The sequence below is a fragment of the Novosphingobium sp. FSW06-99 genome (assembly GCF_001519065.1).
Taxonomy (GTDB): Bacteria; Pseudomonadota; Alphaproteobacteria; order Sphingomonadales; family Sphingomonadaceae; genus Novosphingobium.
Window position 1 is genome coordinate 192,924 of sequence record NZ_KQ954256.1, and the last position, 115,343, is coordinate 308,266.

A 115,343-nucleotide genomic window follows, 5' to 3' on the forward strand; every position below is an offset into this window, starting at 1 on the left:
CGCCGAGCCATAGATCATCAGATCGCGGTTGGCCTGCCAGGCCAGCTCGAATTTCGGATCGAACCCGCTTTCGCTGTTGGCTGTCGGGCTCGACGGGGTCGGTCCGCCGTTCATGAACCCGTCGGCGGTGTAATCGGCGTGCTGTTTCAGCCAATAGGCGCGCCCGCCCAGCGTTACCGTGAACTGGTCGAGAAACTTGTAATAAAGCTCGCCGAACAACGAAAAGTCGTCCTGCGAACCGGGGTTGTTCTGCGTCCAGATCAGATTGCTGGGCGTGCCAGGGGTGCCTTCGGTCCACCCGGTCAGCGCGGCAAGACCGGTGGCCGTGGTGTCAGGAATCGAAAAGTCGTTGCTGACATGCGAATAATACAGCCCGATCGTGCCGGTCAGGCCCTTGAACGGCTCGAACGACAGGCGGTTTTCGCTGACGAACTGTTTCTGCGTGTGGACCCCGTTCCAGATATAGGGCTGGGCGGGCAAAGTGCCCGGCCCGACCCCGGTGGTCACGCCATAAAAGCTCTGCAAGGCCTGCTGCGTGCCATATGTCGAATCTTCATAGTCTTCGGTCTTGCGATAGAAATAGCTGTTGGCCGAAACGAACGACCAGCCTTCGCCCTTGTATTTCAGGTCGATCGATTCGGTGATCCAGCGGTCCGACGCGGTGGGCTGCACATTGAACGCGCGGTCGAGCGTGTAATCGGGGGTGAAATTCGGCAAAGGCGCAAAGGCTGCGGGAAATCCGTGGTCGCTTTGCGATTGGCCCATCACCCGCGCGATGACTTCCAGATCTTCGGTCGCCTGCCAGCGCGCCGTGACCGATCCGCCATAGCTGCTGACCGCGCCCTGGTTGCCGACCGTGGTACGCGGCGCGGTGGTGTTGGTGGGATCGTACGTCGCCTCGCTGGTCGGGTCGGTGACATAAGTGCGCTTCAGATAGCCCGCTTCGTGATCGTAAAAGCCGACCACGCGCAGCGCCAGCCGATCGGGCACCAGCACCACATTGCCCACCCCGCTGACCCCGCCATCGGCGCTGCCGCCGTGCTCGGTCGCGCCGATATCGGCGGTCATCGCCGCGCTGTCGGTGGTCAGGTCGGGTTTTTTGGTGATCAGGCGTACGTTGCCGCCCAGCGAGCTTTCGCCAAACAGCGTGCCCTGCGGCCCTTTGAGCACTTCGATATTGGCAATGTCGAGCACACGCGGATCGAGCGAGCCGGGCACCGGCGTGTCATCGATATAGAACCCGGTCGCGCCCGCCGTACCGGCCAGATTCTGCCCGGTGATGCCGCGAATGGCGATCGTGCGCGCCGAGGAAATCCCGGTCGGCCCGCCGCCATAGGAAAACGACAGGTTGGGCACTTTGGTGGCATAATCGTCGAAGGTCAGGATGTTCTTGGCTTCGAGCGTCTTTTCTGAAAACGCGGTGATCGCGATCGGCACGGTCGCCACCGTTTCGCTGCGTTTGCGCGCGGTCACCACCAGTTCGGGCGCCGCGTCGCCTGGCGCGCTGGCGGCCGCTGGCGGGGTGTCTGCGCGTGCCGTTACCGGGCCGAGCAGCGCCGCCGTGCCCAGCCCCGCCAGCAGGCAGGTCGTGCCCGCCCAGCGCCCCGTACCGCGTGTAAACTTGCGTGAATGGCCAATGCCGGTGTCGTGCCGCATGTCTTTGATCCCCTTGCCTGATCGGTCGAAGCCTGATCGGTTGAATTTCCGAGAAAAATTCAGCCGCGTACCAGCTTGCCTGTCGTTGCCCGGCCGGGCCGGGTGCTGGTGTGATGGTATGCAAGCCCGATGCCTGCACAGCGCCGTAAAGCGACGGTCGAATGCTGATTTGCGACATGGCCAACAAGGACATCGCGCCCCGCCAAGCGCCCCCATCCCGTCGTCCTATCGCAAAAACCGGTTTGCAGACGCGCGCGGAATGCTAAGGGCGGGTGCAATATGGCGTGCGGTTTTAGCGCCGTCGCCCGGTTCGCCACTTTGCAAGGGACACTTCGCATGTTTGCAAATGCCAGCACCTCGCCGGTTCGCAACGACTGGACGCGCGATGAAATCGCCGCCCTGTTCGACCTGCCGTTCACCGAGCTGGTGTTTGAGGCAGCACAGGTTCACCGCGCCCACCACCGCGCGGGCGAAGTGCAATTGTGCACCCTGCTGTCGATCAAAACCGGCGGTTGCCCCGAAGATTGCGGATACTGTTCGCAATCGGTCAAGGCCGACAGCGGCGTCGAAGCGACCAAGCTGATGGACGTCCAGGCCGTGCTGCAATCGGCGGCACAGGCGCGCGACAACGGGTCAAAGCGGTTCTGCATGGGCGCGGCCTGGCGCAATCCCAAAGACCGCGACATGCCCGCGATCATCGCCATGGTCAAAGGCGTGCGCGAAATGGGCATGGAAACCTGCATGACGCTGGGCATGCTGACCGAGGGGCAGGCCGCGCAACTGGCCGATGCGGGGCTCGACTATTACAACCACAACATCGACACCTCGCCCGAACGCTATGGCGAGGTGATCACCACGCGCACCTTTGGCGAACGGCTCGATACGCTGGACCGCGTGCGCGCGGCGGGGATCAATGTGTGCTCTGGCGGGATTGTCGGCATGGGCGAAACGCGCGCCGACCGGGTCGGCTTCGTCCACGCGCTGGCGACGATGGCGCATCACCCCGAATCCGTGCCGGTCAACGCGCTGGTGCCGATCAAGGGCACCGTGCTGGGCGACATGCTGGCCGATACCCCGCTGGCCAGGATCGATGACATCGAATTCGTGCGCACGGTTGCGGTCGCGCGGATCACCATGCCGCTGTCGATGGTGCGGCTATCGGCCGGGCGCGAGGCGATGAGCGAGGCGACGCAAAGCCTGTGCTTCCTGGCCGGGGCCAATTCGATCTTTACCGGCGACAAGCTGCTGACGGCGGCCAACGCGGGCGACGATGCCGATGCGGCGATGTTCGCGCGCCTCGGTCTCAAACCGATGGAAGGCGAAGAACCGCTGCGCGCGGCCAAGACCTGCGCCGGGGCTTGCGCAGCCTGACGCCCAATGTGGCAGAGGCATCACGATGACCTGACGGCGCTGGCGGCACGCGGGCGCGCGCGCGCGCTCGTGCCCCGGCAGGGACGCGACTTTGCCAGCAACGATTATCTGGCGCTGTCGGCCTCGCCCCGCCTGCGCGATGCGATCGGCGCGGCGCTGGCGCGCGGGGTGCCCGCCGGATCGGGCGGATCGCGGCTGTTGCGCGGCAACGATCCCGAACACGAGGCGCTGGAGGCCGAGGCTGCAACCTGGGCCGGCAGCGAGGCGGCGCTGTTCCTGTCATCGGGCTATTCCGCCAATGTCGCCCTGCTGGCGACGCTGCCGCAAACCGGCGATCTGATCGTGCATGACGAACTGATCCATGCCTCGATGCATGAAGGGCTGCGCCTGACCCGCGCAACAGCGCTGGCGGTGCCGCACAACCACGCCGATGCTTTTGCCGAGGCCTGCGCGCAATGGCGCGCGGCGGGGCACACCGGGCGCATCTGGCTGGCGTTCGAAACGCTCTATTCGATGGATGGCGATTGCGCCCCGCTGGCCGATCTGGTGGCGATTGCCGAACGCCATGATGCGGTGATGCTGATCGACGAGGCGCACGCCACCGGCGTGTTCGGACCGGGCGGACGGGGCCTGGCCGAAGGGCTGGACGGGCGGCCCGACACGGTGGTGCTGCGTACATGTGGCAAAGCGCTGGGGGTGGAGGGCGCGCTGGTGTTCGGCCCTGCCGTGGTGCGCGATTTTCTGGTCAACCGGGGGCGCCCGTTCATCTTTTCGACCGCGCCCTCGCCGCTGGTGGCCGCCGCCGTGCGCGAGGCCTTGCGCATTTGTGACGATGAACCCGATCGCCGCGCCCGGCTGGCCGCGCTGGCGGCAGAGGCCGAACGCTTGATGGTGCCGCTGGGCGCGACTGCCACCGGCACCCAGATCCTGCCGGTGATGCTGGGCGATGATCGGCGCACGATGCGCGTGGCAGGCGCGATGCAGGCCGCCGGGTTCGACATTCGCGGCATTCGCCCGCCGACCGTGCCGCCGGGCACAGCACGGCTGCGCATTTCGCTGACACTGAACAGCACGCCGGGCGATCTGGCCGCGCTCGCCCGGGTGCTGGAGGAGACGCTGGTATGACCGCATTCGTCGTCACCGGAACCGACACCGGGATCGGCAAGACCGTGTTTGCCGCGGCGCTGACCGGGGCACTGGCCGCGCATTACTGGAAACCGGTGCAATCCGGGCTGGAAGACGGCGCCGATGCCGACACCGTGGCCACGCTGTCTGGCGTAGCGCGCGATCTCATCCTGCCCGAAGCCTATCGCCTGACCCAGCCCTTGTCGCCGCATCGCGCCGCCGAACTCGACGGGCTGATGATCGATCCTGCCCGGCTGGCGCTGCCGCCGCAACGCCCGCTGGTAGTCGAAGGCGCAGGCGGCGCGCTGGTGCCGATCACGCGCAGCACGACTTATGCCGACGTGTTCGCCTGGTGGAACCTGCCGGTGATCGTGGTGGCGCGCACCGGGCTGGGCACGATCAACCACAGCCTGTTGACGATCGAGGCGCTGCGCGCGCGCGGGATCACCGTGCACGGCCTGGCGTTTGTCGGCGATGCCAACGACGACAACGAGGCAACGATTGCCGCAATGGGCGATGTGCGCCGTCTGGGGCGCCTGCCATTGCTGCCCGCGCTCACCCGCGACAGCCTGGCCTCTGCGTTTGCCGCCGCGTTCGACCTGGCCGCCTTTGCATGAGCGCGATCTGGCATCCGTTTACGCAGCACGGGTTGAATGAACCGATCCCGCTGGTCGACCGCGCCGAGGGCGCCGCCTTGTTCACCCGCGACGGGCGGCGGGTGATCGACGGCATTTCAAGCTGGTGGGTCACCACCCACGGCCACAACCACCCGCGCATCATGGCCGCCGTACGCGACCAGGCCGACCGGCTGGATCAGGTGATCTTTGCCGGCTGGACCCACCAGCCCGCCGAAACCGTGGCGCAGGGCCTGCGCGCGCTGATGCCCGCCGAACTGACCCGCGTGTTCTTTTCCGACAGCGGATCGACCGCGGTCGAAGTCGCGCTGAAAATGGCGCTGGGCTTTCACGCGCACACCGGTACCGGGCGCAGCGGCATCGTGGTGATGGAACACAGCTATCACGGCGATACCATCGGCACGATGTCGGTGGGCGAACGCGGGGTGTTCAACGCGGCCTATGCACCGCTGCTGTTCGATGTCGGCACGATCCCGTTCCCGGCGGGCGATGGTGACAACACGTTGTCCGCGCTGGCAACACTGTGCCGCGACACGCGCCCGGCCGCGCTGATCGTCGAACCGCTGGTGCTGGGCGCGGGCGGCATGCTGTTCTATCCGCCGGCGGTGCTGGCGCAGATGGCCGCCATCTGCCGCGCGCACGATGTGCTGTTCATCGCCGACGAAGTGATGACCGGATGGGGTCGCACCGGCACGCTGCTGGCCTGTGAACAGGCGGGCGTGGTGCCCGATATCCTGTGCCTGGCCAAAGGTCTGACGGGCGGATCGATGCCGATGGCGGTGACCATGGCCAGCGAGCCGATCTATGCCGCGCATTTGTCGACCGACCGCGCGAAAACCTTTTTCCATTCGTCGAGCTTTACCGCCAACCCGATCGCCTGCGCCGCCGCCGCCGCCAATATCGCGATCTGGCAGGACGAACCCGTGCGCGACCGGATCGCCGCGCTGGCCGCGCGCCAGACCGCGATGGTCGAACGGCTGGCCGACCTGCCGGGCGCCACCAACCCGCGCACCTGCGGCACGATCGCGGCGATCGACGTAGTCACCCCCGATGGCGGTTATCTGTCCACGCTCGGGCCCCGCTTGCTCGCGCATTTCCGCGACAACAATCTGCTGCTGCGCCCGCTGGGCAACACCGTCTATGTCATGCCGCCCTATTGCCTCGACACCGAAGACCACGCGCGGATCGAGGCCGGCATCGCCCAGGCGCTGCACAATCTGGCGTAACGCAGCCTGATGCGATAGCCTTGCGCGCATCGGAAAAGGACCATGGCCCATGCGCGACTGGCAGGATGTGGTGACATTTGCATGCGGCTTGCCCGGCGTCAGCATGGCCCCGTTCTACGGCACGCCCTGCCCCAAGGTGAACGGCAAGGCGCTCGCCTCTCCCGGACGCGAGGCAGGCAGCTTTGCCCTGTTCACCAGCGGCCTCGATGAAAAGCATATGCTGATCGAAACCGACCCCGCCACGTTCTGGCAAACCGACCACTACCGCAATTACCCCGCCGTGCTGGCCAGCTATGGCACCGACGCCCACGAGCGGCTGGAAACCTGGCTCACCCGCCGCTGGTGGGATTGCGCGACAAAACAGCAGCGCGCAGCATGGGGCGAGCGCCCTTGACGCGAGGGCTTGATTGCCGGTCGACTGTGGCAGGTCTCCGTTATGATTGAACGGCAAATTTTGGATGAAAGCGGACATTAACGTCCAGTAAAAATGTCCTAACCGTTAAGAGGAATGGTAGATATAGTATTCCTTCAATGAGCCAAAAAATCCACGCCGTGCGAGGGACTGTTGCGTTTCACCCCGACCGATGGCCTTTATCAACTGCTGGTTCTTCCGCTTATGGACAAAATTTTGTATATTATTTCTGCCAAATGAGCGGTAATTGAGTAAAGATGGCTGGCCTCCAGCTAATAATATCCGCCGCATTCGCCTAATTATGGATACATAACGCTGAGCGTCCCGCGCGGGGTAGGGTCCGAGCGCTTTGCGCCGTTGCGAGAATTCAACTTGCCATAGAAATTGATATTCATCGCAAGCTGGATCTAAAAAATAGCTCATCTGTTTCCTCGCTGTTGAAGGTCGTTCAACCGTTAGCACGCCTATGATCCCCCTCGAATGACCAAGCTGGACCCGTTTTGGTTTGGCTCAAAGCCGACAAACCAATGCATTATGAAGATAATTGCCCATCGGAGGAAAAGCCACCGGGCAACGGAACGGCAATATCTGGGCGATACCAGCCGCTACAACGCAGTGCATCACACCTGATCACCCCCTCAGGACGCCACCGGCTCCCGGCGCACGGTCAGCACTTTGACCGGGTCGGCCAGCATCTGGCCGCGCATCACGCCTTCGCCGGCGGTGGGGGAGATCGGCGCGTCCCAGATCTTGCGCACCACGTCCATGCCCGACACGACATGGCCGAACACTGCATAACCCAGCGCCAGATCGGGGTCGGCGTTCTTGGGATCGGCGTCAAGGCCGGTCATGTCGGACAGCAGGATCGAGAAATCGGCGGTCGCGGTGCCCGGCGCGTTGCGCGCCATCGATAGCGATCCGGCCTTGTGCGACAGGCCGGTCTGGCTGGTTGGTTCATGCGCGATCGGCGGGAACAGCTTGCGCGGATCGCGGATGCCGCCTTGCACCAGTCCGTTGGGCTGATCGCCCCAGGCCAGATGCATCGCGCGGTAGAAGGTGATGCCGTCGAACCGTTTTGTATCGACATAGTGCAGGAAATTGGCGGCGGTGATCGGCGCATGCTTGCCATCGAGTTCGATCTCGATCGTGCCCAGCGTCGTCACCATCGCCACGCGCACGGTATCGGCCAGCGGGATCGGCGCAGGTTCGGGCGGGGCCTTGTGGGTGGGGTGCGTGGCATGGCCGGTTGCGGCCAGGGCGGGCAGCGCAAACAGCGCGAAAACGAGCGACAGGGCGAATCGGCGGATCATCATCGCGCGACCGTGCCGCAGCAGGGGCCCTGCTGCCAAGGGCGTTAACACCCCCTTTCGCGCATCTACCCATGTGGTGCCTTACGCTTCGGCCAAAGGTCGTGGGCTACATCCGGCAAACCGGCGATTGCATCGTCCACGCGCCGGTTGTCAGTTACCGGAGCCACCATGATCCGATTCAACATTTCCGCCAAACTGTTGACCGCCTTTTCGCTGTTGCTGGCGATCATGGCCCTGACCGGGCTGTTCGCGATGCAGAAGATGGGCGAAGTCGATGCGCTGTCGGGCGAACTGCGCGGGCGCTGGTTGCCTGCCGCGCAATCGCTGGGCGATGTTCACGCCTATCTGTCGCAATACCGCATCAAGCAGGGCGATCTGATCGACGCCCCGTCCGATCGCACCGAAAAGCTGGTGCGCAATGCGCAGGCGGTGATCGGCGGATTGCTCGACGATTACGCCAAGCACGCCGATGGCAGGCAAAAGGCCGCGCTCGACCAGTTGCGCGCCAACTGGACCGCCTATACCGACGAAAACGCCAAGATCGTCAAACTGGCGCGCAGCGGCGATGCCTCGGCCCGCACGCTGTTTCAGGGCGAAGCGCTCGACCAGTTCTACGGCATGGAAGACAATGTCCTGGCGATGATCGATCAGGACAGCAAAGCGGTGGCCGACGTGTCGAACCGCAGCACGCAGATCTACGCCGCCGCGCGCACTGTACTGATCGGCGCGATTGTCGGCGGGCTGGCGGCGGCGATCGCGCTGATGGCCATGATGATGGCCAATGTCGCGCGTCCGCTGGCGCGGATGAGCGATGCGGTGGCGCGGCTGGTCGGCGGCGATATGCGGGTGCATCTGCCCGGTGTCGGGCGCAGCGATGAAATCGGCGCGCTGGCCCGCGCGCTCGAACAGTTCAAGGATCTGGTCAGCGCCGATACCGACCGTGCCGAAGCCGAAAAGGCGCGCGCCGCGCAGACCCAGATCACGATCGAGGCGATCGGCGGCGGGCTCGCCGCGCTGGCCGCGGGCGATCTGCGCCATCGCGTACCCGAAAATGGCGAGGGCGCGCTGGCCAAGCTGCACGTCGATTACAACACCGCGGTGGGCGAACTGACCGCCGTGTTGGCCAAGATCGTGCAAGGATGCACCACCATCCAGACCGGCACGATGGAAATCGCCGAGGCCGCCAACGATCTGGCGCTGCGCAGCGAACAGCAGGCCTCCTCGATTGCCGAAACCGCGCGCACGCTGGGCACGTTCACCGGCACCGTGCGCATCACCGCCGACAACGCGCGCCAGACCAGCAGCCGGCTGAGCGTCGCGCGCAGCACCGCCGGATCGGTCGAGGATATCGCGCGCAAGGCGATCGAGGCGATGCGATCGATCGAAGGTTCATCGCGCGAGATGTCCGAAATCGTCAACGTGATCGATGGCATCGCGTTCCAGACCAACCTGCTGGCGCTCAACGCCGGGGTCGAGGCGGCGCGCGCAGGCGATTCGGGCAAGGGTTTTGCCGTGGTCGCCAACGAAGTGCGCGCACTCGCCGCGCGCAGCGCCGATGCGGCCAAAGATATCAAGGCGCTGATTTCAACCAGCACCGAACAGATCGGCGGCGGGGTGAGCCTGGTCGAATCGAGCGGCGATGCGATGCGGCAGATCGTCGGCGAAGTCAGCGCGGTGTCCGACCTGGTCGACGAAATCGCCGAAGCGGCGGAAAAACAGGCCACCGGCATTGCCGAGATTTCCGACATGGTCAGTTCGATGGACCGCTTCACCCAGGCCAATGCCGCGATGGTCGAACAGACTTCGGCGGGAACGCGCAATTTGTCCGAAGAGACCGGGCGGCTGGTCGACCAGTTGCAACGGTTCAATGTCGGCGACGCCGATCACGGCCCCGCGCATATGCCCGCGCCCACGCGTGCCGCCTGGCAGGATGATGCGCCCGTGGTCCGTGCACAGGCCGCACCCGCCTTTGACGGCAATGCCGCGCTCAAGGCCGCGCCACAGGATGACGAATGGTCCGAATTCTGACCGGCACCCTCGCGCGAATACCTAGCTCGCGATTGGCAGCAAACTAACGCCGGACTGCAATAAGCGATTCAGGTCATTCGAAAACAGCCCCCCGAACGTCCCCCGCGCCAGTCCCCGGCCCCCCTTGCCCTCCCTTCCCCATCGAAAGGACGACACGATGCCCAAATCTCTGGCCCTGACCATTGCCCTGTCTGCGCTGGCCCTCGCCCCCATTGCGGCCAATGCGCAATCAGCCGACTGGATCAAATCGGTCGCGCGCACGATCGCCGCCAAGCAGACTTATCCGCGCAGCGCCCAGATGCGCGGCGAGGAAGGCACCGCCAAAGTGAAGATCTATATCAGCGCCGCCGGTGCGGTCGAACGCACCGAACTGGTCAGCCCTTCGGGATCGTCCACGCTCGACAAGGAAGCGCTCGCGCTGCCGACCCGCGCCGGACAAGTGCCCGCACCGCCGAGCGGCGCGACCACGGTGATCGTGCCGATCACCTGGAAACTGCTTTAGGATTTCCAGACGGCCGCAGCGTTCCCCCCTCTCTGCTGTGGCCCACATTCCCTGGAAGACCACCGCGTTATCGCGGGGGCCATCGGGGGGCGGAGCGATCCGCCCCCCCTTTTTTGCGCCCGGTTACACCAAGGCTGCACTGACGTGCAGTCAGACCTCCCACCCCACCTCCCCACCCGACCACCAATGATACCATCAGGCTATGGTGGTCGGGTGGGGAGGTGGGGTGGGAGGTCTGAACAGCGCTTTGCGCGACCTCGTATTAAAGATCCTCGATCCGTTCGGGGGTCAACCGACCACGCAGCACATCGGCAAAGCCCAGCCAATTGCCGCGGACGCGGCCGATGCGATCGACCCAGGGTTCGGGCCACAGGCTGCGCGCGTGGTTGCTCAGCACATTGCGCACCATCAGGCGCAGCGCCTTGGCACGGGGCATTGTGCCCTTGCGCCACAGATAGAGCGGATTGTGCACCTGGCTATAGCCAAGCCGCACCCCCGATGTGCGTCCTGCCTTGGTGCCGAGATGCACCCCGACAAAGGCATCGGTCTTGACCGTGCGCCCGCGCCGGGCGACCTGCACCGCAAAATCGACATCTTCCTGCCAGCCATACAGCTTCAACCGTTCGTCAAAGCGCAGGCCATCGAGCGCCGACAGGCGATAGGCCATGTTGCACCCATAGAGATCGGGCACATCGACGATCAGCGCGGGCGGGTGCGCCCCCTTGCGGTCATGCGCGGCAACGATCGTTTCGGCGCGGGTATAGGGAATGCCGGGCGTCTTGATCCCGTCGGCCAGCACCACCCCGGTCGCCCCGACAATCGGCGGATGATCGCCGAACAGCGCGGCCAATCCGGCAATGGCGTGGCGCGAGGGCACGAAATCGTCGTCGAAAAACACCACCACATCGGCATCGCCCGCCAACCGGTCGAGCCCGGCATTGCGCTGCGCCGGCAATCCGCGCCGCGCCAGCACGACTTCGGCGTCTTTGCGCGTGTGCGGCGGCGGCAAATCGCGATCGCCGGTGACCGCCAGGATGATCCGCGATGGGGGCAAAGTCTGGCGCCGCAGATCGCCCAGCACGCTGGCAATGCATGCCGGGCGCCCGGTCGAGGCAATGATCACCGCAACGCGCAAGGACAAGGTCATCACAGAGGCTCCTTTGGATAAGGCAGGCGGGGTGGCAACGTTCGGCGAAGGACCAATTGCACACCGGCAAACACGATCAGCAGCGCCAGCCCGTTGCGCGCCAGCAGCACCACGCCGACCAGACCATGCGCCGCGCCCAGCGGCGGCAGCACGCCGGCCAGCGCCGCAACCGCCAAGCCCGATACCAGCGCCAGCGCAAACGGTCGCAGCACCTGCCGCGCCGACAGCCCGCCATCGATCACCAGGGTCAGCAGCAGCGGCCCCAGCATCAGGATCGCGGCGACCATGTCGGCCAGCGCCACCATGGTCAGCCCGAACGGCAGCGCGATCAGGAAACAGGCAAGCCCCGTGCCCGATGTCAGCAGCGCCAGCCGCCGCGTCAGCCAGGCCTTGCCCAGCAGCGGAAACAGCGGTTCGGCCAACGCCTGCGGCAGGCGGGCAATCATGCCCAGCGACAACAGCATGACCAGACCTGCCGCATCGGTCCATCTGGCCCCCAGCAGGATCTGCACCACGCCGCCCGCTTCAAACGCAAGCACCACCAGCAGCGCGGCACCGACGGTCACCGCCAGATCGAAAAACTGGTGCGCGGCGGCCAACAGCCGTCGTGACGGCGCACCTGGACCGGCTGCGCGCGCGGTGATGTCCTGATCCATCGCGGTGCGCAGCCAGGACCAGCCGACCATGCGCGCCGGTTCGCGAATCACTTCCTGCGCCGTGCCGCCCAGCCGCATCGCCGCGCGATAGAGCCCCACCAGCGCAGGCGAAAACACCGCGCCGATCACCAGCGTGGTCAGATTGCCCTGCAAATAGGTCAGCACCCGCGCCGCCGTGATATGCATAGAAAACCCGATCATCGCGCGCGCCGCCTTGCGCCCCGGCAATGCCAGCCCCAGCCGCCCCGCGCCCAGCGTATAGCCGAACAGTTCGACCGCCAGCAGTGCCAGCTTGGCCCAGGCCAGTGCGGCCAGCCCGGCGCCCTGGTGCAGCAGTGCCAGACCGGTCAGCAGCCCGGCCACTTCACACAGCCATTGCACCACGGCGATGTGCGACAGCCGCCCCGCGCGCGTCAGCACCCCCATCTGCACCGACACCAGTGGCCGTGCGACGATCCACGGCAACAACAGCGCCGCGATCATAATCAGCGCCGGGTTGATCGCCAGCCGCGCGCCCAGCGCCAGCAGCCCCAGCCCGACCGCCACGATGATCGCCCCGGTAACCAGCGCCGCACCGCCCGCCTCGTCAATCTGGCGCGGCGCGATCGCGCACAGCACCCATTCGCGCCACCCCGCCTCGGCCAGCACGGTCAGTCCCACGATCACCGCATAGGCCAGGCTGAACACGCCGAAATCGGCGGTCGACAGCACCCGCGCGGCATAGAGGAACAGCGCAAACTGCATCGCCTGCGCGGCAACGCGGGCCAGCGCCAGCCCCCCTGCGCCCATTGCGCGCGATCGCACCCCGCGCCGGTCGGGCCGGGGCAATTCGCGCAAGGGCGCGGTGGGCGGCAGATCTGCCGCGACGCGGGTGGCGATGGTATCGGGTATCACGCCGCCAAAACACCCGACCTGCGCGCGCCCGGCAACCATCGAAGCCGCGATATTGAACCCAACGCCGCCCTGCAAGTCGTCGCCCCGCACCCCGATCCGACCCCGGCGGCCCGGCGCAAGGGCGGGATCGATTGCGGCCGGTTCCTCTCGATAATGGTCGAACTCGCGGTTGCCTGTGCAAGGGGGGGCGACAAAGATCGGCCGCAGGGGGGCAAACCGTCTTGCCGCCGCCAACAGGATTCCCGGTGCAGCCGCGCACAGTCATCATCAACGGCAGGTTTCTGCTCGGCGGTTCGACCGGGGTGCACCGTGTCGCCGAAGAGCTGACCCGGCAATGCCACGCGCTGCTGCGCGAGCGCGCCGATCTGGCCGAACGAATCGCCTTTGAACTGTGGGTTCCGCCCGGCGCGCGCGCCGGGGCAGAGGCGCTGGGGGTGCCCTATCGCGTTGCCGGGCCGCTCGACGGGCGGGTGTGGGAACAAGTCACGCTGCCGCTGATGGCACGGGGGCGGATGATTCTAAGCCTGTGCAATGTCGGCGTGATCGCCGCGACGCATTCGGTGACCATGATCCACGATGCCCAGGTGCACAGCACGCCCGCCAGCTATACCCCCGCGTTCCGCGCATGGTACCGGTTCCAGCAGGGCCTGATCGGTCGCCGCCATCGCCGCATTCTGACCGTTTCGGAATTTTCGAAGGATCAGCTCGCCCATTATGGCGTCGCCCCGCGCGATCGCATCCGGGTGATCCACAATGGCATCGACCATCTCGGCCATGCGCAACCCGATCCATCGGTGCTGACGCGGCTGGGGCTGACCCCGGGGCAATTCGTGGTGTCGCTGGCCAACACGCAGGCGCACAAGAACATCGCGATGCTGTTGCGCGCCTTCGCCGACCCCGCGCTGCACGATGTCACGCTGGTGCTGTTCGGCACCCACGGCGCCGACCAGTTCCGCAGCGCCGGCCATGATGTGCCCGCCAACGTGCGGTTTGCCGGGCGGATCGACGATGCCCAACTGGCCGCGCTGTTTGCCGCCGCGCGTTGCATGGCCTTTCCCTCATGCACCGAAGGGTTCGGCCTGCCCCCGCTCGAAGCGATGCGATCGGGCTGCCCCGCCATCGTCGCCCCGGCCGGCGCCCTGCCCGAAGTGTGCGGATCGGCCGCGCTCTATGCCGACCCCCACCGCCCCGACCTGTGGGTCGATGCGATCACCCGCCTGGGCCACGACACCCCCTTGCGCGCACGCATGATCGCCGACGGTCACACCCAGGCCGCCCGCTTTACCTGGCGCCAGGCGGCGGAACGGCTGATCGAGGAATTGCTGGCAATTTGAGGATGCGCGGGAGACGCAAATGGCCAATTTTGTGGGAAATCAATCGGTTATGAAGCCTCTGCGCAAGCTTTCCGGCGTCTAAAAAATGTGCCCATGCGCACCGTCGTTTGGATCGCTTTCGATTTTCAGCACACGGCGTATTCGGAAGCTTCCCGAATACCAATCACCGTCAGATGCTTCGACATTGTACCTGATGTTTTCCTGTAACGGCTTCGCAGGAGCCGATGACGTTGTACCGCTTGGCAATTTTCCATAAATGAGCGGGAAATCAATCCCGCAGTCCAAATGCGGTAATGGCCGCTCAAAGTGCCACATGACTTCGCCGCTTTCACTTCTAACTTCCAAATAGGACAAGCAGCCAGAGCCATGTCTATTCGCCACAAATGAGACTTTTCCCTCATAGAATTCAACGTCCAGCGGATATCCATACGAACAGCCCGCAAGTGTTAGCGAAGCTGCCGCAGCCAGCAATGCGCACTTGCCGGAAAGCGGCCATGTGAAGCTGCGATGCATGTCGCATCGTCTAACACACTGAAGATTGTCCGCATATGGGCGATACCAGCCTTCGCAGTCTGCCCCTGCATCGCTACCCAATCCGCCGCACCGGGCTGCCCACTGCACGCCAGTCATCATCCATCCCCAGGCCTTGCGCCACGGCGGCGCGGATGCCGGCGTCGAACACTTCGGGGGCGAAGCGGCGGGCGTTGGTGATGGCGGCGGCGGGGGAAAAATGGTTCAGCCAGCGTTCGCAGCGTTCGACCGCGTCGATCAGCGAATCGACCGACTGGTCGTCGAAGAACAGGCCGGTTTCGCCATCGACGATGGTTTCGCGCGCGCCGCCCCCGGCATAGGCCACGACCGGGCGGCCCGAGGCGTTGGCTTCGACCGGGATCAGGCCGAAATCCTCTTCGGCGGGAAAGATCAGCGCGCGGCATTGCGCATAGGCGCGCGTCAGGTCGGCGAAATCGAGCCGGGGCACGATCGTCACGTTGGGGGTGGCGCGGCGCGCGACGTGCGCCGCCAGTTCGCCGGTGCCGACCATCAGCAGCGGCAGCCCCAGCCGGGCAAACGCCTCGACCACCAGATCGGCGCGTTTGTAGGGGGTCATCTGCCCGACCCACAGATAGTGATCGCCGATGCTGTCGGCAGGGCTGAAGCGCGTAACATCGACCGGGGGGTAGACCACGCCCGCCTCTCGCCCCCAGGCCTTGCGCACGCGGCGGGCGATGAACGCGCTGTTGGCCAGCACGCGGTCGGGCCGCTGGGCCGAGGCCTGATCCCACTGGCGCAGGCGGTGGAACAGCGGCGGCATCAGGTGCCGCGTCAGCCAGCCAGCGCGCGCGTGATAATCGTGGAAATGGTCCCACAGATAGCGCATCGGCGAATGGCAATAACACAAGTGAAACGCATCGGGCGGCGCGATCACGCCCTTGGCGGGCCCGGATTCGCTGCTGATCACCAGATCATAGCCACGCAGATCGAGGTGTTCGAGCGCCATCGGCATCAGCGGCAGGTAATGCTGATAGAACCGCTGCGCACCGGGCAGCCGTGCGATGAAGGTGGTCTGGATGCGATGCGCGCGGATCGTGTCGGACATCGCCTCTGGCCGGACAACGTGGGTAAAGATGTCGGCGCCGGGGAACAGCCGCAACAGCCGTTCCAGCACGCGTTCGCCGCCGCGCATGCCAACCAGCCAATAATGGATGATCGCCACCCGTGGTGCCTGTGTGCTCCGTGCCATGCCCGTGTTCCCGAATGATGTCTCTATCGGCACAGTGACCGGCAACGCGGGTGCGAAATACGCCAAGCCGGTCCGCTTCCGACCGGCCATGGCCGTTTACCCCGCATCAAACCTGCGGATTCTCATGCGCGGGCCGCGCAGGAGGCATGCGCGCTTTGCACCAAAACCGGTGCATCTTTCGCACTGCCGCAAATGGAGACAATCGCGCTGGCAATCGGGCGACGGCCCGGTCATATGCGCCGGACAAATCCACCGGCAATCGAGGCTGTGATGACAATCACCGTAAAGGCGCTGATGCAGGAATGTGGCGTCGCATTTGGAACCAGCGGTGCGCGCGGGCTGGTATCGGCGATGACCGACCGGGTCTGCTATGGCTATACCGCCGGGTTTCTGGGGCACATGGCCGATGCTGGCGAATTTGCGCCGGGCGGCCGGGTCGCGCTGGCAGGCGATCTGCGCCCCAGCACCCCGCGCATCCTGGCCGCCTGCGCACGCGCGGTGCGCGATCTGGGCGGGGTGCCGGTGTTCTGCGGCTATGTGCCCACCCCGGCGCTGGCGCTCTATGCCTTTGCCGAGCACATCCCTTCGCTGATGGTGACCGGCAGCCATATCCCCGCCGATCGCAACGGCATCAAGTTCTACCGTTCGGCGGGCGAAGTGCTGAAAGCCGACGAAGCCGGGATGAGCGCGCAAGTGGTCGATCTTGACGGTGGCCGGTTCGATGCGGCGGGCATGCTGGTCGAACCCGAGGCGCTGCCCCCGGTCACCGATGTCGGCAAAGCCTATGTGCAGCGCTATATCGACCATTTCGGGCGCGGCGCGCTGACCGGCAAGCGGATCGGGGTCTATCAGCATTCCGCCGTGGGCCGCGACATCCTGGCGCGGATCCTGACCGAACTGGGTGCCGAAATCGAACTGCTGGGCCGATCAGACGTGTTCGTGCCGGTCGATACCGAGGCAATCCGTCCCGAAGATGTCGTGCTGGCGCGGCAATGGGCGGCGGCGGGCGCACTCGATGCAATCGTATCGACCGACGGCGATTCGGATCGACCGCTGATCGCCGATGAAACCGGCAAGTGGCTGCGCGGCGATGTGCTGGGCATCCTGTGCGCGGCGGGGGTCGGCGCCACCAGCGTGGTCACCCCGGTCAGCAGCAACAGCGCGGTCGAGGCATCGGGCCGGTTTGCCAGGGTTTTGCGCACGCGGATCGGATCGCCCTATGTGATCAGCGCGATGGATGCCGAACTCGCCGCTGGGGCGGATTGCGTGGTGGGGTATGAAGCCAATGGCGGCTTTCTGCTGGGCAGCGCAATCCCCGGCAAGACCGGCACCACGCGCGCGCTGCCCACGCGCGACGCGGTGCTGCCGATGCTGATCGTGCTGACCGCCGATGCACCCGGCGTCGCCGCGCAACTGGCCAGCCTGCCCGCGCGCTATACCTATTCCGACCGCATCACCCCGTTCCCGCCAGAGGCGAGCGCCAGCCTGTTCGCGCAATTGACCGCCGGTGACGAGGCCGACCGGATCGCGTTGCAGACCCGCCTGTTTGGCGCCTTTGCAGGTGCGGCGCAGGCGATCGACATGACCGACGGGGTGCGCACGCGCTTCGCCGGGGGCGGTGTGATCCATCTGCGCGGATCGGGCAACGCGCCCGAACTGCGCTGCTATACCGAAGCGGGCAGCGAGGCCGAGGCGGTCGCGCTCAACGCCGATGCCTGTGCCGCGATCAGGGGCCTGTTGCGCCTATAATTCCGCGACGATCAGCCGCACCCCGGCGCCGCGCACCATCGCGGCGTCGGCCTCGGTAATCCCGGGATCGGTGACCAGCACGTCGACTTCGTCAAGACCGCAGACGATCGCCCCCGACGACGAGGCGAATTTGGTCGAATCGACCAGCAGGATCACTTCGTCGGCGCGCGTCAGCAGGCGGCGTTCGGCGGCGACAAGGATCACATCCTGCTGCATCACACCGCGCGGGCCCACCGCGGCTGCGCCCATGAACAGGCGCGGGGCGTGAAAGCGCGGCATCGAATCTTCGCCCGCCGGGGCCAGGATGATGTTCTGTTCGCGAAACACCGCGCCCGAAGGGACCAGGATGCGCGTGCCCGGCTGGGCCAGCAGCGCATCGACGATATGCAGCGAATTGGTCAGCACCTGGCAATCGAGCCCTTGCAGATGCGGGCACATCTGGAACGTGGTGGTGCCGCCATCGATCATCACCGCCTCGCCCGGCTGGCACAAGGCGGCAGCGGCGCGCCCGATCGCGCGCTTGGCGGGCAGGTTGCGGGTGATCGCCAGGTCGAACGGCGTGCCGGTCAGGCGTTGTCCGCGATCGGCCGCGCCTTCGCCGCCTTCGACCAGCCGGGCGCCGCCGTGCACGCGCACGATCTGCCCCGCCGATTCCAGCCGGGCCAGATCGCGCCGGATGGTCGCGGGCGAGGCATCGAGCCGCGCCTCGAGATCACGATAGGTCACAAACCCGCTGGGGCCCAGCGCGGCCAGGATCAGCCTCTCGCGTTCGGTAGCATGCATGGTGGTGTAACAAGGCCCCTCTTCAGGGCCCCCTTATGCCGCCACAAACGGTCAAAAGCCATCACGAACCGGTGGCCAGCATGTTGCCCCCGCCGATCACCACGGTCGCCGCGATCAACAGGCCGATCCCGGTCCATACCCGCGCCCGTGTCCGCCCGCTTGCCTGCGCCCATTCGCCCAGTGCAAAGCCCCACAGCGTCGAGAACAGGATGATGCTGGCCATGTGCAGGGTCCAGCTCGAAAAGCCGAACCGGCCCATCTGGCTTTCCCCCATGGTGTAGAAAAAGAACTGCCCGTACCACAGCGTGCCGCCCAGCGCGGCCAGCAGCCAGTTGCGCCCCAGCGGCGCACGCGCCACCGCCGGATCATTGGTGGCGCCGAAAAACTGCGCGGCGCTGCGGTTGCGCGCGATCAGGATCGCACACCAGACCAGATTGGTGGTCAACCCGCCCGCCAGCACCACGCACAGCACCGGCAATCCTTGCGCCAGAGGATCGGTCCCGGCCTTGAGCGCCAGATCGCGGATCGGTTGCCCGGCATCGAGCCCCCAGGCAAAACACCCCGACATCACGCCCGAAAACACCGCGATCAGCAGGCCCTTGACCACGTTGAATTCGCTTTTGTCCCCCCGTTCGCCGATTTCGCGCGCCTTGGCCTGCCCGGCGCGGGCCACCACGACAATGCCGATCAGCGTCACGACGATGCCCGCCAGGGTCAGTTGCCCGCTGGTCTTGCCCGCAATCGCGCCGATCGTGCCGTGGAAGATCGGCGGCCCCAACGTTCCGATCACCGTGGTCAGCCCCAGCGCCACCGCCATGCCCAGCGACAGCCCGAGATAGCGCATGGTCAACCCGAAGGTCAGCCCGCCAAACCCCCACATCACGCCCCAGAACCAGCACCAGAACAGCGTCTGGTGCGGCACGCCGGCCAGCACGCCAATCAGATCGGGCGTGCGCGCAAAGGCCATGACCCATGGCGCGATCAGCCAACTGAACAGGCCTCCGGCAAGCCAGAACACTTCCCACGACCACAGCCGGATGCGTTTGTAGGGGACATAGAAACTGGCCGAGGAAAAACCGCCGATCCAGTGAAACACCACGCCGAGTGCGGGATTGGGTACCATGATTGTTGTGCTCTCCCCCAGGTCCGATTTATGGCGCGGCCAGCGCGGACCGGTCGATCTGATCAATCCGCGTAAACCCGCCCAGCGCCATCGCCACCCGCAGTTCGGCGGCGATCAGTTTCAGCATTTTGGCCACCCCGGCCTCGCCATCGGCGCCCAGCGCATAGGCCCAGGCGCGCCCGAGCATGACCCCGCGCGCGCCCAGCGCCAGCATCCGCGCGACATCGAGCCCCGAACGGACCCCGCCATCGGCCAGCACCGTCAAGCGGTGACCGACTGCATCGGCGATCGGCGGCAGGGCGCGCGCCGACGACAGCACGCCGTCGAGCTGTCGCCCGCCATGGTTCGACACGACAATCCCGTCGGCGCCCCGATCGGCCGCCTGGCGCGCATCTTCGGGATCGAGGATGCCCTTGATGATCAGCGGCCCATCCCATTCGGCACGGATGAAATCGAGATCGGCCCAGGTGATCGTGGGATCGAAATTGCGCCCCATCCACGCCATGAAATCGTTGAGGCCGGTCTTGCCCTTGAGCACCGGCACGACATTTCCCAGGTGATGCGGCCGCCCGAACAGGCCCACATCCCACGCCCAGCCGGGGCGCATCGCCCCCTGGATCAGGCGCCGCATGTCGCCCCACATGCCCGGCGCACCCGCCAGTCCCGACCGCACATCGCGATAGCGGCTGCCCGGCACCGGCAGATCGACGGTGAACACCAGCGCGCTGCACCCCGCCGCGCGCGCCTGCGCAAGCAGGTCTTTCATGAACACGCGGTCGCGGATCATGTAGAGCTGAAACCAGAACGGCCGGTCCGACGCCGCCGCAACTTCGGCAATCGGGCAGACCGACACCGTCGACAGCGTGAACGGCACGCCCGCCGCATTGGCCGCGCGCACCGCCTGCACTTCGCCGCGCCGCGCGTTCAACCCGGCCAGCCCGACTGGCGCCAGCACCACCGGCAGCGCCTGTTTCACCCCGAACAGTTCGGTCGAAAGGTCGATCTGCGAAATATCGCGCAACACCCGCTGGCGCAGCGCGATCGCTTCGAGATCGGCCACATTGCGGCGCAGTGTGACTTCGGCATAGCTGCCGCCATCGATATATTCGAACAGGAAATGCGGGGTGCGGCGGCGCGAGGCTTCACGGAAATCGGGAATCGAGGCGATGATCATCGGGCATCCTTCCGGGCCGCCACTTCGGCGGTCCACGCCTTTCTGTACCCGGAAAGATCAACGTCAAGCGGAATGACCCGCGCCAGCCCGCCCGGCGGCGCCAACCCCGGATCGACCAGTCGCAAGGCGCCGAACGACACGTCGGTATCGGCATGCGCGACATGGACCGCCAGATCAGGGCGCAGGCTGGCCAGCGCGCGCACGAACACTTCGGCACGGGCAAAACGTCCTTCGACCAGCAGCGTGCCCCGCGCACCGACCAGCCCGAGCGCGACATCGGCGAGCAGCGCGGCATAGAGACACGCCGCCGCGCGCCGTTCGTACCAGTCGCCGGGCTGGTTGATCCAGCACCCGGCCTGATCGGGAAACGGGCCGCACCCCGGCGCCAGCGTCGGCAGATGCATTGCACCCCTGGCCAGCACGCGCGGCACGGCGGCGATCAGGTGCGGCTGATCGGGGCGGATATCGACGCGGCGCGTGTCGATTTCGATCAGGCTTTCGATCTCGCGCCCGCCCATGAACCGGGCCGAGGGCACCGGATCGCCCGCGCAATCGACATTGACCAGACAATCGCGCGCCTCGGGCAAGGCGGCCAGATCGGCCGGATCGGCCCCGGTGCGCATGGCGATGAACCAGGTGCCGGTCGACAGCACGGTGGCAGACCCCGCCCCCACTGATGCAAACCCGCGCGCGGCGTGCAGCGCGGCGTTCGAATCGTGCAGCCCCGCCAGCACGCGGATCTGCGGCGACAGACCGGTGCGCGCGGCCAGATCGGGGCGCAGCGTGCCGATCACGTGCGCCGCCGGAACCACGCGCGCAAACCGCGCGGCCCAGCCACGATCATGCGCCAAAGTCGAAAAATCCCCCGCCGCCGGGTTCCACAGATCGGTGTGGCAGCCCAAACTGGTCACTTCGCTGACCGCGACCCCCGACAGCCACCACGCCCAGTATTGCGCCCAGGGCACCAGCGTGGCGCGCGCCATCGCGGCGCCATGGACATGATCCATCCACCACAGATGCGCGCCCAGATTGAGGCCCTGCGGCAGCGCGGGCGAGCCGGTCTGCGCAAACGGCGCGCGTAACGCACGGTATTGGCGCATCAGGTCGGCCGGCGGATCGGCCTCGTAATCAAACGGCGCAAAGGCCAGCGCATCATCCACCAGCGCCGCCGCCCCCGCGCCGTGGCCGACCGGCACGATCGCGCCAATCGGCCGATCACGCCAGGTGGCCAGCACCGTCTCCAGCCATGCCGCGATACCGCCCGCATCGAGCCGCGCGATCCCGTCTTGAGCAAGGCGCGTGTTGGGCCGCGCATGGCGGTCAAGGCACGTACCGTCGGCCGACCACAATGACACTTTGGCCAGCGTCTTGCCCAAGTCGACCACGACAACCAGCGCGCGGGGATCGGCAGCAGAGGCTGGAATCGACGTCAGGGGAACCTCTCCGATGATCATGCTGCATTAGCGAACTTGATTGTTTATGATTGAATACTATCAACTCCGATTGCCAATGCAATGCCATTTTGCTAGGGGCAACGCAAATCAGCATTGATCGGAGATTCCCGTGTCTGCCCTCATTCTCGACCAGGCCGCCGCAATTCCGTTTGCCGTGCCGCACAGCCGCTGGGACCAGGCGCATGCCGCAACGCTCAGCCCGGAACAGGCCTTGCTCTATCGTTCCAACTTGCTCGGATCGGACCTGACGGTCACCAATTTCGGCGGCGGCAACACTTCGGCCAAGCTGTCGGCCACCGATCCGCTGACCGGCGATGCGGTCGAAGTGCTGTGGGTCAAGGGATCGGGCGGCGATATCGGCTCGATGAAACTGGACGGGTTTGCCACGCTCTATCAGGCGAAACTGCTCGCGCTCGAAACGCACTATGCCGGGCCCGACGATGACGACAAGATGGTCGGGTTTCTGCCACATTGCACGTTCAACCTGAACGGTCGCGCGGCCAGCATCGACACGCCGCTGCATGCGCTGCTGCCTTATGCCCATGTCGACCATGTCCACCCCGATGCGATCATCGCGCTGGCCGCATCGTCGGGCGGTGAGGCCGCGACGCAGGACATCTGGGGCGGGCGGATCGGCTGGCTGGGATGGAAACGGCCCGGCTATACGCTGGGCGTGATGCTGCGCGATTATGTCGCGGCCAACCCCGGCATAGAGGGCGTGATGCTGGCGGGCCACGGGATCATCTGCTGGGGCGACAGCGCCGAAGGTTGTTATGAACACACCGTCGCGCTGATTGCCGACGCCGCGCGCTATCTCAACGCCAAGATGGCCGGCAAACCCGCGTTTGGCGGCCAGATCGTCGCACCCCACCCCGACCGTGCAGCGATTGCCGCCGATCTGATGCCGCGCCTGCGCGCGCTGATGACCGGCGCCCGGCGCAAGGTGGGGCATTGGTCCGACGATGCCGAAGCGCTGGAATTCACCGGGTCCGCCGACTTCACGCGGCTGGCCGCGCTGGGCACATCGTGCCCCGACCATTTCCTGCGCACCAAGATCGCGCCGCTGACGCTCGATCCCGCGCGCCTGGCCGACGATGCCTGGCTGGCCGAACAGATCAGCGCCTATCGCGCGATGTATGCCGCCTATTACGAACGCTGCAAACGCGCCAGCAGCCCGGCGATGCGCGATGCCAATCCGGTGGTCGTGCTGGTGCCGGGCGTCGGCCGGATCACCTTTGCCACCGACAAGACCACCGCGCGGCTGGCCGGTGAATTCTATGGCAACGCGATCAACGTGATGCGCGGGGCAGAAGCGATCGGCGACTATATCGCGCTCGACGAACAGGAAGCCTTCGATATCGAATACTGGCTGCTTGAAGAGGCCAAGCTGCAACGCATGCCTGCGCCCCGCGCGCAAGTCGGCCGGATCGTGCTGGTCACCGGCGGCGCCGGCGGGATCGGCGCGGCGACGGCGGCGCGCTTCCTGCGCGATGGTGCCTGTGTCGTGCTGGCCGACCGCGATGGCGCCGCGCTGGAAGAGGTGCGCGCGGGCTTTGCCAGGCAGTATGGCAAAGACGTGGTGCGCGCGGCGGTGTGCGATGTCACCAGCGAAGACCAGGTCAAGGCCGCGTTCGATGTGGCAGCGCGCGAATTCGGCGGGCTCGACGTGCTGGTCGCCAATGCCGGGATTGCCTCGTCGGCGCCGATCGAGGACACCACCGTGGCGCTGTGGCGCAAGAATTACGACGTGCTGGCCGAGGGCTATTTCCTGACCGCGCGCGCGGCCTGGCCGCTGCTCAAGGGCATGAACCAGCAGGGCGGCAGCGCGATCGTGTTCATCGGCTCGAAAAACGGTGTCGCGGCGGCAGCCGGCGCTTCGGCCTATGCCAGTGCCAAGGCGGCGGCCAACCATCTGGCGCGCTGTCTGGCGCTCGAAGGCGCGCCGCACGGCATCCGCGTCAACGTGGTCAACCCCGATGCGGTCATTCGCGGCAGCCGCATCTGGGATGGCGACTGGCGTAAGGAACGCGCGGGCACCCACGGCATAGATCCGGGCGCCGAACTGGAAGCGCACTATCGCAACCGGTCCTTGCTCAAACGCGATGTCCTGCCCGAAGACATTGCCGAGGCGACGTATTTTCTTGGCAGCGACGCCTCGGCCAAATCGACGGGCAACATGATCAATGTCGATGCCGGGAATGTGCAGTCTTTCACGCGCTGAAAGCCAACTGGGAGGGGAATACGATGACAGCCAACCATCGCCGAATGGCGGGATTGCTGACCGGTCTGGCGAGTGTGGCAACGGCGGTTGCGGCGCAAGCCCAGCCTGCCGACATGCCGGCGGCGGTGGCGGCCCAGGCACCAGCCGAGCCGGGCGCGATCGCTCTTTATGGCGACAAGACGCCGGGCAGCGTGGCCGGCGAGAACTGGTCGTTGTATTTCGGGCGAGATTACAACGTGCGCAATGTCACGCGCCCGACACTCACCCCGGTGCTGCCCGACCCGGCCAAGGCGACCGGTGCGGCAGTGATCGTTGCGCCCGGCGGTGCCTTCATGGGCCTGTCGATGAGCCACGAAGGGTGGCAGGTGGCACATGCACTGGCCGAGCGCGGGATTGCCGCATTTGTGCTCAAATACCGGTTGTTGCCCACCCCGCCCGATGAAAAAACGGCGGGGGCATATATCTGGCAAAAGCTGTCGGCGGGCCTGGCCGATCCTGACGCAATGCCGACGCTGACCGATCCGTTGGCCACCGAGGACGGTCTGGCCGCGCTCGCGCTGGTGCGCGCCAACGCGGCGAAATGGGGCATCGCCCCGGCACGCATCGGCATGATCGGGTTTTCCGCCGGGGCGATGACCGCGCTGTCGACCGTGCTGGCCGCCGGGCCGGGCCAGGGTCCGGCGTTTTTCGGGTATATCTATGGCCCGCAGGCGCGGATCGACGTGCCCGCCGCCGCACCGCCAATGTTCGACGCGATCGCGCTCGACGATCCGTTGTTCCCCCATCGCGGCTTTCCCATCGCCGAAGCGTGGCTGGCCGCCAGGCGTCCGGTGGAAATCCATGGCTATCAGAAGGGCAGCCACGGCTTTGGTCTGGGCGTGCCCGGCACCACCACCACGCTGGTGCTCGACGAATTCATCGCCTGGCTCGGCATGCAAGGGTTCCTGGCGCGAAAGGATGCACAATGACTCTCCCCGTTTCCGCCGACCTGATTGCCGAACACAACCGCGCCCATGCCGATGCGCTGGAGGATGACTACGCCGCGCTGGGGCGCAAACTGGCGCGCGGCGGCGTCGATATCGATGCGATCAAGGCGCGCGTGGCCGGTTTCAGCGTGGCCGTGCCCAGTTGGGGCGCGGGGCGCGGGGGCACCCGCTTTGCCAAGTTCCCGATTCCCGGCGAGCCGACCAATATCCACGAAAAGCTGGAAGATTGCGCCGTCATCAACCAGCTCGGCCGCAGCACGCCACGCGTGTCCCCGCATTTCCCATGGGACAAAGTCAGCGATTACAAGGCGCTGCGTGAAGAGGCGGCAGAGCTTGGGCTGGGCTGGGACGCGGTCAATTCCAACACTTTTCAGGATCAGCCGGGGCAGGCGCGCACGTATGCCAATGGCTCGCTGTCGGCGCAGGATGCCGCCACGCGCCAGCAGGCGGTCGATCACAACATCGAATGCATCGAAATCGGCGTGCAACTGGGATCGACCGACCTGACCGTGTGGGTCGGCGACGGCACCAATTTTCCGGGGCAGCAGGATTTCGCGCGCAGCCTCGACCGCTATCTCGACGGGGCATCGCAGATCCATGCCGCCCTGCCCGAGGGCTGGCGGATGCTGCTGGAACACAAGATGTTTGAACCGGCGTTCTATTCGACGGTGATCTCCGACTGGGGGTCCTCGATCCTCGCCGCACAGGAACTGGGGCCAAAGGCGAAATGCCTGGTCGATCTGGGACATCATGCGCCCAATGTGAACATCGAACAGATCGTCGCGCGACTGCACCGCTTTGGCAAGCTGGGCGGGTTCCATTTCAACGACAGCAAATATGGCGACGACGATCTCGATTCGGGCAGCATCAACCCGCACCAGCTATTCCTGGTGTTCAACGAACTGATCGAGGCCGAGCAGAACCCGCGAGACGGGTTCAACCCCAGTTATATGATCGACCAGTCGCACAATGTGACCGACCCGATCGAATCGATGCTGTCGAGCGCCGAGGCGATTGCCCAGTGCTTTGCCAAGGCCAGCCTGGTCGACCGCCCCGCGCTGCACGCCGCGCAAGCCGACAACGACACGATGATGGCGTTTCAGGCGCTGCGCCGCGCCTATGGCATCGATGTCGCGCCGATCCTGGCCAAAGCGCGCGTCGAGGCGGGCGGGGCGTTTGATCCGATCGCGGTCTATCGCGCCAGCCAATACCGCGCGCGCAAGGCGCAGATGCGCAAACCGGTCGGCCTGGGTGCAGGAATCGTCTGAAAAACAAACAGAATCGGGAGAGAATCATGAAACATCGCCGCCTGAAACTCGCCGCTTTGGCGGCTTGCGCGCTGATGCCGCTGACTATGGCGCGCGCCGATGATCTGGCCGACCAGTTCCGCGACCCGCCCAATAGCGCGCGCCCGCGTGTGTGGTGGCACTGGATGAACGGCAACATCACCAAGGACGGGATCGCCAAGGATCTGGCCTGGATGCAGGCGGTGGGCATCGGCGGCGTGCACGTGTTCGATGTCAACCTGCAAACCCCGCAGATTGTCGACCGGCGGCTGGTCTATATGACCCCGGAATGGAAGGATGCCTTCCACTTTGCGGTGACCGAGGCAGACCGGCGCGGGATGGAACTGGCGGTTGCCTCGTCGCCCGGCTGGAGCGAAACCGGCGGACCCTGGGTCACCCCCGAAGACGGACTGAAGAAACTGGTGTGGAGCACGATCCGGCTGGCGCCCGGACAGCGCGCCAGTGCCCCGCTGGCCCCGCCGCCGGGCATCACCGGCCCGTTCCAGACGATAGCGTACCAACCCGGGCTGGCCGATGCGGTTTCGACCGGCAAGCCATCTGCGCCGCCGCACGATTATGGCGATGTGGCCGTGCTGGCAGTGCCGGTGCACGAAGCCGCGCTGATTAGACCAAGCGCCACAACCGGCGGCGGGCAGCCGCTCGATGCCACAAGGCTTGCCGGGGCGGATCTTGGCCAGGGCCTGTCGATCGCGCATCCCGCCGATGGCACCCCGGCGACGGTGATCCTGTCGTGGCCCACCGCGCAGACGGTGCGTTCGGCGCATGTGTTCATCGCCCATGCAAGCATGATGTTCGGCGGCGCGCTGGTCGCCCCGGTGATCGAGGCCAGCGATGATGGTCAGACCTGGCGCGCGGTCGCCGATGTGCCGGTGTCCGACGTGCCCACCACGGTCAGCTTTGCCCCGGTCACCGCGCGGCAATTCCGGCTGGTGCTGCGGCCAAAGGCGATGGTGATGGCCAACATGGGCGCGCCCGCGCCGGGCATCGTGATGCCCACACTGTTCGGCCCGCCGCAAGGCGCAGCGACCCCGCCGTGGGATCTGCGCCAGTTTGCGCTCGATGCCAGTCCGGCGGTCGACCGGTTCGAAACCAAGGCCGGGTTTGCGCTGACCATGGACTATTACACGCTGGCCGCGCCCGACGACCATGCAGCGGGGGCAAAGCCCGCCGAAGTGATTGACCTGACCGCGAAACTGGCCCCCGACGGGCATCTCGACTGGACCGCCCCGGCCTTGCCCGCGGGGTGGAACTGGCAGGTGATCCGGCTGGGCCATTCGCTGCTGGGCACCACCAACCACCCGGCACCTGCCGAAGCAACCGGGCTGGAAGTCGACAAGTTCGATCCCGCTGCGGTCGAACGCTATATCACCCATTACCTCGGCATGGTGCGCGATGCGGCGGGCCCAGGCCTGTTCGGCGCGCATGGCGTGACCGCGCTGCTCAACGATTCGATCGAAGTTGGCGCGGCCAACTGGACGCCGCGCATGCTCGACGCCTTTCGCGAACGGCGCGGCTATGACGCGACGCCATGGCTGCCTGCGCTCACCGGGGTGCTGATCGGATCGCGCGCCGATACCGACCGGTTCCTGTTCGACTGGCGCCGTACGCTGGCCGACCTGATGGCCTCTGCCCACTATGGCACGATCGCGCGCGTGGCGCATGACAACGGGCTGAAGCTCTATGGCGAGGCGCTGGAGGACAAGCGCCCCTCGCTGGGCGACGACATGGCGATGCGATCGCACGCCGATATTCCGATGTCGGCGCTATGGACATATCCCCAAGGCAGCGCGCCCAACCCCAGTTATCTTGCCGACATGCGCGGTGCGGCCAGCGTGGCGCATGTCTATGGCCAGAACCTGGTCGCCGCCGAATCGATGACATCGGCGCTCAGCTATTGGGCCGACAGCCCGCGCACGCTCAAGCATGTGATCGACACCGAATTCCTCAGCGGGGTGAACCGCCCGGTGGTGCACGAAAGCGCGCACCAGCCGGTCGATGACAAGCAGCCCGGCCTGTCGCTGATGATCTTTGGCCAGTTCTTCAACCGTCACGAAGCCTGGGCGCCGCTGGCGCGCGCCTGGGTCGACTATATGTCGCGCAATGCGCTGATGCTGCAACAGGGGCACTTTGTTGCCGATCTGGGCTATTTCTATGGCGAAGAGGCGCCGCTGACCGGGCTTTACGGGGAAACACCGGTGGCCGATGCGCCGGTCACCCATGGCTATGACTTCGTCAACGCCGATGCCCTGTTGCACGTGCTGACGAATGATGGCGACACGCTGTCCACGCCGGGCGGCGCGCGCTATCGCGCGCTCTATCTGGGGGGCAGCAGCCGCCACATGTCGCTGATCGCGCTCGAACGTCTTGCCGCGCTGGTCGATCATGGCGCACGCGTGATCGGCCATCCGCCGGTCGGCGACCCGGGGCTGGCGGGGGCCGATGCGGCGCGTTATGCCGCGCTGGTGGCCCGGCTGTGGCCCGCCGGCGACGCGCAGGGCAGCGTCACCACAGTCGGCACCGGCCGCGTGGTGGTCGCCGCCGATGCAGAAAGCGGGCTGGCCGCGCTGGGCGTGGCGCCCGATCTGGCAGTGTCTGGCCGGGCGGACGTGGGCTTTGTTCATCGCCACTGGGCAGGCGGCGACGACTGGTTCGTGGTCAACCGCCAGCAGCACGCGCAGACATTCGAGGCGCGCTTTCGCATAACCGGCAAAGTGCCCGAACTGTGGCATGCCGAAACCGGGCGCAGCGAACCGGTCAGCTATCGCACCGAAGGCGGCGATACCGTGGTGCCCCTGGCGCTGACCGGCGAAGAATCGGTGCATGTGGTGTTCCGCCGCGCCGGGCCCGATCAGGCCGTGGTGCCGGTGGTGCAACCGCGCGCACTGGCCAGCCTCGACGGCGCGTGGCGCGTGGCGTTTCAACCCGGACGCGGCGCGCCCGCCACGGCCACGCTGGCGCCGCTTGCCCCGCTAAATGCCAATGCCGATTTCGGCATCAGCCATTTCGCCGGGGTGGCCACGTATACCCGCGATCTGGTTGCCCCGCGCGGCTGGCAACCGGGCCGGCCGCTGTGGCTCAATCTGGGCGATGTGCGCGAAATGGCCGAAGTGGTGGTCAATGGCAGGGTCGTCGGCACGGTCTGGCACGCACCGTTTCGGATCGATATCGGCGCCGCGCTGCATCCCGGCACCAATGCGCTGGAACTGCGGGTCGCGACGTTGTGGGTCAATCGCCTGATCGGCGATGCCGCGCCCGGGGTCAGCAAAGTCGCGTGGACCTCGCTGCCCACCTATCGCGCCGATGCGCCGTTGCGCCCGGCGGGGCTGATCGGCCCGGTCACACTGGAGGGCGCAGGGAAATAGCGCTACGACGGGCGCGATGATCGATCCTCGCGCCTTGCGCATGTTTCACGAAGTTTGCGTCGCTGGCTCGATCAGCGGCGCAGCACGTGCATTGAACATTTCGCAACCGTCGGTATCCGCCGCGATCGCCGGGCTGGAATCACGGCTGGGCGTGGTGCTGTTCGAACGCACGCGCGCGGGCGTGGTGCTGACCCCGGCGGGCGAAGCCTTGCGCATCCGCGCGCAAAACCTCGACCACCTGCTGCGCGATGCAGAGGCCGACGTGGCCGCCGTGCGCGAAGGTGGGGTCGGCGCATTGCGCGTGGGGGGCACCCCCGGCGCGCTGGTCAGCATGCTGCCCACCGGGGTTGCCGGTCTGGATCGCGAACTGGCGCACGTCTCGCTGTCGCTGATCGTGCGGTCCGACAGCGAATTGACCGACATGTTGCGCTCTGGCGAGATCGAGCTGGCGTTCGTGACCACCGCGATCGAGGAACCCGCGCTCGATATCGCCGAACGCACGTTGCGCCACGATCCGTTTGCGCTGCTGGTTGCCGCAGAGCACCCCTTGTCCGACAGCCCGATCTCGCTGAGCCAGACCGAAGGCCTGCGCTGGGTCCTGCCCGAAGCCGAAGGCGGGTTCCGCCGCCAGATCGAGGCGCTGTTCCTGGCCGCGGGGGTTGGCATTCCGCGCGATGTGGTGCGCTGTGATTCGCTGCTGGCGATGAAGGCGATCGTGCGTGAAAGCCTGCGCGCGACCATCCTGCCGATCCATGTCGCGGCCAGCGAATTGCGCGACGGCGCCTTGCGCGCCATCCCGCTGGCCGAAGCGGCGACCAACCGTTCGGTCGGCGTCCATTGGTACAAGCCACGCGGGCTGTCCCCGCTGGCCAGCCGGCTGCTGGATCTGATCGAACATCATCCATAGGCCAGGCCTATGGTAAGCGCAAAATCGCATATTTTACGCGATGCCTGAAACAGGCGTAAAACACCCCCAACAAGAATGCAAAACGGGAGAGACCTCGCGTGACCACGCTGTTCACCAACGTGCGGATTTTCGACGGCACGGCCAATGCGCCCCGCCCCGGCAGCGTGCTGGTCGATGGCGATACCATCGCGCAAGTTGCCTATGATCCCGCAACCATCGCACCCGCAGCGCACACGCACGTGATCGACGGCGATGGCCGCACGCTGATGCCCGGCATGATCGATGCCCACACGCACCTGACCTGGGGGTCGTCGGTCGAAAAGATCTATCACGCGTTCATCCTGCCCCCCGACGAACTGGAAGTGGCCGCCACGCGCAACGCGCGTGTGCTGCTCGATCATGGCTTTACCAGCCTGTGGTCTGGCGGGGCACTGGGCGATGGCATCGAAACCCGGCTGGCGGCGCGCATCGCGGCGGGCGAAACGCCCGGCCCCCGGCTGATCCCGTCGACGCTCGAACGCAGCCCCGAAGGCGATGGCATCGACACCGGCGACGTGTTCAATGGGCGCGGGCCCGACGCGATGCGCGCCTTCATGGCCTATTGCGCCGACCAAGGGGTAAAGACGGTCAAGCTGGTGGTGTCGGGCGAATCCGCGCTGAAACCGAACAGCCACACCGAAATCAACTACACACCCGAAGAAATGGATGCCGCGCGCGAGGCGGCGCAGGCGCATGACCTGACCATCACCTGCCATGCCTATACCGATGAAGCGGTCGATCTGGCGCTGCGCGCCGGCGCGCGGATCATCTATCACATGAGCTATATCAGCGATGCGATGGTCGAACGCCTCGCCGGGCTGAAGGACAGCGTGTTCTATGGCCCCGGCTGCGGCGTGTCGGTCGCCGCGCTCGAAGCGAGCCCACCGCCGCATATCGACATGAGCGGCATGAAGCATTCCGCCGCCGAGCGCATGGCGCTCGAATGCGCGCTGGTGCCCCGGCTGAAGGATGCGGGCCTGCGCGTGCTGATCGGCGGCGACTATGGCTTTCCGTTCAATCCGATCGGCCGCAATGCGCGTGATCTGGCGCATTTCGTCGATCATTTCGGCTATTCCCCGATCGAGGCGCTGGCCGCCGCGACCAGCCTGGGCGGGCAACTGACCGGGGCAAAAGTCGGCGAAATCCGCGCGGGCTGGCTGGCCGACCTGCTGCTGGTCGATGGCGATCCCACCACCGATGTGACCGTTTTGCAGGATAAGGACCGCCTGAGCGCGATCATGCTGGGAGGGGCGTTTCACAAGCTGACTTTGCCCGAAACGACCCCGGCGGCGGCAGGTTGAGGATCGATGATGTCCACAAGTCCTGCCTATGACGTTGCGATTATCGGCTGTGGCCCGGTCGGCGCGCTGGCCGCCTGCCTGCTTGGCAAGGCCGGGCTGTCGGTCGTCGTGCTCGAACAGGAACTGACGCATTATCCGCTGCCGCGCGCGGTGCACCTCGATCACGAGATGATGCGGCTGTTCCAGACCGCCGGCGTGATCGACCGAGTGCTGCCCGATATGATCGATACCGACGGGCACCTGCATGTTGGCGCGGATCACCAGGCCATCCGCTATATGGGCACGGTCGGGCTGGCGCGCCCGTTCGGCTGGTCGAACGACTGGTTCTTCTATCAGCCCGAACTTGAAACGCATCTGCGCGCAGGCTTTGCGGCCTTTGCGCATGTTTCGCTCAAACTGGGTGCGGAATTCGCCGCGATCGATCAGGACGAACACGGCGTGCGCGTCGGGTTCGATCAGGACGGCACGGCGCACACCGTCACCGCGCGCTGGGCGATTGCCTGCGATGGGTCGCGCAGCCCGGTGCGCAAGGCGCTGGGGATCACGCTCGACGATCTCGATTTCGAGGAACCCTGGCTGGTGGTCGACGCGCATGTCGATGGGCCGGTGGCGTTCCCCGCGATTGCCGGGGTGCCGCCCGAGGCGGATCTGCAACGCCTGTCGGTGATGATGTGCGATCCCCGTCGCCCCGCGACGGTGGTGCCGGGCCGGGGCAACCATCGCCGCTGGGAACTGATGCTGCTGCCCGGCGAAGACGATGCGGCGATGATGGCGCCCGACCGGGTTGCCGAACTGCTCAAGCCCTATGTCGGCGAAGTGCCGCACACCATCGTGCGTTCGGCGACGTATCGCTTTCACGGGCTGGTGGCGCACCGCTGGCAACAGGGCCGGGTGTTTCTGGCGGGCGACGCCGCGCACCAGACCCCACCGTTCTTTGGCCAGGGCATGTGCCATGGACTGCGCGATGTGGCCAATCTGGCGTGGAAGATGGCGGCGATCGTGCAGGACGGCGCCAATGCGGCCATTCTCGATACCTACCAGGGCGAACGCGATCCGCATGTGCGCGCGGTGATCGGCGCGGCGGTCGCGACGGGGCGCTATATCTGCGAACTCGATCCCGCCAAGGCCGCCGCGCGCGATGCCGAGATGGTGGCGCGCGCCGCGGCCCAGGCCGGGACGCCCCAGACCGCCGCCGATCTGGTGCCGCCGATCAGCCACGGCGTGGTGCTGACCGGCAGCGCGGGCGCGGGCGAACGCTTCATCCAGCCGGTGCTGGCCGACGGGCGCAAGCTTGATGACGCCACCGGGCAAGGCTGGCGGCTGTTTGCCGCCGCCACCGTCCCCCCGGCCGCAGGTATCACCACCGTCGATGCAACCCTGTTGGACGATGCCGGGGCCGTGGTCCAATGGCTGGCCGCACGAAATGCCCCGGCGGTGCTGGTGCGCCCCGATCACTATGTGTTCGGCACCGGTACACCCGCCGCGCTGATCGCGGCACACACCGCCGCGCTTGGCCTGATGGCGGAGACTGTCGCATGATCACGCTCGCCTCGGCCCAGGCCATCATCACCGCCGCGCTGGCCCATGCCCGTGCCAGCGCGCTCAAGCCGCTGGCCGTGGTGGTGCTCGATGCCGGGGGGCATGCGGTGGCTCTGGCGCGCGAAGACGGCGCCAGTTTCGGGCGCGAGACGATTGCCCGGGCCAAGGCGCACGGCGCGCTGGCAATGGGTGACGACACCGCCGCCATCGCCGAACGGGCCAAAGGCAATCCGGTGTTTTATGCCAGTCTGGTCGGCGTGTTCGATGGCGGCCTGGCGCTGTCGCCCGGCGGCATGCTGGTGCGCGATGGCGATGGCGCGGTGATCGGCGCGGTGGGCATTTCGGGCGACACCGGCCCGGCCGACGCGACCGCCGCCATCGCCGGAATTGTGGCCGCCGGATTTGCAGCGGGAGCGACAGCATGATGAACTTGCGCAGCATCGAACTGGCGCTGCCCAGCGCCGCCGAGGCGCATCGCTGGATGATCGACGTGTGGGGACTTGCCGACGGCGGGCAGCATGGCGACACCTGGTATCTGCGCGGCAGCGGATCCTATCCCTATCTGGTCAGCCTGTCCGAAAACGCCGACCGCTTCGTGCGCTCGACCACGTTCGTCTGTTCGCCCGATCGTCTGGACCACGTGGCGCGCGCGGCCGCCGCGCACGGGCTCAACGCGGCCACTTGCACCTCGTCCGATCCGGGTGGTGGCGCAGGGATCGTGGTCGAACTGGCCGAGGGCGAGATTCTGCGCTTCCTGGTCGGCGCCGCCGAGGTCGAAACCATCGCGGGCCACGCCAAAGCCAGCCGCCGGGTCATGCCGGTCAAGCTGACACACGTGGTGTTCAACGCCGCCGATGCCGAAAACAGCGGGAATCTGGCCGAACAGGTGCTGGGTTTCCGCGTGTCGGACCGCACGCGCGGCATGGTCTTCGTACGCTGCAACACCGCGCACCATTCCACCGCGTTTGCCCGCGCCGGGTTTTCCAGCCTGAACCATATCGCATTTGAAATGGACGATCTCGATGCGGTGATGCGCGGCATCGGCAACATGCGCGACCATGGTTTTGCCCCCGCCTGGGGCCCCGGTCGGCATGGGCCGGGCGACAATGTCTATGCCTATTACATCGCGCCGTTCGGCCCGGTGATCGAATATTCGACCGCCGTCGAAAAAGTGCCCGACGATTATCGCGCGGGCGAACCCGATGACTGGACCTGGCCTGACAAGCGGATTGACCAATGGGGCGTGTCCGACAAGGACTTCGCAGGTTTGCGCGTTGCCGAGGAGACATTCCGTTTTCGCCGGGAATGGCAACCCGCGCCGATAACCCTGCCAGTGGGAGCCTGATTCATGCGTTTCATTTCCTTTCTTCGCCCGGACCGCAGCGCCTCATGGGGCCGCCTCGACGGCACGACCGTCACCGACCTCGGCGCCCATGCCGCCGATCTGAAGGCCGCCATCGCGGCTGGCCTGCCCGATGATGCAACCGGCCCCGAACTGGCGTTGGCAGCGGTCACGCTGCTGCCGGTAATCCCCAATCCGGGCAAGATCCTGTGCGTCGGGCTGAACTATGCCACGCACGTCGCCGAAACCGGGCGCGAACAAAAGGAACACCCGGCGATTTTCCATCGCTGGGCGGATTCGCTGGTTGCCGACGGCGCCGCGCTGATCCACCCGCCCGAAACCGCGCGGTTCGACTATGAAGGCGAACTGGCCGTGGTGATCGGCAAAGGCGGGCGCCGCATCAAGGCCGCAGATGCCTGGGAGCATGTGGCCGGGTTTGCCCCGTTCAACGACGGGTCGATTCGCGACTGGCAACGCCACAACATCCAGTTCACGCCGGGCAAGACCTGGCCCGGCACCGGCGGTTTCGGCCCGGCGCTGGTCACCCCCGACGAAGTGGCCGACCTGGGCAGCCAGCGCGTGCAGACCCGCGTCAATGGCCAGCTCGTGCAGGATCAGCCGATCAGCGACCTGATCTGGGATATCCCCACGGTCATCGCCTATTGCTCCACCTTCACCGAGCTGGCGCCGGGCGATGTGATCGCCACCGGCACCCCCGGCGGCGTCGGCGACAAGCGCAACCCGCCGCTTTACCTCCATCCCGGGGACACCGTCACCGTATCGATCGGCACGATCGGCACGCTGACCAACCCGGTCATTGCCGAAACCTGACCCCAACCACCGACCAAACCAACGGATGCTGATGCCGGGTCCGACCGACGGAAAGCATCTTCAAAAAGGGAGAGTACCCATGTCCATTCACAAGCATGCCCGTCTGCTCATCAGCAGCGCGACGATCGCGCTGGCGGTGATGTCCGCCCCGGCGCTGGCCGCCGATGCGGCCACCACCACCACCGCCAGCGACCCGGCGCCGGGCGAAATCATCGTCACCGCGCAGCGCCGCGCCGAAAAAGTGACCGAAGTGCCAATCTCGATCACCGTGGCCGACGCCGCGCAGCTTGAACGCGAACAGATCGACACCGTCGGCGACTTGTCGCGCATCGCGCCCAGCCTCGAAATCAACAGCGCACCGGGCCAGACGGCGGGCGGTGGCGGCACCATCCGCGGCATTGGCACGCAGACGTTTTCGGCAGGCGCCGTGCCTTCGGTCGGGCTGGTGGTCGATCAGGTCAGCCAGGGCAATGCCAACATCGCCAATCTGTTCGACGTCGCCCGGGTCGAAGTGCTCAAAGGGCCACAGGGCACACTGTTCGGCCTGACCACCTCGGCCGGCGTGATCAACATCACCACCAACAAGCCCGATTTCAACGCCTTCTCGATGCGTGTGCGCACCGAACTGTCGAGCGCGGGGTTTGCCGGGTCGGAATATGGCGACCAGATCGTGCAAGGCGTAGTCAACCTGCCGCTGGCGGCCAATGCGGCGCTGCGCGTATCGGCGTTCACCAACACCCGGCAGGGGCCCGATTACAACCTGACCGACGGGAAATACGTCGCCAACGATACCTATGGCGTGCGCGGCCATCTGCTGTGGGAACCGACCAGCGCGCTGTCGATCAACCTGATCGGCGATTACAGCCAGACCCGCATCACCGATGGCGGCGACTTCTTCACGTTCATTGCCGCCAGCGGGGCGGGGATCAATCCGGTGATCCTGGGGGCGACCGGCGGCGCAGTGCAATTGCCCGACAACGTGAACGCGAACCTGCAAAGCTGCGGCATCACCGCGCAGACCGGCAATCGCAATTTCTGCATGGCCAACAGCTTTGTCGATCATCAATATATCGGCGGGGTGTCGCTGCAAGTCGACTACAAGGCCCCGGCGTTCACGGTCACCTCGATCACCGCCTATCGTCGCAGCATTGAATCGGGCTATGGCGCAGCCAGCGACGTGTTCCGCGCCGACCCGCTCGAATTGCAGGTGACCAACGGCCCGTTCGACCATCCGGTCGATCTGCTCAGCGAAGAACTGCGGCTGTCTTCGCCCGGTTCGACCCGCCTCGAATATACCGCGGGCGTCTATCTTTCGAGCCAGATCCAGCATGTCAGCGGGGAAACGCTGCAAATCCAGCCGGCCGAGGGCATCATCCCGATCGTGATCAATTCGGGCACCGGCGAATACCGCGTCACCGACAGTTCGGCGGCGGTGTTCGGGCAGACCACCTTCCACGCGACCGACAAATTGCGCCTGCTGGCCGGTGGTCGCTACACCTGGGACGATCTGGCGCTGACCACGACAGCCGATGCCATCCCCGGCTCGGTCAGCAGCTATACCAAGCTCGATGTCGGCAAGTTCTCGTGGAAAGTCGGCGCGCAATACGATGTCGCGCGGCGCACGATGGCCTATGCGACGATCTCGCACGGGTTCAAGGGCGGCCAGATCACCGAGCCTTCGGCCGGCACCGCGCCGACCGTGCTGCTGCCCGAAATCCCCACCGCCTATGAACTTGGCCTCAAGTCGACGCTGCTGGGCACCTGGGTGCTCGATGCCAACTTGTTTTATGAAACGATCAAGAACTTCCAGGCCCAGACTTGTGCCAGTTCCAGCTCGGGCGATCTGGTCTGCAACCAGGTCAATGTGCCCTCGGTCAAGACCCGTGGTGGCGAAATCGACCTGTTCGGCAAAGTCACCCCCAATCTGTCGCTCAACACCGGGTTCATCCTGGCCAAGGCGACCTATCCCGGCAACTTCATCGGCAGCGACGGCACCAATATCGGCGGCACCCAACTGGCCAATGCGCCCGAATACAAGTTCACCATGTCGGGCGAATACACCGTGCCGGTCAGCCAGAGCGTGAACAGCTTTGTCGCGCTCGACACGATCTGGAAATCGCGCGTGCGCTATGAAGAAACCTCGGTCGAACAGAGCACGTTCGGTCCGCACTGGACGGTGGGTGGCCGGATCGGCGCACGCACTGCCGACCAGCGCTATACGATCGCGCTGTTCGTGCGCAACTTGTTCAACGTGCATGAACCGATCGCGATGCAAAGCGGATTTCCCTACAGCGGGGCATCGAACATCGGCGCGATGTACGGCCCCAACGGGTTCCGCCAGGTCGGTCTGTCGCTCGACGGCAAGTTCTGACCCCTTGGGAGCCGACGCCATGCCATCGCGCGACATTGCCCGGGCGATTGCCGCGATGGGGCAGGGCCTTGGCCCCGATACCCTGGCGGCCTGCCGCGCGCTGTTCGATACCGAACAGCGCGCGCTGGCCCACGCCGTGCCGGTGCTGGCGGCGGATCTGGCCTATGGGCCCGATGCACGACACCGGCTCGATCTTTATGGCACGCCGGAGGCAGCGCTCAAACCGGTGCTGCTGTTCGTCCACGGCGGCGGCTTTGTGCTGGGCGACAAGGGCGATGCGGACAACTGGGCCAATGCCGCCGTGGGCCGCATGGCTGCGCGGCGCGGATGGATCGGCGCGGTGATCAACTATCGCCTGGCGCCCGATCACCCCTGGCCTGCGGGCAGCGAGGATGTCGCCGCCGCGATCGACTATCTGATTGCCAATGTCGCGCGTTTTGGCGGCGATCCGGCGCGGATCGTGGCGATGGGCACATCGGCGGGCGCGGTGCATGTGGCAGGCTATCTGCGGCACGAGCCCAACCATGCGCAGCAGATCGCGGGCGCGGTGCTGCTGTCGGGGCTCTATGGCTATACGCCGATCGATGCCCGCGACGAACGCTATTACGGTGCCCCCGCGACATATCCCGACAAGGCCCCGCGCGAAGCGGTGGCAACCACGCCGCTGCCGCTGCTGGTGGCCAGTGCCCAATATGATCCCGACCGGTTCCAGGCCGAATTCCTGGCGCTGCTGAGCGACCGCCGCGCGCGCCACGGGGCAATGCCGCGCAGCGTGATCATGACCGACCACAACCATTACACCATGGCGATGCACCTGGGCACCGGCGACACCCGGCTGGAACAGGAAATCGCCCATTTTATCGAGGATTTGCCATGATCGATCGCCGTGCGTTGCTGGCCGGAACCGTCGCCCTGTCGGCCAGTCCCGCGCTGGCCGGGATCGCCGCCAAAGCGTTCGACCCGGCGTTCCCCAAGGGGTTCCTGTGGGGCGCGGCGACATCGGGGCACCAGATCGAGGGCAACAACACCAACGCCGACAGTTGGGTGCTGGAAAACGTCCATCCGTCGATCTACGCCCAGCCCTCGGGCGATGCCGACAACAGTTTCGAACTGTGGCGCGCAGATCTCGATCTGGTCAAGGCAATCGGGCTCAACACCTATCGTTTCAGCCTGGAATGGCCACGCATCGAGCCGGTGCAGGGACAGTTTTCGCGCGCCATGCTCGACCATTACAAGGCCATGATCGATGGATGCCGCGCGCGCGACCTGATCCCGGTGGTGACCTTCAACCATTACACCACGCCGATCTGGTTTGCCGCGATGGGCGGCTGGACCAACCCGCAGGCGCCCGCGCTGTTTGCGCGGTTCTGCGAAACGGCGGCGCGCGCGCTGGCGGGCGGCATCGGCTATGCGCTGACGCTGAACGAACCCAACATCATGAACATTCTCAAGGTGGTGCTGCCACCGCAGGCCATCGCCGGGCAGCATGCCATGCTCGAAGCCGCCGCGCGCGCGCACGGCACCGCCAAGTTTGCAGCCGGCAACGCGATCGAGATCGACGATATCCCGACTTCGACCCGCCTGCTGATCGCCGGGCACAAGGCCGCGCGCGCCGCGATCAAGGCGGTGCGCCCCGACCTGCCCGTCGGCGTCAGCCTGTCGATGTTCGACGATCAGGCCGTCGGCGCCCATTCGATCCGCGACCGGATGCGCGGCGAACTCTACGGGCCGTGGCTCGATGCGGTCAAAGGCGACGATTTCCTGGGCGTGCAAAACTATGAACGCATGGTGTGGGACGACGAGGGCCGCGTAGCGGTGCCCGCCGACGCGGTGCGCGGCGTGGGCGGGGCCGAAATCTATCCCGCTTCGCTCGGCGCCTGTGTGCGCTATGCCCATGCCGCCACCGGCTGTCCGATCATGGTTACCGAAAATGGCGCCTCGGTCGATGACGATGCGATTCGCGCGCGCTATATCCCCGCCGCGCTGCACGGTCTGAAAACCGTGATCGACGAGGGCGTGCCGGTGCTCGGCTATGTTCACTGGTCGCTGCTCGACAATTTCGAATGGATCTTCGGCTATCGCGTCCACTTCGGGCTGGCCAGCGTCGATCGGGAGACGTTCGCGCGCACGCCCAAACCCAGCGCCGGCGTCTATGGCGCGATCGCCCGCGCCAACCGGCTGCCCGCCTGACCCCAATTGGCAGGTGGCGCGCCGACGGTTCGCGCGCCACCTTGTGCCCATGATGTCTTCCCCGCCACAGGTCACCGTCTGGTTCGACGGCGGATGCCCGCTGTGTCGGCGCGAAATCGCGCTGATGCGCAGGCTCGACCGGCGCGGGCGGATCGCATTTGTCGATGCGATGGATACCGACGCCACCTGTCCGATCGATCGCGCCGGTCTGCTCGCGCGGTTTCATGCGCGCGAAGGCACCGTGCTGCTGTCGGGCGCAGCGGCGTTCGCGGCAATGTGGCGCGCCATCCCGCTATTGCGTCCGTTCGGCCTCGCCGCGCGATGGAAACCGCTCGAATGGGTGCTCGAACGCGCCTATCGCCGGTTTCTGCGCTGGCGGCCGAGGCTTACCAGCCGCCGCCGAGCGCCAGGAACAGATTGACCTGATCCAGGGCGACCGCTTCGCGTGCGGCGGTTTCGGCAGCGCGTGCCGACAGCGTGCCTTGCGCCGCACCGATGGTGGCAGACAGCGGGCTGCGTCCGGCATCGCGCATCGCCTTGGTTTCGGCGGCTTCGCGTTCGGCGGCTTCGCGCGCATGGGCCAGATCGACCGCACGGTTGTGATCTTCGGCATAAGTCGCCAGCGCGGTTTCGGTGTCACGCAGTGCGCCCAGCACGGTGGCGTCGAACTGCGCCAGCGCGGCATCGGTTTCGGCATCGGCGGCGCGCACCCGCGCGCGTGCCCCGCCGGTGGGGATCGACCATTCGATCAATCCGCCGATGCTCCACATGTTGGCGGGCGCGGTGCCCAGATCCTTGAGGAACCCGAACGAGCCGCCCGACAGCCCGATCCCGACATGCGGATAGAGCGCCGCCGTGGCCACCCCGATCCGCGCGGTGGCGGCGGCCAGGCGGCGTTCGGCGCCATGCACATCGGGGCGCCGCGCGAGCAAGGCCGCACCGTCGCCCACCGGCAGCGGGTGGGCAATCGTCGGGATCACCGTGCAACGTTCCGCTGCGCGCGGATAGTCCGCCGGCGCACGCCCCAGCAGATAGGCCAGGCGATAGAGCGCCGCGCGTGATCGGGCGCGCTGCACCGGAACCATCGCCTCGACTTGCGCCAGCCGCGCCTCGGCGCGGGTCACATCGCTCTGTGCGCCGCGGCCTGCAGCCTGCAACCGCTGCGCGATGTCGAGCGCGCGGGCATCGACCTTGATCGCCGCCTCGCCCACGTCCAGCGCTTCGGCAGCCGCGCATTGGGCCAGATAGGCGCGCGCCACTTCGGCGGCGAGCGTCACCTTGACCGCACCGACGGTCGCCTCGCTGGCCGCCGCATCGGCCCGCGCCGCCTCGATCGAACGGCGGATCTGGCCGAACAGATCGACCTGATAGCTGGCCCCGACGTTGACTTCGCCCAGATTGGACACCGGCAGCGGGCTGTCGAGCAGATAGGATTCGCCCGACAGACGCGCGCGCTCGGCCTCGAAACTTGCGCCGAATTCGGGCGTGCGTGCCGACCGCGCAACGTCGATCGCCGCGCGCGCGCGCGCCAGATTGGCCCCGGCAATGCGCAGATCGGTGTTGGCGGCCAGGGCCTGCTGCTCCAGATCGTCGAGCACCGGATCGTCATAGAGATGCCACCAGCGCGGCGGCAGCGGATCGGCCACCACGCCCGTTCCTGCCACTCCGTCTGCGCCCGCCTCGCGGAACGGCGCCTTGGCCGCAGGTGCATTGACCGCCGCTGCGGCGGGCACGTGGTAATCGGGCCCGACCGTGGTGCAACCGGCCAGCATCAGCGCCGCCAGCCCCGGCACAACCGCGCGCATCGTCATGGCCGTTTGCCCGCCATGTCGAGCGTTACCGTCGCCGTGCGCCCGGGGATCAGCGCCAGATCGGCGGGCGGATGGTCGATCGCGATGCGCACCGGCACGCGCTGCGCCAGCCGCACCCAACTGAAATTGGGATTGATCGCGGGCAGCATGCTGGGGGTCACCGCGCGATCATGGTCCTCGATCGCGGTGGCGATCGACATGACATGCCCGCTGACCGTGCGTTCATCGCCCATCATGTGGATCAACGCGCGCTGCCCGACATGCACCGCCCCCAGCTTGGTTTCCTCGAAATAGCCCTCGATCCGCAAGGTCGCGCTGTCGACCAGCGCCATCACCGGTTTGCCCGGCGTGACATAATCACCCACGCGCAACGCGACATCCGACAGGCGGCCATCGGTGGGCGCGATCACGCGCGTGCGTTCGAGATTGAGCCGCGCCAGATCGCGCGCGCTGCGCGCGGCGGCAACCCCGGCATCGGCCAGCGCGACCGCGCCTTGCGCATCGGCCAGCGCGGCCTGCGCGCTGGCCACTTTGGTTTCGCTCTGCTGGGTCACTTCGGTCGACACCAGTTCGTGCAACGATCGGTTGCGCACCGCCTCGCGCTGCGCTTCGGCCAGATCGGCGCGGGCGCGCACCACACCGGCACCCGATCGCTGCGCCGTGGCAAGGGCCTGCGCCAGGCTGGCCTCGGCCTGGGCCAATGCGATGGTAAAGCGCGGCCGGTCGATTTCGAACAGCACCTCGCCGCGATGCACGACGGCATCGTTGCCGACATTGACTGCCGTTACCAGCCCCGACACATCGGGCGCGATCTGCACCACTTCGGCGCGGATGCGGCCATCGCGGGTCCACGGATCGGCCTCGTAATGGGTCCATAGCCGCCATCCGGCCAGCACTGCCGCGATCACAATCACAGCGGTCAGCACAAACCGGATCGTCATCGCAACGACAGGGGCCGGAACAGTCAGACGCGGGGCATTCATGGCAACAATCCCTGAGGTATCGGCAAAGGATGAAACGTGATGAACGTCCACACCAGCACGAACAGCGCGGTGTCGAACAGCACGGGGTGCCAGACCCAGCGGTAGAACCGCAAGGCCACCAGCACGCGGTGCACCACCAGCGCGATCGCCAGCGCGATGCAGGCGGTGAACGGGGCGGCGGCGATCAGCACGCCGTGGATGGTATATTCCTGGATCATGCCGTCCGCTCCGGCTGAAAATCGGCGCCCTGCGGGAACAAGTTGCGCCGGAATGCGACCAGCGCGGCGCGCCCGGTGGCCCTATCCGACCCGATCAGTTCACCGGCATGGCCGGTATGCGGCGCGGCGCCGCCCAGCGTGAAGCGCAGCGCCCGATCGATATGCACCAGCAAGGCAGGCGGCGGCGGGGTGCCGGGCGCGCTCTGCGCAAAATGGCGCGCGGCGGTCTGCAGCAGGCGGGTGCAGGCCACCCGCAACGGCCGATCGGCATTGGCGCGCAAGACCTGGATCTGCGCGATATTGACCGCGATCCGCACTTCGCGCAGCCCCATCGTCGCCGCCGCATCGCCCGCCCCCAGCCGCTGGGTGATCAGCGCCAACTGGTCGTTGGCGTGGCTGAGCACGTGCGCCGGATCGGGCGGCGTGCGGGCCGAAGCCAGTCGCCCCAGCTCGGCGCGCTGGCGCCGTGCCAGCCGGGCCACCGCGGCGCCGGTGGCCACACTGCGCACGGTCGCCGTCACCCCGGCCGAGGCAATCACCGCCAGCACCTGGCCGATGTTGCTGTTGATGAAGCGTTCGAGATCGGCGGTATATTCCTGTTGCAGCGCCAGCGCGGAAAAGAACCCCATCATGAACGCAGTGGCCAGTTGACCATGGCGCGGATTGAGCAGGAATGCGCCGACAAACAGCATCGGCGGCAACAGCACCAGGCACAGCGGCACAAACCCGTCGACATTGGGCAGAAAGCCGAACAGCCAGATCCCCGCCAGCGGCACACCCGCCGTGATCGCGACCCCAAACGCCAGGATCATCGGCACCGGGTTGTCCATCGCCGCAAACAGACAGCAGAACACCCCGGTCAGCACCGCCGCCCCAGAGCCATCGGGCCACCCGGTGAGAATCCAGAACGCACAGACCAGCAGGATCGCGATGGTGGCAGACAGCCCCGACAGCAGCGCCAGGCCGGGGTCGCTGTTCAACCGCAATTGCACGCGTTCGCCAGTCAGCGCGGGCGGCAACGGCAATGTCGGATCATCAAGCCGCGCCTTGAGCATGCGCGCTTCGCCCAGCACGGTCCCAGCCTGACCCAGCCGCACTAGAAAGCTTTCGCGCAGCAGATCGCTCCACCCGCGTGCCGGGCCCTCGTCGGCCAGGAAATCGGGCTGTGCCGCAGGGTTGGCGCCCGCGTCGAGCCAGGTGCGTGCATGGGCCATCGCCGGTTGCAACGCGTCGTCCTGGCCCAGACCACGGCGCCGGTCGGCCAGCCCGGACAGCACCGGCAGCAGCAACAGCATGCGATAGAGCAGTGCCTGCACCGTGCGGTTGGCTTCGCGCCAGTGCGAGGTGTCATAGGGCACGTGGCTGGCCAGCAACAGGCAATCGACCGCGTCGACCGCCAGCCTTTGCCGGTCGCGCACGCCGGCCTGAAGACTTGGCACATCGCCCGTTTCCAGAATGTCGCGCAGCCAGGTTTCGGCATCATCCAGCCACGCCGCCAGCCTGGGCCCGAGCCGCGCACCCAGCGATTGCGGCAGGATCAGACTGTGCACGACCGTCGCACAGGTGATGCCCAGCAGGATTTCGGTCACCCGCGCGGCGGCCACATCGAACACCGCTTCGGGTCGGGTCACGCTGGGAAAGCCGATGATCGTCGCGGTATAGCCCGCCAGCATCAGCACATAGGCGCGCGGACTGCGATCGAGCAGCGACACCGCCAGGCACCCGCCCACCCACAGCGCCAGCGCCAGACTGAGCATCAGCGGCCAATCGACCAGCATCGGCACCAGCGCGACCGCAACAGCCGCGCCGATCACCGTGCCGAACGCGCGATAGACCGCCTTTGACCGGGTGGCCGCAGAAACCGGATTGGCGACAATATAAACCGTGGTCATCGCCCAGAACGGCAGGGGCTGGCCGACCGAAAGGCTGATCCCCAGCGCCATCAGCGCCGCAAGCGCGTTCTTGGCCGAATAGAGCAGGGCCGGCCACCAGCGCGGTACCAGCCAGACCCCACGGGGCCATTGCACGGCGATCAACGAAACCCTCCAGACGATGAATGCGCGCATACCATACCGCGCCCGACCGCAAGCCGCCAGTCATGCGGGAACCGAAACAACCGCGGGTTGATCAAGGGCGGTAAATCCCCACGCCGTGCCCCGCGAATTGCCGCCCGTTGGGCGAGTCGAAAAGGCTGGCGCCCGTTGGGCGTGCCAGTCGAATGCCGCCCGTTGGGCGTGCCAGTTCGAATGCCGCCCGTTGGGCGTGCCAGTTCGAATGCCGCCCGTTGGGCGGCGAGGCATCGCGGTGGGATTGGGGCGGGTGCGATGCCTCGCCGCAGCACCGGGCCTGCCTTGGGGGGGCTTGGGGTGGGTGGCCCGGGCTATTCCGGCAAACTTGAACAAGTCCTGCTTCACGTTGCGTGGCCAACGGTGCCTCGCCTGCTTGCGCATACGATGTACAACGCAGTCGGCTACTCCAGTGACCGTGTTTCGACCAACCGGACTTGTCGTCCGACCAGCCGCAACGCGTTAGGCCGACGAGCACCCCGCCAGCGGTTCAAGTACCGCCGGCGGGGTGCTGCCGTCTATTCTGGGATCTCACTTAACATAGGTTAGGTGGTGAACGCTCACAAGTGGACTGGTCAATACTCATAAATATATTTATAGAGGGGGGATGCTGATCCGTCTGCGCACTTTTGTCGAAGTCTATCGCCAACGATCGATCAGCGGAGCGGCCCGCGCGCTCGATCTGACCCAACCGGCCATATCGCAACATGTCGCCAGTCTGGAAGGGGCAATCGGTCGCCAATTGTTCGAACGCCATGCCCAGGGCGTTACCCCCACCGCCGCCGCCGACGAACTGGCCAAGGATATCGGCGACCGGCTCGATCTGGCCGAGGCCGCACTGGCCACCGCGCGCGCGCGGTCGGCGGCCATGGCGGGCGCGGTGCGGATCATCGGCCACGCCGATTTCCTGTCCGAAATGATCGCCCCACTGCTGGTTCCCCTGCTCGAAACGGGCATGCGCGTCCGGCTCGAAACCGCCAATCATGATGGGGTGATGCACAGCCTGGTCGAAGGGCATTGCGATCTCGGGCTGTCGGCCTCGCCCATCAACGACCGCCGGTTGCGCAGCGAACTGGTCCATTGCGAGCGCGTGATCGCGGTGGCCGCGCCTGCCGTGGCCGCGCGCATCGCCGCAGCGGGCGATCTGGTCACCGCGCTGGCAAGCGAACCGGTGCTGGCCTACAACATCGAACAGTCGCTGATCGATGAATGGCTGGAAACCAACCGTCTCCACCGCGAACCGGTCAGCCCCGCGCTGGTCGCGCCCGATCTGCGCGGCCTGCGCGCGCTGCTGGGGGTCGGGTTCGGCTGGACCGTGCTGCCGATCTATCTGTGCGCCGCCGAACTGGCGCGCGGCGATCTGGTCGAGATACCGGCGCCGATCGGCCCCGGCACCAATTCCTATTTCCTGGTCTGGCTGCCGGCCGCGCTGCGCCAGCCGCGTATCGCCCATGCCCGCCAGACGCTGATCCGGCAATTGCGCCACGATCTGCCGCTGGATGCTGTCCCGGCATAGCGAAACTAACCGATCGCCCGATTATTTTCAGTTGTCCGCCAGTGCCCCCCGCCGCAGGTTCGCCGCGACGGAGGCGATCATCATGCGTATCGGATTTATCGGGCTGGGCAATGTCGGGGGCAAGCTGGCGGGTAGCCTGCTGCGCAACGGGCACGATGTGGTGGTGCGCGATCTCAACCCCGATCTGGTCGCGGAATTCGTGGCGCGCGGGGCCAGCGCCGCCGAGACCCCGCGCGCGCTGGCGCAAGCGGTCGAAATCGTCATCACCTGCCTGCCCTCGCCCGCCGCCAGCGCGGCGGTGGCCGAAGGCACCGACGGGTTTCTGCCCGTGTTGCGGCCCGGACAAGTGTGGATGGAAATGTCCACCACCGACTATGCCGAAGTGCTGCGGCTGGGCGCGGCGGTCGAAGCGACCGGCGCGCTGTTCATGGAATGCCCGGTTTCGGGCGGGTGTCACCGCGCCGAAACCGGCAATATCTCGATCTTTGCCGGGGGCCCGCGCGAAGGGTTCGACCGCGTGCTGCCGGTGCTGACCACGCTCGGGCGCCGCGTGCTGCACACCGGGCCGCTGGGCACCGCCTCGCGGCTGAAAGTCATGACCAACTATCTGTGCACGGTCCACCTCGTCGCGCTGGCCGAGGCGCTGACCACCTGCAAGGCCGCCGGGCTCGACATGAACACCACGTATGAGGCAATCCGCATTTCGTCGGGCAACAGCTTTGTCCACGAAACCGAAAGCCAGGTGATCCTGAACGGCAGCCGCGACATCAATTTCACCATGGATCTGGTGTCGAAAGACATCGGCCTGTTCGACGATCTGGCGCAGGCGCACGGCGTGCCGCTGGAAATGTCGCCGCTGATCGTGCGCCTGTTCAACGAAGCGCGCGCCAGGTATGGCGACCGCGAATTTTCGCCCAACATCATCCGCCGCTATGAAGAACCGCTGGGCCTCAAAGTGCTGGGCAGCGGCTTTCCCGACCAGATGGTCGACGATGAACCCGAAGAACCCGGCTACGAAGTCGTGCCCAGGCGCTGATTGGCTGCCAGCCAGTCGATGAACAGGCGCACCGGCAACCGCTCTGCCGCCTCGCGGCGACAGATCAGCCCCCACGCGCCGGGACAGACGACGGTGTGGCCGCCCGCGCGCACCAGCCGCCCGGCGGCCAGATCGGCCTCGGCAAAGGGCCCGTTGACCAGCGCCACGCCGCGCCCGGCCAGCGCCATTTCCAGCGCCACCGCCAGCGTATCGACCATCAGATAGGGCGCGCCCGGCACGAAATCGACCCCCGCCGCCGCGAACCATTTGGCCCAGTTGTGCTCTTCGGTGTAATTGGCCACCAGCGGCTGACGCATCAGCGCGGCGGCATCGATATGGCCCCCCGCGCGCTCCAGAAACGCAGGGCTGCACACCGGATCGAGCGTGTAATCGAACAGCGGCACCCAGTGATAGCGTTCGGGATCAGGCGCGACCTCGCAATAGATCAGCCCGAGATCGGCGTGCGCCTCGTCAAATGTCCAGTCGACCGCGCATGTCGTCAGCGACAGCGTGATGCCCGGATGATCCTGCAAAAACAGCGGAACGCGCGGCGCCAGCCAGCGGATCGAGGCGGTGACATACGTCTGCACGCGCAGCGGCGCATCCTGCGCCTGGCGACGCACCGCCTCCACCCCTTCGATCAGCGATTCGAACGCGGCGCGCACATAAGGATAGAACACCTGTCCGGCATCCGATGACACGACATGCCGCCCGTCCTGCGCAAACAGCCGCACCCCCAGCATGTCTTCGATCGCCTGGATCTGGTGGTTGATCGCGGGCGGGGTCAGGCACAACTCGCTCGCCGCAGCGCGGATGCTCTGGTGCCGCGTCGCCGCTTCGAACCCGCGCAAGGCCTTGAGCGGCGGCAGGGCGCGCAAATTGATCCCGGAACCCATGACTGCTCCCCATGTGGAAGAGCGCCCGCGCTATCGCAGATTGCGGTCCTGGGCCAGCATTGCCGCGCCTTTTTCAGCCACCATCACCGTCGGCGCATTGGTGTTGCCGCTGGTCACCTGGGGAAACACCGAGGCGTCGATCACCCGCAACCCCTGCACCCCATGCACGCGCAGCCGCGCATCGACCACCGCATCGCGCGGATCGGGCCCCATCCGGCACGTCGAGGTGGGGTGATAAACGGTGTCGGCACGGGCGCGAAAATCGGCAAACAGCGCGTCTTCGTCGGCCACGGCTGGGCCGGGCACCAGTTCCTCGACGATGATATCGGCCAGCGGCTTGCTGCGCGCGATCGTGCGCAACAGCCGCACGCCGATGCGCGCTTCGGCAATGTCCTGTTCGGTCGCCAGATAGTTGGGATGGATCAGCGGCGGGGCGAACGGATCGGCCGAGCGGATTTCCAGATGGCCCCGGCTGGTCGGCCGGCACGCATTGAACGACAGCAGAAACGCGGGGAACGGATCGGGATTGAGCAGCCGCCGTGCCGCGATCGGCGTTTTGGTATAACTGACCGGGCTGAAATAGAGCTGAAACGTCGGGTGCGGGTCTTCGGGCCGGGCGCGCACGAACCCGCCGGCCTGGTTCACGCTCATCGACAAAGGCCCGCGCCGGTCGATCATATAGCGGATCGCCGCCGCCAGCTTGCCGGTGAACGGGCGCAGCACATTGTTGAGCGTGGGCACCGAGGTGCGATAGAAATAGCTGACCGCCAGATGGTCCTGCAGGTTCCGGCCCACCGCCGGCAGATCGGCCACCACCGGAATGCCGTGGCGCATCAGCAATTGCGCATCACCCACCCCCGACAGTTGCAGCAATTGCGGCGATCCGATCGCGCCCGCGCACAGCACCACTTCGCGCCGCGCGCGGATCACGCGTTCGCGCCCGCCCTGGATATAGGCGACGCCGACCGCGCGGCGCCCCTCGAACACCACACGCAAGACCCGCGCCTTGCGGATCAGCGTCAGGTTCTGGCGATGGCGCACCGGCCAGTAATAGGCATTGGCGGTCGAGGCACGCCAGCCGCCGCGCGTGTTGATCTGATAGATGCCGAACCCTTCGCCGTGGGGTCCGTTGAAATCGGCGGTGACGGGGTAGCCCATCGCCCGCCCGGTTTCGAGGAACCAGTTGCACAACGGGTGTACCGAGCCCGAGATATCGGTGACATGCTGCGGCCCGCCGCGCCCGTGGAAGCCCTCGTCGACCAGATCGTGATCTTCCGAACGGCGAAAGAACGGCAGCACATCGTCCCAGCCCCAGCCGGGATTGCCCGCCGCCGCCCAGGCGTCGTAATCGTGGGGAAACCCGCGCACATGCACCATCGCGTTGATCGAGCCCGACCCGCCGACCACTTTGCCGCGCGGCCAGTAACTGGTGCGCCCGCCCAGCGCGGGCACCGCCTCGGTCTCGAACATCCAGTTGATACGCTTGTCGAAAAACGTGCGACCATAGCCGATCGGCAACTGGATCCAGATCGACAGGTCGGACCCGCCCGCTTCGAGCAGCGCGACTTTGGTCCACGGGTCTTCGGACAGGCGGCTGGCCACGACACACCCGGCGGTGCCCGCCCCGATCACCACATAATCGGCTTCTTCGATCATCGAACGGGGTGCTGGGTCATGTCGAGGTGCAGCATGTCGCCGGCATAGGGATGCGCCAGCGCCACCGCGTCGTCCAGTTCGACGCCCAGCCCTGGTGCAGTGGGCGGGATCACCCGGCCCTGTTCAAAGCGGATCGGGGTCTTCAAGATCTGCGCATGGAACCCGCCCCAGTCCTCGATCCCTTCGAGGATCAGGAAATTGGGCGATGCGGTGGCCAGGTGGATATTGGCCGCGCCGACCACCGGCCCGCAATAGAGATGCGGCGCGATCTGGACATGGCGCACTTCGGCCATCCCGGCGATCTTCTTGGCTTCGAGCAAGCCGCCGACCCGGCCCAGATTGAGCTGCCAGATCGCCGCCGCCCCGCAATCGAGCAGGCGCGCAAAATCGTATTTGGTGGCCAGCCGTTCGCCGGTCGCGATCGGGATCGTGGTGCCGCGCGCCACCCGCGCGGTCTCTTCGGGCGCATCGGGCGGCACCGGTTCTTCAAGCCACAGCGGATCATAGGGTTCCAGCCGCCGGGCCAGCCGGATCGCACCCGCCGCCGTCATCTGCCCGTGCGTGCCGAACAGCAGATCGGCGCGGCTGCCCACCGCCTCACGCAAGGTGCGGGCGAACCGTTCGCTCAGATCGAGCGCTTCGAGCGACAGTTGCCGCCCGTCAAACGCCGAATAAGGTCCGGCGGGATCGAACTTGAGCGCGGTGAATCCCATGTCGAGATACGTCTGCGCACGCTCGGCGGCCAGATCGGGATCGTGATAGACATCGGTCGCATCGCCGGGGCGCGGATAGATATAGGTATAGGCGCGCAGGCTTTCGTGCACTTGCCCGCCAAGCAACTTGTAGACCGGCTGGCCCGCCGCCTTGCCGATGATATCCCAGCAGGCCATTTCCAGCGCCGACAGCACGCCCATCACGGTCAGATCGGGATGCTGGGTAAACCCCGCCGAATAGACCCGGCGCCACAAGGCCTCGATATCGTGCGGATCGGTGCCTTGCGCATAGCGCGCGAACACGTCCTCGCACAGCTTTGCCACCAGATGCGGCGAAAACGGCACGCAATAGGCCTCACCCAGCCCGGTAATCCCGCAGGCCGTGGTCAGCCGCACAAACACGAAATAGCGTCCGCCGAAATGCGGCGGCGGATTGCCCACGACAAACGTCTCGATGTGGGTCAGCCGCATGCCGGTTCGCGCTTGTCCATTGGGGATCCTCTCCTGGTCGGGCTGTCCTGCCAGAGTGAAAGCCCCGCGCGCGGGCGGCAAGTGAAGCTTTTTGCCGGACCGGACAATTTCCTTATTGCCATAGCCCGATCCGGTGCGCGCCGCTATGGGCGGGGCCATGCCCGGCCCCCTATCCATCCTCGTCGATGCCGACGCCTGTCCGGTCAAGGACGAGATCTACAAAGTCGCGTTGCGCCGCATGGTCCCGGTCACCGTGGTCAGCAACAGCCGCATGCGCCTGCCTGATCATCCGCTGATCGGCCGCATGGTGGTCAGCGACGCGTTCGATGCCGCCGACGACTGGATTGCACAGGCCTGCGACACCGGCAGCGTGGTGATCACCGCCGATATCCTGCTGGCCGACCGTTGCCTGAAGGCCGGGGCCACGGTGATCGGGCCCAACGGCAAACCGTTCACGATGGCCTCGATCGGCGCGGCGATTGCCACCCGCGCGATCATGGCCGACTTGCGCGCGGGCGGCGATGCGATCGGCGGGCCGCCGCCGTTTGCCAAAGCCGACCGGTCGCGGTTCCTCCAGGCGCTTGACGAGGCGCTGGTGCGGCTGTCGCGATGACGTACGACGCCATCATTCTGGGCGCAGGCGCCGCCGGGCTGATGTGCGCGGCCCAGGCCGGGCAACGCGGTCGCCGCGTGCTGGTGCTCGACCATGCGCCCGAAGTGGGCCGCAAGATCCTGATTTCGGGCGGCGGACGGTGCAATTTCACCAATCTGGGCACCAGCCCCGACCGGTTTCTGTCGCAAAACCCGCATTTCGCCAAATCGGCGCTCAGCCGCTATACCCCCGCCGATTTCCTGGCGCTGGTCGAACGCCACGCCATCGCCTGGCATGAGAAGACGCTGGGGCAATTGTTCTGCGACGGATCGGCCCGGCAGATCGTGGCGATGCTGTTGGACGAATGCGCGCGGGGCGCGGTCGATATTCGCTGCAACGCGCAGATTGGCGAAGTCGGTCATGCCGATGGCCGGTTCCAGGTCGGCGATGCCAGCGCACCCGCGCTGGTGATCGCCACCGGTGGGCCGTCGATCCCCAAAATGGGCGCCACCGGTTTTGCCTATGAGCTGGCGCGGCGGTTCGGGCTGAAAGTCGTGCAGCCGCGCCCGGCACTGGTGCCGCTGACTTTGGCGGGCGAAGACCTGCTGTTCCGCGAACTGTCGGGGGTATCCGCCGATGTCATCGCGCGCTGTGGCAAGGCCGCCTTTCGCGAGGCGGCGCTGTTCACCCATCGCGGGCTGTCGGGCCCGGCAATCCTGCAGGTTTCCAGTTACTGGCAGCATGGCACGGCCATCGACGTGAATTTTCTGCCCGACCGCGCCCCCGGCTGGCTGCTGGCGGCCAAGGCGGCGCATCCGCGCGCGGGCCTTCGCCGTCTGTTGCGCGAAGGCTTGCCCGAACGGCTGGCCGATGTGCTGTGCGACCGGCTGGCGATCGATGGCGAACTGGGCGCGACCACCGACCGCGCACTGGCCGCCGCGCAAACGCACCTGGCGCAATGGCGCTTTACCCCCAATGGCAGCGAAGGCTATGCCAAGGCTGAAGTAACCGCAGGCGGCATCGCCACCGGCGACCTGTCATCAAAGACGATGGAGGCCCGCCGCGTGCCCGGCCTTTACGCCATCGGTGAAGCGGTCGATGTGACAGGCTGGCTGGGCGGCTACAACTTTCAATGGGCATGGGCCAGCGGCTGGGCCGCTGCGCAGGAGATATAGACATGATTCCCCGCGAACTGATCGCCACGGCGCAAGTGCCCGATGGCGAAGAGCTGCGGCTCTATCGCCATGGGCGCGATTTCATGATCGTGCTCGATCGCAACGAACTGATGAGCACGCGCCAGCGCGGATCGGAAGAGGCGCTGGCGACGATGACATGCGCGCGCATCGCCGCAACGCCGCGCCCGCATGTGCTGGTCGGCGGTTATGGCATGGGTTTCACCTTGCGCGCCGCGCTGGCCGCCCTGCCCGCCCATGCCACGGTCACCGTGGCCGAAGTGCTGCCCGATATCATCGAATGGGCGCGCGGGCCGATGGCCGAAGTCGCCGCCGGGTGCCTCGACGATCCGCGCGTGCACCTGGTGGTGGGCGACGTGGTCAAAGTGATCGACACCTCGCCGGGCACGTTCGATGCGATCCTGCTCGATGTCGACAACGGCCCCGACGGGCTGGTCCGCCCCGACAACAACCGGCTCTATTCGCGGCGCGGGCTGGCGACGGCGGGCGAGGCACTGCGCCCTGGTGGGGTGCTGGCAATCTGGTCCGCCGCCAAGGACGAACGCTTTGTGCGCCGGCTGCACGAAGCGGGCTTTGCGGTCGACGAAATCACCGTGCGCGCGCGCTCGAACGGCAAAGGCGCCAAGCACGTGATCTGGTTCGCCACGCTGCAGCCCTGATCGCCCGTGCGCCACGACAGCCCTTCAACCGCCGCGCCGCGCGCGCTATGCGCGGGCGCCATGCCCCAGACCGACCCCTTGCGCGTGGCCGCGCTGTATCATTTCTGCCGGTTCGACGATTGCGCCACGTTGCGCATCGGGCTGGACCGCGTGTGCCGCGACCATGGCGTGCGCGGAACGCTGCTGCTGGCGCAAGAGGGCATCAACGGCACGATTGCCGCCAACCCCGCCGGGATCGACGCGGTGCTGGCGCATATCCGCGCCCTGCCCGGCTGTGCCACGCTGGAGGCAAAGTTCTCGACCGCCGCGACGATGCCGTTTCATCGCCTGAAAGTGCGCATCAAGCGCGAGATCGTGACGATGGGTCAGCCCGACATCGACCCGCTGTTGTCGGTCGGCACATATGTCGATCCGCATGACTGGAACGCGCTGATCGCCGATCCGCAGACCATCGTCATCGACACGCGCAACGATTACGAGGTCGCGGTGGGCAGCTTTGCCGGGGCGGTCGATCCGCACACGCGGTCATTCCGCGAATTCCCGGCCTGGTTCCGCGCCAACCGCGAAGCCCTGCTGGCCGGCAAGGCCAAAGTGGCGATGTTCTGCACCGGCGGCATCCGCTGCGAGAAATCGACCGCATTCCTGCGCGCCGAAGGGGTGGAACAGGTCTATCACCTGAAAGGCGGCATTCTCAAATATCTTGAGGACGTGCCCGCGCAAGACAGCCTGTGGCAGGGCGAATGCTTCGTGTTCGATCAACGCGTCAGCGTCGGGCACGGGCTGGCGCAGGGCACCCACGCGCTGTGCCATGCCTGCCGCATGCCGGTCAGCCCGATCGACACGCGGTCACCGCTTTATGAGCCCGGCGTCAGTTGCCCCGCCTGCCACGCCGAACGCACCGATGCGCAACGCGAAGCCTATCGCGAACGCCACCGGCAGGAGGCGCTGGCCAGTGCACAAGGCCGCGCGCATGTCGGCGCGGTGCTGCCCGATCAGGCCCAGGCCTCGCGATAGAGCGCCACGATCGTCGCCGCATCGGGCACGCGCGGGTTGTTGGCGGGCGATCCCGATGCCAGCGCCTGTTCGGCCATCAACGGCAGCAACTCGGTCCAGCGCGCCGCGTCGATGCCGTATGTCCTGGGGCTGGGCACGGCCAGATCGCGGTTGACCGCGTGCAGCGTCTCGACCAGCCGCGCCACCGCCGCCTGATCGCCTTCGTCGGCGCGGGCCAGGTCCATCGCGCGCGCGCAATCGGCATAACGCCCCAGCGCGGCCGGCGCCGACCAGGCGGTCACCACCGGCAACAGCATCGCGTTCGACAGGCCATGCGCAACATGGAAATGCGCGCCGATCGGGCGGCTCATGCCATGCACCAGCGCCACCGAGGCGTTGGAAAAGGCAATCCCCGCCTGCAAGGCGCCTATCATCATCGCCTCGCGCGCGGCGCGGTCATCGGGCGCGCTGCACACCCGGCGCAGATTGGGCCAGATCGCGCGCATCGCCGCCAGCGCCATCGAGTCCGAAAACGGGTTGGCGCGGGTAGAGACATAGGCCTCGATCGCATGAGTCAATGAATCGATGCCGGTGTCGGCGGTCAGCCGCAGCGGCTTGGTCAGCGTCAGTTCGTAATCGACGATCGCCAGCACGGGCATATAGGCCAGCCCCGCGCAGAGCATTTTCTCGTCATTGGCCTGATCGGTGATGATCGTGAAGCGCGTCGCTTCCGAGCCGGTGCCCGCCGTGGTCGGAATGGCCACGATCGGCAGCCCCGGCGCGTCTTCCTGATGGGGTGCCTTGAGCGCGCGCATGGTGCCGCCACGCGCGGCCAGCACCGCCACCGCCTTGGCCGTATCGATCGCGCTGCCCCCGCCAAAGCCGATCACGCAATCGTGCGCGCCCGCCACAACGAATGCCACCGCCGCATCGACCGAAGCGACCGTGGGATCGGGGCTGACTTCGCCAAATGCGCGGGCAGGCACGCCCGCTTGCGCCAGAATGCCCAGCACCCGGTCAAGCGCACCGCTGCCCGCCAGCCATGGGTCGGTCAGGATCGCGGGTGCGCGCAGGCCCAGTTGGGCCAGCGCCTCGGGCAGTTCCTTCAGCGCCCCGGCACCGATGCGCATCGCGCGCGGCAGGACAATCGTCGACATGGGCAACCTTTCGCGAGGGTTATTCGGGGGTAAAGGTGATCGTCGTTCCCTTGGGCTGATCGGGCACGACAAACCGCGCCCCTGCCGGCGCCGCCAGCGCGTGCCCGTCGATCTGCGCGCGATACTGCCCTTCGCCGTGAACGACGATTGCGATCTGGTGCCACCACGGCGCATAAGAACCGGTGCGCGGCGCCAGCGTCAGGCTGCGCAGGCGGCCATCGACGCTGATGCAGGTGATCGTCTGGCGCAGCGCCACGCCGCGCGCAAAGGCCATCGAATGGCCATCGTCGTCATAGATCGCCCCGCCGCAATCGGGGCCGGGATAGACATCGAGTTCCAGCGGGCCATCGGGCCGTTGCGCGGTCGATTGCACCAGCGGCTGACGCACCAGCACCGTGCCCGCGCGCACAAACACCGGCAGCACTGCCGGATCGGGGGTGATCGTCAACAGGCCATACCCGCCCAGCGATGCGGGCGTTTTCACGGTGGTCCCGGTCCAGTAATCATACCATTGCCCGGTTGGCAGGCACGCCTGCCAGGCATTGTGCTGTTCGGGCCGGGGTGCGCCTGCCACCAGCAGCCGCCCGCCCAGCGTAAAGCTCATCTCGGTACGGCAATCCTCTCCGACCGCGGCCGGCCAGTCATAGATCACCGGCCGGGCAATCGGATCGCCGGTGCGCGCACTGGTTTCCGCCAGGGCATAGAGTGTCGGCATCAGGCGATAGCGTTCCTCGACATAGCGACGCCGGATGGCCAGTTGTTCGGGCCCGTCGACCCACGGTTCGGCGCGCGGCGCGCCCTTTTGCGAATGGTCGCGCATGATCGGCAGGAACGCCGAATACTCGAACCAGCGAGTCATCAGTTCGGGCGTCGGCCCGCCGGTAAACCCGCCGACATCGGTGCCTACCCAGGCAAACCCCGACAGCCCCAGCGACAATGTCTGCGATATCGCCAGCTTCAGATGGTCCCACGTTGCCGAATTGTCTCCGGTCCAGGTCGCGGCATAGCGCTGCCCCCCGGCATAAGAGGCGCGCGTCATCACAAAGGCCCGCTCGTCGGGCGCCAGCGCGCGCAACCCGTCATACGTCGCGCGCGTGTTCAGCATGCCGAACACATTGTGGATTTCGGCATGGGTCGCAGTGCGCGGGGCAAAATCATCGCTGGCGATGCGATGCACCACGTCCTCGGGCATCGTCTTGGTCGGTGTGTCAAAAATCGCTGGCTCGTTCATGTCATTCCAGATGCCGGCAACCCCGTCCTTTACCAGCGGCGCAAACAGACTGCCCCACCAGGCGCGCGTGCTGGCGCGAGTGAATTCGGGAAACACCGCAGGGCCCGGCCACACCGTCCCGACATAGACCGACCCATCGGCGCGATGGACAAACTGGTCGCCCGCCATACCGCTGTCATAGGGCCCATAGCCCTGCCCCGGCGCAGACGCGACATGCAGATCGGTGATCGCCACGGTCTTGATGCCCAGGCCGTCAAGATCGTGCACCATCCCCGCAAAATCGGGAAATGTCTGATGATCGACCGTGAACGGCCGGTTGCGATCCTGATAATCGATATCCAGCCAGATCACATCGGTCGGCACATGTTCGGCACGCAGGCGCGTGGCCAGCGCGCGCACTTCTGCCTCTGACATATAGGACCAGCGCGACTGCTGATACCCCAGCGCCCAGCGCGGCGGCAGCGGCGCGCGGCCGGTCAGCGCAGTATAGCGATGGACCACATCAGGCAGCGTCGGCCCGGCGATCACATAGTAATCGATCGGCCCGGCCTCGGCACCCATTTCCAGCGTGGTCTGCGCGCGGTGCCCGAAATCGAACCAGGTGCGCCAGGTCGAATCGAGCAGCACGCCATAGGCACCACCACGGCCCCCGGTGCTGATGAAAAACGGGATCGATTTGTAGAGCGGATCGGTCCCGCTGCCGAAACCAAAGGAATCCGAATTCCACAAGGCATAGCTCTGCCCGCGCCGGTCAAGCGGCCCGGTCTTGTCGCCTAGCCCCAGGATATGTTCGCCCAGCGGCAGATCGGCGCGCAGCGTAAAACGCGCACCGTCACGCTCGATCGGGTGCGCCGCTTCGCCCAGCACGGTGTGGCCTGCCGCATCCTCGAAATGGAGCCGCGCGGTGGCGGGATCATAGACCGCGCGCAACAGCGCCGTGGACAGCACATTGCCCGCCAGTGTCACCGGGGTCGCGCCGTGGCGCACGTCCGCCGGCACCGCCCAACTGGCATCTTGCGCCGGGGCGCCGACCGGCGCGATCCGCACGCGCATCACGCCCGGCGCGATGGCGTGTACCGTGACGGTCGTGCCGTCGCGGTCAACCACCAGATCATCGGCGTGTGCCGGGGTTGCTGTCATCGTGCATAGCGCCACCGCGCCAAACACGCCTGCGTACCATTTTTGCGGCAATGTCATGGGCGCACCTTTCCGCACTTTGGCGCGCCAGACAATCAGAACCTTAGATGTGGCAGAACCTTAAGTGTGGCGATAGACCGCCCGTTCGTGGCTGAAACAGCGAAATCCGAACACCCCGTGATAGCTGCCCATGCCGCTGGTGTTGACGCCGCCAAACGGCAGATTGTTTTCCAGATAGTGCGAAAACAGGCCATTGACCGTCACCCCGCCCGACGATGTGCGCGCCAGGATCTTTTCGACATTGGCCGCATCGGCGCTGTAGATATACAGCGCCAGCGGCTTGTCGCGCGCGGCCACATAGCCGATCGCCTGATCGAGCGTGTCATAGGTCATCACCGGGATCACCGGGGCAAAGATTTCGTCCTGCAGGATGGTCATCTGCGGGGTCACCCCGGTCAGCATCGTCGGGTGGATGGTCAGATCTTCGCTATCGAATTCGCCGCCCACCGCCACCGTCGCGCCCTGGGCAACCGCATCGTCGAACATCGCCTTCACCCGGTCGAAATTGGCGCGGTTGACGATCTGCGCGATGCCGTCCTTGCGCAAGTCGCCCGCCGCATCATAGAGATTGGCGCGCGTGCCGGCCCTGAACCCTTCGACCAGCGCGGCCTGCTGGTCGTGCTTCACCAACACATAGTCCGGGCTGATACAGGCCTGACCACCATTGAACTGTTTGGCGGCGGCCAGTTGCGCGGCGACCTGGCCGATATCGGCAGTGTCATCGATGATCACCGGCGACTTGCCGCCCAGTTCGAGCGTCACGCTGGCAAGGTGGCGCGCGGCGGCGGCCATCACGATCCTGCCGACGCGCGGGCTGCCGGTGAAGAAGATATGGTTGAACGGCAGATCGAGCAGCGCGGTGGCGACCGACACATCGCCCTCGAACAGCGCGACATCCTTCTCATCGAACGCCTCGCGGATGATCTGCGCGCCGATCCGCGCGGTCGTCGGGCAAAGATCGGTCAGCTTGACGATGCAGGTGTTGCCCGCCGCAATGGCCGCCGCGACCGGGCCGAGCGCCAGGCCGAGCGGGAAATTCCATGGCCCCAGGATCAGGCAGACCCCGCGCGCTTCGTGAACAATCTGCGCACGATCGGCCGGGTTGAGCGTGGTGGCGACGTCGGTCGGCTGCATCCACGTATCGAGATTGTCGATGTTGCGCTGGATATTGGCCGTGACATTGAGCACTTCGGTGACCCGGATTTCGCCAACCGGTTTGCGCGTGTCGGCCAGCACGGCGGCCACGATATCGTCCGCATGCGCCTCAACTGCCGCCTTGAGCCGCGCCAGCTTGTCCTTGCGTTGCGCGGCACCGGATGCCTTGGCCTCCCACTGATACGCCTGCTGAAGCGCGAAGACGCGCTGGATATCGGCGGCAAGATCGGCCGCAGTGGGGACAGATGGGGTCATCGGCTGTGGCATCCTGCGCATGGTTATATTTGTATGTCTTGCTAACAAACCAAGGCAGCAAACGCAACGGCAGCCACCACCACGACCGCAACCATGCGGTCCCCGGAGGGATATTGTCTGTTTCGTAAGGATCTCTGAATTGACTGGTGCCCAAGATGATGACTCGAAGTTCTTCTCCGTTTTGACCACAACCCGCAAATTTCGTCCCGCAATGTCCGGGGCTTGTGGTGGCAAAGATGTTGCTGTCAGTCCTCAGCGATTGGCTCACATGAATGCATCCCATCGCCTCCCGCAGATCGACCGGAACTTTGACCCGAAACTGATAAACCGACCCTCGCAACCACAGTCCCCGCGCTGGTATTGGGTATGACGATTTGGTGCTACAGTCCTCGCGACGATTTTTCGAACGATTTGAGAGTGTTAAGCCCGACTTTAATGCATCGCGGGATGACGTTTGGGGACCACAAGCATGGGAATCCGCCCGTTTAGTGGCAGATTTTCTTGATTTTTCAGATGTTTGGGGAGGCGTGGAGCGGGTAGCGGGAATCGAACCCGCCTAGCTAGCTTGGAAGGCTAGTGCATTACCACTATGCTATACCCGCTTGTTGGGGTCGCATTTGCATGGTTGGGCCCGGTTCGTCAATGTCCTGCAAAGCTGACCAGGGCATCGACGGTCAGGTTGGCGGCGCGCAGGCGGTCGGCGCCGCCGAGGTCTGGCAGGTCGATCACGAATAGCGCGTGGGTGATCTCGGCGCCGGCCTGGCGCAACAGTTGCGTGGCGGCGAGCGCGGTGCCGCCGGTGGCGATCAGATCGTCGATGACCACCACGCGGGCGCCGGGGCGGATTGCTGCGGGATCGATTTCCAGCCGGTCCGTGCCATATTCCAGCGCATAATCGATGCCCAGCGTCGGCACCGGCAGCTTGCCCGGTTTGCGCACCGGAACAAAGCCCAGGCCCATCTGTGCCGCGACGGCGGCGCCAAAGATAAAACCGCGGGCTTCCATCCCGGCGATCATCGTGGCCTGGGCGGCCGCGGCGCGTTCGGCCAGGTGGCGTACGGCGGCGGCCAGGCCTTCGCCGTGGCCGATCAGCGTGGTGACATCGCGGAACAGAATGCCGGGGCTGGGGAAATCGGGCACGGTGCGGATCAGGGTCTTGATCTGTTCGGGGGTCATGCAGGGGTGTCCAGGAATGAAGGGGCGGGCACGAAAAAGGCCACCGTTGCCGGTGGCCTCTGTTCGTTGGCAGGCGTCGTTGCCTGTGATCAGTGCACGTCGGCCCAGATGTTGCGCTTGGCCAGATAGGCGAGCGAGGTTGCCGCGATCAGGAACAGCACCACGGCCCAGCCGGTTTGCTTGCGCTTTTCCATCTTTGGCTCGGCGGTCCAGGTCAGGAACGCGGCCACGTCCTTGGCCATCTGGCCTACGGTCGCCTTGGTGCCGTCGGAATAGGTCACCTGGCCATCGGTGGTCAGCGGCGGGGGCATCGCGATGTTCAGATTGGCGAAGTAGGGGTTGTAGTACAGCCCGTCCGGAGTCTTGGAATCCGGGTACTTCTTGAGTAGCGCGGCAGGCTGATCGGTATAGCCGGTCAGCAGCGAATAGACATAGTTGGCCCCGCCGTGACGCGCCTTGGTGATCAGCGACAGATCGGGCGGGTTGCCGGTGCCCGCGTAATAGACCGGCGGGATATGGTCGGACGGAATGTTCGGGCGTTCACCGGCATCACCGGTCTTGACGTCAAAGGTCTTGGCCTTGGTGGCCCAATCTTTGGCGATCGCCTTCACTTCGGCCGGGGTATAGCCCAGGTCGGCCAGATTGCGGAACGCGATCTGCTTGAGCGAATGGCAGTTGTTGCACACTTCCTTGTAAACCTGGAAGCCGCGCTGCAACTGGCGGTTGTTGAACGTGCCGAACGGGCCGTCGAAGGTGAACTTCACATCTTCCTTGGGGTCGAGGTGAAAGTCCTTCGCCGCCGTCGACGGATCGGGCTCGCGAATTTGCTGCACCACGCCGACCCCGAAGGACCAGAGCAGGGCTGCCGCGAAGAAAAGGCCAACCAGAGGGCCAAAGATACGGACCATTGCGCAGTCTCGCTTTCGTTTCCTGGCCGCTTAGGCGGCTACGGCTTCATCGGTGCCGAGCACGGCTTGCGTGATCGAGAACGGAAGCGGTTCCGGTTTCTCGATCGACGAAACGATCGGCAGGATGACGAGGAAGTGGAGGAAATAATACGTCGCGGCGATCTGCGAGATCAGCACGTATTTGGTTTCCGCCGGCGAACCACCGCAATAGCCCAGCACGAGCACGTCGATGACCAGCAGCCAATAGAACTTGCGGAACAGCGGACGATAGTGCCCCGAACGCACCGGCGAGGTATCCAGCCAGGGCAGGAAGAACCACACCAGGATTGCCGAGAACATCGCCAGCACGCCCATCAGCTTTGCCGGGAAGAACAGGAAATCGGCAGTGAAGGCGCGCAGGATCGCGTAGAACGGCCAGAAATACCATTCGGGCACGATATGCGCGGGCGTCGACATCGGATTGGCGGCGATATAGTTGTCGGGGTGACCCAGCGCGTTCGGAAAGAAGAACAGGAACGTGCAATAGAGCACCAGGAACACGCCCAGCCCGAACCCGTCCTTGGCCGTGTAATACGGGTGGAACGGCACGGTGTCGGATTCGCTTTTCACTTCCACACCGGTCGGGTTCGATGAACCGGGAATGTGCAGCGCCCAGATGTGCAGGATGATCACCGCCGCGATCACGAAGGGCAGCAGGAAGTGGAGCGAGAAAAAGCGGTTGAGCGCGGCGTTGTCGGGCGCAAACCCACCCAGCAGCCACTGTTGCAGTGGTTCGCCCACCAGCGGGATGGCCGAAAACAGCCCGGTGATCACTTTGGCGCCCCAAAAGCTCATCTGCCCCCAGGGCAGCACATAGCCCATGAACGCGGTCGCCATCATCAGCAGGAAGATCACCACGCCCAGCAGCCAGATCATTTCGCGCGGCGGCTTGTACGAGGCGTAGAAGAACCCGCGGAAGATATGGATATAGACCACCACGAAGAACGCCGAGGCGCCGTTGGCATGCGCATAACGCAGCATCCAGCCCCAGTTCACGTCGCGCATGATGTGTTCGACACTGTCGAAGGCCACGAGCTGATTGGCGGCATAATGCATCGCCAGAATTACGCCGGTGACGATCTGCAGCACCAGGCAGAACCCGGCGAGCACGCCGAAATTCCAGGCATAGTTGAGATTGCGGGGGACCGGAAATCCGCCACCGACGGCATTGTAGACGAACCGCGGCAACGGCAGCTTTTCGTCAAGATAGACCATCAGGGGATGGGTCGGCTTGTAGTGTTTAGCCCACGGAAAGCTCATCGCCGGTATCCTCAGCCGATCTTCACGACAGTGTCGGAAGAAAATTCATACGGAGGCACCTCAAGATTCTTGGGCGCCGGGCCTTTGCGGATGCGCGCTGCGGTGTCGTAGACCGAGCCGTGGCAGGGACAGAAATACCCGCCATATTCACCCTTTACCTCACCGGGCCCCGCGCCGAGCGGAACGCAGCCGAGATGGGTGCACACCCCCATGGTGATCAGCCAGTTGGTCTTGTTCGGCTTGGTGCGCTGTTCCAGCGTAGCGGGATCGCGCAACGTGGCGGGATTGACCGCATCGGCCTCGGCGATTTCCACCGGGGTCAGATTGCGGACAAACACTGGCTGTTTGCGGAACATCGTCTTGATCGCCTGCCCCGGCGCGATCGCCGAGATGTCGACTTCGGTCGAGCTTTCCGCGAGCACGTCGGCCGATGCGCTCATTTGCGAAATCAACGGAACCAGCACGGCGATCCCGCCGACACCGGCGAAACTGACTGCGGCAATATTGATGAAATCGCGTCGCCTGACGCCTTCGCCGTGAATTTCAGAAGAGGCGACTGTCGCCCCGTCAGCCTTGAGCAGGTCCGTCATTGAAAGTCCTTGCCTTATGCTTCACGCACACACGTTAACCGTGCAGGCGCGGCTGCATTGATCCTTTTTGCTCCCCAGATGAAGCATAACGAGGACCGTAATGCTCCATTTATTTCAAGGTTGCGACTGCCCAAGCGCGCAATGGCGACAGACGTGCGACCCCGACTTTCGACCGGCGTGATAGCCATAAACAAGCTGCTTTGCCAACAGCCATTTTGGTCTTTGCGGGCAGCCCTTGTTAAGAGTCCGATGCAAAATCCGCGCGAGAGCGGATTTTGAAGACGGCCCCGGCCCCCTTCCCCACCTGACCACCCTACGATAGTACCTGATGGGTGGTCGGGTGCGGGAGCGGGCCGGGGCCGTCTTCCTTAATAGCTCAGGTTTGAAATCCGGCGCCATCGGGCCAGTCGGGTGCGGCCAGACCCAAGACCTTGAACAGCGTCCCCATCGCCTCTGGCGCGGCCAGCCGGTGCGCGGCGGCCCGTATCGTCGGTGCCTGATCAGGCGCGGCCGCGCATAGCGCTGCTACCCGCGCGCCCAGCCCGAGCGCGATCAGGAACGTGCCCTGTTCGGCCGTGCCCAGCCAGCGCGCGCCACTGCCCGTGGCGATTGCGGGCAGATCCGAAAAATCGACGTGTGCGGTCAGATCGGCCTCGCCGGGCCAGGCGAACGGATCGACTTTGGCATGCGCGCGCAAGGCCTGGAGCGAACTGCCGTGTGCCGGCGCGCTACGCCCGTAATCGATGATCAGCGCGGCACCGCCCTGCGCCGCCAGCCGTCGCGCCACTTCGCCGGTGATCGCGGCCGCGGCGGGGCAGGTTTCGATGATCGCGCCCGGCTGTGCATCGGCCAGTGCGGGCGGCACTGCCGCATCCATCGGGCGCTCACCCGCAACCGGCACCAGCCGATCGCCACCTTGCGTACGTTCGAGCCCGACCATGCGTTCGCGCCAGCCAGCTTCGGTGCGCACCAGTTGCCGCACCGGCAGCGCGTCGAGAAATTCGTTGGCCACGATCAGCAGCGGTGCGTCGTCGGGCAGGCTGGCCATGTCCTGGTGCCATTGCGCTTGGGGGAACAGCCGGGCCTGCACTCTGCGCAAGGCGGTGCTGGCCTCGACGAAATGTACCTGGGGGATCAGGCCGAACCGCCGCGCCGCGCCCAGCGCATCGCGCGCCAGGGTACCGCGTCCGGGGCCGAGTTCGACGTAATGCACGGGGGCGGGCCGCCCGGCGCGGTCCCACACGTCGGCCAGCCACAGCCCGATCAGTTCGCCGAACATCTGGCTGATTTCGGGCGCCGTGATGAAGTCGCCCGCGCTGCCCAGCGGATCGCGGCTGTCGTAATAGCGCGCGTTCGATTCGGCCATGAATTGCGCCACGCTGATCGGGCCGGTGGCCGCGATCAGGCGAACGAAGCGGTCTTTGGCAGTCATCGCGCGGGGATCGTCAGGCCGGCATCGATTGCACCGCAACGCCCAGCGGCGGGCGACGCAGCGCACGCACGATCAGCGCCACGCCGATCGCGATCATCGGCAACGTCAGCCACTGACCCATCGACAGCCCGGTGGCGTGGGCAAAATCTTCCAATTGGCGATCGGGCTCGCGGAAATATTCGACCACGAACCGCGCCATGCCATAGCCGGTGGCAAAAGTGCCCACCAGCAACCCCTGGCGCCAGCGCGCGCGGGTGGTCCAGAACAGCGTGATCAGCACGGTGCCCAGCACGATCCCTTCGAGCCCGGCCTCATAAAGCTGGCTGGGATGGCGCGCGATATCACCGCCGCCGGGGAACACGATCGCCCAGGGCAGCGCGGGGTCGGCGGCGCGCCCCCACAGCTCGCCATTGACGAAATTGGCGCAACGTCCAAGGAACAGGCCGACCGGCACGCATGGCGCGATGTAATCGCACACCCGTATGAAATCGAGCCGCCCGCGCCACGACACCCACGCGATTGCCAGCGTCGTGCCGATCAGCCCGCCGTGAAAGCTCATCCCGCCCTGCCACAGCTTTAGCAGGTCGAGCGGATTGGCAAACAGTTCGGGCGCGTAGAACGTGGCATAGCCCAGCCGTCCGCCGAAGATCACCCCCAGCGTGGCATAGAAGAACAAGTCTTCGGCATGGCGCTGTGCCATCGGCGCGCCGGGCAGGCGCAATTCGCGGGTAACGTGCCAATAGGCAAAAATGATCCCCACCAGATAGGCCAGCGAATACCATTTTATCGTGAAAAAGCCCAGATCGAGCGCAATCGGCGACAAATGCAGATTTTCAAAACGGATCGGCGTGTGCGCGCCAGCCAAGGATGCCGCAGCGTCACTCAGCACCGGCAGCATGCCGGCGACCGACTGGGCCACCCATTGTGCGACATCGGGGGTTGCGACCGATAGTGACAGCACGCTGCGAACTCCTTAAACGTTTTGAAACGGGACCTTTCCGGTGCCGGCGGCCCGGGTCACGGCGCGCCGCCTTTTGGCACAAGGGTGGGTGACTGTGAACGTGCAAACGACAATGGGCGAAGCCGAATTCCGCGTGGCGGAAGGCAGGTTGGAAACGCCGCTGGAGATGGTGCCGACAATGAAGACCGAACTCGATCTTGCCCTGTCACAGGTCATGGACAGCCTGGTGGCGCCGGGCGGCATGATGCAACTTGGCACCCATCGGCAATACGATCGCGACCTGCCGATCATCGCGGCGGCACCGCCCAGCCTGGCGCATTATTTCGCGCATTTCTGCACCCTGCATGGCGACCGGGAATTCCTGGTTGATGATGGCGTGCGGCTGACTTTTGCGCAGACCCTGGCCGCAGCGCGTGCGGCGGCGGGCGGGCTGATCGTCAGCCATGGCCTGGCGCGGGGCGATCGGGTGGGCATTGCCGCGCGCAATTCGGCCAACTGGGTGGTGGCCTATATGGCCGTGCTGATGGCCGGCGGGGTGGCGGTGCTGCTCAATGGCTGGTGGTCGGGCGAAGAACTGGCGCATGGTCTCGATCTGGTCGGGTGCCGGCTGGTGCTGGCCGATCGGCAGCGCGCCGAACGGTTGGCCGCACATGGGCATGGCGCGCAAGTGCTGCCGATCGTGCACGATTGCCTGCCCGAACAGGGCCTGGCCGCGCTGGGCCACGACACCGATGTCGCGTTGCCCGTGCTGACCGCCGACGATCCGGCCACCGTGCTGTTCACTTCGGGATCGACCGGCACGTCAAAGGGCGCGCTGTCCGATCATCGCGGGGTGGTGCAGGGCACGTTCAACTATATCGCGCAGACGGTGATGGCGCTGGGGGTGATGACCGCGCGCGGCGAGGCGCCCGATCCATCGACCCAGCCCTGTGCGCTGGTCAATGTGCCGTTGTTCCACGTGACCGGCGAAGTGCCGGTGCTGTTGCAGTCGTTTGCCATCGCGCGCAAACTCGTGATCATGGCGCGCTGGGACGCGGCGCGCGCGATGGACCTGATCCAGCGCGAGCGAGTGACCTATTTTGTCGGTGTGCCGCTGATGAGTTTCGAGATCGCCACGCACCCCGATCGCGGCCAATACGATCTGTCGTCGTGCGTCACGTTTGCCGCCGGAGGGGCGCCGCGCCCGGTCGATCATGTCGCGCGCATCCGCCGCGAATTGCCCCATGCCTTTCCAATCCTGGGTTATGGCCTGACCGAAACCAACGGGGTGGGCTGCGGCAACTTCAACGAAAACTATCTGGCCAAGCCCGGCAGCACCGGATCGGCTTCGCGCCCGCTGGTCGATCTGGCGATTCTCGATGACGACGGCAATGCCCTGGCGCAGGGCGCCACGGGTGAAGTCGCGATCCGCAGCGTGGCCAATTTCATCGGCTATTGGAACAATCCCGAGGCCACCCGCGCGGCGATCATGCCCGATGGCTATTTCCGCACCGGCGATCTGGGCTATATCGACGAGGAAGGCTATCTGTTCATCGTCGACCGCAAGAAGGATATCATCATTCGCGGCGGCGAGAACATCAGTTGTATCGAGGTGGAAAGCGCCATCTATGGCCACCCAGCGATTGCCGAAGCGAGCGTGTTCGGCCTGCCGCACGAGCTTTACGGCGAAGTTCCGGCGGTGGTCTATCTGGCCAAGCCGGGCACCAGCCTTGATGGCGAAGCGCTGCGTGCCTGGCTGGCGGACCGAATCGCCGCGTTCAAGATCCCGGTCAAATTCTGGCAGGTGACCACCCCGCTGCCGCGGCTGGGCACTGAAAAGGTTGATAAACGCGCACTCCGCGAAACCTACCAGCGCGAATGGGCAGAGACTGGTAAGTGATCATGCGCTAAGGGTGGCGGCATGCTGCCCCGGATTGCCAACCAGCGTGCGATCATCGATCGACGTGCCCTTGCCGATGATATCACTGCGCTGGTCGCCCAGCGTGGCGATGCCGCGCAGGCGCGTGCGACGATTGTCGAAATGTTGCGCGCCAGCCTGGCGGCGGGCCGTGAAGAGCTGGTGCGGCGGCTGGCGCTGCACCCCTCGCACGGTACCGAATGTGTCGAGGGACAGGCCTTCCTGATCGACCAACTGGTGCGCGTGATCCACGATCATGTGGTGGCGCGGGTCTATCCGGCGCGCAACCGGTCGACCGGCGAACGCATCGCGATCGTCGCGGTGGGCGGCTATGGCCGGGGCGAAATGGCCCCGCATTCGGATGTCGATATCGCCTTTGTCACGCCCAACAAGCCGACCGCCTGGTGCGAACAGGTGATCGAGGCGATGCTTTATTTCCTGTGGGATCTGGGGCTGAAGATCGGGCATTCGACTCGCTCGCTCGACGATCTGGTGCGCCAGGCCAAGGCTGATCTGACCATCCGCACTGCCTTGCTCGAAGGGCGCTATGTGTGGGGTGACCGGCCCTTGCACGAAGAGGCCCAGCGCCGGTTCTGGACCGATGTCGCCGCCGGGACCGAGCGGCAGTTCGTCGCGCAGAAGCTGGCCGAACGCAACGAACGGCACAAACGGCTGGGTGACAGCCGCTATGTCGTCGAACCCAATGTCAAGGAAGGCAAAGGGGGCCTGCGCGATCTGCACACGCTGTACTGGATCGGCAAATATATCCACAAAGTGCGCGATCCGTCGGAACTGGTCGATGTCGGGCTGTTGACCGGGATCGAATATCGCGCGTTCCGCCGCGCGGAAAATTTCTTCTGGGCGGTGCGCTGCCATCTGCACATCATCACCCGCAGACCCGAAGACCGGCTGACGTTTGATCTGCAACGCGAGGTGGCGCTGCGCATGAACTTTGCCGACCGCCCGGGCAAGAGCGCGGTCGAACGGTTCATGCAACTGTTCTTTCTTCACGCACGCCAGGTGGGGTCGTTGACCGGGGTGTTCCTGGCGCAGCTCGACGAACAGTGGGCGACGCAGCGGCTGGGCTTTTTTGCCAAGCTGCGCGCGCGGCGGCGGGCGCGGCGCAAGATCGGGGTGTTCACCATCATCGCTGACAAGATCGCCGCCGGAGGGGACGATTTCTTTGCGCAGGACCCGGTGCGGCTGATCGAGCTGTTCCATGTTGCCGACCGCGAAGGGATGGAAATCCATCCCGAAACGATGCGCCAGGCGCATCGCGATGCCGGGCTGATCGATGCCGCGGTGCGGCGCGATCCGCGCGCCAACCAGTTGTTCATGGATATCCTGACCAGCCGCCGTGATCCCGAAACGGTGCTGCGCTGGATGAGCGAGGCGGGCGTGTTCGGCCGCTTCGTGCCCGATTTCGGCCGGGTCGTGGCGCAGATGCAGTTCGACATGTACCACCATTACACCGTCGACGAGCACACCATCCGCGCAATCGGCCTGCTGGCGCGGATCGAACGGGGCGAGGAAAGCACCGTGCACCCGCTGGCCAGCGCGATGATCGGGCGGATCGTATCGCGCCGGGCGCTCTATGTCGCCACGCTGCTGCACGACATTGCCAAAGGGCGGCAGGGCGATCATTCGGTGCTGGGTGCCGAAGTTGCGTTCAAGCTGTGTCCCCGGCTGGGACTGAACCCGGCCGAAACCGAAATGGTCGCATGGCTGGTGCGCTGGCACTTGCTGATGAGCGCGACCGCGTTCAAGCGCGATCTGGCCGATTACAAGACGATCGCCGACTTTGCCGGGCAAGTGCAAAGCGTCGAACGGCTGCGCCTGCTGCTGCTGCTGACGGTGGTCGATATCCGCGCGGTGGGTCCGGGCATCTGGAATTCGTGGAAGCGCCAGTTGCTGGGCGATCTTTACGAATTGACCCACGACATGCTGCGGCTGGGGCACAAGCAATATGGCCGCGCCGAACGCATCGCCGCCAAGAAAAAGGCGGTCGCCGCGATCCTGAAGGAACGCGACGCGCTGATCGGCACGGTCGGCACCAAGCTGATCGATGCCTACTGGATCGCCGAGCCCGAAGACATCATCGCGATGAACCTGCAACAGCTCGACATCGCGCTCGACGAGCCGTTGTCGGTAGAGGCGCGCTATTACCCCGCGCGCGGGGCCACGCTGGTCACAGTGATCGCCGCCGACCATCCAGGGCTGTTCTATCGCATCGCCGGGGGCATCCATCTGGCCGGGGGCAACATCATCGATGCGCGCATCCACACCGCGCGCAACGGCGTGGCGGTCGACAATTTCCTGGTGCAGGACCCGCTGGGCCGCCCGCTGAACGAGGCGGTGCAGATCGCCCGGCTGAAGACCGCGATTGCCGATGCGCTGGCCAACAAAGTCAAACTGTCGCCCAAACTGGCCGCGCGGCCGCTGGCGCGCACGCGTGCAGAGGCGTTTGTCGTCCACCCCATCGTGATTTTCGACAACACCGCGTCCGACCGGTTTACCGTGATCGAGGTCGGCGCGCTCGACCGGCCCGCGCTGCTCAGCCGTCTGGCGCGCGCGCTGTTCGAGGCGCGGTTGATGGTCCATTCGGCGCATATTGCAACGTATGGCGAACGCGCGGTCGACACGTTCTATGTGACCGATGTGCTGGGCAGCAAAGTCACCGGCGAGACGCGGCTGCGCACGATCGAGCGCCGCCTGATCGAGGCCGCGGGCGACGCCGATATCAAGGCGGCGGCGTAACGCTGGCAATTGCGGGCGCGCCGCGTATCATCGCGCGATGACCGATGCACACTATCTTGGCGGTTCGATTCTGCTGGCGATGCCGGGCATGGGCGACTCGCGTTTCGACCATGCCGTGATCGCCATGTGCGTCCATGATGCCAATGGCGCGCTGGGCATTGGCGTCGGCGCAATCCATCCCGGCGTCACCCTGCACGGTCTGTTGCGGGATCTCGGTATCAAGCCGGGGCTCGCGCCGGATGCCCCGATCCACGCCGGGGGGCCAGTCGAACAGCAGCGCGGCTTTGTGCTCCACAGCGCGACATGGGACGCGCCCGGGACAATGCCGGTGTCGCCGCAATGGAGTCTGAGCGCCTCGCTCGATGTGCTGCGGGCGATTGCCGACGGGACGGGGCCGGAGCGCTGGCTGGTGGCGTTGGGCTATGCCGGCTGGGGCGCCGGGCAGTTGGAAGGCGAAATGCGCCAGCACGGCTGGTATGCGGCGGCAGGCCGGTCCGCGATCCTGTTCGACACCCCGCACGAAACACGCTGGCATGCCACCTGGCGCGCCGAAGGGATCGACCCCGCGCACCTGGTTGCGGCGACCGGGCGGGCCTGATCAGCCAGCCAGACGGCGGAGCGCCGCTTCGCGGCCGATCAGCGGCAGCAGTGCCTTCATGTCCGGGCCGTGGTCCATGCCGGTCAGCGCACGGCGCAGCGGCGCGAACAAGTCCTTGCCCTTGCGCCCGGTCGCCTCTTTCAGCGCGGCGGTCAAAGCGCTCCACGGGTCGGTGGACCAATCGAGCGTGGCGGCGATCCCGGCCGCTGCATCCAGATAGTTGCGCGTTTCGGTGTCTGTTGCGGGTGCGACGATCGGCCCGGTGATCACCTGCCACCAGTCGGCGGCCTGCGCCACGCGGTCGAGATTGGGGCGGATGGCCAGCCAGGCCACTTCGTCCATCCCCTGCGGCAGGCGATCGGCAACCGCCGCAAAGGGCAGGCGGTGGATCACGCCTGCGTTGATGCGATCAAGCTCTGCCTCATCAAACCGCGCCGGGGCCCGGCCAAACCGCGACAGATCGAACGCGGCGGCAAGATCGGCGGGATCGAGCGTGGCATCGACCGGATCGGCAGTGCCTAGCCGCGCCAGCAGCGCAATGATCGCCTGTGGCTCGATCCCCGCCTCGCGCATGTCGGCAACGCCGAGCGAACCCAACCGCTTCGACAGCTTGCCCTCCGCCCCGGTCAGCAGCGCGGCATGGGCAAAGCGCGGCACGGCGGCGCCCAGTGCGGTGAACATCTGCACTTGCGTGGCGGTGTTCGACACATGGTCTTCACCGCGCAGCACGTCGGTTACGCCCATCTCGACATCGTCGATCACGCTGGGCAGCATATAGAGCCAGGTGCCGTCGGCGCGGCGCACCACCGGATCGGACATCTGGCGCGGGTCGAACGCCTGGGCCCCGCGAATGCCGTCGTTCCATGCGATCGGCGTGTCGTGGTCGAGCAGGAACCGCCAGTGCGGCGCCTCGCCCGCGGCGGCGCGCGCGGCATGGTCGGCCTCGGTCAAGGCGAGCGCGGCGCGGTCATAGATCGGCGGCAGCCCGCGCGACAACAGCACCTTGCGCCGCAGATCAAGCTCGGCCTGCGTTTCATAGCAGCGATAAACGCGCCCTTGCGCGATCAGCCGCGCAAACGCCGCCTCATAGATAGCAAAGCGTGCCGACTGGCGTTGCTCGGCATCGGTGTCGAGCCCCAGCCAGGCCAGATCCGCACGGATCGCCACGACATGTTCCTCGCGGCTGCGCGCGGCATCGGTGTCGTCGATGCGCAGCAGGAACGTGCCGCCGTGACGACGCGCCAGCAGCCAGTTGTGCAGCGCGGTACGGATATTGCCGACATGCAGCCGACCAGTGGGCGAAGGGGCGAAGCGGGTGACGACGGTCATCCCTGCCCTATAGCGGTCAACCCGCGAACGGCAACAGCGCGACCGCGTGCAGCGTTGCCTGATAGAGCGCCTCGTGCCGATCGGCGCGCACGAAGCCTGCGATCTGGTCGGCAAATCCGGCGTGATCCGCGCGGCGCGCGGCAAGGGCCAGCGCGGCCAGCGTGGCTTCGTCGGGGGTCAGCCGGGTGCAGCAGGGGCGCGCCACGCCAAACGCTTCGGGCCAGACCTGGGTGACCGTACGAAGCAGGCCGTCGATCGCGGTGGCGGCTTCGACATTGCCATAACGGCGCGCCAGATCGGGCAGCGGATCGCGCCCCGCGCGTTCGAACAGCGCGGCCAGACGCGTCGCCACCACCAGTTCGGCAGCGACCAGCGGCAGCGCGCGCAGATCACCGGGCCGGGCCAGCGCGGCGATGGTGGCCCGCGCCGGATTGGCCGCGTGCGAAGGCGGGATGGAAGGCGGCATCGGGCAATCTCCATTTTTGCGAACGATTCGCAAGTTATGATGCGCAAGGCCGTCGGTCAATGATAATCATTCGCAACAAGACGCGGGCGACTACCCTCGTCGACCGGTTGCGCCCACCCGCAAGCCGTGTACTCTGAAACCATCATGCCGGTGCGCCCGTCTGCGCCTGCAGCCGACGAAAGGACGATGCCGATGATCTTGCGCGTGCTGGCCACCTCGATTGTGGCGCTGGCGATCGCCGCCCCCGCCCTGGCCGAACCGGCGCAGGACCCCGCCATCGCGAAAATCATCGACGAAGGCATGCAGCGCAGCGAGGTGATGAAGACCGCCTCGGCGCTGTTCGACGGTATCGGCCCGCGCCTGACCAATTCGGACAACCAGCGCAAGGCGCAGGCCTGGGCGATCGCCCTGCTCAAAAGCTATGGCCTGGCCAATGTTCACGAAGAACCGTTCCATTTCGGGCTCGGCTGGAATCTCGACAGCTATGCCGTCAACATGGTTACCCCGCGCAAACTGGCGCTGACGGTGATCCCGATCGCCTGGTCACCGCCGACCGAGGGCACGCTGACCGCGCCGGTGATCGTCGCGCCGATGTCGAAGGAAGAACACCTAGCCCGGTGGAAGGGCAAGCTGACGGGCAAGATCGTGCTCATCTCGATGCCCGGCGAAACCAGCGAGAGCAAGGATGCGGTGTTCCAGCGCTACACCGACAAGGATATCGCGGAATTTGACCACTATGATCAGCCCGTGTTCGATCCGCTGACCAAACCGCGCTGGCTCAAATCGCTGATGTTCGCCGAACGGGCCGCCGCCTTTGCCAAAGCCGAAGGCGCCGTGGCGGTGGTGACAATGGCCTATCGCGATGGCAAACTGGTGTCGGGCGAGGGCTATCACTTTCAGCCAGGCCATACCCTGGCCCTGCCGGCGGTGCAGATGGCGCAGGAGGATTACCGCCGGCTGGTGCGGCTGGCCGCAACCGGCACGGCGCCGCAATTGAGCGTGACGGTGGCCGCGCATTATGATGACAGGCATCTGGATGCCACCAACATCATCGCCGAAATTCCCGGCAGCGATCCCAAGGCAGGGGTGGTCATGGCCGGGGCCCATTTCGACAGCTGGATCGCCGCCGACGGCGCCAACGACAATGGCGCGGGCTCGGTCGCGCTGATCGAGGCGGCGCGCCTGATCCAGAAACTGGGGATCAAGCCGCGTCGCACCATCCGTTTTGCGCTGTGGGCTGGCGAAGAGCAGGGTTTGCTGGGTAGTGAGGCCTATGTCTCCCAGCATTTTGCCACGCGCGCAATCGACCCGGCGTTGACCGGGATCGAGGCTTATCTGGCGTGGGACAAGGCTTTCCCGATCACGCCGAAGCCCGAATATGCTACGCTCAAGGCCTATTTCAATGTCGACAACGGCTCGGGCAAGCTGCGCGGGATCTATACCGAGGGCAATCCGGGGGTGAACGCGTTGCTGGGCGATTGGCTGGCGCCGTTCAAATCGATGGGCGCGGGCGCACTGGTTGCCAGCAAGACCCATGGCACCGATCATGAAAGTTATCAGGCGCTGGGGCTCAACGGCTATCAGTTCATCCAGGACCCGCTCGATTACGAAACGCGCGTGCACCATTCGACGCTCGATACGCTCGACCACATGCGCGCCGACGACATGCGCCAGATCTCTGTGGTCTGGGCCGGTGTGCTGTGGCAGGCCGCGACCAGCGACAAGGACCTGCCACACCCGCCGCTGCCCACTCAGCCGGTGCCGACCGACCCATTCAAGGTCGCCGATCCCGACGATTGAGCCCGGCGCGCCCGATCAGGCCGTGCGAAATCCGTGGGTGATTGGATAGCGGCGGTCGCGGCCGAAATTGCGTGTGCCCAGTTTGACGCCCGGCGGGGCCTGGCGGCGCTTGTATTCCGCCAGGTTGACCAGGCGTTCGATGCGTTCGACGGTGGCGCGGTCGTAGCCTTCGGCCACGATCTGGTCGACGCTGCGTTCCTGTTCGATCAGATCGCCCAGGATGGCATCGAGCACGGCATAGTCGGGCAGCGAATCCGAATCCTTCTGATCGGGTCGCAATTCGGCGCTGGGCGGCTTGGTGATGATCCGCTGCGGCATCACCGGGGCATCGGGGCCCAGGCCGATCCTGGGCCGTTTGGTGTTGCGCCATGCGGATATCGCAAACACGGTGGTCTTGTAGGCGTCTTTCAAGGGGTTGTAGCCGCCGTTCATGTCGCCATAGATCGTGGCATAGCCCACGCTCATTTCGCTCTTGTTGCCGGTGGTGACCAGCATCGGGCCAAACTTGTTCGACAGCGCCATCAGCGTGGTGCCGCGAATGCGCGATTGCAGGTTCTCCTCGGTGATGTCGGGTGCGCGTTCGGCAAATGCTGGTGCCAGCATCTCGGCAAAGCCTGCCACCGCCGGTTCGATCGGTATCGTATCGAGCCGCGTGCCCAGCAGCGCGGCGCACCCTGCCGCGTCCTCCAGACTTTCCGCGCTGGTATAGCGGCTGGGCAACATCACGCACCACACCCGTTCGGGGCCCAGCGCATCAACCGCGATCGCGGCGGTGATCGCCGAATCGATCCCGCCCGACAGGCCCAGCACCACGCCGGGAAAGCGGTTCTTGTCGACATAGTCGCGCAGCGCCAGCACCATTGCGCAATAGATGTCTTCGGGGTGTTCGGCCAGTTCATGCACTTCGCCCGGCGCACAGCGCCAGCGGTGCCCGTTGCCGACCCGCACACGGTTCCATTCGGTGCGGATCACCGCCTCTTCCCAATCGGGCGCCTGGATCCACAGCGCACCTTCCGGCCCGACGACAAAGCTGGCCCCGTCGAACACCACTTCATCTTGCCCGCCGACGCGGTTCAGATAGGCCAGCGGAATGCCGGTATCGATCGCGCGGCGCTTGGCCACGCCATCGATGCGCAGCACGTCCTTGTCGATTTCATAAGGGCTGCCGTTGACGCAGATAAAGATTTCCGCGCCCAGTTGCGCCAGGTGGCGGCAGACATCGGGGTGCCAGATATCCTCGCAGATCGGCAGGCCAAGCATCACGCCCTTGAACAGCACCGGTTCAGGCAGCGGCCCGGGCAGGAAATAGCGCTTTTCATCGAAGGTGCCGTAATTGGGCAATTCGTATTTGAAGCGAACGGCGGCAATGCGCCCGCCTTCGAGCAGCGCAACCCCGTTGTGCAGCGCGCCATCGCGCACGAACACGCTGCCCACCAGCATGGCTGGGCCACCATCGGCGGTATCGGCGGCCAGCTTGTCCAGTTCCAGCGCCGCGCGCGCAATCAGCGCCGGTTTCTGGATCAGGTCTTCGGGCGGATAGCCGACCAGATGCATTTCGGGAAACACGATCAGATCGCTGTCGGGCGACTGGGCGCGCACCTGGCGCATCTGCGCGGCGTTGGCGGCAAGATCGCCAACCTGTTGGTTGAGTTGGGCAAGCGTGATGATCAGTCGGTCGGCCATGGACGACGTCCTACGCGCCAATCGGGCCCCGCATCAAGGGGCTGTCCACCGTTCGTGCCGGTCGAGTATGTTGCAAATGCGTCATCTTGGGCTAAGGCCCGCGCCAAGAGGTCGCCCGCCGATTCGTGCGGTGTTGCCGGAACGCCCGCGAACGGGCGTCATGGACTTTGGTCAGACAGGGACGAAAGGTGCGCAACCCATGAAGATCATGTCGGGCAACGGCAACCTGCCGCTTGCGCGGGCGATAGCCGGCTATCTCGAACTGCCGCTGACGGCGGCCTCGGTGCGGCGGTTCGCCGATGAGGAAGTGTTCGTCGAAATCCACGAAAACGTGCGCGGCGAAGACGTCTTCATCGTCCAGTCGACCAGTTTCCCGGCCAACGACAACCTGCTGGAACTGCTGATCTGCATCGATGCGCTGCGCCGCGCCTCGGCCCGCCGGATCACCGCGGTGGTGCCCTATTTCGGCTATGCCCGCCAAGACCGCAAACCGGGCCCGCGCACGCCGATCTCGGCCAAGCTGGTGGCCAACCTGATCACCACCGCAGGCGCCGATCGCGTGCTGGCGGTTGATCTGCATGCCGGGCAGATCCAGGGCTTTTTCGACATTCCGACCGACAACCTGTTTGCGGCACCGGTCATGGCCGCCGATATCCAGACCCGTTATGGCGGCGAAGGCCTGATGGTGGTGTCGCCCGACGTCGGCGGCGTGGTGCGCGCGCGCGCGCTGGCCAAGCGGCTCGACAACGCGCCGCTGGCGATTGTCGACAAGCGGCGCGACCGTCCCGGACAGTCAGAAGTGATGAACATTATCGGCGATGTGAAGGGGCGCATGTGCATCCTGATCGATGATATCATCGATTCGGGCGGCACGTTGTGCAACGCGGCGCAGGCGCTGATGGATGCAGGGGCCTCGGGCGTTGCGGCCTATATCACCCACGGCGTGCTGTCGGGCGGCGCGGTGGCGCGCGTCGGCAATTCGGCGCTGAAGGAACTGGTGATCACCGATTCGATCCTGCCGACCGAAGCAACGCGCAATTGCGATCGCATCCGCCTGCTGCCAATCGCCCCGCTGATCGGCGAAGCGGTGCGCCGGATCGCCGATGAAAGCTCGGTCAGTTCCCTGTTTGATTGAGAGTCTGATCGGAAATTCCGGCTTTGCCGAAATTTCCGAAGGCCGCACCGGCCCGCTCCCCCACCCGACCACCCATAGGGTACTATCGTAGGGTGGTCGGCTCCTCAGCGAAAACGTCCCCCGGACGTTTTCGTGCTCTTCGTCGCGGGGAGCGGGCCGGTGCGGCCTTCAAAATTCGCTCTTTCGCGAATTTTGACTCAGACTCTGAGAATACGGTCGAGCCACGGCGGTGATTCGCCCGGCGCAAGCCGGTCGAGCACTTGCAACCGGCGCGCCTGACGCGTTTCCAGGCAGAATGTCATCAGCGGTTGCGGGCGCTCGACAAACTGGCGCGGGCTCATCCCGATCAGCGCGATGAAATCGCGGATCAGATGGCTCTGGTCGTAATAGCGCAGCATCAGCGCCTCGGCCTCGTTGCGGTCGGCCACGCCGCGCAAGTGGCTGGCCATGTCGAGCGCGCGGGCGCGCCGCAGCACCTGTTTCGGGGTCATCCCGAAATCGCGCCGGACGATGCGTTCCAGCCGTTTGATGTCGATGCCGATCTCTTCGGCGCATTGCCCCACCGAGGCTGACGGATTGGCATAGCTGATGCGCTCGAACCGCGCCGTGACGGCATCGGGCGTCGCGGCGTCGCGGTGCGCAATCAGCAGGCGCAGCGCGTTTTCCATCCGTTTGCACCAGACATCGGGCTCGGCATCGGGGCGCAGCATGTCGAGCCACATGCCGCGATCGACGCCGATCTGTGCAGGGTCGTTCAACCGGTCGGCATTGTCGGGTTCGGGCCGCCCCCCCAGCACGCGCATGGCACCGGGGCGAAAGGAGATCCCGACGCTGGTAAAGCCGCCGCGCACTTGCACCGGCATACGCTTTGTCTGCGGTCCGAACAGGATCACGTCGCGGCCGCGCGTCACCGGGCCATCGGCGCTTTGCGCCTGCCAGTCGCCGTCGAGCTGGATGCGCAGCACCGATCCCTCGCAGAACAGCCCGCACGACAGCACATGCGTGTCGGGGGCCGATACGCTGGTCACGTAAAGCCGCCCGACCCACGGCGCCAGATCGGGCGAGGGGGCGCGGCTGTTGGACAAAGGTTGCCCGTCGCGCGCAATGGCACTGCGCGGCGCAATACGGTGATCGATTGCCGGGGCCGTGTTACGGCTCATCGGTGTGCTGCGCCCCCTTTTTGTTATAGCCCTATTCCCTTGGGTAATAGCTTGTGCAAATCTTGGGGCTGCGGTCAAGTCCTGACCCATTTACCGCATTGGTTCATTGGCAATTCGTCAGCGATCGACGGCACATCCGCTTGACCTGCCGCGCCCCGGTTGCCAGACGCTGATGCCATGAAACTCGACGTCGAAATCGCCCTCGCCCACCGCCTTGCCGATGCGGCCGGGGCAGCCATCCGCCCGCATTTCCGCGCCGCCGGGTTCGAACGCAAGGGCGATCAGACCCCGGTCACCGCCGCCGACCGCGCCGCCGAAGAAGCAATGCGTGCGCTGCTGCGCGCCGAAATGCCCGGCGACGGGGTGATCGGTGAAGAATTCGGGGCGCAGGACGGATCGTCGGGCCGCGCCTGGGTGCTCGATCCGATCGACGGCACCACCGGTTTTGTGGCGGGGCGCCCGCTGTTCGGCACGCTGATCGCGTTGATCGTCGATGGCTTTCCGGTGTTGGGGGTGATCGACCAGCCGATCCTCAAGGAACGCTGGGTCGGGGTGATCGGTCAGCCGACGCTGTTCAACGGCGCACCGGTGCGCACGCGGCCCTGTCCGGCGCTGGCCGAAGCGGCGATCGCCACCACCGGGCCGCATTATTTCAGCGACCACGACGGCGAACATTTCATGGCGCTGGCCGCGCAGACCGATCACAAGCGGATGGTGATGGGCGGCGATTGCTACAACTATGCCATGCTGGCCAGCGGGCATCTGGATGTGGTGTGCGAATCCAACCTGAAAATCTATGACTGGGCGGCGCTGGTGCCGGTGGTCGAAGGCGCGGGCGGAGTGATGGCCGACTGGAACGGCGAACCGTTGCGTCAGGGATCGAGCGGCCACGTGCTGGCGCTGGGCGATCCGGCGCGGCTGGACGACGTGGTCGAGGCGCTGGCCTGCGGGCACTGAGAGTGTACCACCCACCGCCCCGCACCCCTCGTGGGTGCGGGGCGGTGGGTGGTACTTTGAGGACGCCCACTGACAACGCCTTGCAATAAGACATCGGCGCGCCTAGATCGGCGGCAACATCAAGAGTTGGGGGCAACCCCGACGCCAACCTGCCGGCAACCGGGCAAGGTGGCGCCTTTCAGCGATGAAAGGGATGTGGCCGCAGCGGCAACCAAACGGAGCCAATGCCTGCATTCCTGTTCGTGCTGATGGCGCCTTGCCCCGGTCGCCACGTTCGAGGGACATGCCCGTGCCGATCCGCATTGCCGACAACCTGCCCGCCCGCCGCACGCTCGAATCCGAAGGCGTGATCGTGATGAGCGAAAGCGAGGCGGCGCGGCAGGATATCCGCCCCTTGCGCATCGCGCTGCTCAACCTGATGCCCGACAAGATCACCACCGAAACGCAGATCGCGCGCGTGCTGGGGGCGACCCCGCTGCAGGTGGAACTGGAACTGTTGCGCATTTCCGACCATGTCAGCAAGAACACCGCCGCTGGGCATATCGCCGAATTCTATCGCCCGTGGGGTGAGGCAGCGGGCGAAAAGTTCGACGGGCTGATCGTCACCGGCGCCCCGGTTGAAACGATCCCTTATGCACAAGTCACGTATTGGGATGAACTGGCGCGCATTTTCGACTGGAGCCAGACCCATGTCCACCGCACGCTGACGCTGTGCTGGGGGGCGATGGCGGCGCTGTACCATTTTCACGGTGTCGACAAGCATCCGCTCGATGCCAAGGCCTCGGGGGTGTTCGCGCACTGGAACTGCGCGCCCGCCACGCCGTGGCTGCGCGGCTTGCCCGACCGGTTCGATGTGCCGGTGTCGCGCTGGAGCGAAGTGCGTGCAGAGGACTTGCCCAGGGATCGCGGCCTGACCGTGCTGGCGACCAGCGACGAAGTTGGCCTGTGTCTGGTCGATGACCCGGCGCACCGGTCGCTGCACATGCTCAACCATCTGGAATATGACACGCTGACGCTGGCGGGTGAATATGCCCGCGACCAGGGCGCCTATGTGCCCGCGCACTATTTCCCCGGCGATGATCCGGCGGCGCGCCCGGTCAACACCTGGCGCGGCCATGGCCACATCCTGTTCGGCAACTGGATCAACGAAGTCTACCAGACCACACCGTTCGATCGCAGCATGATCGGGCGTTGAATATCCGGCCCCCTTCCCGCCCGGCGAGATCCGCCGGAGACGGGCGCGGCAGAGGGCTTTTGCATGGCTGGGCCTTTGCAACACTGTCACGCGATGCCCACGCCGCCCAATCCGCTTGCGTTTTGGCGCGACTGCCCATAAGGGCCCGCACTTCATCCGGTCGCCCGTATGAGATTCGCCTGGCCATCAGGGCTGCCACGGCGAGTTCAGGCTGCCAGAACCCTAGGAGACCAAAATGCCCAAGCTCAAGACCAAGAGCGGTGTGAAGAAGCGCTTCAAGATCACCGCAACGGGCAAAGTGAAGCACGGCGTGGCCGGCAAGCGTCACCGCCTGATCAGCCACAATGCCAAGTACATCCGTCAGAACCGCGGCACTGAAGTGATTTCCGATGCAGATGCAAAGGTGATCAAGAAGTGGGCGCCCTACGGGCTCAACTGAGGAGACTGACCGATGTCCCGTATCAAGCGCGGTACGACTACCCGCACCAAGCACAAGCGTCTTCTTGAACAGGCCAAGGGCTACCGTGGCCGCCGCAAGAACACCATCCGCGTCGCGCGCCAGGCCGTCGAAAAGGCCGGCCAGTACGCCTATCGCGACCGCAAGGTCAAAAAGCGCACGTTCCGCGGCCTGTGGATCCAGCGCATCAACGCCGCGGTTCGCGCCGAAGGCCTGACCTATTCGCAGTTCATCCACGGTACCAAGCTGGCCGGGATCGAACTCGATCGCAAATCGCTGGCCGATCTGGCGATGAACGAAGGTGGCGTGTTTACCGCCATCATCGCGCAGGCGAAGGCAGCTCTGCCGGCTGCTTAATCGCAACCGGACGATTGCACGCATTCGAAGGGCGCCGTCCGCAAGGACGGCGCCCTTTTGCTTTTGGTTGGATTTGCGTCGCGTATGGCGCTAGCGGAACGGGCATCATGGAACAGCTCGATCAGACTTTGGCGGCCATCGCCGCAGCCGACACGCCCGACGCGGTCGAAGCCTTGCGCGTTGCCGCGCTGGGCAAACAGGGCTGGGTTTCCGCCCTGCTCAAGACGCTGGGGGCGATGACCCCCGACCAGCGCCAGGCCGAAGGGCCGCGCATCCATGCCGCGCGTGAAGCGGTCACTGCCGCATTGGCCGCGCGCAAGGCCGATCTGGAAAGCGCCGCGCTCGACGCCCGGCTGGCCGCCGAACGCGTCGATCTGACGCTGCCCGCGCCCGAAACTCCGCGCGGTTCGGTCCACCCGGTCAGCCAGGTGATGGACGAACTGGCCGAGATTTTCGCCGATCTGGGCTTTGCCGTCGCCAGCGGTCCCGAAATCGAGGACGACTGGCACAATTTCACCGCGCTCAACATGCCCGAAACGCATCCGGCGCGCGCGATGCACGACACGTTCTATTTCCCCGATCGCGATGCGGCGGGGCGCGCAATGCTGTTGCGCACGCACACCTCGCCCGTGCAGATCCGCACGATGCTCAGCCAGGGCGCCCCCTTGCGGATCATCGCGCCGGGCCGGGTCTATCGCTCGGACAGCGATGCCACCCACACGCCGATGTTCCATCAGATCGAAGGGCTGGTGATCGACAAGGGCATCCACCTCGGCCACCTGAAATGGACGCTGGAAACCTTTCTCAAGGCGTTTTTCGAGCGCGAGGATATCGTGCTGCGCCTGCGGCCGAGCTATTTCCCGTTCACCGAACCCTCGGTCGAAGTCGATGTCGGGTTCACGCTGGTCGGCGGCAAGCGCGTGGTCGGCGGTGACGGCGATGCGCTCGGCGGCGGCTGGATGGAAGTGCTGGGCAGCGGCATGGTCAATCGCCATGTCATCGCCGCCAGTGGCCTCGATCCCGACGAATGGCAGGGTTTCGCGTTTGGCACAGGGGTCGACCGGCTGGCCATGCTCAAATACGGGATGGACGATTTGCGGGCCTTCTTCGATGGCGATGCGCGCTGGCTGGCGCATTACGGTTTTGCCGCGCTCGACGTGCCGACATTGTCGGGCGGGGTGGGAGTGCGGTCATGAAATTCGCCCTGTCCTGGCTGAAACAGCATCTCGAAACCCAGGCCGATGCGGCCACCATCGCGCGCGCGCTGACCGCGCTCGGGCTGGAAATCGAAGGCGTCAGCGATGCTTCGGCGGCGCTGGGCGCGTTCCGCGTGGCCCGCGTGCTGACGGCAGAGCGCCATCCGCAGGCCGACAAGCTGCAAGTGCTGTCGGTCGATATCGGTGACGGCACGCCGTTGCAGGTGGTCTGCGGCGCGCCCAATGCACGCGCGGGGCTGATCGGCGTGCTGGGTCTGCCCGGCGCGGTGGTCCCCGCCAATGGCATGGAATTGCGCAAGAGCGCGATCCGCGGTGTCGAATCCAACGGCATGATGTGTTCGACCCGCGAACTGGGTCTGGGCGATGAACACGACGGCATCATCGAATTGCCCGCCGATGCCCCGCTCGGGATCAGCTTTGCCCACTATCTGGGGTCAGACCCGGTGTTCGATGTGGCGATCACCCCCAACCGGCCCGATTGCATGGGCGTCTATGGCATCGCGCGCGATCTGGCCGCGGCCGGGATCGGCACGTTGCGCCCGATCGCAGTCGATCATGTGCCGGGCAGCTACCCCTGCCCGATCGACGTGCGCACCGATGATCCCGAAGGGTGCCCGGCGTTCTACGGTCGGGTCATTCGCGGCGTGCGCAACGGACCCAGCCCGCAATGGCTGGCCGATGCGCTGAAAAGCGCAGGCCAGCGCCCGATTTCGGCGCTCGTCGACATCACCAACTATGTCATGCTGGCCTATGGCCGCCCCGCACACGCCTATGACCTGGCCAAGCTGCGCGGCGCGGTGGTCGCGCGCAAGGCGGTCGCCGGCGAAACGGTGCACACGCTCAACGGGCGCGAATACACGCTCGATGCCACGATGACGGTGATCGCCGATGATGTGATGGTGCATGATGTTGCCGGGATCATGGGCGGAGAGCATTCGGGGTGCAGCGACGCCACCACCGACGTGCTGCTCGAAGTGGCCTATTTCGACCGGCAGGCGATCTCGCGCACCGGGCAGGCGCTGGCGCTGACGTCTGATGCGCGCAGCCGGTTCGAACGCGGGGTCGATCCCGGCTTTCTCGATACCGGGCTCGACCTGTTGACCGCGCTGATCTGCCAGATCTGCGGGGGCGAGCCCAGCCATGTGGTGCGCGCGGGCGAACCGCCGCTGGCCGACAAGCTGGTCGCCTATGATCCCGCGCTGGCCGCGCGGCTGGGCGGGATCGACGTGCCGCAGGCCGAACAGCGCCGCATCCTCGACGCGCTGGGCTTTGGCGTGTCGGGCGAAGGGCTGTGGCGCGTGGCCGTGCCCGGCTGGCGCTGCGACATCGATGCCGCGCCCGACATTGTCGAGGAAGTGATCCGCGTCCACGGGCTCGACGCCGTGCCCTCCACCCCGCTGCCGCGTGCACCGGGCGTGGCCAAACCGACCGCGACCCCGGCGCAGACGCTCGAACGCCGGTTGCGGCGGCTGGCGGCGGCGCGTGGCAGCCACGAAGCCGTCACCTGGTCGTTCCTGCCCTGGCTGCAAGCAAATCATTTCGCTGATCTAGACAACCCGGTCTGGCACCTCGCCAATCCTATTTCAAAAGACTTGGAAGCCATGCGGCCTTCGCTGCTGCCCGGACTGCTTATGGCGGTTCAGCGCAACCTCGATCGTGGCGCGACCTCGATCCGGCTGTTCGAGATCGGTCGCCGCTATTTGCGAGGGGCCGACGGGGCCAGCGCCGAAGCACCGAGCCTGGCGGTCGTGCTGGCGGGCGAACGCCATCCGCGTGGCTGGGCGCAAGGCAAGGCCGCGCCGTTCGATGCCTTTGATGCCAAGGCCGAGGCGCTGGCGCTGCTGGCCGAAGCGGGCGCGCCGGTCGACAACCTGATGGTGATGGGCGAGGCGGGCGCGCAGTTCCACCCCGGCCAGTCGGCGACGCTGCGGCTGGGGCCAAAGACCGTGCTGGCGCGGTTTGGCATGGTGCACCCCGCCACGCTCAAGGCGTTCGATCTGGCCGGGCCGGTCGCGGTGGTCGAACTGTTCCTCGACCGTCTGCCCGCCAAAAAGACCGCCGGCAGCTTTGCGCGCGCGGCCTATGCGCCGCCGCCGTTGCAGGCGGTGACGCGCGACTTTGCCTTTCTGCTGCCGATCGACCGCCCGGCGGGCGATCTGGTGCGGGCGGTGCGCGGCGCGGACAAGGCCAACATTGTCGCCGCGCGCGTGTTCGACGATTTCCGGGGGGCAGGCGTGCCCGAGGGGCAGCGCAGTCTGGCGATCGAGATCACGCTGCAACCGGTCGACAAAAGCTATGACGAAGCCGCGCTCAAGGCGATTGCCGAACGCGTCGTGGCGGCGGCGGCAAAGCTGGGCGGGACCTTGCGGGGATAGTGGATGGCGCAGGATCTGGTCGAGATTGCCTCCGACAGCTTGTCGGCGCGGATCAACCCGACCGGGGCAGAGCTGTGGTCGCTGTGCGACACGCACGGCGCGCAATACATGACCGATGCCGATCCGGCATTCTGGGGTGGGCATGCGCCATTGCTGTTTCCGATCGTCGGTTCGCTGGCGGGCGACCGGCTGCGCGTCGATGGCATCGACCATGCGATGCCGCGCCACGGTTTTGCCCGGCACAGCGCGTTCGATGTGGTCGAACAGGCGCCCGACCGCGTGCGCTTTCGCCTGACCGACAGCGCGGACACACGCGCGGTCTATCCTTTTGCGTTCGCGCTGGAGATCGATTTTCGCCTCGATGGCTGGCGGCTCGTCATGGCAGCGCATGTGCACAATCCCGGTGCAGAGCCACTGCCGTTCAGCTTTGGCTATCACCCCGCCTTTGCCTGGCCTTTGCCGGGTGGGGCGGACAAGGCGGCGCACCGGCTGACGTTTGAATGGCCCGAACCGGGGCCGGTGCGGCGCGTTGCGCGCGACACCGGGCTGTTGCTGCCCGAGGCCGAGGCCAGCCCGGTGACGGGGCGCGACCTGCCGCTCGATGCGGACCTTTTCCGTGCCGATGCGGTGATCTGGACCGATCTGGCCAGCCGCGCGTTGCGCTATGGCGCGCCGGGCGGGGCCTCGCTCGACATCGCCTTTCCCGACACGCCGATGCTGGGGCTGTGGCAAGTGCCGGGTGGGCACTATATCTGCATCGAACCCTGGCAGGGCCATGCCGATCCGCAAGGTTTCGATGGCGAATTCGCCACCAAGCCCGGCCTTGTCATCCTGCCGCCGGGCGCGGTACGCTCGTTTCGTCTTTCGGTATTGGTGAATCCCTGATGGTGCTGCGTCCTGTGCTGATTGTTGCCCTGCTGGTGGGGGTGCTGGCTGTTCTGGCCGGTATCGCGCTGATGATCCCGCGCGGCGGCGAACGGCTGATGGGCCGCGCATCGAGCCCGATTGCCGCCGAGACTTTGCGCACCTGCCTGGGATCGCACCTTGGCCTGACCTGGTCGGGCGATCCGCGCGCCATGCATGCCAGCGCGTTTGGCCTGCGCGTGGTGGTGTCCGACAACGGCAAGTCGCGGCAAGTGGGCCTGTTCACCGATGGCGGACGCCAGTTGTCGAGCAGCGAATCCGACGCAATGAAGGCCTGTCTGACGGTCGAGTAACAAAAACCGGTCCCATTTCCCGGATAATCCGTTAGGGCGCGATGCCATGTCCAATCGTCGCACCTTTGCCATCATTTCGCACCCCGACGCGGGGAAAACCACGCTGACCGAAAAGCTGCTGCTGCAAGGCGGGGCGATTCACCTGGCCGGTGAGGTCAAGGCGCGGGGGCAGGCGCGGCGCGCGCGGTCCGACTGGATGAAGATCGAGCAGCAGCGCGGGATCTCGGTCACCAGTTCGGTGATGACATTCCAAAAGGACGGGATCGTCTTCAACCTGCTCGACACGCCGGGCCACGAAGACTTTTCCGAAGACACCTATCGCACGCTGACCGCAGTCGATTCGGCGATCATGGTGATCGACGCAGCCAAGGGCATCGAGCCGCAGACGCGCAAACTGTTCGAAGTGTGCCGCATGCGTTCGGTGCCGATCATCACCTTCGTCAACAAAGTCGATCGCGAAGGGCGCAGCGTGTTCGAAACGCTCGACGAAGTGGCCGATGCGCTGGCGCTCGATGTCGTGCCGATGTCCTGGCCGATCGGCATGGGCGGGGTGTTCGAGGGCGTGCTGGATCTGACCCAGCGCACGATTGCCCGGCCCGAAGGCGATTCGCGCGAATTTCTGGGCCGGCGCGATCCATTGGACGGCGCCACGATCCCCGACGCGGTGGCCGAGGAGATCGAACTGGCCCAAATCGGCTATCCCGAATTTGATCTGGAGGCCTATCGCCATGGCGATCTGACGCCGGTCTATTTCGGATCCGCGCTGAAAGGCTTTGGCGTATCCGAACTGATCGACGCGATTGCCCGCTTTGCCCCGCCGCCCCGCCCGCAATCGTCGGATCAGGGCGTGATCGACCCCACGCGCGAAGATGTCACCGGGTTCGTGTTCAAAGTGCAGGCCAACATGGACCCGCAGCACCGCGACCGCATCGCCTTCATGCGGCTGGTTTCGGGCACGTTCCGCCGGGGCATGAAGCTGATCCCGTCGGGGCTGGGCAAACCGATCGCGGTCCATTCGCCGATCCTGTTCTTTGCCCAGGACCGCGAAATTGCCGACACCGCGCAGGCCGGCGATATCATCGGCATTCCCAACCACGGCACGCTGCGGGTGGGTGACACGCTGTCGGAAAAGAACGATGTGCGCTTTACCGGGCTGCCCAATTTTGCGCCCGAAATCCTGCGCCGGGTCGCCTTGCGTGACCCGACCAAGACCAAACAGTTGCGCAAGGCGCTCGACGATCTGTCCGAAGAAGGCGTGATTCAGGTGTTCTATCCCGAAATCGGCGCGCAATGGATTGTCGGCGTGGTCGGGCAATTGCAGCTCGACGTGCTGATTTCGCGGCTGGAGGCGGAATACAAAGTCGAAGCCGTGCTCGAACCCTCGCCCTTCGACACCGCGCGCTGGATCAAGGGCAGCGATGCGGCGATCAAGGGCTTTGTCGATTTCAACAAATCGAACCTGGCGCATGACCGCGACGGCGACCCGGTGTTCATGGCGCGTTCGGCCTGGGATGTCGGCTATCAGCAGGAACGCAACCCCGAGCTGACCTTTTCCGCGACGAAGGAACGGTAGGGCGGGAATTTCCCGCTGCCGACAGGCGTACGGGCAACACGGGTCTTGTCAGCGCAGGCATCGCACGGCAGTTAGGCGCCATGAACCTGCTCGGCCCCACCTCGAACACCTTTATCTCGCAACGCCTGCGGCTCCACTATGTGGACTGGGGCAATCCGGACAAACCGCCGCTGTTGCTGATCCACGGCGGGCGCGACCATTGCCGAAGCTGGGACTGGACGGCCGAGGCGCTGCGCGAGGATTGGCATATCATTGCGCTCGACCATCGCGGCCATGGCGACAGCGAATGGGCATCGGACGGCAATTACCGCGTGATGGACATGGTCTATGACGTGGCGCAACTGGTGCATCAGCTTGATCTGGCGCCAGTGACGATCGTGTCGCATTCGATGGGCGCCAATGTGTCGTTGCGCTATGCCGGGCTGTTTCCCGAAGACGTGCGCAAACTGGTGGCGATCGAGGGTATCTTTCCCACCCCCGATTGGGAATTGCGGATGCGCGATGTGCCGTTCGGCCGGCGTATCCGCGACTATATTGCCGAAAAGCGCAAGGCCGCCGGGCGCCTGCCGCGCCGTTATCCCACTTTGCGCGATGCCTATGCCCGCATGAAGGCGGAAAACCCCTATCTGACCGAGGAACAGGCCAAGCACCTGACCATCCACGGCATCAACCGGAACGAAGACGGCACGTTCACGTGGAAATTCGATCCCTACGTGCACATCGACCACCCCTACGATATTTCAACCGAGCGCAAGCACGAGTTGTGGGAGGCGATCACGTGCCCCACGCTGCTGCTCAACGGGGCCGACAGTTTCGCCAGCAATCCCGAAGTCGATGGCCGCATCAGCCATTTCCGCAACGCCCGCGTGGCCGAATTCGCCGATGCCGGACACTGGCTGCACCACGACCAGTTCGACCGCTTCATCGCCACGCTCAAGGATTTTCTCTAGCCCCGGCATGGCGTGCCTAAAAAACAGGCATGCCATGCGGTCTGCACAAGAATCGGGCGCAGTGCGGCTGTTGCGAGACATTTTATTCCGCGCAATATATTGAATCCGCATAAATACGGATCTGGCATGCTTTATGCATTCATGTTTTGCAGCGTCTGGACCTGATCGGGGGCAGGCCAATGCAGGGGGCATGAATGAAATTCATCATCGCCATTATCAAGCCGTTCAAGCTCGATGAAGTGCGTGAAGCGCTGTCGAACCTGGGCGTTGCCGGGATGACGGTGTCGGAAGTCAAGGGATTCGGGCGGCAGAAGGGCCAGACCGAAATCTATCGTGGCGCCGAATACACCACCAATATGTTGCCAAAGGTCAAGCTGGAGATTGCCGCGTCCGATGATCTGGCGCCGCGCATCATCGAAGTGATCCAGCAGACCGCCAACACCGAAGCGATCGGCGACGGCAAGATCTTTGTCGTCGACCTGGTCTCTGCCACGCGCATCCGGACCGGCGAGTCCGGCGAAACCGCGCTGTGAAATCCGACAAGAAGGGAAACCATATGATCCGCAAGATGATCAGTGGCGTGGTGGGGTCGGGTGTTGCACTCGGTTTTGCTTCGACTGCTTTTGCCCAGGCGGCCTTGATCAAGGCGCCCACCGCTGCCCAGCAGCTCACCATGATCAACAAGGGCGACACCGCCTGGTTGCTGGTGTCTTCCGCGCTCGTGCTGATGATGAGCGTGCCTGGCCTGGCGCTGTTCTACGGCGGGCTGGTGCGCACCAAGAACATGCTCAGCGTGCTGATGCAGGTGTTCATGATCGTTTCGGTGGCCGGGATGCTGTGGGCGACGGTCGGCTATTCGATGGCGTTCACCACCGGGTTCACGCCGGGGTTGACACCCTATGTCGGCGGTTTTTCCAAGGCGCTGATGCGCGGGATCGATGCCACCACGGCAGCGACGACATTCTCGAACAACGTCTATGTGCCTGAATTGGCCTATTTCGTGTTCCAGATGACGTTTGCGATGATCACGCCCGCGCTGATCATCGGATCGTTTGCCGAACGCATCAAGTTCACGCCGCTGATCGTGTTCACCGTATTGTGGTCGATCCTGGTCTATTACCCGATCGCGCACATGGTGTGGTATTGGGGCGGGCCCGACTTCATGAAGGACACCCCCAACGAAGCCGGTCTGCTCAACCATTGGGGCGCGCTCGACTTTGCCGGCGGCACCGTGGTGCATATCAACGCCGGGATCGCCGGGATGGTCGGCTGCCTGATGATCGGCAAGCGGGTCGGGTTCGGCCGGGAAAATACCCCGCCGCACTCGCTGACGATGACCATGATCGGCGCCTCGCTGTTGTGGGTGGGCTGGTTCGGTTTCAACGCCGGGTCCAATCTCGAAGCCAGCGGCGTGACCGCGGTGGCCTTTGTCAACACCATGCTGGCGACTTGCGCCGCGGCGGTAAGCTGGGCGGTGATCGAACAGGTCGTGCATCGCAAGCCTTCGATGCTGGGTGCCGCTTCGGGCGCCGTGGCGGGCCTGGTCGCGGTGACACCGGCTTCGGGTTATGCCCATCCGATGACCGCGATGGTGCTGGGTCTGGTCGTTTCGCCGATCTGCTTCTTCTTCGTCACCACGGTGAAGAACAAGTTCAAGTATGACGACACGCTTGACGTGTTCGGGGTGCACTGCGTTGGCGGGATCACCGGCGCGCTGGCCACCGCGATCGTCGCCAGCCCCGCACTCGGCGGGCAGGGCGCGGCCGATTACACCAAGTTCCCTTATGTCGCGGCACCCTATTCGATCAGCGCGCAACTGGTCACCCAGTTGGAGGCGGTGACGATCACGTTGCTGTGGTCGGGCATCGTTTCGGCGATCCTGTTTTTCGTGATCGACAAGACGCTGGGCCTGCGCCCGACCGAAGAGATCGAACGCGAAGGGCTCGACATCAACGAACACGGCGAACGCGCCTACAACTATTAAGACTTTGCCAGCTTGGCGGGGTGGCCGGGGTGATCCTCTCCCCACCCTCTCTACCCCGCCAGACCATGTTCCTCCTGCGAACAACCTCGGCCCGGAAGACTTGTCTTCCGGGCCTTTTTCCTTGACGCCCCCGGAAGACTTGTCTTCCGGGCCTTTTTCTTGGTCTGCGGTTCCCTTGACCTGCGAACCCGGTTAAGGCCGCGCGCCATGACCGACACTATCTCCACCCCGTCCGCCGACCGTCCGAGCCCAAAGCCGTGGATTGCGCAAATCCATGCCTATGTGCCCGGCAAATCGACCGGCACCGACGGGCAAGTGCTGCTCAAGCTGTCGGCCAACGAAAATCCGCTCGGCACCAGCGCGGCGGCGCAGGCTGCACGTGCCCATGCGGGCGATCAGGCGCGCTATCCCGATCCTGACAGCGTGGCCTTGCGCGGTGCGCTCGGCACATTGCATGGCATCGATCCGGCGCGCATCGTGATGGGCACCGGGTCCGACGAATTGCTCAATCTGGCGGCGCAGGCCTATGCCGGGCCGGGCGATCAGGTGCTGTTCGTGCGCTATGGCTTTTCGGTCTATGACATTGCCGCGCGGCGCTGCGGGGCCCAGCCGGTGGTCGCGCCCGATCGCGATTACGGCACCGATGTCGATGCCCTGCTGGCGGCGGTAACGCCTGCCACGCGCGTGGTGTTTCTGGCCAATCCCAACAATCCCACCGGCAGCTATATCGGCCGCGCCGAAATCGCCCGGCTGCACGCGGGCCTGCGCCGCGACATTCTGCTGGTGATCGACCAGGCCTATGCCGAATATGTTGCGGCGGCCGACGATGATGGCGCGCTGGCGCTGGCGGCGACCGCTACCAACGTGCTGGTGACGCGCACTTTTTCAAAGATCTATGGCCTGGCCGGCGAACGCGTCGGCTGGGCCACCGGCGATGCCGCGCTGGTCGATATGCTCAACCGCATCCGCGGTCCGTTCAATCTGTCGCTGTCGGCACAGGCGACAGCATTGGCGGCGGTGAGCGATCAGGCATTTGTGGCCGCATCGCGCGACCACAACCGCCGCGAACGCGCGCGCTTTGTCGAACGGCTGGCTGCGCTTGGCAACCATGGCCTGCGTCCCCTGCCCAGCGAGGCCAATTTCGTGCTGATCGAATTCACCGGGGGCCTGACCGCCGAAGCGGCCTATCTGGGGCTGATGGAGCATGGCTATATCACCCGCTGGCTGCCGGGGCAGGGGCTGCCGCAATGTTTGCGCATCACCATCGGCACTGCCGAACAGATGGATGCGATTGCCGCCGCGCTGACGCAGATGGCAGGCGCATGAGCACGGATCTGCCGTTCCGCCATCTGGCGGTGATCGGGCTGGGCCTGCTGGGCGGATCGGTGGCGCGCGCGGCCAAGGCGGCGTTTCCGGCGATCCAGGTTACCGGCCATGATGCCGATCCGGCGGTGCGCGAGCGCGCGCGCGCCATCGCGCTGACCGATGGCATTGCCGACACCGCGGCCGAGGCCGTGGCGGGGGCCGATCTGGTGGTGCTGTGCGTGCCGGTCGGCGCGATGGGCGATGCCGCGCGCGCGATGGCGCCAGGGCTGGCGCCGGGCGTCTTGATCAGCGATGTCGGGTCGAGCAAGGCCGGGGTGGCCGCCGCGCTGGCCGAGGCCCTGCCTGGGCACCGCGTGATCCCCGCGCATCCTGTCGCGGGCACCGAACAGAGCGGTCCCGACGCCGGTTTCGCCACGCTGTTTCGCAATCGCTGGTGCATCCTGACCCCGCCCGTCGACGCCGATTCGGCCGATCTGGCGCGGCTGGTCGCGCTGTGGGAGGCGTTTGGCGCGCGGGTCGAGGTGATGGACGCCGAACACCACGATCTGGTGCTGGCGGTCACCAGCCACCTGCCGCACCTGATCGCCTATTGCATTGTCGGCACGGCGTCTGATCTGGAACGCGTGACGCAAAGCGAAGTGATCAAGTATTCCGCCGGGGGTTTTCGCGATTTCACCCGCATCGCCGCGTCCGACCCGACGATGTGGCGCGACGTGTTCCTGACCAATCGCGAGGCTGTGCTCGACATGCTGGGTCGCTTCAACCGCGATCTGACCGCGCTCGAAGGTGCAATCCGTGCGGGCGACGGCGCCGAACTGTTCGACCATTTCACCCGGACCCGTGCCATTCGCCGCTCGATTATCGAAATGGGCCAGGACGACGCCCGCCCCGACTTCGGCCGCAGCGACCATAACGGCGACACCTGAAATCGTCCCCGTGCCGGGGAGGAACTCGTGGATCAGTGCAGGGCGTTGATCGCGGCGGTCACTCTGGCCTCGATCTCTGCGCGTGGCAGGCCGGGCGGCAATGCCTCGCCGATGCGATACCGGATCACGCCTGCGCGCTTCCAGCGGCGATGGTACAGCGGGCCGCTGTCGACCGCGATCGGCACCACCGGCAGGTCGGCCATCTTGTAGATCCCGGCAAACCCCGCCTGCAACGGTCGCACTTCGTCGTGCGGCACGCGCGTGCCTTCGGGAAAGATCGCGATCGGGCGGTGGCGGCCGCTGGCCAGTGCATTGGCGCGTGCGGCGGCGATCATCCCGCGCAGCGCGCGCGCGCCGGCCTGGCGATCGACCTTGACCAGCCCATAGCGCCGCCCGAGCAGGCCCCAGACGGGGATCGAAAACAGCTCTGCCTTGGCAAAGATCACCGGGCTGCGCAGCAGCATCGGCAGATCGATCGCTTCAAAAAACGATTCATGGCGCATCGCGCACAGGACCGCGCCATCGGGCACCGGGCCTTCGACCACCACGCGGATACCCAGCAGATAGCGGCAGCACCAGCGATGCCACGCGCACCACACCCGCACCATCACGCGCAGCGCCCCGGCAGGCAGCGGCAGGCTCAACAGGTTGCCGGTTACCAGCACCGCGCTCACCCCATAGAACACGGGATAGAACACCAGGCTGCGCAGCACGTCGATCGGGCGAATGGGGGGCTCAGTGGAGGTCATGGTCCGTACTTGGATGCCGTGTCGTTTCGGGCCAGTCGACCAGCCAGGCGAAAACCCGCGCGACGTATTTGTTGTATTCCAGGAACAGCACTTTCATCGACGGGCGCGACGGCACCGCATCCTCGACGATGACCAGCCCCTTTGGCCCGGCCACCGCCAGATCGAACGCCGCGCGGCGCATGTGCCAGTCGGTGGTGACCAGGCGGACAGACCGGACGTGATAGCGCGCAATCCATGCCGCCGCTTCGCGCGCGTTTGACCAGGTGTCGAACGATTCGTATTCGAGCGTCAGGCAACAGGCAAACAGCGCGGGCGACACGGTGTACTGGCTGGCGAATTGCGCCTCGCTTACTTCACTCGACACGCCAGACACCAGCATGCGCCGCGCCTGCCCCGCCCGCAGCACGTCGAGCCCACGCCCGATTCGCCCCTGCGCCCCGGTCAGCGCGATCACCCCGTCGGTATGCGTGGCATCTGCGGGGCGCGGCAGAAACAGCGCAAACCACAAGAAGCCCAGCAGCCAGACCAGCAGCACGAGCGACAGCATGCGACGAAACAGCCCGGGCGGCTTAACGGATCTCATGCCAAGGGCTTACAACATGCGCCGCAGTGCGGAAAGCACGGTCAGGCGTGCGGTCAGCACCGCAAGGGCCACCCCGCACAGCGGGATCGCCGCAATCACCACCCAGTCGAGCCAGCCCAGCGCCGCGCCAGAGGCCATGCCCGAGCCCAGCGCGCTGAATTGCGCCGACAGCACGACAATCGCCACGACCCCGGCAATCAGCCCGATCGTGCCCCCGGCGGCGGCCTCCATCGCGGCGGTGCGTTGAAACACGCGCGCGATCTGCGCATCGGTGCCGCCCAGCATATGCACGATCTCGATCGTTTCGCGCTGATTGACCAGCGCGGCGCGCGCGGCCAGCACCACCGCGGCAATCGTCGCCACCGTCAGCAGCGCGATCAACCCGCCAGCAAGCCATTGCAGCGTGGCAATCGCGCGGAACACCGGGGTCAGCCAGGCGGCCTGCGCATCGACGCGCGCCGCCGGGGCAACCCCGGCCAGCGCGGTCTGCAGCGCGCTGACCCGGTCGGGCGTGGCGGGTGCGCGCAGCCGCACATCGATCAGCGCGGGGATCGGCAGATCATCGATGGTGTCGCCGGGCCGGGTGCCCAACCAGGGTTCGAGCAGGCTTTCCAACTGGCTCTGATCGACACGCTGCGCGTCGGCCACGTCGGGCAGCCGCCGCAGCACGGCCAGCGCGGCGTCGGCCTGGCGGTTGCGCGCGGCGGGTGCGGCGCTGACGATCTGCACGGTGATGCCGCCGTTGAGATCGGCACTGGCGTGCGCGCCGGCGTTGCGCAGGCCCAGCCCGCTGGCCGCTGCAATCACCGTCAGCGCGATGACGATGGCGATCACCCACGGCATCGGGCTGCCCAGTCGCGGATCGGGCAACAGGCCGGGTTCGCCCTCACGCGACCGGCCGAACAAAGCGGCTGCGTTCATTTTGTGGCAAACCCCAGCGGCGGGCCGCCTTGCCCATCGCCCCGGCTGTCCTTCGGCGCGGCCGACAGCACCGGCTCGGTCGGCGTGGACGTGCGGCGCGGTGGAAAGCGCAGAGCGCCGGTCGGGTCCGACAGGCGACCCTTGTCCAGCCGCATGATCAGCGAATCCGGCACTTTCTGGATCAGGTGGACATCGTGCGTGGCGACCACCACGGTGGTGCCCAGCCGGTTCAGACTTTCAAACAGGCGCAACAGTTTCAGCGCCATGTCGGGATCGACGTTGCCGGTCGGCTCGTCGGCGACCAGCATGTCGGGCCGCGCGATCACCGCGCGCGCGATCGCCACGCGCTGTTGTTCCCCGCCCGACAGCGTGGCCGGGCGCGCGTGGCGCCGGTCGGCCAGCCCCACCCAATCGAGCATTTCATCGACCGGCTTGGTAATCTCGCGCTCGGCCACCCCCGCCACGCGCAAGGGCAGCGCAACATTGTCAAATGCCGACAAGTGCTGGACCAGCCGGAAATCCTGGAACACCACGCCCAGCCGCCGCCGGAACCCCGGCAAGCGCTCGCGCGGCAGCGTGATCGCATCGGTGCCGAACATGCGGATCAGCCCGCGCGAGGGCCGCTGCGCCAGATAGAGCAGTTTGAGCAGGCTGGTCTTGCCCGCGCCCGACGCGCCGGTCAGAAAATAGAACCGGCCGGGGTACAGCGTGAACGAAATATCGGTCAGCGCTTCCTTGCCAGTGCCATAGCGCAGCCCGACATTGTCGAACTGAACGATTTCGGCATCAGGCGCGTTCATGATCGGTGCGGTGGCTTTTTCGTTCGGATCTGGGCCGGCCAGATTGGCCTTTGCCCTGCATACGCGTCAATGCATGTGGAAAAAAGGCCGTGGACGCAATTCTCCCCACCTGAAGCTATTGTTTAGGTGGGCGCATGCATGCTTAACCCCAAAGGATGATTATCGCCTGTCCCGCATGTTCGACGCGCTATGTCGTTCCCGACAGCGCGATCGGTGTGGATGGGCGCACGGTCCGCTGCGCCAATTGCCGCCATAGCTGGTTTCAGGCCGGTCCCGAGCTGGACCTGCCGCCCGAACCCGCGCCGCCCGAACCCGCGCCGCCCGAACCCACACCTGTCGTGCCGGAACCGGCTGCACCGATTGCCGAGCCTGCTCCGGCGCCCGCGCCGCTGCCACCGGTGGTGGAAACCCCGCCACCCACGCCCCGGCCACAGCGCCCGATTGCAGCCGTGCGCGGGGCCGAAGCGGTGGCCGCCGGGCCATCGCCGTTTGCCCACGAACCCCCGTTTCGCCCCCGCCGCAATCCGGCGCGGCTGTGGACCCTGGCGGCGGTGCTGTTCGCGCTGACAGTCGGGGCACTGATTGCGGCGGGCGCCTGGTTCGGATTGCCAAGCTGGCTGGCGGTCGCACCGCGCACGTTCGGCGCGACGCGCCCCGATCTGGAACTGCAATTCCCCGCCGAGCGCCAGGATCGCCGCACGCTGCCCAATGGCACCGAATATTTCGGCGCCAGCGGCACCGTCACCAATGTCGGCAAGGATGTGCGCGAAGTGCCGCAGATCCTGATCGTGCTGCGCGATGCGCACAACCGCGTGGTCTATACCTGGACCGTGATCCCGCCGCGCGATGTGCTCAAACCCGGCGAAAGCGAAACCATCAACGAAGCCGTCACCGACGTGCCCAAAACCGCCAAATACGCCGAAATCGGCTGGAAACCCGAATAAGCGGCAGGACCATCGGCAAATTTCGAACGCGCAGGCCTGAATCCCGGTTGCGCCCTGCACAGGCCTTTGCTAGGGGCCCGCTCCTACCCCGGCGGGAGCAGCGGCCATTGGCCCCACACCCCGTTTGCGATGTGCGGTCGTGGCGGAACTGGTAGACGCGCAACGTTGAGGTCGTTGTGGCCGAAAGGCCGTGGAAGTTCGAGTCTTCTCGACCGCACCAGTAGCCATCCCAAGGCTACTCACTAAGGCTCAAAAACGGCTGAATTCAGCCATTTGTTGCCTTGTTGCAGCACGAATGTTCAGTCCGCGCCGCGCATAGAGCGATCCAATGAATTCGAGCCGCACCAACCTGGAACGGGCGGCTTAATTCGGGGTTAGCTAATTTCGTTCATTGTTTCTTGCTCACCAGATCGGGGTTTTCGAGTGGGCAGGGATTGGAACGGCGCTCGTCCGGACGCTGACAAGGGTATGCACGCGGCCTTGGCGCAGGCTGCGGCCGTCACGGCCTATGCTGCATGGGTAATCTTTGTCGCGTTGCATCACGAGGCCTGGTTCGATGAGATGCAGGCGTGGTTGCTTGCGCGTGACAACGGCCTTGGCATGCTGGTCGGGCATTATGCGCGGTACGAAGGCACGCCCGCGCTGTGGCATGTGATCTTGTGGGGCGCGGTGCGAGCCGGTTTGCCGTTCAGCGGGATATGGGCCCTTTCGGCGGCCTGTGCGATTGGCGGCGCCGCGATCGTCGTGCGGTGCGCGCCATTTCCGCTGCTTTTGCGGCTGGGCCTGCTGGCCGGCTATTTCTATGGCTATCAATTCAGCGTGATCGCCCGGGGCTATTGCCTGGATCTGCTCTTGGTGCCGATGGCCGCAGCGCTGTTTTCGACCCGGATTGAACGACCGTTGCGCTATGCCCTGGTTGTGGGATTGCTGGCCAATGTCAATGTGTTCAGCTTCTTGGCGGCGGCGGTAATGGGCCTCGAACTGCTGGCTCGGCAGATCGCGGCCCGCCGGATATTTCAGCCGCCTGCCCTGGCGGCACTGGCGCTCGCCGGGGTGTGCGGGCTGTTTGCTCTGTGGACCGTGTGGCAACCGGCCGACAACGGTTTTCTGGCCCAGGCCGGCCCGCAAAATCCGCTGGCCGCGATGCTGTTGTTCGTCGCCAACGCGCTGTTCGATCGGGTGACCGTGTGGAGCGCGATCAACCAGGCCGGGCCGGAGTACGGGATTGCGATCCTGCTATCGGTCATGCTGCTTGGCCAGATTGTCCGATTGGCGATGACGGGCCGCGAACGGGCCTTGTCGCTGGCCCTGCTGGCAGCGCCGATCCTGTTTGCGGCCATGGTCTATTCGGAACCATGGCACGCCGGGGTATTTTTCGTGCTGATCGTGTTTGTGCTGTGGATCAACTGGGACAATCCGGTGATCGATACCGATGATGCCCAGGCCCGCCGCATCCTGATCGGTGCGCTGGTGCTGCTCGAAGTGATGCAAGGGGCGCAAACACTGCATAGCGGGATCGAAGACATCGATGGCCGTTATTCCGCTGGCAAACCGGCTGCACAGGCCATCATGGCCTGGCGCAGCGGCCACCCACAGGGCCGGATCGCGGCATTCGGAATGCAGAGTTTTGAAACGCAGCCGTGGCTTGGGCGTAACGAATTTGCCAATTATCACGGCGGCATGCCCACACCGCAATATGTAAACTGGGCAACCAGCGAACCCTGGCATGCCTTGCCAAAACCCGCCGAATGGAACCAGTTGCTGACCACTCGTCCCGATCTCGTGCTTGCCGCGCAGATCTGGCTGCCATCGGCGATGAAGCAGGATCCACAGCGTGCCGCCTGCCGCGCGGGCTATGATGTCGCCCAGGTCTTTGCGGCAGGGATCATCTGGCGCGGCGTGGTCATCGATAACCCGCTGATCCTGTTTGCCCGCGCGACGTCGGGCCCCTGTGCAAAACCTGACAGCCGCCCGGCACCATCGCCGGCGTGACGTTGGCGTGCAGGGCGACGCATCCTAAAGGGGGGCAGGGAAACCTGCCCCCCTTCAAGTATCCGGTACGCGCGCTGCGAATCGCGATCGGCGCGTGCCTTGCCATCATCGCCAACCGATTCGGTTATTGCCAGCCGGGTGCGCCGCGCCACATGCGGCTGCCGTTCAGTCCAGTTTCGGGACATAAAATCGCCGATATCTGCGATATTTCAGGTGGCGGACGGCAATTGCACCAAAATTGCGCGGCGAAAAGTTGCCGCAGGCCTGCCGCTTTAACCTGTGATTTACGCCCTGTGCGTAGAAACGGTCTTGCCACTCCGGGGACAACGAGCGGCATCTAAGGGGAATATGACCATGAAGCTGATCAACAAGATTCTGAAAGACGAAGCCGGCGCCACTGCAATCGAATACGGCCTCATCGCCGCTTTGATCGCCGTCGCCGCCATCACCGCGATGGGCCAGCTCGGCAACTCGCTGTCGAACACGTTCTCCTACGTGTCGAACCAGATGGCCAGCGCTCAGAGCGGCAAGATCTAAGTCGACTGTCGACAGATCCAGGTTCAGGGGGGCGGGGAAACTCGCCCCCCTTTCCGTTTGCGGGCCTCATTTCTGGCACGTCTTATGTCTGGCACTTGGGGCAAAAGAAGCTTGATCGCCCGCCCTGGGCGATGCGCACCACCCGCCCGCCACAGCCGCACGGTTCGCCTTCGCGGCCATAGACACGCCAATCCTTGGCGAAATAGCCCAGTTCGCCATCGGGCCGCGCATAATCGCGCAAGGTCGACCCGCCTGCGGTGATCGCTTCTTGCAGCACTGCGCGGATTTCCGGCACCAGCCGCATCAGCGCCGCGCGCGACACTTTGCCCGCCTCGCGCGCCGGATGGATCCGCGCGCGATGCAGCGCTTCGCAGACATAGATATTGCCGAGCCCCGCCACCACCTGCTGATCGAGCAGCAACAGTTTGACCGCGGCAAACCGTCCCTCGAACGCACGCGCCAGATGCGCCACGGTCAGATCGGGCCCCAATGGTTCGGGGCCCAGCGCGGCGAACGGCCCAAATGTGTTGAGCGCGGCGGTATCGACCAGATCGACCGAACCGAACCGGCGCGCATCGTTGAGCACCAGCACATGCCCGCGCGCGGTTTCGAGTACGAGATGATCGTGCCGGTCGAACGCCGCCGGATCGATCCGCCAGCGGCCCGACATGCCAAGATGAAACACCATGGTCTGACCCCGATCGGTCTGGATCAGACCGTATTTCGCGCGCCGCCCCAGCGCCACCACGCGCGCCCCGGTCATCGCCTGAACCAGATCGGGCGGAAACGGGCGGCGCAGATCGGGGCGGTTGACCGCCACGCGCACCAGCCGATCCCCGGCCAGAACGGTGGCCAACCCGCGCACGGTGGTTTCGACTTCGGGCAATTCAGGCATCGGCTGGCTATCTCTGGTGCACACAAGCAGGCATTGCGCCCTATCAGGCTTTGCCCGGCGGACAATAATCACTAGGGTCCGGACCCGTTACCAGCAAGCCCGAGGTTTGTCCCAAAAGGCCCAGCGCAAGGCGGATAGGCGCAGGAATAGTGGTTCTATTTCAAGCCTATCCAACGTAGCGATGGGCCTTTTGGGTCAAATCCCGAAGGGACGGCAAAATGGCTTCCATCTCGAACCGAAATGCGCTTGCAAAGGCAACCGGCCTTCGGGCTGCGCATTTCGGCCCGATCTGTTCGCCATTTTGCCGCCTCGGGCTTGCTGGTAGCGGGTCCGAACCCTAAAGCCCCATCATGACCACCAGTGACAGCTCCGCCGAAACCGCCTCCTTCGGGTATGAGGACATTCCAGCCGAGGACAAAGTTGCCCGCGTCGGCGCGGTGTTTTCCAATGTGGCAAAAAAATACGACGTGATGAACGATGCCATGTCGGGCGGCATGCACCGGCTGTGGAAAGACCGCTTTGTCGCGCGCGTCAAACCCCGAGCGGGCGAGGCGGTGCTCGACATGGCAGGCGGCACCGGCGATATCGCGTTCCGCATCGCCAAGAGCGGCGCGCTCGTCACCGTGGCCGACATCAACCAGGACATGCTGGATGTCGGCATCGAGCGTGCGCAAAAGCGCGGGATCGAGGGGCTCGACTGGTCGTGCCAGAATGCCGAAACGCTCGATTTTGCCGATCGCCGGTTCGATGCCTATACGATCGCGTTCGGCATCCGCAATGTCACCCATATCGATCGTGCGCTGGCCGAGGCACATCGTGTGCTGAAATTTGGCGGGCGGTTTTTCTGCCTGGAATTTTCAACCACGCAATGGCCGGGTTTTGCCCAGGCCTATGATCTCTATTCGCACCATGTCGTGCCGCAGATCGGCAAACTGATTGCCGATGATGCCGATTCGTACCGGTATCTGATCGAATCGATCCGCCGTTTTCCCCCGATGCCCGCGTTTGCCGCGATGATTCGCGAAGCGGGCTTTGCACGGGTGAAAGTCGAACCGATCCTGGGCGGGCTGGTGGCGATCCATTCCGGCTGGAAAGTCTGACGGGCGGCCGACGTGAATTTTACAGACCTTGGCCATATTCGCCGCCTGCTGGGATGGGGCCGCGTGCTCGCCCGCCATGGCGCCCTGCGCGGGATAGAGCGCGATCGCAACACCCCGCCGCAGATCCGTCGCCTGTGCCGGATCGCGCGGGCGGGCACGCGGCAATCGGCGGTGCCCGACTATGCCGGGGCGTTTTCGGCAATCGGCCCCGCCGCGATCAAGCTGGGCCAGACGCTGGCCACGCGCCCCGATCTGGTCGGCGATGCGGCGGCCAACAATCTGCTGGCGCTGCAGGATCAATTGCCACCGGTGGCGTTCGAGGCGATCCGCCGCGAGATCGAGACAAGTTTCGAGCGCCCGCTCGAAAGCCTGTTTGCCACGTTCGACCCGGTGCCGGTCGGCGCCGCCTCGATCGCGCAAGTCCACCGGGCAACCACCACCGATGGCCGCGATGTCGCGGTCAAAGTGCTGCGGCCCGGTGTGCGCGAGAAATTCGCGCGCGACATCGCCACGTATGAATGGGCGGCGGCGCATTTCGAGGCCCTGGGCGGCGAGGCGCAGCGGCTGCGCCCGCGCATGATCATCGCCAATTTCCGCCGTTGGACCACGCGCGAGCTCGATCTGCGGCGCGAGGCGGCCTCCGCCTCGGAACTGGCCGAAGCGATGCATGCCTTTGCCGGCTATCGCGTGCCCGCGATCGACTGGGACCGGACCAATGGCCGGGTGATGACGCTCGACTGGATCGACGGGATCAAGATCAGCGAGGTCGACCGGCTCGATGCCGCCGGGCATGACCGCAAGGCGCTGGCCGAGCGGCTGGTGCTGGCCTTTTTGACCCAGGCGATCAGCGGCGGCTATTTTCACGCCGACATGCACCAGGGCAATCTGTTCGTCACCGCCGACGGCACGATTGTCGCGATCGATTTCGGCATCATGGGCCGCATCGACCGGCGCGCGCGGCAATGGCTGGCCGAAATCCTCTATGGCCTGACCACGGGCAATTACCGCCGCGTCGCCGAGATTCATTTCGAGGCGCAATATGTGCCGAGTTACCATTCGGTCGAGGAATTCGCGACGGCCCTGCGCGCGGTGGGCGAACCGATGCGCGGCAAACCGGTGAAGGACCTGTCGGTCGGGCAGATGCTGGACGGCCTGTTCGCGATCACCCGCGATTTCGACATGCAGACCCAGCCCCACCTGCTGCTGCTGCAAAAGACCATGGTGATGGTCGAAGGCATCGCCACCCAGCTCGATCCCGATATCAACATGTGGGAAACCGCCGCGCCGTTCGTGCGCGCATGGATCCGCGACGAGCTGGGGCCAGAGGCGGCGATTGCCGAACGCCTGCGCGAGGATGGCGCCACACTGTTGCGCCTGCCCGGCCTGATCCGCCGGATCGAAGACCGGTTCCCGCCCAAGGGTGGCGCGCCAGAGGCACCCCCGCTGCCCGATGTCGCGCTGATGTGGGATCGCAAGCCGGGCGCCGGGCTGGCCGGGCGCATCGCCACCCATGCCATGGCCGGCGCGCTGGCGATCGGCGCCTATCTGGTCGGGCGTGCCGCTGGCTGGTGGGGCTGACTTGGCCGCGCCGCTTGCCCGCCTGCCCAAACGGCATTTCAACGCGCTCGACCTGTCGCGATTGCTGGCGGCCTGTGCGGTGCTGTTCTGGCATTACCAGCATTTCTTTGTGCCGCCGGTCAGTTTCGAATTCCACGTGCGCCGGTCGATCTCGCCATTCTATCACCAGCTCGCGTGGATCTATGACTATGGCCATGTCGCGGTGGAATATTTCTGGGCGGTGTCGGGATTTGTGTTCGCGCATGTCTATCTGGCCGACCCGCAGGCGCGCGGACGGTTCTGGCCCGCGCGGCTGGCACGGTTATGGCCGCTGCACCTGCTGACGCTGGGCGTGGTCGCCGTGTTGCAGGCGATCTATACCGCGATCAACGGCACCGCGTTCATCTATCACCATCAGGACTGGTGGCACTTTGTGCTCAACGTGTTCATGGCACAGACTTGGGGGTGGCAGGTCAACCAGTCCTACAACGGACCGACATGGTCGCTATCGACCGAAATCCTGGCCTATGCCGCATTCTGGGTGCTGTTGCCCGCCTTGCGCCGCATGCCGCTGGCGCTGTCGGCGCCGGTGGTGCTGGCCATGTTTGCGCTGGTGTTCGCCGATATCCTGCCGCCCGGCGCGCCTGCCGAAACGATGGGGGCAAAACTGGCCACGGTGGTCAATTGCGTGGGCTATTTCTTTGCCGGGGTGATGGTCTATGGCGCGGCGCTGCGCGGGTGGCTGACGGTGCCACGGCTGATCGCGCTGGCGCCGTTGCTGGCGTTCGCCGGCTATGCGTTGTCGGGCATGAAACTGCATGGGCATGACGCCGCCATCCTGGCCGGGACGATGGCCGCGCTGTGCGCCATGCTGGCCATCGATCTGACCGATCGCGACGATGCGCTGCGGCTGGGCAGGCAATTGGGCGATGCTTCCTACGGCATCTATCTGTGGCATTTTCCGCTGCAACTGGCGCTGGTGCTGCTGGTCGATGCCACGATTGGCACCCGCATGGTGTTTCGCCAGCCGGTATTCCTGGTAATTTTTGTCGGCGCGTCAATCCTGGCCGGATTCGCCTCGCACCGCTGGATCGAGCGGCCAGCCCAACGCGCGGTGATGCGCTGGTTCGATCGGCACAAACACGGGCACGCCGCCACAGCGTAATTTTCTGTAGACGGCACCGGCTTGCCGAACCGCAAGGTTCGGCACAAACATTCAATCCGCCAGTTCGGCGATCTTGTGGTGCGGCAGATAGTGCCAGCCGGCCAGCAACAGGACCACTTCGACCGCCTCGACCGCCATCGGCAAGGGCCAGCCGGGATAGGCGCCCGACACCACCAGATCGACCGCGCGCCCGGTCAGCGTGACGGCAAACAGCAGCAGCGGCACCAGCATCAGATCGGCATTGCGGCGCCAGGCGCCCCACAGCATGGCGAACCCGGCCACGCCGAAAAACGACGTGAAATCGGCGCGCAGCGTCGAAACCCCGGCGGCGGCCCCGGCAAACGGTGCCACGCCCAGCCCCTGCCCGGCGGTCAGCGGCGTCAACAGAAACGAAGCGGCCATCATCAGATCGAACAGGCCGATCACGAAAATCAGGGCGGTCAGGACAAAACGCATCGGGCACGGTTTCCTTGTGGCGAACGGCCAAAAGGATTGCGCGCTTAACGCCGCCAATGCAAGAAGCAGCCACGATGCGTATCCTGCTAATCATCGGTGGCGGTATCGCCGCCTACAAGGCGTCGGAACTGGTGCGCCTGATCCGCCGCGAAGGCGGCAGCGTGACATGCGTGCTGACCGAGGCAGGCGCGCACTTTGTCACCCCGCTGACGCTTGCCGCGCTGAGCGAGAACGCGGTGCACACCACGCTGTGGGATTTGAAAAACGAAGTCGAGATGGGCCACATCCAGCTCTCGCGAGAGGCGGATCTGGTGGTGGTCTGCCCGGCGACTGCCGATCTGATGGCGCGCATGGCGGCGGGCATCGCCAACGATCTGGCCACAACACTGCTGCTCGCCACCGACAAGCCGGTGCTGGCAGCACCGGCCATGAACGTGCGGATGTGGCAGCATGCCGCGACGCAGGCCAATCTGGCCACGCTGCGCGCGCGCGGGATCACCGTGATGGACCCCGACGAGGGCGTGATGGCCTGCGGCGAATTCGGCCCCGGCCGCCTGCCCGAGCCAGAGGCGATCCTGGCCGCGATCCGCGCGCAACTGGCGCCGCTGCCGCGACCACTGACCGGGCGCCACGTGCTGATCACCGCCGGGCCGACGCATGAACCGATCGACCCGGTGCGCTATATCGCCAACCGGTCGAGCGGCAGACAGGGCTTTGCACTGGCCGCTGCCGCCGCGCAGGCAGGGGCACGGGTGACCCTGGTGGCCGGGCCGGTCAGCCTGCCCACCCCCGCCGGAGTGGACCGCATCGACGTTGAAACCGCGCGCGAGATGGCGGCGGCGGTCGAGGCCGCGCTGCCCTGCGATGTGGCAATCATGGTCGCCGCCGTGGCCGACTGGCGCGCGGCCGAGGCCGCCGGGCAAAAGCGCAAAAAGGACGGCAGCGGGCAGATCGCACCGCTGCAACTGGTGGAAAATCCCGATATTCTGGCGGGACTTGGCGCGTCGGCGGCGCGTCCGCGCCTGCTGATCGGATTTGCCGCCGAGACCGAACAGGTCATCCCCCACGCCAAGGCCAAGCTGGCGCGCAAAGGGGCCGACTGGATCATCGCCAACGACGTGTCGGGCGATGTGATGGGCGGCACCGCCAACACCGTGCACATCGTATCGGCCAGCGGGGTGGAAAGCCTGCCGCGCATGGACAAGGCCGACGTGGCGCACGCCATCATGACAAAGGTTGCCGATGCATTCCGTTGATTCCGTTGCCGTGCGCATTCACCGCCTGGATCACAATCGCGATCTGCCGTTGCCCGCCTATGCCACGGCGGGCGCCGCCGGGATGGACGTGGTCGCCGCCGAAGACGTGACGATCGCGCCGGGTGGGCGCCATGCCGTGGCGACCGGTCTGGCGCTGGCGATTCCGGTCGGTTTCGAGATTCAGGTGCGCCCGCGATCGGGGCTTGCGCTCAAATACGGGGTCACCGTACCCAACACGCCCGGCACGATCGACAGCGATTATCGCGGCGAGTTGAAAGTGATCCTGATCAACCATTGCGATGCCGCGTTCGACGTGCGGCGCGGCGACCGTGTGGCGCAACTGGTGCTGGCCCCGGTGACGCAGGCCGCCTGGGTCGAAGTTGACGAACTGGACGCCACCGCGCGCGGCGAAGGCGGCTTTGGCTCGACCGGCGGCCTGTCGGCCCTGCCGGGCTGACGCGCCTCTCCGTCACGGAGAGGCGCGCGCGATTGCGGGTTACTTCTTTTCGGGCGGGATCGAGATGCGCACGGTTTCGCCGTTCTGGCCGGGGAAGCCCTTGAACAACGCCTCGACCAGGTTGGGCACCAGATAGGGCAGGCGGTTCGATGGCGACACGGCCTGCGCCTTGCCCTCGAACACGCGCTGGCCGTCGCTGCGGCGCTTGATGCGCAGATCGATGCTGCTGGTATAGACCGTGGTCACATCGACATCGTTGAACCACGGGTCATACAGGCCATAGCCCCAGCGGCGCCCATAGAAGCCTTCGCCATAAAATCCGCCGTGATAGCCGCGCCACGGGCCCCAATAGGGATCGGGACCAAACATGCTGATCTTGTCGCGGCCCTTGTCGACACCGTAATCAAATTCGACCACCAGATCGGATGTCGCCGGATCACCCGCGACATAGCCCACCTTGCGCAACTGTTCGGCGACCACACCGGCATATTGGCCGAATTCCAGACCCCCGGCGTTGCGCGGATCTTCGGCGACCACAGCAAATGTCTGTCCGGCAGGCGCGGGCAATTCATGGCTGAAACGCGACACATTGGCGTTGAACGGCTCGGCACAGCCCACCAGCCCGGTCGCCAGTGTGGCAGCCAGCGCCAGCGCGGCGATCGGCGCAAAACGGCGGCGGGTACGGACACTCTTGGTCATCGGCATTTCATTTCCACTCCTGAACGGCCCGGTCATGGTCTTCGCATGCACGCATGCGAGTGTGTCGGGCGCTGGCTGAACGCCGGTTGAACGCGCGATCAGCCCGCCGACGTGACCAGCCCGAGCGCGGCATAGGCCGCATCGAGCGTGGGGCGTGCCAGCGCACGTGCCTTGTGTGCGCCTTTGGCCAGAATGGCGTCGAGCGTGCCGTGATCGTCGCGCAAGTCGCGATAGCGCGCGGCAATCGGCGCCAGGCGTTCGACCAGCAGTTCGCCCAGCGCAGGCTTGAACGTGCCGAACCCCTGCCCGCCGAATTCGGACAGCACCGAGGCGACATCGCGGCCCGACATCGCCGCATAGATGCCCACCAGATTGCGCGCCTCGGCCCGCTCGGCCAGTCCGGCGGCTTCGCTTGGCAGGGGTTCGGGATCGGTGCGCGCCTTTTTCACCTTTTGCATGATCGTGTCGGCATCGTCGGTCAGGTTGATGCGGCTCTGGTCCGACGGGTCGGACTTGCTCATCTTGGCCGATCCATCGCGCAGCGACATGATCCGTGCGGCCTCTGGCGGGATGATCGGGGCGGGCAGCGTGAACACTGGGGCCTCTTCGCTGGCGAAATCGTTGTTGAATTTCTGCGCGATGTCGCGCGCCAGTTCGAGATGCTGTTTCTGATCCTCGCCCACCGGCACGTGCGTCGCCTGATAGACCAGCACATCGGCGGCCTGCAGCACGGGATACGTGAACAACGCGATCGAGGCTCCTTCGCGGTTCTTGCCCGCCTTGTCCTTCCACTGCGTCATGCGGTTCATCCAGCCCATCCGCGCGGTGCCCGACAGCAGCCATTGCAGTTCGGCATGGGCCGGCACCTGCGCCTGGTTGAACAGCACCGAGCGATCGGGATCGATCCCGCAGGCGACCAGCGCGGCAACCATCTCGCGCGTGTTGGCCGACAAGTCGGCCGGCACGTGCGGCATCGAAATGGCATGCAGGTCGGCCAGGAAATAGAGGCACGTGGCGCCTTTTGCGGTCCATTCGTCCTGCATCGCCACCCAGTTGCGGATCGCCCCGAGATAATTGCCGAGGTGAAGATTGCCGGTGGGCTGAATGCCGGAAACAATGCGCATTGACGTGAACCTTGTCGTGTTGATCAGCGGCGGCGCCGCAAAAGCAGGGCAATGTCATCGCGGGAAAACGCCCCCATGATGACAGTGGCAAGGGCATAGACCAGCATGCCGCCCGAAACCAGCGCCGCCAGCGCACCAAACCGCATGAACCACGTTCCGTGGACATAGGGCATCATATAGATCTGCCCCCGCCATAACACCGCGCCCATCGCCACCGCTGCCAGCACCAGCCGCGGCGCGCGGCGGCGCAGGCGCCGGTCGGCGATGAAGTGCCCGCGCCGCACCAGCCGGTGATAGAGCAGCCAGACATTGACCGACGATGCGATCGCCGTCGCCAGCGGCGGGCCCATGTGTTTGAGCGGCACGATCAGCACCAGATTGCCGACCAGATTGACCGCGATCGAAATCAGCGCAAAGCGCACCGGTGTGCGCGTATCCTGCCGCGCGTAAAAGCCGGGCGTCAGCACCTTGACCAGGATATAGCTAGGCAACCCGATCGAAAACGCGGCGAGCGCCTGTGCGGTATAATGCGTGTTTTCGGCCGTAAACCGGCCATAGCCGAACAGCGCGGCGGCAATCGGCTCGCCACAGACCACCAGCGCGACAGTGGCGGGCAGGGTCAGCAACAAGGCCAGTTCCATCCCCCGGTTCTGCGTGTCGAGCGCCGACAGATCATCCCCGGCGCCGAGTTGGCGCGAAATCGTCGGCAGCAGCACGGTGCCAAGCCCGATGCCGATCAAACCCAGCGGCAACTGGTTCAGCCGGTCGGCCATGTAGATATAGGTCACCGAGCCATGATCGAGCAGCGACGAGGCCAGCAAGGTGGAAATCGTCAGGTTGATCTGCGCGGCCCCGGCCCCCGCCGCCGCGGGCAGGATCAACACCATCAACCGCCGGACATCGGGATTGAGCCGGGGCAGCCGCAACCGCAGGCTGACCCCGCTCATCCGGCACGCCCAGGCCAGCCAGGCCAGTTGCAACGCGCCCGATACCGACACCGCGATCGACTGGTTGCGTGCGGTCGCCAGTGGATCATGGCTGTGAAACAGCACGATCGCGGCGATCATCGTGACATTGAGCAGGATCGGCGCGGCCGCGTTGACCCAGAACTTGTGCATCGAATTGAGGATGCCGCCAAATAGGGACACCAGGCTGATCAGCATCAGATAGGGGATCGTCCAGCGCGAACAGGTGACCGCAAAGGCAAAGTCGGCTTCGCTGACCCCGTGAAACTTGCCCGACAGCAGCAGCGTGACCGGCCAGGCGAACACTTCCAGCGCCACCGTCATCGCCAGCAGCACCGGCAACAGCACCGCCAGCGCCTGTTCGGCAAACATCAACCCGTCGGCCAGGCCGCGCCCCTCGGGATCGCCGACTTTCTGGTTGAACATCGGGATGAAGGCCGAGGCAAACGCGCCTTCGGCAAACAGCGCGCGAAACATGTTGGGCAGGCGGAACGCCACCAGAAACGCATCGGAGGCAAAGCTGGCCCCGACATAGCGCGCAAACAGGCTGTCGCGCACGAGCCCCAGCACGCGGCTGATCAGGGTCAGCCCGCCGATCGTCCCGGTCGCCTTCAGCAGATTCATGAAACCGCCCGGATGGCGGGGTCCGAACCGGGCCGGACCCCTGGCACGATCAGGCCTGACCCATCGGGTTGGCAACCGCGGCTTCGGCCTGCTGCTGCAACTGGGCGAAATAGAGCCCGTTGAAATCGATCGGTTCGAGCATCAGCGGGGGGAAACCGGCGTCGCGCACGGCATCGGCGATGATGCGGCGGGCAAACGGGAACAACAGGCGCGGCGCTTCGGCAAACAGGAACGGGTGGGCCTGATCTTCGGGGATGTTGCGCATCGCGATCAACCCGCAGAACGCCAGTTCGACGATATAGGCAACGCCCAGCGACGTCTTGGAGTTGGCCTTGATCTTCAGTTCGACTTCATGCACGTCGGGCGCGATCGGGCGCGCGGCAATGTTGAAATCGATCGCCATTTCAGGCGCTTCAGCCCATTGCAGGCTGTCGGGCGCATTGGGGTTCTCGACCGAGAGGTCTTTCACATATTGCGAAATGAACCCGATTGCGGGGGTGGTGTCTTCACCGTTGACAGCCTGTCCGCCCGGCTGATCGAGATTGAGAGTGCTGATGATGTTGCCTTCGTCGGCCATGGAACGTGCTTTCGTGCAGATTGGCGTCGGGCAGGGCTGTCTGTGTGAAGCCCCGCCTTCGGCGGTGCGCCTAGCACCTGCCGATTTGAACGGCAACCGATCGGTTCCCTGCCTGGCCTGGCGTTTGCCTGCGCAAACTTTGCCCGCATGGGCTTTTTTGCCACGCAGATGCAACAAAGGTTCATCCATCGGTTGTTCATTTGTAAATCGTATCTATCTCGGGCACTATGAGTCCGGGTACTTTGGCGAACTCCACGATTCCTGCGTGGGTTTGACCTGGGGACCAGGCAGCGATGCGGGATTTGGCGCGTGGTTTATGAAATTGTCATTCTGGCGATGATCGCCCTGTTTTTGGGGCTGCGGCTCTATGCTGTGCTGGGCCGACGCCCGGAAGACAGCGATGAACCGCTGCGGCGACGGCTGGAACAGGCCGACCCTCAGGCCAGCCCGCGTGCCCTGCCCGCAAAGCTGCCGGAAAAGACGCCGATCATTGCCCGCGCCGCAGGCGCCAGCGTGGAACCTGCCGCGTTCGATTCGCTGGCAGAGGCCGGCATTCGCGCAATCATCGCCGCCGATCGCCGGTTTGATGTCACGCTGTTCCTGACCGGAGCCAAGGCCGCCTATGGCATGGTGCTCGATACGTTCTGGCGCGGCGACAAGGATGCGCTGGCGCAATTGTGCGAACGTGCGGTTTATGACGGGTTTGCCGCCGCAATCGATGCGCGCGTCGAGGCGGGCGAAACGATCGACGCCCGGCTGATCCGCATCAACGATGCGCGGATCATCACGGCCGAATTCACCGCGCCGCTGGCCCGCGTTGCCGTGCGCTTTGTCGCCGACATCGCCTCGGTCACGCGCAACGCCGATGGCACCGTGGTTGCCGGATCGCTCGATGATGCGATCGAAAGCCGCGACTTGTGGACGTTTACGCGCGATCTGACTTCACGCGATCCCGACTGGCAACTCGACGAAACCGACCAGGGCTGATTTTTCGCGATGCGCTGGCATGCGACGGCGCTGCTGCTGGGGCTTGCCCTGTTGTCGGCTTGCGGCCGGGTTATCCCGCCCAGTGGTTCCGCGCGGCCGTTGCCCAGGGCAGCCAACGCGGTGCAGGCCGGTTCCTATCGTGCGGGATCTGCCGCGGCGCTCGCCATTGCCCCGGCCAATGCCCGCGCCGCGCTGGCCGCCTTTGCCGGTAGTTGTGCGCGGCTCGGCTTGCGCACCGATACCAGCGGGCTGACCCAGCCGACCGACTGGGTGGCGCCCTGTCAGGCCGCCGCAACGTGGCCGCGCGATGACGCGCGGCGCTATTTCCAGACGTGGTTCGTGCCTGTTGAAGTGGGCACCGGCGCCAGTTTTGTCACCGGCTATTTCGAACCCGAGATTGCCGGAGTGCGCACGCACCAGCCGGGGTTCGACGTACCGATCTATCGCCTGCCGCCCGATCTGGTGCGCGCCCGTCCCGGCGATGCCCCGCCTGGCGCGGATGGCAAGCAACCGTTGGGCCGCTATGACGCCAACGGGCGGTTTGTGGCCTATTGGGATCGTGCCCAGATCGAGGATGGCGCGCTGGCCGGACAAGGGCTGGAGATTGCCTGGGCGGCCGATCCGGCAGAGCTGTTTTTCCTGCAAGTCCAGGGGTCTGGCCGTTTGCGCGCGCCCGATGGCACGATCATGCGGATCGGCTATGCCGGGGAAAACGGCTGGACTTATACCGGCATTGGCAGCGTGATGAATGCGCAAGGGCTGATCGGCGGCGGCCCCGGCCAATATTGGGGATCGATGCAAGGCATCCTGCACTATATCCGCGACCACCCCGCGCAGGGCCGCGCGCTGATGCGCCAAAACCGCAGCTATATCTTTTTCCGCGACACCACCGCGATCGGGGCCGACCCGCTGGCGGGCCCGGTCGGGGCGCTGGGCGTGCCGGTGACAGCGCGCATCACGCTGGCGGTCGATCCCGCCTTTGTCCCGCTGGGCGCGCCGGTGCTGATGACCTCTGACCGCCCCGACGTGGGCGGGCTGTGGGTCGCGCAGGATACCGGCGGCGCCATCAAGGGGGCAAACCGGTTTGACAGCTTCTGGGGCGCGGGCAGCGAGGCGCGACAGATCGCAGGCGGCATGAGCGCGCATGGCCATGCGCTGATCCTGCTGCCCAAACCTGCCGCCGACCGCCTGCCCCGGCGATGAGCCGTCCGCCGCGCGGACTGAGCGCTGACGAAGCGGCGCTCTGGCGCAAAGTCGCCGCGACCGTAACCCCGCTGCATCCACAGGCGCCCACCCCGGTGCCCGCTGCGCCGCCGGTCGCGGTACCCGAACCGCCGGCTCCGCCCAAACGCGTACGCGGCCGGGTTCCGGCGCCGCCCCCGCCGCCGCTGCCGCCGCCGGTCACCCGCCCACTGACCCGCGACGGGCTGGACGGCAGTTGGGACCGCAAGCTCGCCTCGGGCGCGATCGTGCCCGATGCGACCATCGATCTGCACGGGATGAACCTGGACACCGCGCACGCGCGCCTGATCAGCGGCATTGGCCAGGGGCTGGCGATGGGATCGCGCGTGATCCTGCTGATCGCGGGCAAGCCGCGCCCGCATGGCGACCATGACTTGCGCGGCGAACGACGCGGCGCGATCCGCGCAAAATTGCTCGACTGGCTGGCACACAGCCCGCATGCCGGGCGGATCGCGGCGGTGCGTCCGGCCAGCCCGCGCCACGGTGGCGCGGGCGCGGTCTACATCGTACTACGCAAGGCTCGCTAGCGCGATGCGGGCATAGATCCGGCTCAGCACGACCAGATCCGCCATCGCCACGGCCTCGTCCTTCTTGTGCATCGTCGCGTTGGACAGGCCGAATTCGATCACCGGGCACAGCGCGCGCAGAAACCGGGCGTCCGACGTGCCGCCGGTGGTCGACAATTCGGGGGTGATCCCGGTCTCGGCAGCAACCGCATCGGCCACCAGCGTCGAAAACGCGCCCGGCATGGTCAGAAACGCCTCGCCCGAGATCACCGCGCGCACCGCCACGCGGTGGCGTTCGGCCATGGCAGTGACTTTGGCGACCAGATCCTGGCCCGTCTGCAAATCGTTGAAGCGGATCGACAGCCGCGCGCCCGCTTCGGCCGGAATCACATTGGTCGCCGGGTTGCCCACGGCCAGATCGGTGAGTTCAAGGTTCGACGGCTGGAACCAGTCGCTGCCATCGTCGATGTGCCAGGCATCCAATTCGCCCAGCAGCGCGACCAGCCGGGGGATCGGGTTGTCGGCCAGATGCGGGTAGGCCACATGCCCTTGCGCGCCTTGCGCGGTCAGCCACATGTTGACCGACCCGCGCCGTCCAATCTTGGCCATGTCGCCCAGCCGGTGCACCGAAGTCGGCTCTCCCACCAGGCACACGTCGGGCAATTGCCCGGTCTGGCGCAGATGCGCGATGATTTCGACCGTGCCGAACCGGGCCGGGCCTTCTTCATCGCCGGTGATCAGAAAGCTCAAGGTTCCGGCCTCGGCGGGGATCTGCGCAACGGCAGCGACCATCGCCGCAATGGCGCCCTTCATATCGACCGCACCACGTCCGTACAGCAGATCACCGCGCCGTTCGGGGCTGAACGGCGCCGTGGTCCAGCCCTGCCCCGGCGGCACCACGTCGAGATGCCCGGCAAACGCGAAATGGCGGCTGCCGGCAGGCCCCGCACGCACCGCGACCAGATTTT

101 protein-coding genes, 2 tRNA genes and 1 riboswitch (2 of these 104 cut by a window edge) are annotated in these 115,343 nt (G+C 65.8%); of the genes, 60 read left to right on the top strand and 43 right to left on the bottom strand.

Annotated features, from left to right (window positions below; all coding sequences use genetic code 11):
• A protein-coding gene (locus AQZ49_RS11690) for a TonB-dependent receptor (RefSeq protein ID WP_067615767.1) crosses the window boundary here: on the bottom strand, positions 1-1,656 show its 5' portion. It extends 762 nt beyond the left edge of the window; only the first 1,656 of its 2,418 coding nucleotides appear in the window; its start codon is at positions 1,654-1,656; the stop codon falls past the left edge of the window.
• A gap of 336 nt (positions 1,657-1,992) precedes the next feature.
• Here AQZ49_RS11690 and bioB point away from each other — a divergent pair, with 336 nt between their 5' ends.
• From bioB to AQZ49_RS11715, 5 genes are read left to right on the top strand one after another with little or no spacing between them, the layout of a single operon-like run.
• Entirely contained in the window at positions 1,993-3,027 is a 1,035-nt protein-coding gene (gene bioB / locus AQZ49_RS11695) for a biotin synthase BioB (protein ID WP_067615771.1), read from the top strand.
• 6 nt (positions 3,028-3,033) lie between these two features.
• Positions 3,034-4,152 carry an 8-amino-7-oxononanoate synthase gene (locus tag AQZ49_RS11700; RefSeq protein WP_067615774.1) on the top strand — a complete coding sequence of 373 codons (1,119 nt, stop codon included), beginning with the start codon at positions 3,034-3,036 and terminating at the stop codon, positions 4,150-4,152.
• Positions 4,149-4,769 (top strand): dethiobiotin synthase, encoded by a 621-nt coding sequence (gene bioD, locus AQZ49_RS11705; protein ID WP_067615776.1) that lies wholly within the window; start codon positions 4,149-4,151, stop codon positions 4,767-4,769. Before AQZ49_RS11700 ends, bioD begins: the two co-directional genes overlap by 4 nt.
• On the top strand, positions 4,766-6,013 hold the full coding sequence (locus AQZ49_RS11710) for an adenosylmethionine--8-amino-7-oxononanoate transaminase (protein ID WP_067615777.1): 1,248 nt from the start codon (positions 4,766-4,768) through the stop codon (positions 6,011-6,013). The genes bioD and AQZ49_RS11710 overlap by 4 nt, the downstream gene beginning before the upstream one ends.
• A gap of 49 nt (positions 6,014-6,062) precedes the next feature.
• Positions 6,063-6,407, top strand: a complete 345-nt coding sequence (locus tag AQZ49_RS11715; protein ID WP_067615778.1) for a hypothetical protein — start codon at positions 6,063-6,065, stop codon at positions 6,405-6,407.
• Between the two features lie 656 nt (positions 6,408-7,063).
• Here the strand turns inward: AQZ49_RS11715 and AQZ49_RS11720 are convergent.
• Positions 7,064-7,738 carry a peptidylprolyl isomerase gene (locus AQZ49_RS11720; protein WP_067615781.1) on the bottom strand — a complete coding sequence of 225 codons (675 nt, stop codon included), beginning with the start codon at positions 7,736-7,738 and terminating at the stop codon, positions 7,064-7,066.
• 165 nt (positions 7,739-7,903) lie between these two features.
• Here AQZ49_RS11720 and AQZ49_RS11725 point away from each other — a divergent pair, with 165 nt between their 5' ends.
• Positions 7,904-9,763: a methyl-accepting chemotaxis protein gene (locus tag AQZ49_RS11725; RefSeq protein WP_067615783.1), complete on the top strand. Its 1,860-nt coding sequence runs from the start codon at positions 7,904-7,906 to the stop codon at positions 9,761-9,763.
• Between the two features lie 157 nt (positions 9,764-9,920).
• Positions 9,921-10,265: an energy transducer TonB gene (locus AQZ49_RS11730; protein ID WP_067615785.1), complete on the top strand. Its 345-nt coding sequence runs from the start codon at positions 9,921-9,923 to the stop codon at positions 10,263-10,265.
• A gap of 262 nt (positions 10,266-10,527) precedes the next feature.
• On the opposite strand, the gene AQZ49_RS11735 is transcribed toward AQZ49_RS11730, so the two are convergent.
• Together AQZ49_RS11735 and AQZ49_RS11740 are read right to left on the bottom strand one after the other, a co-directional pair.
• A complete protein-coding gene (locus tag AQZ49_RS11735) occupies positions 10,528-11,412 on the bottom strand; it encodes a glycosyltransferase family 2 protein (RefSeq protein ID WP_067615787.1) in 885 nt (294 codons plus the stop codon).
• Positions 11,412-13,052, bottom strand: a complete 1,641-nt coding sequence (locus tag AQZ49_RS11740; RefSeq protein ID WP_067615789.1) for an oligosaccharide flippase family protein — start codon at positions 13,050-13,052, stop codon at positions 11,412-11,414. The genes AQZ49_RS11735 and AQZ49_RS11740 overlap by 1 nt, the downstream gene beginning before the upstream one ends.
• A gap of 155 nt (positions 13,053-13,207) precedes the next feature.
• Here AQZ49_RS11740 and AQZ49_RS11745 point away from each other — a divergent pair, with 155 nt between their 5' ends.
• Positions 13,208-14,296, top strand: a complete 1,089-nt coding sequence (locus AQZ49_RS11745; protein WP_231739204.1) for a glycosyltransferase family 4 protein — start codon at positions 13,208-13,210, stop codon at positions 14,294-14,296.
• Positions 14,297-14,374: 78 nt separating this feature from the next.
• On the opposite strand, the gene AQZ49_RS22305 is transcribed toward AQZ49_RS11745, so the two are convergent.
• Both AQZ49_RS22305 and AQZ49_RS11750 read right to left on the bottom strand, forming a co-directional pair.
• A complete protein-coding gene (locus AQZ49_RS22305; RefSeq protein ID WP_156428274.1) occupies positions 14,375-14,809 on the bottom strand; it encodes a hypothetical protein in 435 nt (144 codons plus the stop codon).
• Between the two features lie 73 nt (positions 14,810-14,882).
• Positions 14,883-16,037 carry a glycosyltransferase gene (locus tag AQZ49_RS11750; protein ID WP_067615793.1) on the bottom strand — a complete coding sequence of 385 codons (1,155 nt, stop codon included), beginning with the start codon at positions 16,035-16,037 and terminating at the stop codon, positions 14,883-14,885.
• Between the two features lie 270 nt (positions 16,038-16,307).
• Here AQZ49_RS11750 and AQZ49_RS11755 point away from each other — a divergent pair, with 270 nt between their 5' ends.
• Entirely contained in the window at positions 16,308-17,786 is a 1,479-nt protein-coding gene (locus AQZ49_RS11755; protein ID WP_067616087.1) for a phosphomannomutase, read from the top strand.
• Here AQZ49_RS11755 and AQZ49_RS11760 read toward each other — a convergent pair.
• From AQZ49_RS11760 to AQZ49_RS11775, 4 genes are all read right to left on the bottom strand, one after another.
• Positions 17,781-18,569 carry a DeoR/GlpR family DNA-binding transcription regulator gene (locus AQZ49_RS11760; protein WP_067615795.1) on the bottom strand — a complete coding sequence of 263 codons (789 nt, stop codon included), beginning with the start codon at positions 18,567-18,569 and terminating at the stop codon, positions 17,781-17,783. The two genes, AQZ49_RS11755 and AQZ49_RS11760, sit on opposite strands and share 6 nt — an antisense overlap.
• 61 nt (positions 18,570-18,630) lie before the next feature.
• On the bottom strand, positions 18,631-19,692 hold the full coding sequence (gene rhaT / locus AQZ49_RS11765; RefSeq protein WP_067615797.1) for an L-rhamnose/proton symporter RhaT: 1,062 nt from the start codon (positions 19,690-19,692) through the stop codon (positions 18,631-18,633).
• 28 nt (positions 19,693-19,720) lie between these two features.
• The gene (gene lldD, locus AQZ49_RS11770) at positions 19,721-20,866 is read right to left on the bottom strand and encodes an FMN-dependent L-lactate dehydrogenase LldD (protein WP_067615799.1); all 1,146 of its coding nucleotides are present in this window, start codon (positions 20,864-20,866) and stop codon (positions 19,721-19,723) included.
• Positions 20,863-22,320 (bottom strand): FGGY-family carbohydrate kinase, encoded by a 1,458-nt coding sequence (locus AQZ49_RS11775; RefSeq protein ID WP_082701731.1) that lies wholly within the window; start codon positions 22,318-22,320, stop codon positions 20,863-20,865. The genes lldD and AQZ49_RS11775 overlap by 4 nt, the downstream gene beginning before the upstream one ends.
• A gap of 109 nt (positions 22,321-22,429) precedes the next feature.
• Here AQZ49_RS11775 and AQZ49_RS11780 point away from each other — a divergent pair, with 109 nt between their 5' ends.
• From AQZ49_RS11780 to AQZ49_RS11845, 14 genes are all read left to right on the top strand, one after another.
• Positions 22,430-24,541 (top strand): bifunctional rhamnulose-1-phosphate aldolase/short-chain dehydrogenase, encoded by a 2,112-nt coding sequence (locus tag AQZ49_RS11780; protein WP_067615801.1) that lies wholly within the window; start codon positions 22,430-22,432, stop codon positions 24,539-24,541.
• Positions 24,542-24,564: 23 nt separating this feature from the next.
• Complete coding sequence (locus AQZ49_RS11785; protein WP_231739205.1) at positions 24,565-25,509, top strand: alpha/beta hydrolase; 945 nt, start codon at positions 24,565-24,567, stop codon at positions 25,507-25,509.
• Positions 25,506-26,795 (top strand): sugar isomerase, encoded by a 1,290-nt coding sequence (locus AQZ49_RS11790; RefSeq protein ID WP_067615803.1) that lies wholly within the window; start codon positions 25,506-25,508, stop codon positions 26,793-26,795. The genes AQZ49_RS11785 and AQZ49_RS11790 overlap by 4 nt, the downstream gene beginning before the upstream one ends.
• A 26-nt stretch (positions 26,796-26,821) precedes the next feature.
• Positions 26,822-30,196, top strand: coding sequence for a glycosyl hydrolase (locus AQZ49_RS11795; protein WP_067615807.1), 3,375 nt, complete (start codon positions 26,822-26,824; stop codon positions 30,194-30,196).
• Between the two features lie 16 nt (positions 30,197-30,212).
• Positions 30,213-31,103 carry a LysR family transcriptional regulator gene (locus AQZ49_RS11800; RefSeq protein WP_067615809.1) on the top strand — a complete coding sequence of 297 codons (891 nt, stop codon included), beginning with the start codon at positions 30,213-30,215 and terminating at the stop codon, positions 31,101-31,103.
• A 98-nt stretch (positions 31,104-31,201) separates the two neighbouring features.
• Positions 31,202-32,443, top strand: coding sequence for an amidohydrolase family protein (locus tag AQZ49_RS11805; protein ID WP_067615811.1), 1,242 nt, complete (start codon positions 31,202-31,204; stop codon positions 32,441-32,443).
• A gap of 9 nt (positions 32,444-32,452) precedes the next feature.
• Positions 32,453-33,982 (top strand): bifunctional 3-(3-hydroxy-phenyl)propionate/3-hydroxycinnamic acid hydroxylase, encoded by a 1,530-nt coding sequence (locus AQZ49_RS11810; RefSeq protein WP_067616093.1) that lies wholly within the window; start codon positions 32,453-32,455, stop codon positions 33,980-33,982.
• Positions 33,979-34,407 carry a GlcG/HbpS family heme-binding protein gene (locus AQZ49_RS11815; RefSeq protein WP_067615813.1) on the top strand — a complete coding sequence of 143 codons (429 nt, stop codon included), beginning with the start codon at positions 33,979-33,981 and terminating at the stop codon, positions 34,405-34,407. The genes AQZ49_RS11810 and AQZ49_RS11815 overlap by 4 nt, the downstream gene beginning before the upstream one ends.
• Complete coding sequence (locus tag AQZ49_RS11820; RefSeq protein WP_067615815.1) at positions 34,407-35,327, top strand: VOC family protein; 921 nt, start codon at positions 34,407-34,409, stop codon at positions 35,325-35,327. The genes AQZ49_RS11815 and AQZ49_RS11820 overlap by 1 nt, the downstream gene beginning before the upstream one ends.
• Before the next feature lie 3 nt (positions 35,328-35,330).
• Positions 35,331-36,155, top strand: coding sequence for a fumarylacetoacetate hydrolase family protein (locus AQZ49_RS11825; RefSeq protein ID WP_067615817.1), 825 nt, complete (start codon positions 35,331-35,333; stop codon positions 36,153-36,155).
• Between the two features lie 79 nt (positions 36,156-36,234).
• Positions 36,235-38,526, top strand: coding sequence for a TonB-dependent receptor (locus tag AQZ49_RS11830; RefSeq protein ID WP_067615819.1), 2,292 nt, complete (start codon positions 36,235-36,237; stop codon positions 38,524-38,526).
• Between the two features lie 19 nt (positions 38,527-38,545).
• A complete protein-coding gene (locus tag AQZ49_RS11835; protein WP_067615820.1) occupies positions 38,546-39,403 on the top strand; it encodes an alpha/beta hydrolase in 858 nt (285 codons plus the stop codon).
• Positions 39,400-40,716, top strand: coding sequence for a family 1 glycosylhydrolase (locus AQZ49_RS11840; protein WP_067615821.1), 1,317 nt, complete (start codon positions 39,400-39,402; stop codon positions 40,714-40,716). The genes AQZ49_RS11835 and AQZ49_RS11840 overlap by 4 nt, the downstream gene beginning before the upstream one ends.
• A gap of 52 nt (positions 40,717-40,768) precedes the next feature.
• Positions 40,769-41,137 (top strand): thiol-disulfide oxidoreductase DCC family protein, encoded by a 369-nt coding sequence (locus AQZ49_RS11845; protein WP_067616095.1) that lies wholly within the window; start codon positions 40,769-40,771, stop codon positions 41,135-41,137.
• Here AQZ49_RS11845 and AQZ49_RS11850 read toward each other — a convergent pair.
• From AQZ49_RS11850 to AQZ49_RS11865, 4 genes are read right to left on the bottom strand one after another with little or no spacing between them, the layout of a single operon-like run.
• On the bottom strand, positions 41,103-42,527 hold the full coding sequence (locus AQZ49_RS11850) for an efflux transporter outer membrane subunit (RefSeq protein ID WP_156428276.1): 1,425 nt from the start codon (positions 42,525-42,527) through the stop codon (positions 41,103-41,105). The genes AQZ49_RS11845 and AQZ49_RS11850 overlap by 35 nt on opposite strands.
• The gene (locus AQZ49_RS11855; protein ID WP_067615823.1) at positions 42,524-43,510 is read right to left on the bottom strand and encodes an HlyD family secretion protein; all 987 of its coding nucleotides are present in this window, start codon (positions 43,508-43,510) and stop codon (positions 42,524-42,526) included. Before AQZ49_RS11855 ends, AQZ49_RS11850 begins: the two co-directional genes overlap by 4 nt.
• Entirely contained in the window at positions 43,507-43,728 is a 222-nt protein-coding gene (locus AQZ49_RS11860; RefSeq protein ID WP_067615825.1) for a DUF1656 domain-containing protein, read from the bottom strand. The genes AQZ49_RS11855 and AQZ49_RS11860 overlap by 4 nt, the downstream gene beginning before the upstream one ends.
• Complete coding sequence (locus tag AQZ49_RS11865) at positions 43,725-45,755, bottom strand: FUSC family protein (RefSeq protein WP_231739206.1); 2,031 nt, start codon at positions 45,753-45,755, stop codon at positions 43,725-43,727. Before AQZ49_RS11865 ends, AQZ49_RS11860 begins: the two co-directional genes overlap by 4 nt.
• A 646-nt stretch (positions 45,756-46,401) precedes the next feature.
• Between AQZ49_RS11865 and AQZ49_RS11870 the strand changes: the two genes are divergently transcribed.
• Both AQZ49_RS11870 and AQZ49_RS11875 read left to right on the top strand, forming a co-directional pair.
• Positions 46,402-47,310: a LysR family transcriptional regulator gene (locus AQZ49_RS11870; RefSeq protein ID WP_067615827.1), complete on the top strand. Its 909-nt coding sequence runs from the start codon at positions 46,402-46,404 to the stop codon at positions 47,308-47,310.
• Positions 47,311-47,392: 82 nt separating this feature from the next.
• On the top strand, positions 47,393-48,346 hold the full coding sequence (locus tag AQZ49_RS11875; RefSeq protein ID WP_067616101.1) for an NAD(P)-dependent oxidoreductase: 954 nt from the start codon (positions 47,393-47,395) through the stop codon (positions 48,344-48,346).
• On the opposite strand, the gene AQZ49_RS11880 is transcribed toward AQZ49_RS11875, so the two are convergent.
• The 3 genes from AQZ49_RS11880 to AQZ49_RS11890 are packed head-to-tail and all read right to left on the bottom strand — an operon-like array spanning position 48,322 to position 52,241.
• Positions 48,322-49,242, bottom strand: coding sequence for a LysR substrate-binding domain-containing protein (locus tag AQZ49_RS11880; protein WP_067615829.1), 921 nt, complete (start codon positions 49,240-49,242; stop codon positions 48,322-48,324). The two genes, AQZ49_RS11875 and AQZ49_RS11880, sit on opposite strands and share 25 nt — an antisense overlap.
• A gap of 30 nt (positions 49,243-49,272) precedes the next feature.
• A complete protein-coding gene (locus AQZ49_RS11885; protein ID WP_197411020.1) occupies positions 49,273-50,898 on the bottom strand; it encodes a GMC family oxidoreductase in 1,626 nt (541 codons plus the stop codon).
• The gene (locus AQZ49_RS11890) at positions 50,895-52,241 is read right to left on the bottom strand and encodes a mandelate racemase/muconate lactonizing enzyme family protein (RefSeq protein ID WP_197411021.1); all 1,347 of its coding nucleotides are present in this window, start codon (positions 52,239-52,241) and stop codon (positions 50,895-50,897) included. The genes AQZ49_RS11885 and AQZ49_RS11890 overlap by 4 nt, the downstream gene beginning before the upstream one ends.
• On the opposite strand from AQZ49_RS11890, the gene AQZ49_RS11895 reads away from it, so the two are divergent.
• The 4 genes from AQZ49_RS11895 to AQZ49_RS11910 are packed head-to-tail and all read left to right on the top strand — an operon-like array spanning position 52,240 to position 55,540.
• Complete coding sequence (locus AQZ49_RS11895; RefSeq protein WP_067616105.1) at positions 52,240-52,695, top strand: YaiI/YqxD family protein; 456 nt, start codon at positions 52,240-52,242, stop codon at positions 52,693-52,695. The genes AQZ49_RS11890 and AQZ49_RS11895 overlap by 2 nt on opposite strands.
• Positions 52,692-53,849 carry a BaiN/RdsA family NAD(P)/FAD-dependent oxidoreductase gene (locus tag AQZ49_RS11900; RefSeq protein ID WP_067615833.1) on the top strand — a complete coding sequence of 386 codons (1,158 nt, stop codon included), beginning with the start codon at positions 52,692-52,694 and terminating at the stop codon, positions 53,847-53,849. Before AQZ49_RS11895 ends, AQZ49_RS11900 begins: the two co-directional genes overlap by 4 nt.
• A gap of 2 nt (positions 53,850-53,851) precedes the next feature.
• Complete coding sequence (locus tag AQZ49_RS11905) at positions 53,852-54,526, top strand: spermidine synthase (RefSeq protein WP_067615835.1); 675 nt, start codon at positions 53,852-53,854, stop codon at positions 54,524-54,526.
• A gap of 60 nt (positions 54,527-54,586) precedes the next feature.
• A complete protein-coding gene (locus AQZ49_RS11910; RefSeq protein ID WP_067615837.1) occupies positions 54,587-55,540 on the top strand; it encodes an oxygen-dependent tRNA uridine(34) hydroxylase TrhO in 954 nt (317 codons plus the stop codon).
• On the opposite strand, the gene AQZ49_RS11915 is transcribed toward AQZ49_RS11910, so the two are convergent.
• The 11 genes from AQZ49_RS11915 to lgt all read right to left on the bottom strand — a co-directional run bounded on the left by AQZ49_RS11915 (position 55,519) and on the right by lgt (position 66,817).
• A complete protein-coding gene (locus AQZ49_RS11915; protein WP_067615839.1) occupies positions 55,519-56,676 on the bottom strand; it encodes an iron-containing alcohol dehydrogenase in 1,158 nt (385 codons plus the stop codon). The genes AQZ49_RS11910 and AQZ49_RS11915 overlap by 22 nt on opposite strands.
• A gap of 19 nt (positions 56,677-56,695) precedes the next feature.
• On the bottom strand, positions 56,696-59,104 hold the full coding sequence (locus tag AQZ49_RS11920) for a glycoside hydrolase family 31 protein (RefSeq protein ID WP_067615841.1): 2,409 nt from the start codon (positions 59,102-59,104) through the stop codon (positions 56,696-56,698).
• A 60-nt stretch (positions 59,105-59,164) separates the two neighbouring features.
• Entirely contained in the window at positions 59,165-60,472 is a 1,308-nt protein-coding gene (locus tag AQZ49_RS11925; protein ID WP_369819123.1) for an aldehyde dehydrogenase family protein, read from the bottom strand.
• On the bottom strand, positions 60,369-60,854 hold the full coding sequence (locus tag AQZ49_RS22995) for a DUF6538 domain-containing protein (protein ID WP_369819121.1): 486 nt from the start codon (positions 60,852-60,854) through the stop codon (positions 60,369-60,371). Before AQZ49_RS22995 ends, AQZ49_RS11925 begins: the two co-directional genes overlap by 104 nt.
• Positions 60,855-61,042: 188 nt before the next feature.
• Positions 61,043-61,116 (bottom strand) — tRNA-Gly (locus AQZ49_RS11930).
• 37 nt (positions 61,117-61,153) lie between these two features.
• Entirely contained in the window at positions 61,154-61,690 is a 537-nt protein-coding gene (locus AQZ49_RS11935) for an adenine phosphoribosyltransferase (protein ID WP_067615845.1), read from the bottom strand.
• A gap of 89 nt (positions 61,691-61,779) precedes the next feature.
• Positions 61,780-62,598: a cytochrome c1 gene (locus AQZ49_RS11940; RefSeq protein ID WP_067615847.1), complete on the bottom strand. Its 819-nt coding sequence runs from the start codon at positions 62,596-62,598 to the stop codon at positions 61,780-61,782.
• A gap of 30 nt (positions 62,599-62,628) precedes the next feature.
• Complete coding sequence (locus AQZ49_RS11945) at positions 62,629-63,897, bottom strand: cytochrome b (RefSeq protein ID WP_067615849.1); 1,269 nt, start codon at positions 63,895-63,897, stop codon at positions 62,629-62,631.
• Positions 63,898-63,908: 11 nt separating this feature from the next.
• The gene (gene petA, locus AQZ49_RS11950) at positions 63,909-64,487 is read right to left on the bottom strand and encodes a ubiquinol-cytochrome c reductase iron-sulfur subunit (protein ID WP_067615850.1); all 579 of its coding nucleotides are present in this window, start codon (positions 64,485-64,487) and stop codon (positions 63,909-63,911) included.
• Positions 64,488-64,863: 376 nt separating this feature from the next.
• Positions 64,864-65,919, bottom strand: a complete 1,056-nt coding sequence (locus tag AQZ49_RS11955) for a class I SAM-dependent methyltransferase (protein WP_067615852.1) — start codon at positions 65,917-65,919, stop codon at positions 64,864-64,866.
• A gap of 13 nt (positions 65,920-65,932) precedes the next feature.
• Positions 65,933-66,817, bottom strand: coding sequence for a prolipoprotein diacylglyceryl transferase (lgt, locus tag AQZ49_RS11960; RefSeq protein ID WP_067616108.1), 885 nt, complete (start codon positions 66,815-66,817; stop codon positions 65,933-65,935).
• Positions 66,818-67,058: 241 nt separating this feature from the next.
• On the opposite strand from lgt, the gene AQZ49_RS11965 reads away from it, so the two are divergent.
• The 3 genes from AQZ49_RS11965 to AQZ49_RS11975 are packed head-to-tail and all read left to right on the top strand — an operon-like array spanning position 67,059 to position 72,132.
• Positions 67,059-68,759: a class I adenylate-forming enzyme family protein gene (locus tag AQZ49_RS11965; protein ID WP_067616110.1), complete on the top strand. Its 1,701-nt coding sequence runs from the start codon at positions 67,059-67,061 to the stop codon at positions 68,757-68,759.
• Between the two features lie 21 nt (positions 68,760-68,780).
• On the top strand, positions 68,781-71,534 hold the full coding sequence (locus AQZ49_RS11970; RefSeq protein WP_067615854.1) for a [protein-PII] uridylyltransferase: 2,754 nt from the start codon (positions 68,781-68,783) through the stop codon (positions 71,532-71,534).
• A gap of 37 nt (positions 71,535-71,571) precedes the next feature.
• Entirely contained in the window at positions 71,572-72,132 is a 561-nt protein-coding gene (locus AQZ49_RS11975; protein WP_067615856.1) for a YqgE/AlgH family protein, read from the top strand.
• Here AQZ49_RS11975 and gltX read toward each other — a convergent pair whose 3' ends face one another.
• Together gltX and AQZ49_RS11985 are read right to left on the bottom strand one after the other, a co-directional pair.
• A complete protein-coding gene (gene gltX / locus AQZ49_RS11980; protein WP_067615858.1) occupies positions 72,133-73,461 on the bottom strand; it encodes a glutamate--tRNA ligase in 1,329 nt (442 codons plus the stop codon).
• 16 nt (positions 73,462-73,477) lie between these two features.
• Positions 73,478-73,927: a hypothetical protein gene (locus AQZ49_RS11985; protein ID WP_067615860.1), complete on the bottom strand. Its 450-nt coding sequence runs from the start codon at positions 73,925-73,927 to the stop codon at positions 73,478-73,480.
• A gap of 186 nt (positions 73,928-74,113) precedes the next feature.
• On the opposite strand from AQZ49_RS11985, the gene AQZ49_RS11990 reads away from it, so the two are divergent.
• On the top strand, positions 74,114-75,727 hold the full coding sequence (locus tag AQZ49_RS11990) for a M20/M25/M40 family metallo-hydrolase (protein WP_082701747.1): 1,614 nt from the start codon (positions 74,114-74,116) through the stop codon (positions 75,725-75,727).
• A gap of 15 nt (positions 75,728-75,742) precedes the next feature.
• On the opposite strand, the gene AQZ49_RS11995 is transcribed toward AQZ49_RS11990, so the two are convergent.
• Positions 75,743-77,410 (bottom strand): NAD+ synthase, encoded by a 1,668-nt coding sequence (locus AQZ49_RS11995; protein WP_067615862.1) that lies wholly within the window; start codon positions 77,408-77,410, stop codon positions 75,743-75,745.
• A gap of 199 nt (positions 77,411-77,609) precedes the next feature.
• Here AQZ49_RS11995 and AQZ49_RS12000 point away from each other — a divergent pair, with 199 nt between their 5' ends.
• A complete protein-coding gene (locus AQZ49_RS12000; RefSeq protein WP_067615864.1) occupies positions 77,610-78,545 on the top strand; it encodes a ribose-phosphate pyrophosphokinase in 936 nt (311 codons plus the stop codon).
• A 197-nt stretch (positions 78,546-78,742) separates the two neighbouring features.
• On the opposite strand, the gene AQZ49_RS12005 is transcribed toward AQZ49_RS12000, so the two are convergent.
• Positions 78,743-79,705 carry a helix-turn-helix domain-containing protein gene (locus tag AQZ49_RS12005; RefSeq protein WP_067615866.1) on the bottom strand — a complete coding sequence of 321 codons (963 nt, stop codon included), beginning with the start codon at positions 79,703-79,705 and terminating at the stop codon, positions 78,743-78,745.
• A 177-nt stretch (positions 79,706-79,882) separates the two neighbouring features.
• Between AQZ49_RS12005 and hisN the strand changes: the two genes are divergently transcribed.
• From hisN to AQZ49_RS12075, 14 genes are all read left to right on the top strand, one after another.
• Entirely contained in the window at positions 79,883-80,662 is a 780-nt protein-coding gene (hisN, locus tag AQZ49_RS12010; protein ID WP_067615868.1) for a histidinol-phosphatase, read from the top strand.
• A 111-nt stretch (positions 80,663-80,773) separates the two neighbouring features.
• Positions 80,774-80,887: riboswitch (SAM-I-IV-variant riboswitch) on the top strand.
• Between the two features lie 64 nt (positions 80,888-80,951).
• On the top strand, positions 80,952-81,857 hold the full coding sequence (metA, locus tag AQZ49_RS12015) for a homoserine O-succinyltransferase (RefSeq protein ID WP_067616114.1): 906 nt from the start codon (positions 80,952-80,954) through the stop codon (positions 81,855-81,857).
• Positions 81,858-82,092: 235 nt separating this feature from the next.
• Positions 82,093-82,296, top strand: coding sequence for a 50S ribosomal protein L35 (rpmI, locus tag AQZ49_RS12020; protein WP_067615870.1), 204 nt, complete (start codon positions 82,093-82,095; stop codon positions 82,294-82,296).
• Between the two features lie 12 nt (positions 82,297-82,308).
• On the top strand, positions 82,309-82,671 hold the full coding sequence (rplT, locus tag AQZ49_RS12025; protein ID WP_067615872.1) for a 50S ribosomal protein L20: 363 nt from the start codon (positions 82,309-82,311) through the stop codon (positions 82,669-82,671).
• Between the two features lie 107 nt (positions 82,672-82,778).
• Entirely contained in the window at positions 82,779-83,867 is a 1,089-nt protein-coding gene (gene pheS, locus AQZ49_RS12030) for a phenylalanine--tRNA ligase subunit alpha (RefSeq protein WP_067615874.1), read from the top strand.
• Positions 83,864-86,263, top strand: a complete 2,400-nt coding sequence (pheT, locus tag AQZ49_RS12035; RefSeq protein WP_067615876.1) for a phenylalanine--tRNA ligase subunit beta — start codon at positions 83,864-83,866, stop codon at positions 86,261-86,263. The genes pheS and pheT overlap by 4 nt, the downstream gene beginning before the upstream one ends.
• Positions 86,264-86,266: 3 nt before the next feature.
• Positions 86,267-87,148, top strand: coding sequence for an aldose 1-epimerase family protein (locus AQZ49_RS12040; protein ID WP_067615878.1), 882 nt, complete (start codon positions 86,267-86,269; stop codon positions 87,146-87,148).
• Complete coding sequence (locus AQZ49_RS12045; protein WP_067615880.1) at positions 87,148-87,480, top strand: hypothetical protein; 333 nt, start codon at positions 87,148-87,150, stop codon at positions 87,478-87,480. Before AQZ49_RS12040 ends, AQZ49_RS12045 begins: the two co-directional genes overlap by 1 nt.
• A 46-nt stretch (positions 87,481-87,526) precedes the next feature.
• Complete coding sequence (locus AQZ49_RS12050) at positions 87,527-89,053, top strand: peptide chain release factor 3 (RefSeq protein ID WP_067615882.1); 1,527 nt, start codon at positions 87,527-87,529, stop codon at positions 89,051-89,053.
• A gap of 80 nt (positions 89,054-89,133) precedes the next feature.
• Positions 89,134-90,003 carry an alpha/beta fold hydrolase gene (locus AQZ49_RS12055; RefSeq protein WP_067615884.1) on the top strand — a complete coding sequence of 290 codons (870 nt, stop codon included), beginning with the start codon at positions 89,134-89,136 and terminating at the stop codon, positions 90,001-90,003.
• Between the two features lie 194 nt (positions 90,004-90,197).
• Positions 90,198-90,536, top strand: coding sequence for a P-II family nitrogen regulator (locus AQZ49_RS12060; RefSeq protein WP_067615885.1), 339 nt, complete (start codon positions 90,198-90,200; stop codon positions 90,534-90,536).
• A 23-nt stretch (positions 90,537-90,559) separates the two neighbouring features.
• Entirely contained in the window at positions 90,560-91,987 is a 1,428-nt protein-coding gene (locus AQZ49_RS12065; protein ID WP_156428277.1) for an ammonium transporter, read from the top strand.
• Positions 91,988-92,194: 207 nt separating this feature from the next.
• Complete coding sequence (gene hisC / locus AQZ49_RS12070; protein ID WP_067615887.1) at positions 92,195-93,313, top strand: histidinol-phosphate transaminase; 1,119 nt, start codon at positions 92,195-92,197, stop codon at positions 93,311-93,313.
• On the top strand, positions 93,310-94,239 hold the full coding sequence (locus tag AQZ49_RS12075; protein ID WP_067615889.1) for a prephenate/arogenate dehydrogenase family protein: 930 nt from the start codon (positions 93,310-93,312) through the stop codon (positions 94,237-94,239). Before hisC ends, AQZ49_RS12075 begins: the two co-directional genes overlap by 4 nt.
• Positions 94,240-94,271: 32 nt before the next feature.
• Here AQZ49_RS12075 and AQZ49_RS12080 read toward each other — a convergent pair whose 3' ends face one another.
• The 4 genes from AQZ49_RS12080 to ftsE are packed head-to-tail and all read right to left on the bottom strand — an operon-like array spanning position 94,272 to position 97,292.
• Entirely contained in the window at positions 94,272-94,988 is a 717-nt protein-coding gene (locus AQZ49_RS12080; RefSeq protein WP_067615891.1) for a lysophospholipid acyltransferase family protein, read from the bottom strand.
• Positions 94,975-95,571 (bottom strand): YdcF family protein, encoded by a 597-nt coding sequence (locus tag AQZ49_RS12085; RefSeq protein WP_067615894.1) that lies wholly within the window; start codon positions 95,569-95,571, stop codon positions 94,975-94,977. The genes AQZ49_RS12080 and AQZ49_RS12085 overlap by 14 nt, the downstream gene beginning before the upstream one ends.
• Before the next feature lie 9 nt (positions 95,572-95,580).
• Entirely contained in the window at positions 95,581-96,492 is a 912-nt protein-coding gene (locus AQZ49_RS12090) for a cell division protein FtsX (protein WP_067615895.1), read from the bottom strand.
• On the bottom strand, positions 96,489-97,292 hold the full coding sequence (gene ftsE, locus AQZ49_RS12095) for a cell division ATP-binding protein FtsE (protein ID WP_067615897.1): 804 nt from the start codon (positions 97,290-97,292) through the stop codon (positions 96,489-96,491). The genes AQZ49_RS12090 and ftsE overlap by 4 nt, the downstream gene beginning before the upstream one ends.
• A gap of 155 nt (positions 97,293-97,447) precedes the next feature.
• Here ftsE and AQZ49_RS12100 point away from each other — a divergent pair, with 155 nt between their 5' ends.
• The 4 genes from AQZ49_RS12100 (at position 97,448) to AQZ49_RS12115 (ending at position 100,765) form a co-directional block, all read left to right on the top strand.
• On the top strand, positions 97,448-98,236 hold the full coding sequence (locus AQZ49_RS12100) for an MJ0042-type zinc finger domain-containing protein (protein ID WP_067615899.1): 789 nt from the start codon (positions 97,448-97,450) through the stop codon (positions 98,234-98,236).
• 133 nt (positions 98,237-98,369) lie between these two features.
• Positions 98,370-98,456, top strand: a tRNA-Leu gene (locus AQZ49_RS12105).
• Positions 98,457-98,716: 260 nt separating this feature from the next.
• Positions 98,717-100,228 (top strand): hypothetical protein, encoded by a 1,512-nt coding sequence (locus AQZ49_RS12110; RefSeq protein ID WP_156428278.1) that lies wholly within the window; start codon positions 98,717-98,719, stop codon positions 100,226-100,228.
• A gap of 354 nt (positions 100,229-100,582) precedes the next feature.
• Positions 100,583-100,765: a Flp family type IVb pilin gene (locus tag AQZ49_RS12115; protein WP_067615903.1), complete on the top strand. Its 183-nt coding sequence runs from the start codon at positions 100,583-100,585 to the stop codon at positions 100,763-100,765.
• A gap of 82 nt (positions 100,766-100,847) precedes the next feature.
• Here the strand turns inward: AQZ49_RS12115 and mutM are convergent, their stop codons facing one another.
• On the bottom strand, positions 100,848-101,660 hold the full coding sequence (mutM, locus tag AQZ49_RS12120) for a bifunctional DNA-formamidopyrimidine glycosylase/DNA-(apurinic or apyrimidinic site) lyase (protein WP_067615905.1): 813 nt from the start codon (positions 101,658-101,660) through the stop codon (positions 100,848-100,850).
• A 350-nt stretch (positions 101,661-102,010) separates the two neighbouring features.
• Here mutM and AQZ49_RS12125 point away from each other — a divergent pair, with 350 nt between their 5' ends.
• The 3 genes from AQZ49_RS12125 to AQZ49_RS12135 are packed head-to-tail and all read left to right on the top strand — an operon-like array spanning position 102,011 to position 105,482.
• Positions 102,011-102,760: a class I SAM-dependent methyltransferase gene (locus tag AQZ49_RS12125; protein ID WP_067615907.1), complete on the top strand. Its 750-nt coding sequence runs from the start codon at positions 102,011-102,013 to the stop codon at positions 102,758-102,760.
• Positions 102,761-102,772: 12 nt separating this feature from the next.
• Positions 102,773-104,338 (top strand): 2-polyprenylphenol 6-hydroxylase, encoded by a 1,566-nt coding sequence (gene ubiB, locus AQZ49_RS12130; protein WP_067615909.1) that lies wholly within the window; start codon positions 102,773-102,775, stop codon positions 104,336-104,338.
• A gap of 1 nt (position 104,339) precedes the next feature.
• Positions 104,340-105,482, top strand: a complete 1,143-nt coding sequence (locus tag AQZ49_RS12135) for an acyltransferase family protein (RefSeq protein ID WP_231739207.1) — start codon at positions 104,340-104,342, stop codon at positions 105,480-105,482.
• Positions 105,483-105,533: 51 nt separating this feature from the next.
• Here AQZ49_RS12135 and AQZ49_RS12140 read toward each other — a convergent pair whose 3' ends face one another.
• On the bottom strand, positions 105,534-105,938 hold the full coding sequence (locus tag AQZ49_RS12140; protein ID WP_067615910.1) for a hypothetical protein: 405 nt from the start codon (positions 105,936-105,938) through the stop codon (positions 105,534-105,536).
• 74 nt (positions 105,939-106,012) lie between these two features.
• Between AQZ49_RS12140 and coaBC the strand changes: the two genes are divergently transcribed.
• Positions 106,013-107,194: a bifunctional phosphopantothenoylcysteine decarboxylase/phosphopantothenate--cysteine ligase CoaBC gene (coaBC, locus tag AQZ49_RS12145; protein WP_067616120.1), complete on the top strand. Its 1,182-nt coding sequence runs from the start codon at positions 106,013-106,015 to the stop codon at positions 107,192-107,194.
• A complete protein-coding gene (gene dut / locus AQZ49_RS12150) occupies positions 107,181-107,651 on the top strand; it encodes a dUTP diphosphatase (protein ID WP_067615913.1) in 471 nt (156 codons plus the stop codon). The genes coaBC and dut overlap by 14 nt, the downstream gene beginning before the upstream one ends.
• 39 nt (positions 107,652-107,690) lie before the next feature.
• On the opposite strand, the gene AQZ49_RS12155 is transcribed toward dut, so the two are convergent.
• From AQZ49_RS12155 to secB, 4 genes are all read right to left on the bottom strand, one after another.
• Complete coding sequence (locus AQZ49_RS12155) at positions 107,691-108,350, bottom strand: DUF4136 domain-containing protein (RefSeq protein ID WP_067615915.1); 660 nt, start codon at positions 108,348-108,350, stop codon at positions 107,691-107,693.
• A gap of 98 nt (positions 108,351-108,448) precedes the next feature.
• Positions 108,449-109,474 carry a tryptophan--tRNA ligase gene (trpS, locus tag AQZ49_RS12160; protein ID WP_067615917.1) on the bottom strand — a complete coding sequence of 342 codons (1,026 nt, stop codon included), beginning with the start codon at positions 109,472-109,474 and terminating at the stop codon, positions 108,449-108,451.
• A 23-nt stretch (positions 109,475-109,497) separates the two neighbouring features.
• A complete protein-coding gene (gene murJ, locus AQZ49_RS12165; protein WP_067615919.1) occupies positions 109,498-111,063 on the bottom strand; it encodes a murein biosynthesis integral membrane protein MurJ in 1,566 nt (521 codons plus the stop codon).
• Between the two features lie 49 nt (positions 111,064-111,112).
• Positions 111,113-111,640, bottom strand: a complete 528-nt coding sequence (gene secB / locus AQZ49_RS12170; RefSeq protein WP_067615920.1) for a protein-export chaperone SecB — start codon at positions 111,638-111,640, stop codon at positions 111,113-111,115.
• Positions 111,641-111,949: 309 nt separating this feature from the next.
• Between secB and AQZ49_RS12175 the strand changes: the two genes are divergently transcribed.
• From AQZ49_RS12175 to AQZ49_RS12185, 3 genes are read left to right on the top strand one after another with little or no spacing between them, the layout of a single operon-like run.
• Complete coding sequence (locus AQZ49_RS12175) at positions 111,950-112,627, top strand: Tim44/TimA family putative adaptor protein (RefSeq protein WP_067615921.1); 678 nt, start codon at positions 111,950-111,952, stop codon at positions 112,625-112,627.
• 9 nt (positions 112,628-112,636) lie between these two features.
• The gene (locus tag AQZ49_RS12180) at positions 112,637-113,830 is read left to right on the top strand and encodes a murein transglycosylase A (RefSeq protein ID WP_067615923.1); all 1,194 of its coding nucleotides are present in this window, start codon (positions 112,637-112,639) and stop codon (positions 113,828-113,830) included.
• The gene (locus AQZ49_RS12185; RefSeq protein ID WP_067615926.1) at positions 113,827-114,396 is read left to right on the top strand and encodes a Smr/MutS family protein; all 570 of its coding nucleotides are present in this window, start codon (positions 113,827-113,829) and stop codon (positions 114,394-114,396) included. Before AQZ49_RS12180 ends, AQZ49_RS12185 begins: the two co-directional genes overlap by 4 nt.
• Here AQZ49_RS12185 and dapE read toward each other — a convergent pair.
• On the bottom strand, positions 114,379-115,343 hold the 3' portion of the coding sequence (dapE, locus tag AQZ49_RS12190; protein WP_067615927.1) for a succinyl-diaminopimelate desuccinylase. It continues 169 nt past the right edge of the window; the window shows 965 of its 1,134 coding nt (coding positions 170-1,134); its start codon lies off the right edge, out of view; it ends in the stop codon at positions 114,379-114,381. The genes AQZ49_RS12185 and dapE overlap by 18 nt on opposite strands.

Bases quoted from the DNA above. Each gene is read 5' to 3' on its own strand.
- AQZ49_RS11775 (WP_082701731.1), bottom strand. From the start codon at position 22,320: ATGATCATCGGAGAGGTTCCCCTGACGTCGATTCCAGCCTCTGCTGCC.
- AQZ49_RS11725 (WP_067615783.1), top strand. From the start codon at position 7,904: ATGATCCGATTCAACATTTCCGCCAAACTGTTGACCGCCTTTTCGCTG.
- bioD (WP_067615776.1), top strand. From the start codon at position 4,149: ATGACCGCATTCGTCGTCACCGGAACCGACACCGGGATCGGCAAGACC.
- AQZ49_RS11735 (WP_067615787.1), bottom strand. From the start codon at position 11,412: ATGACCTTGTCCTTGCGCGTTGCGGTGATCATTGCCTCGACCGGGCGC.
- AQZ49_RS12005 (WP_067615866.1), bottom strand. From the start codon at position 79,705: ATGAGCCGTAACACGGCCCCGGCAATCGATCACCGTATTGCGCCGCGC.
- AQZ49_RS11830 (WP_067615819.1), top strand. From the start codon at position 36,235: ATGTCCATTCACAAGCATGCCCGTCTGCTCATCAGCAGCGCGACGATC.
- petA (WP_067615850.1), bottom strand. From the start codon at position 64,487: ATGACGGACCTGCTCAAGGCTGACGGGGCGACAGTCGCCTCTTCTGAA.
- AQZ49_RS11955 (WP_067615852.1), bottom strand. From the start codon at position 65,919: ATGACTGCCAAAGACCGCTTCGTTCGCCTGATCGCGGCCACCGGCCCG.
- AQZ49_RS12185 (WP_067615926.1), top strand. From the start codon at position 113,827: ATGAGCCGTCCGCCGCGCGGACTGAGCGCTGACGAAGCGGCGCTCTGG.
- AQZ49_RS11815 (WP_067615813.1), top strand. From the start codon at position 33,979: ATGATCACGCTCGCCTCGGCCCAGGCCATCATCACCGCCGCGCTGGCC.
- AQZ49_RS11710 (WP_067615777.1), top strand. From the start codon at position 4,766: ATGAGCGCGATCTGGCATCCGTTTACGCAGCACGGGTTGAATGAACCG.
- rhaT (WP_067615797.1), bottom strand. From the start codon at position 19,692: ATGGTACCCAATCCCGCACTCGGCGTGGTGTTTCACTGGATCGGCGGT.
- AQZ49_RS12045 (WP_067615880.1), top strand. From the start codon at position 87,148: ATGGTGCTGCGTCCTGTGCTGATTGTTGCCCTGCTGGTGGGGGTGCTG.
- AQZ49_RS11900 (WP_067615833.1), top strand. From the start codon at position 52,692: ATGACGTACGACGCCATCATTCTGGGCGCAGGCGCCGCCGGGCTGATG.
- AQZ49_RS11945 (WP_067615849.1), bottom strand. From the start codon at position 63,897: ATGAGCTTTCCGTGGGCTAAACACTACAAGCCGACCCATCCCCTGATG.
- AQZ49_RS11750 (WP_067615793.1), bottom strand. From the start codon at position 16,037: ATGGCACGGAGCACACAGGCACCACGGGTGGCGATCATCCATTATTGG.
- AQZ49_RS11785 (WP_231739205.1), top strand. From the start codon at position 24,565: ATGACAGCCAACCATCGCCGAATGGCGGGATTGCTGACCGGTCTGGCG.
- AQZ49_RS11855 (WP_067615823.1), bottom strand. From the start codon at position 43,510: ATGAATGCCCCGCGTCTGACTGTTCCGGCCCCTGTCGTTGCGATGACG.
- AQZ49_RS11885 (WP_197411020.1), bottom strand. From the start codon at position 50,898: ATGATCGAAGAAGCCGATTATGTGGTGATCGGGGCGGGCACCGCCGGG.
- AQZ49_RS11720 (WP_067615781.1), bottom strand. From the start codon at position 7,738: ATGATGATCCGCCGATTCGCCCTGTCGCTCGTTTTCGCGCTGTTTGCG.
- AQZ49_RS12125 (WP_067615907.1), top strand. From the start codon at position 102,011: ATGACCACCAGTGACAGCTCCGCCGAAACCGCCTCCTTCGGGTATGAG.
- AQZ49_RS11825 (WP_067615817.1), top strand. From the start codon at position 35,331: ATGCGTTTCATTTCCTTTCTTCGCCCGGACCGCAGCGCCTCATGGGGC.
- trpS (WP_067615917.1), bottom strand. From the start codon at position 109,474: ATGCGCATTGTTTCCGGCATTCAGCCCACCGGCAATCTTCACCTCGGC.
- AQZ49_RS11730 (WP_067615785.1), top strand. From the start codon at position 9,921: ATGCCCAAATCTCTGGCCCTGACCATTGCCCTGTCTGCGCTGGCCCTC.
- AQZ49_RS11935 (WP_067615845.1), bottom strand. From the start codon at position 61,690: ATGACCCCCGAACAGATCAAGACCCTGATCCGCACCGTGCCCGATTTC.
- AQZ49_RS12080 (WP_067615891.1), bottom strand. From the start codon at position 94,988: ATGACCTCCACTGAGCCCCCCATTCGCCCGATCGACGTGCTGCGCAGC.
- hisN (WP_067615868.1), top strand. From the start codon at position 79,883: ATGAAACTCGACGTCGAAATCGCCCTCGCCCACCGCCTTGCCGATGCG.
- AQZ49_RS22305 (WP_156428274.1), bottom strand. From the start codon at position 14,809: ATGCATCGCAGCTTCACATGGCCGCTTTCCGGCAAGTGCGCATTGCTG.
- AQZ49_RS11905 (WP_067615835.1), top strand. From the start codon at position 53,852: ATGATTCCCCGCGAACTGATCGCCACGGCGCAAGTGCCCGATGGCGAA.
- AQZ49_RS11920 (WP_067615841.1), bottom strand. From the start codon at position 59,104: ATGACATTGCCGCAAAAATGGTACGCAGGCGTGTTTGGCGCGGTGGCG.
- AQZ49_RS11715 (WP_067615778.1), top strand. From the start codon at position 6,063: ATGCGCGACTGGCAGGATGTGGTGACATTTGCATGCGGCTTGCCCGGC.
- AQZ49_RS11820 (WP_067615815.1), top strand. From the start codon at position 34,407: ATGAACTTGCGCAGCATCGAACTGGCGCTGCCCAGCGCCGCCGAGGCG.
- AQZ49_RS11965 (WP_067616110.1), top strand. From the start codon at position 67,059: ATGAAGACCGAACTCGATCTTGCCCTGTCACAGGTCATGGACAGCCTG.
- pheT (WP_067615876.1), top strand. From the start codon at position 83,864: ATGAAATTCGCCCTGTCCTGGCTGAAACAGCATCTCGAAACCCAGGCC.
- AQZ49_RS12090 (WP_067615895.1), bottom strand. From the start codon at position 96,492: ATGAACGCAGCCGCTTTGTTCGGCCGGTCGCGTGAGGGCGAACCCGGC.
- AQZ49_RS11880 (WP_067615829.1), bottom strand. From the start codon at position 49,242: ATGGGTTCCGGGATCAATTTGCGCGCCCTGCCGCCGCTCAAGGCCTTG.
- dut (WP_067615913.1), top strand. From the start codon at position 107,181: ATGCATTCCGTTGATTCCGTTGCCGTGCGCATTCACCGCCTGGATCAC.
- AQZ49_RS11810 (WP_067616093.1), top strand. From the start codon at position 32,453: ATGTCCACAAGTCCTGCCTATGACGTTGCGATTATCGGCTGTGGCCCG.
- AQZ49_RS11840 (WP_067615821.1), top strand. From the start codon at position 39,400: ATGATCGATCGCCGTGCGTTGCTGGCCGGAACCGTCGCCCTGTCGGCC.
- AQZ49_RS11795 (WP_067615807.1), top strand. From the start codon at position 26,822: ATGAAACATCGCCGCCTGAAACTCGCCGCTTTGGCGGCTTGCGCGCTG.
- AQZ49_RS11990 (WP_082701747.1), top strand. From the start codon at position 74,114: ATGCCGATGATCTTGCGCGTGCTGGCCACCTCGATTGTGGCGCTGGCG.
- coaBC (WP_067616120.1), top strand. From the start codon at position 106,013: ATGCGTATCCTGCTAATCATCGGTGGCGGTATCGCCGCCTACAAGGCG.
- AQZ49_RS11890 (WP_197411021.1), bottom strand. From the start codon at position 52,241: ATGGCCCCGCCCATAGCGGCGCGCACCGGATCGGGCTATGGCAATAAG.
- AQZ49_RS11845 (WP_067616095.1), top strand. From the start codon at position 40,769: ATGTCTTCCCCGCCACAGGTCACCGTCTGGTTCGACGGCGGATGCCCG.
- AQZ49_RS11970 (WP_067615854.1), top strand. From the start codon at position 68,781: ATGCTGCCCCGGATTGCCAACCAGCGTGCGATCATCGATCGACGTGCC.
- AQZ49_RS11755 (WP_067616087.1), top strand. From the start codon at position 16,308: ATGACAATCACCGTAAAGGCGCTGATGCAGGAATGTGGCGTCGCATTT.
- bioB (WP_067615771.1), top strand. From the start codon at position 1,993: ATGTTTGCAAATGCCAGCACCTCGCCGGTTCGCAACGACTGGACGCGC.
- AQZ49_RS11875 (WP_067616101.1), top strand. From the start codon at position 47,393: ATGCGTATCGGATTTATCGGGCTGGGCAATGTCGGGGGCAAGCTGGCG.
- secB (WP_067615920.1), bottom strand. From the start codon at position 111,640: ATGGCCGACGAAGGCAACATCATCAGCACTCTCAATCTCGATCAGCCG.
- AQZ49_RS11800 (WP_067615809.1), top strand. From the start codon at position 30,213: ATGATCGATCCTCGCGCCTTGCGCATGTTTCACGAAGTTTGCGTCGCT.
- lldD (WP_067615799.1), bottom strand. From the start codon at position 20,866: ATGATCATCGCCTCGATTCCCGATTTCCGTGAAGCCTCGCGCCGCCGC.
- AQZ49_RS12050 (WP_067615882.1), top strand. From the start codon at position 87,527: ATGTCCAATCGTCGCACCTTTGCCATCATTTCGCACCCCGACGCGGGG.
- gltX (WP_067615858.1), bottom strand. From the start codon at position 73,461: ATGACCGTCGTCACCCGCTTCGCCCCTTCGCCCACTGGTCGGCTGCAT.
- mutM (WP_067615905.1), bottom strand. From the start codon at position 101,660: ATGCCTGAATTGCCCGAAGTCGAAACCACCGTGCGCGGGTTGGCCACC.
- AQZ49_RS12055 (WP_067615884.1), top strand. From the start codon at position 89,134: ATGAACCTGCTCGGCCCCACCTCGAACACCTTTATCTCGCAACGCCTG.
- AQZ49_RS12000 (WP_067615864.1), top strand. From the start codon at position 77,610: ATGAAGATCATGTCGGGCAACGGCAACCTGCCGCTTGCGCGGGCGATA.
- AQZ49_RS12040 (WP_067615878.1), top strand. From the start codon at position 86,267: ATGGCGCAGGATCTGGTCGAGATTGCCTCCGACAGCTTGTCGGCGCGG.
- rplT (WP_067615872.1), top strand. From the start codon at position 82,309: ATGTCCCGTATCAAGCGCGGTACGACTACCCGCACCAAGCACAAGCGT.
- AQZ49_RS11985 (WP_067615860.1), bottom strand. From the start codon at position 73,927: ATGCCGCCTTCCATCCCGCCTTCGCACGCGGCCAATCCGGCGCGGGCC.
- AQZ49_RS12060 (WP_067615885.1), top strand. From the start codon at position 90,198: ATGAAATTCATCATCGCCATTATCAAGCCGTTCAAGCTCGATGAAGTG.
- hisC (WP_067615887.1), top strand. From the start codon at position 92,195: ATGACCGACACTATCTCCACCCCGTCCGCCGACCGTCCGAGCCCAAAG.
- AQZ49_RS12180 (WP_067615923.1), top strand. From the start codon at position 112,637: ATGCGCTGGCATGCGACGGCGCTGCTGCTGGGGCTTGCCCTGTTGTCG.
- AQZ49_RS11835 (WP_067615820.1), top strand. From the start codon at position 38,546: ATGCCATCGCGCGACATTGCCCGGGCGATTGCCGCGATGGGGCAGGGC.
- AQZ49_RS11860 (WP_067615825.1), bottom strand. From the start codon at position 43,728: ATGATCCAGGAATATACCATCCACGGCGTGCTGATCGCCGCCGCCCCG.
- AQZ49_RS12065 (WP_156428277.1), top strand. From the start codon at position 90,560: ATGATCCGCAAGATGATCAGTGGCGTGGTGGGGTCGGGTGTTGCACTC.
- rpmI (WP_067615870.1), top strand. From the start codon at position 82,093: ATGCCCAAGCTCAAGACCAAGAGCGGTGTGAAGAAGCGCTTCAAGATC.
- AQZ49_RS12075 (WP_067615889.1), top strand. From the start codon at position 93,310: ATGAGCACGGATCTGCCGTTCCGCCATCTGGCGGTGATCGGGCTGGGC.
- murJ (WP_067615919.1), bottom strand. From the start codon at position 111,063: ATGAATCTGCTGAAGGCGACCGGGACGATCGGCGGGCTGACCCTGATC.
- AQZ49_RS11700 (WP_067615774.1), top strand. From the start codon at position 3,034: ATGTGGCAGAGGCATCACGATGACCTGACGGCGCTGGCGGCACGCGGG.
- lgt (WP_067616108.1), bottom strand. From the start codon at position 66,817: ATGCTGCCGGTGCTGAGTGACGCTGCGGCATCCTTGGCTGGCGCGCAC.
- pheS (WP_067615874.1), top strand. From the start codon at position 82,779: ATGGAACAGCTCGATCAGACTTTGGCGGCCATCGCCGCAGCCGACACG.
- AQZ49_RS11940 (WP_067615847.1), bottom strand. From the start codon at position 62,598: ATGGTCCGTATCTTTGGCCCTCTGGTTGGCCTTTTCTTCGCGGCAGCC.
- AQZ49_RS11895 (WP_067616105.1), top strand. From the start codon at position 52,240: ATGCCCGGCCCCCTATCCATCCTCGTCGATGCCGACGCCTGTCCGGTC.
- AQZ49_RS12115 (WP_067615903.1), top strand. From the start codon at position 100,583: ATGAAGCTGATCAACAAGATTCTGAAAGACGAAGCCGGCGCCACTGCA.
- AQZ49_RS12140 (WP_067615910.1), bottom strand. From the start codon at position 105,938: ATGCGTTTTGTCCTGACCGCCCTGATTTTCGTGATCGGCCTGTTCGAT.
- AQZ49_RS11870 (WP_067615827.1), top strand. From the start codon at position 46,402: ATGCTGATCCGTCTGCGCACTTTTGTCGAAGTCTATCGCCAACGATCG.
- AQZ49_RS12085 (WP_067615894.1), bottom strand. From the start codon at position 95,571: ATGAGATCCGTTAAGCCGCCCGGGCTGTTTCGTCGCATGCTGTCGCTC.
- AQZ49_RS12155 (WP_067615915.1), bottom strand. From the start codon at position 108,350: ATGACCAAGAGTGTCCGTACCCGCCGCCGTTTTGCGCCGATCGCCGCG.
- AQZ49_RS11975 (WP_067615856.1), top strand. From the start codon at position 71,572: ATGACCGATGCACACTATCTTGGCGGTTCGATTCTGCTGGCGATGCCG.
- AQZ49_RS11760 (WP_067615795.1), bottom strand. From the start codon at position 18,569: ATGCATGCTACCGAACGCGAGAGGCTGATCCTGGCCGCGCTGGGCCCC.
- AQZ49_RS11910 (WP_067615837.1), top strand. From the start codon at position 54,587: ATGCCCCAGACCGACCCCTTGCGCGTGGCCGCGCTGTATCATTTCTGC.
- AQZ49_RS11995 (WP_067615862.1), bottom strand. From the start codon at position 77,410: ATGGCCGACCGACTGATCATCACGCTTGCCCAACTCAACCAACAGGTT.
- AQZ49_RS11850 (WP_156428276.1), bottom strand. From the start codon at position 42,527: ATGACGATGCGCGCGGTTGTGCCGGGGCTGGCGGCGCTGATGCTGGCC.
- AQZ49_RS11915 (WP_067615839.1), bottom strand. From the start codon at position 56,676: ATGTCGACGATTGTCCTGCCGCGCGCGATGCGCATCGGTGCCGGGGCG.
- AQZ49_RS12100 (WP_067615899.1), top strand. From the start codon at position 97,448: ATGATTATCGCCTGTCCCGCATGTTCGACGCGCTATGTCGTTCCCGAC.
- AQZ49_RS11790 (WP_067615803.1), top strand. From the start codon at position 25,506: ATGACTCTCCCCGTTTCCGCCGACCTGATTGCCGAACACAACCGCGCC.
- ftsE (WP_067615897.1), bottom strand. From the start codon at position 97,292: ATGAACGCGCCTGATGCCGAAATCGTTCAGTTCGACAATGTCGGGCTG.